At 40.6% G+C, this 115343-nt stretch carries 115 protein-coding genes, 5 tRNA genes, 1 pseudogene and 2 riboswitches (1 of these 123 only partly in view); of the genes and pseudogenes, 94 read left to right on the top strand and 27 right to left on the bottom strand.

Going from position 1 to position 115343, the window contains the following annotated elements; all coding sequences use genetic code 11:
* The 5 genes from rpoD to O2Q26_RS02875 all read left to right on the top strand — a co-directional run.
* A protein-coding gene (gene rpoD, locus O2Q26_RS02895; protein ID WP_253934327.1) for an RNA polymerase sigma factor RpoD crosses the window boundary here: on the top strand, positions 1-1052 show its 3' portion. It extends 76 nt beyond the left edge of the window; the window shows 1052 of its 1128 coding nt (coding positions 77-1128); its start codon lies beyond the left edge, outside the window; it ends in the stop codon at positions 1050-1052.
* Between the two features lie 110 nt (positions 1053-1162).
* Positions 1163-1693, top strand: a complete 531-nt coding sequence (locus O2Q26_RS02890; protein WP_289214480.1) for a hypothetical protein — start codon at positions 1163-1165, stop codon at positions 1691-1693.
* Positions 1694-1799: 106 nt separating this feature from the next.
* Positions 1800-2165 (top strand): cytochrome c550, encoded by a 366-nt coding sequence (gene cccA / locus O2Q26_RS02885; RefSeq protein WP_289214479.1) that lies wholly within the window; start codon positions 1800-1802, stop codon positions 2163-2165.
* A 62-nt stretch (positions 2166-2227) separates the two neighbouring features.
* Complete coding sequence (locus O2Q26_RS02880) at positions 2228-2935, top strand: tRNA (adenine(22)-N(1))-methyltransferase (protein WP_289214478.1); 708 nt, start codon at positions 2228-2230, stop codon at positions 2933-2935.
* Positions 2928-4040, top strand: a complete 1113-nt coding sequence (locus O2Q26_RS02875) for a Nif3-like dinuclear metal center hexameric protein (RefSeq protein ID WP_289214477.1) — start codon at positions 2928-2930, stop codon at positions 4038-4040. The genes O2Q26_RS02880 and O2Q26_RS02875 overlap by 8 nt, the downstream gene beginning before the upstream one ends.
* Before the next feature lie 285 nt (positions 4041-4325).
* Here the strand turns inward: O2Q26_RS02875 and O2Q26_RS02870 are convergent, their stop codons facing one another.
* The gene (locus O2Q26_RS02870) at positions 4326-5273 is read right to left on the bottom strand and encodes a 4-hydroxy-3-methylbut-2-enyl diphosphate reductase (protein ID WP_289214476.1); all 948 of its coding nucleotides are present in this window, start codon (positions 5271-5273) and stop codon (positions 4326-4328) included.
* 166 nt (positions 5274-5439) lie between these two features.
* Between O2Q26_RS02870 and O2Q26_RS02865 the strand changes: the two genes are divergently transcribed.
* Both O2Q26_RS02865 and O2Q26_RS02860 read left to right on the top strand, forming a co-directional pair.
* Entirely contained in the window at positions 5440-6762 is a 1323-nt protein-coding gene (locus O2Q26_RS02865) for a DEAD/DEAH box helicase (RefSeq protein WP_289214475.1), read from the top strand.
* A gap of 16 nt (positions 6763-6778) precedes the next feature.
* The gene (locus tag O2Q26_RS02860) at positions 6779-7672 is read left to right on the top strand and encodes a deoxyribonuclease IV (protein ID WP_289214474.1); all 894 of its coding nucleotides are present in this window, start codon (positions 6779-6781) and stop codon (positions 7670-7672) included.
* 139 nt (positions 7673-7811) lie between these two features.
* Here the strand turns inward: O2Q26_RS02860 and O2Q26_RS02855 are convergent, their stop codons facing one another.
* A complete protein-coding gene (locus O2Q26_RS02855; RefSeq protein WP_289214473.1) occupies positions 7812-8087 on the bottom strand; it encodes a DUF2624 family protein in 276 nt (91 codons plus the stop codon).
* Positions 8088-8556: 469 nt separating this feature from the next.
* Between O2Q26_RS02855 and O2Q26_RS02850 the strand changes: the two genes are divergently transcribed.
* Positions 8557-9006, top strand: a complete 450-nt coding sequence (locus O2Q26_RS02850) for a hypothetical protein (protein WP_289214472.1) — start codon at positions 8557-8559, stop codon at positions 9004-9006.
* Between the two features lie 43 nt (positions 9007-9049).
* Here O2Q26_RS02850 and ispG read toward each other — a convergent pair whose 3' ends face one another.
* The gene (gene ispG, locus O2Q26_RS02845) at positions 9050-10159 is read right to left on the bottom strand and encodes a flavodoxin-dependent (E)-4-hydroxy-3-methylbut-2-enyl-diphosphate synthase (protein WP_289214471.1); all 1110 of its coding nucleotides are present in this window, start codon (positions 10157-10159) and stop codon (positions 9050-9052) included.
* A gap of 257 nt (positions 10160-10416) precedes the next feature.
* Here ispG and O2Q26_RS02840 point away from each other — a divergent pair, with 257 nt between their 5' ends.
* Positions 10417-11058 (top strand): NfeD family protein, encoded by a 642-nt coding sequence (locus tag O2Q26_RS02840; RefSeq protein WP_352232195.1) that lies wholly within the window; start codon positions 10417-10419, stop codon positions 11056-11058.
* 39 nt (positions 11059-11097) lie between these two features.
* Here O2Q26_RS02840 and O2Q26_RS02835 read toward each other — a convergent pair whose 3' ends face one another.
* Positions 11098-11589: a DUF1189 family protein gene (locus O2Q26_RS02835; RefSeq protein ID WP_289214470.1), complete on the bottom strand. Its 492-nt coding sequence runs from the start codon at positions 11587-11589 to the stop codon at positions 11098-11100.
* Between the two features lie 219 nt (positions 11590-11808).
* Here O2Q26_RS02835 and O2Q26_RS02830 point away from each other — a divergent pair, with 219 nt between their 5' ends.
* The 18 genes from O2Q26_RS02830 to O2Q26_RS02745 all read left to right on the top strand — a co-directional run bounded on the left by O2Q26_RS02830 (position 11809) and on the right by O2Q26_RS02745 (position 27493).
* The gene (locus tag O2Q26_RS02830) at positions 11809-13446 is read left to right on the top strand and encodes a Na/Pi cotransporter family protein (protein ID WP_289214469.1); all 1638 of its coding nucleotides are present in this window, start codon (positions 11809-11811) and stop codon (positions 13444-13446) included.
* Between the two features lie 197 nt (positions 13447-13643).
* Positions 13644-13717: transfer RNA gene (locus O2Q26_RS02825), tRNA-Met, on the top strand.
* Positions 13718-13873: 156 nt separating this feature from the next.
* Positions 13874-13949: transfer RNA gene (locus tag O2Q26_RS02820), tRNA-His, on the top strand.
* Between the two features lie 4 nt (positions 13950-13953).
* Positions 13954-14030 (top strand) — tRNA-Ile (locus O2Q26_RS02815).
* A gap of 8 nt (positions 14031-14038) precedes the next feature.
* Positions 14039-14131: transfer RNA gene (locus O2Q26_RS02810), tRNA-Ser, on the top strand.
* 150 nt (positions 14132-14281) lie between these two features.
* Positions 14282-14357 (top strand) — tRNA-Phe (locus O2Q26_RS02805).
* Between the two features lie 388 nt (positions 14358-14745).
* Positions 14746-15360, top strand: a complete 615-nt coding sequence (locus tag O2Q26_RS02800; protein WP_289214468.1) for a superoxide dismutase — start codon at positions 14746-14748, stop codon at positions 15358-15360.
* A gap of 106 nt (positions 15361-15466) precedes the next feature.
* Positions 15467-16702: an MFS transporter gene (locus O2Q26_RS02795; protein ID WP_289214467.1), complete on the top strand. Its 1236-nt coding sequence runs from the start codon at positions 15467-15469 to the stop codon at positions 16700-16702.
* Between the two features lie 90 nt (positions 16703-16792).
* Positions 16793-18958 carry a peptidoglycan D,D-transpeptidase FtsI family protein gene (locus O2Q26_RS02790; protein WP_289214466.1) on the top strand — a complete coding sequence of 722 codons (2166 nt, stop codon included), beginning with the start codon at positions 16793-16795 and terminating at the stop codon, positions 18956-18958.
* Between the two features lie 340 nt (positions 18959-19298).
* Positions 19299-20288, top strand: coding sequence for a PstS family phosphate ABC transporter substrate-binding protein (locus tag O2Q26_RS02785; protein ID WP_289214465.1), 990 nt, complete (start codon positions 19299-19301; stop codon positions 20286-20288).
* Between the two features lie 71 nt (positions 20289-20359).
* Entirely contained in the window at positions 20360-21307 is a 948-nt protein-coding gene (gene pstC, locus O2Q26_RS02780) for a phosphate ABC transporter permease subunit PstC (RefSeq protein ID WP_289214464.1), read from the top strand.
* Positions 21307-22185: a phosphate ABC transporter permease PstA gene (gene pstA, locus O2Q26_RS02775; protein ID WP_289214463.1), complete on the top strand. Its 879-nt coding sequence runs from the start codon at positions 21307-21309 to the stop codon at positions 22183-22185. Before pstC ends, pstA begins: the two co-directional genes overlap by 1 nt.
* A 116-nt stretch (positions 22186-22301) precedes the next feature.
* A complete protein-coding gene (gene pstB / locus O2Q26_RS02770) occupies positions 22302-23057 on the top strand; it encodes a phosphate ABC transporter ATP-binding protein PstB (protein WP_390216586.1) in 756 nt (251 codons plus the stop codon).
* A gap of 24 nt (positions 23058-23081) precedes the next feature.
* Positions 23082-23741 carry a phosphate signaling complex protein PhoU gene (phoU, locus tag O2Q26_RS02765; protein WP_289214462.1) on the top strand — a complete coding sequence of 220 codons (660 nt, stop codon included), beginning with the start codon at positions 23082-23084 and terminating at the stop codon, positions 23739-23741.
* Between the two features lie 801 nt (positions 23742-24542).
* Positions 24543-24692, top strand: coding sequence for a 50S ribosomal protein L33 (gene rpmG, locus O2Q26_RS02760; protein WP_253934306.1), 150 nt, complete (start codon positions 24543-24545; stop codon positions 24690-24692).
* A 54-nt stretch (positions 24693-24746) separates the two neighbouring features.
* Positions 24747-25328: a 5-formyltetrahydrofolate cyclo-ligase gene (locus tag O2Q26_RS02755; protein WP_289214461.1), complete on the top strand. Its 582-nt coding sequence runs from the start codon at positions 24747-24749 to the stop codon at positions 25326-25328.
* 75 nt (positions 25329-25403) lie between these two features.
* Positions 25404-25586: a protein YqgO gene (yqgO, locus tag O2Q26_RS02750; protein WP_289214460.1), complete on the top strand. Its 183-nt coding sequence runs from the start codon at positions 25404-25406 to the stop codon at positions 25584-25586.
* 368 nt (positions 25587-25954) lie between these two features.
* Positions 25955-27493, top strand: coding sequence for a rhomboid family intramembrane serine protease (locus O2Q26_RS02745; protein WP_289214459.1), 1539 nt, complete (start codon positions 25955-25957; stop codon positions 27491-27493).
* Here O2Q26_RS02745 and O2Q26_RS02740 read toward each other — a convergent pair.
* Positions 27477-28343, bottom strand: a complete 867-nt coding sequence (locus O2Q26_RS02740; RefSeq protein WP_390216504.1) for a hypothetical protein — start codon at positions 28341-28343, stop codon at positions 27477-27479. The two genes, O2Q26_RS02745 and O2Q26_RS02740, sit on opposite strands and share 17 nt — an antisense overlap.
* A gap of 135 nt (positions 28344-28478) precedes the next feature.
* Here O2Q26_RS02740 and O2Q26_RS02735 point away from each other — a divergent pair, with 135 nt between their 5' ends.
* The 6 genes from O2Q26_RS02735 (at position 28479) to O2Q26_RS02710 (ending at position 34862) form a co-directional block, all read left to right on the top strand.
* A complete protein-coding gene (locus tag O2Q26_RS02735) occupies positions 28479-29933 on the top strand; it encodes a spore germination protein (RefSeq protein ID WP_289214457.1) in 1455 nt (484 codons plus the stop codon).
* A gap of 63 nt (positions 29934-29996) precedes the next feature.
* A complete protein-coding gene (locus O2Q26_RS02730; protein ID WP_289214456.1) occupies positions 29997-30215 on the top strand; it encodes a YqgQ family protein in 219 nt (72 codons plus the stop codon).
* On the top strand, positions 30212-31171 hold the full coding sequence (locus tag O2Q26_RS02725; protein WP_289214455.1) for an ROK family glucokinase: 960 nt from the start codon (positions 30212-30214) through the stop codon (positions 31169-31171). The genes O2Q26_RS02730 and O2Q26_RS02725 overlap by 4 nt, the downstream gene beginning before the upstream one ends.
* Positions 31172-31393: 222 nt before the next feature.
* Positions 31394-33253, top strand: coding sequence for an LTA synthase family protein (locus O2Q26_RS02720; protein WP_289214454.1), 1860 nt, complete (start codon positions 31394-31396; stop codon positions 33251-33253).
* Positions 33254-33375: 122 nt separating this feature from the next.
* On the top strand, positions 33376-34062 hold the full coding sequence (locus O2Q26_RS02715) for an ABC transporter ATP-binding protein (protein ID WP_289214453.1): 687 nt from the start codon (positions 33376-33378) through the stop codon (positions 34060-34062).
* 14 nt (positions 34063-34076) lie between these two features.
* Complete coding sequence (locus O2Q26_RS02710; RefSeq protein WP_289214452.1) at positions 34077-34862, top strand: ABC transporter permease; 786 nt, start codon at positions 34077-34079, stop codon at positions 34860-34862.
* 44 nt (positions 34863-34906) lie between these two features.
* Here the strand turns inward: O2Q26_RS02710 and O2Q26_RS02705 are convergent, their stop codons facing one another.
* Positions 34907-35071, bottom strand: coding sequence for a DUF2759 family protein (locus tag O2Q26_RS02705; protein ID WP_253934296.1), 165 nt, complete (start codon positions 35069-35071; stop codon positions 34907-34909).
* A gap of 157 nt (positions 35072-35228) precedes the next feature.
* On the opposite strand from O2Q26_RS02705, the gene O2Q26_RS02700 reads away from it, so the two are divergent.
* Positions 35229-35852 carry an MBL fold metallo-hydrolase gene (locus O2Q26_RS02700; RefSeq protein WP_289214451.1) on the top strand — a complete coding sequence of 208 codons (624 nt, stop codon included), beginning with the start codon at positions 35229-35231 and terminating at the stop codon, positions 35850-35852.
* A 64-nt stretch (positions 35853-35916) separates the two neighbouring features.
* Here O2Q26_RS02700 and O2Q26_RS02695 read toward each other — a convergent pair whose 3' ends face one another.
* Positions 35917-36162 carry a DUF2626 domain-containing protein gene (locus tag O2Q26_RS02695; protein ID WP_253934294.1) on the bottom strand — a complete coding sequence of 82 codons (246 nt, stop codon included), beginning with the start codon at positions 36160-36162 and terminating at the stop codon, positions 35917-35919.
* 297 nt (positions 36163-36459) lie between these two features.
* On the opposite strand from O2Q26_RS02695, the gene O2Q26_RS02690 reads away from it, so the two are divergent.
* Positions 36460-36843: a Spx/MgsR family RNA polymerase-binding regulatory protein gene (locus O2Q26_RS02690; RefSeq protein WP_289214450.1), complete on the top strand. Its 384-nt coding sequence runs from the start codon at positions 36460-36462 to the stop codon at positions 36841-36843.
* A 365-nt stretch (positions 36844-37208) separates the two neighbouring features.
* Here the strand turns inward: O2Q26_RS02690 and O2Q26_RS02685 are convergent, their stop codons facing one another.
* From O2Q26_RS02685 to comGA, 6 genes are read right to left on the bottom strand one after another with little or no spacing between them, the layout of a single operon-like run.
* Entirely contained in the window at positions 37209-37655 is a 447-nt protein-coding gene (locus tag O2Q26_RS02685; protein WP_289214449.1) for a competence type IV pilus minor pilin ComGF, read from the bottom strand.
* Complete coding sequence (locus tag O2Q26_RS02680; protein WP_289214448.1) at positions 37618-37941, bottom strand: prepilin-type N-terminal cleavage/methylation domain-containing protein; 324 nt, start codon at positions 37939-37941, stop codon at positions 37618-37620. Before O2Q26_RS02680 ends, O2Q26_RS02685 begins: the two co-directional genes overlap by 38 nt.
* The gene (gene comGD, locus O2Q26_RS02675; protein WP_289214447.1) at positions 37928-38365 is read right to left on the bottom strand and encodes a competence type IV pilus minor pilin ComGD; all 438 of its coding nucleotides are present in this window, start codon (positions 38363-38365) and stop codon (positions 37928-37930) included. Before comGD ends, O2Q26_RS02680 begins: the two co-directional genes overlap by 14 nt.
* Before the next feature lie 3 nt (positions 38366-38368).
* Positions 38369-38659, bottom strand: coding sequence for a competence type IV pilus major pilin ComGC (gene comGC, locus O2Q26_RS02670; protein WP_289214446.1), 291 nt, complete (start codon positions 38657-38659; stop codon positions 38369-38371).
* A gap of 12 nt (positions 38660-38671) precedes the next feature.
* Positions 38672-39730: a competence type IV pilus assembly protein ComGB gene (comGB, locus tag O2Q26_RS02665; protein ID WP_289214445.1), complete on the bottom strand. Its 1059-nt coding sequence runs from the start codon at positions 39728-39730 to the stop codon at positions 38672-38674.
* A complete protein-coding gene (comGA, locus tag O2Q26_RS02660) occupies positions 39705-40703 on the bottom strand; it encodes a competence type IV pilus ATPase ComGA (RefSeq protein WP_289214444.1) in 999 nt (332 codons plus the stop codon). Before comGA ends, comGB begins: the two co-directional genes overlap by 26 nt.
* 91 nt (positions 40704-40794) lie before the next feature.
* Here comGA and O2Q26_RS02655 point away from each other — a divergent pair, with 91 nt between their 5' ends.
* Positions 40795-41280: a shikimate kinase gene (locus tag O2Q26_RS02655; RefSeq protein ID WP_289214443.1), complete on the top strand. Its 486-nt coding sequence runs from the start codon at positions 40795-40797 to the stop codon at positions 41278-41280.
* Between the two features lie 47 nt (positions 41281-41327).
* A complete protein-coding gene (locus O2Q26_RS02650; protein WP_289214442.1) occupies positions 41328-41504 on the top strand; it encodes a YqzE family protein in 177 nt (58 codons plus the stop codon).
* A gap of 5 nt (positions 41505-41509) precedes the next feature.
* On the opposite strand, the gene O2Q26_RS02645 is transcribed toward O2Q26_RS02650, so the two are convergent.
* Both O2Q26_RS02645 and O2Q26_RS02640 read right to left on the bottom strand, forming a co-directional pair.
* On the bottom strand, positions 41510-42310 hold the full coding sequence (locus O2Q26_RS02645) for a YqhG family protein (RefSeq protein WP_289214441.1): 801 nt from the start codon (positions 42308-42310) through the stop codon (positions 41510-41512).
* Entirely contained in the window at positions 42307-43944 is a 1638-nt protein-coding gene (locus O2Q26_RS02640; RefSeq protein ID WP_289214440.1) for a DEAD/DEAH box helicase, read from the bottom strand. The genes O2Q26_RS02645 and O2Q26_RS02640 overlap by 4 nt, the downstream gene beginning before the upstream one ends.
* Before the next feature lie 161 nt (positions 43945-44105).
* A riboswitch (glycine riboswitch) is annotated at positions 44106-44196 on the top strand.
* A 3-nt stretch (positions 44197-44199) separates the two neighbouring features.
* Positions 44200-44282: riboswitch (glycine riboswitch) on the top strand.
* 63 nt (positions 44283-44345) lie between these two features.
* Here O2Q26_RS02640 and gcvT point away from each other — a divergent pair.
* From gcvT to gcvPB, 3 genes are read left to right on the top strand one after another with little or no spacing between them, the layout of a single operon-like run.
* Positions 44346-45446, top strand: a complete 1101-nt coding sequence (gene gcvT / locus O2Q26_RS02635) for a glycine cleavage system aminomethyltransferase GcvT (RefSeq protein ID WP_289214439.1) — start codon at positions 44346-44348, stop codon at positions 45444-45446.
* A gap of 21 nt (positions 45447-45467) precedes the next feature.
* Positions 45468-46817 (top strand): aminomethyl-transferring glycine dehydrogenase subunit GcvPA, encoded by a 1350-nt coding sequence (gene gcvPA, locus O2Q26_RS02630; RefSeq protein ID WP_289214438.1) that lies wholly within the window; start codon positions 45468-45470, stop codon positions 46815-46817.
* On the top strand, positions 46810-48273 hold the full coding sequence (gene gcvPB / locus O2Q26_RS02625; protein WP_289214437.1) for an aminomethyl-transferring glycine dehydrogenase subunit GcvPB: 1464 nt from the start codon (positions 46810-46812) through the stop codon (positions 48271-48273). Before gcvPA ends, gcvPB begins: the two co-directional genes overlap by 8 nt.
* A gap of 1329 nt (positions 48274-49602) precedes the next feature.
* On the opposite strand, the gene O2Q26_RS02620 is transcribed toward gcvPB, so the two are convergent.
* The gene (locus O2Q26_RS02620) at positions 49603-49983 is read right to left on the bottom strand and encodes a rhodanese-like domain-containing protein (protein WP_289214436.1); all 381 of its coding nucleotides are present in this window, start codon (positions 49981-49983) and stop codon (positions 49603-49605) included.
* A 420-nt stretch (positions 49984-50403) separates the two neighbouring features.
* Between O2Q26_RS02620 and O2Q26_RS02615 the strand changes: the two genes are divergently transcribed.
* The 3 genes from O2Q26_RS02615 (at position 50404) to O2Q26_RS02605 (ending at position 54806) form a co-directional block, all read left to right on the top strand.
* Positions 50404-52974: a vitamin B12-dependent ribonucleotide reductase gene (locus O2Q26_RS02615; protein WP_390216584.1), complete on the top strand. Its 2571-nt coding sequence runs from the start codon at positions 50404-50406 to the stop codon at positions 52972-52974.
* 419 nt (positions 52975-53393) lie between these two features.
* Positions 53394-53831, top strand: coding sequence for a transcriptional regulator MntR (gene mntR / locus O2Q26_RS02610; protein ID WP_253936966.1), 438 nt, complete (start codon positions 53394-53396; stop codon positions 53829-53831).
* Positions 53832-53912: 81 nt separating this feature from the next.
* Positions 53913-54806: a patatin-like phospholipase family protein gene (locus O2Q26_RS02605; protein ID WP_352232194.1), complete on the top strand. Its 894-nt coding sequence runs from the start codon at positions 53913-53915 to the stop codon at positions 54804-54806.
* A gap of 20 nt (positions 54807-54826) precedes the next feature.
* Here the strand turns inward: O2Q26_RS02605 and O2Q26_RS02600 are convergent, their stop codons facing one another.
* On the bottom strand, positions 54827-55228 hold the full coding sequence (locus tag O2Q26_RS02600) for an SA1362 family protein (RefSeq protein ID WP_289214433.1): 402 nt from the start codon (positions 55226-55228) through the stop codon (positions 54827-54829).
* Positions 55229-55557: 329 nt separating this feature from the next.
* On the opposite strand from O2Q26_RS02600, the gene O2Q26_RS02595 reads away from it, so the two are divergent.
* The 28 genes from O2Q26_RS02595 (at position 55558) to O2Q26_RS02460 (ending at position 79880) form a co-directional block, all read left to right on the top strand.
* Positions 55558-56049, top strand: coding sequence for a YqhR family membrane protein (locus tag O2Q26_RS02595; RefSeq protein ID WP_289214432.1), 492 nt, complete (start codon positions 55558-55560; stop codon positions 56047-56049).
* 69 nt (positions 56050-56118) lie between these two features.
* Entirely contained in the window at positions 56119-56577 is a 459-nt protein-coding gene (gene aroQ, locus O2Q26_RS02590) for a type II 3-dehydroquinate dehydratase (protein WP_289214735.1), read from the top strand.
* Complete coding sequence (locus O2Q26_RS02585) at positions 56570-57631, top strand: M24 family metallopeptidase (protein ID WP_289214431.1); 1062 nt, start codon at positions 56570-56572, stop codon at positions 57629-57631. The genes aroQ and O2Q26_RS02585 overlap by 8 nt, the downstream gene beginning before the upstream one ends.
* A gap of 17 nt (positions 57632-57648) precedes the next feature.
* On the top strand, positions 57649-58206 hold the full coding sequence (gene efp, locus O2Q26_RS02580; protein ID WP_253936961.1) for an elongation factor P: 558 nt from the start codon (positions 57649-57651) through the stop codon (positions 58204-58206).
* Positions 58207-58404: 198 nt separating this feature from the next.
* Positions 58405-59379 (top strand): stage III sporulation protein AA, encoded by a 975-nt coding sequence (gene spoIIIAA, locus O2Q26_RS02575; RefSeq protein WP_289214430.1) that lies wholly within the window; start codon positions 58405-58407, stop codon positions 59377-59379.
* Positions 59324-59833, top strand: a complete 510-nt coding sequence (spoIIIAB, locus tag O2Q26_RS02570; RefSeq protein WP_253936959.1) for a stage III sporulation protein SpoIIIAB — start codon at positions 59324-59326, stop codon at positions 59831-59833. Before spoIIIAA ends, spoIIIAB begins: the two co-directional genes overlap by 56 nt.
* Before the next feature lie 19 nt (positions 59834-59852).
* Positions 59853-60059, top strand: a complete 207-nt coding sequence (gene spoIIIAC, locus O2Q26_RS02565; RefSeq protein ID WP_253922296.1) for a stage III sporulation protein AC — start codon at positions 59853-59855, stop codon at positions 60057-60059.
* A 5-nt stretch (positions 60060-60064) separates the two neighbouring features.
* On the top strand, positions 60065-60463 hold the full coding sequence (spoIIIAD, locus tag O2Q26_RS02560; protein WP_289214429.1) for a stage III sporulation protein AD: 399 nt from the start codon (positions 60065-60067) through the stop codon (positions 60461-60463).
* 15 nt (positions 60464-60478) lie between these two features.
* The gene (spoIIIAE, locus tag O2Q26_RS02555) at positions 60479-61636 is read left to right on the top strand and encodes a stage III sporulation protein AE (protein ID WP_253936957.1); all 1158 of its coding nucleotides are present in this window, start codon (positions 60479-60481) and stop codon (positions 61634-61636) included.
* A 10-nt stretch (positions 61637-61646) separates the two neighbouring features.
* A complete protein-coding gene (spoIIIAF, locus tag O2Q26_RS02550) occupies positions 61647-62261 on the top strand; it encodes a stage III sporulation protein AF (protein ID WP_289214428.1) in 615 nt (204 codons plus the stop codon).
* Positions 62254-62865 carry a stage III sporulation protein AG gene (spoIIIAG, locus tag O2Q26_RS02545; RefSeq protein ID WP_289214427.1) on the top strand — a complete coding sequence of 204 codons (612 nt, stop codon included), beginning with the start codon at positions 62254-62256 and terminating at the stop codon, positions 62863-62865. The genes spoIIIAF and spoIIIAG overlap by 8 nt, the downstream gene beginning before the upstream one ends.
* 15 nt (positions 62866-62880) lie before the next feature.
* Complete coding sequence (locus O2Q26_RS02540) at positions 62881-63420, top strand: SpoIIIAH-like family protein (RefSeq protein WP_352232207.1); 540 nt, start codon at positions 62881-62883, stop codon at positions 63418-63420.
* A 156-nt stretch (positions 63421-63576) separates the two neighbouring features.
* Positions 63577-64068 carry an acetyl-CoA carboxylase biotin carboxyl carrier protein gene (gene accB, locus O2Q26_RS02535; protein ID WP_289214425.1) on the top strand — a complete coding sequence of 164 codons (492 nt, stop codon included), beginning with the start codon at positions 63577-63579 and terminating at the stop codon, positions 64066-64068.
* Between the two features lie 15 nt (positions 64069-64083).
* Complete coding sequence (gene accC, locus O2Q26_RS02530) at positions 64084-65436, top strand: acetyl-CoA carboxylase biotin carboxylase subunit (RefSeq protein ID WP_289214424.1); 1353 nt, start codon at positions 64084-64086, stop codon at positions 65434-65436.
* Between the two features lie 20 nt (positions 65437-65456).
* Positions 65457-65855 (top strand): Asp23/Gls24 family envelope stress response protein, encoded by a 399-nt coding sequence (locus O2Q26_RS02525; protein WP_289214423.1) that lies wholly within the window; start codon positions 65457-65459, stop codon positions 65853-65855.
* A 115-nt stretch (positions 65856-65970) separates the two neighbouring features.
* Entirely contained in the window at positions 65971-66351 is a 381-nt protein-coding gene (nusB, locus tag O2Q26_RS02520; RefSeq protein ID WP_289214422.1) for a transcription antitermination factor NusB, read from the top strand.
* A 16-nt stretch (positions 66352-66367) separates the two neighbouring features.
* Positions 66368-67219, top strand: coding sequence for a bifunctional methylenetetrahydrofolate dehydrogenase/methenyltetrahydrofolate cyclohydrolase FolD (folD, locus tag O2Q26_RS02515; RefSeq protein ID WP_289214421.1), 852 nt, complete (start codon positions 66368-66370; stop codon positions 67217-67219).
* Positions 67220-67231: 12 nt separating this feature from the next.
* Entirely contained in the window at positions 67232-68578 is a 1347-nt protein-coding gene (xseA, locus tag O2Q26_RS02510; RefSeq protein WP_289214420.1) for an exodeoxyribonuclease VII large subunit, read from the top strand.
* Positions 68575-68811, top strand: coding sequence for an exodeoxyribonuclease VII small subunit (locus tag O2Q26_RS02505; protein WP_253936947.1), 237 nt, complete (start codon positions 68575-68577; stop codon positions 68809-68811). The genes xseA and O2Q26_RS02505 overlap by 4 nt, the downstream gene beginning before the upstream one ends.
* Complete coding sequence (locus O2Q26_RS02500) at positions 68811-69692, top strand: polyprenyl synthetase family protein (RefSeq protein ID WP_352232192.1); 882 nt, start codon at positions 68811-68813, stop codon at positions 69690-69692. Before O2Q26_RS02505 ends, O2Q26_RS02500 begins: the two co-directional genes overlap by 1 nt.
* 700 nt (positions 69693-70392) lie before the next feature.
* A complete protein-coding gene (locus O2Q26_RS02495; RefSeq protein WP_289214419.1) occupies positions 70393-70992 on the top strand; it encodes a hypothetical protein in 600 nt (199 codons plus the stop codon).
* 18 nt (positions 70993-71010) lie between these two features.
* Positions 71011-72900, top strand: coding sequence for a 1-deoxy-D-xylulose-5-phosphate synthase (gene dxs / locus O2Q26_RS02490; protein ID WP_289214418.1), 1890 nt, complete (start codon positions 71011-71013; stop codon positions 72898-72900).
* Positions 72901-72904: 4 nt separating this feature from the next.
* Positions 72905-73726, top strand: coding sequence for a TlyA family RNA methyltransferase (locus tag O2Q26_RS02485; RefSeq protein ID WP_289214417.1), 822 nt, complete (start codon positions 72905-72907; stop codon positions 73724-73726).
* Between the two features lie 70 nt (positions 73727-73796).
* On the top strand, positions 73797-74246 hold the full coding sequence (ahrC, locus tag O2Q26_RS02480; RefSeq protein WP_188375744.1) for a transcriptional regulator AhrC/ArgR: 450 nt from the start codon (positions 73797-73799) through the stop codon (positions 74244-74246).
* Positions 74247-74264: 18 nt separating this feature from the next.
* Positions 74265-75989: a DNA repair protein RecN gene (recN, locus tag O2Q26_RS02475; RefSeq protein WP_289214416.1), complete on the top strand. Its 1725-nt coding sequence runs from the start codon at positions 74265-74267 to the stop codon at positions 75987-75989.
* 168 nt (positions 75990-76157) lie between these two features.
* Positions 76158-77402, top strand: coding sequence for a SpoIVB peptidase (spoIVB, locus tag O2Q26_RS02470; RefSeq protein WP_352232191.1), 1245 nt, complete (start codon positions 76158-76160; stop codon positions 77400-77402).
* A gap of 244 nt (positions 77403-77646) precedes the next feature.
* Positions 77647-78420 carry a sporulation transcription factor Spo0A gene (gene spo0A / locus O2Q26_RS02465; RefSeq protein ID WP_289214415.1) on the top strand — a complete coding sequence of 258 codons (774 nt, stop codon included), beginning with the start codon at positions 77647-77649 and terminating at the stop codon, positions 78418-78420.
* 113 nt (positions 78421-78533) lie between these two features.
* On the top strand, positions 78534-79880 hold the full coding sequence (locus tag O2Q26_RS02460) for an aspartate kinase (RefSeq protein ID WP_289214414.1): 1347 nt from the start codon (positions 78534-78536) through the stop codon (positions 79878-79880).
* A gap of 78 nt (positions 79881-79958) precedes the next feature.
* On the opposite strand, the gene O2Q26_RS02455 is transcribed toward O2Q26_RS02460, so the two are convergent.
* The 3 genes from O2Q26_RS02455 to O2Q26_RS02445 are packed head-to-tail and all read right to left on the bottom strand — an operon-like array spanning position 79959 to position 82895.
* Positions 79959-80699, bottom strand: a complete 741-nt coding sequence (locus O2Q26_RS02455) for a 3'-5' exonuclease (protein WP_289214413.1) — start codon at positions 80697-80699, stop codon at positions 79959-79961.
* Positions 80699-82609: a DUF294 nucleotidyltransferase-like domain-containing protein gene (locus tag O2Q26_RS02450; RefSeq protein ID WP_289214412.1), complete on the bottom strand. Its 1911-nt coding sequence runs from the start codon at positions 82607-82609 to the stop codon at positions 80699-80701. The genes O2Q26_RS02455 and O2Q26_RS02450 overlap by 1 nt, the downstream gene beginning before the upstream one ends.
* Before the next feature lie 52 nt (positions 82610-82661).
* Positions 82662-82895, bottom strand: a complete 234-nt coding sequence (locus tag O2Q26_RS02445) for a DUF2627 domain-containing protein (RefSeq protein ID WP_253936970.1) — start codon at positions 82893-82895, stop codon at positions 82662-82664.
* A gap of 101 nt (positions 82896-82996) precedes the next feature.
* Here O2Q26_RS02445 and O2Q26_RS02440 point away from each other — a divergent pair, with 101 nt between their 5' ends.
* The 11 genes and pseudogenes from O2Q26_RS02440 to O2Q26_RS02390 form a co-directional block, all read left to right on the top strand.
* Entirely contained in the window at positions 82997-85111 is a 2115-nt protein-coding gene (locus O2Q26_RS02440) for a sigma 54-interacting transcriptional regulator (protein ID WP_289214411.1), read from the top strand.
* 30 nt (positions 85112-85141) lie between these two features.
* The gene (gene yqiS, locus O2Q26_RS02435) at positions 85142-86044 is read left to right on the top strand and encodes a phosphate butyryltransferase (protein WP_289214410.1); all 903 of its coding nucleotides are present in this window, start codon (positions 85142-85144) and stop codon (positions 86042-86044) included.
* A gap of 12 nt (positions 86045-86056) precedes the next feature.
* Complete coding sequence (gene bcd, locus O2Q26_RS02430; RefSeq protein ID WP_289214409.1) at positions 86057-87151, top strand: branched-chain amino acid dehydrogenase; 1095 nt, start codon at positions 86057-86059, stop codon at positions 87149-87151.
* A 14-nt stretch (positions 87152-87165) separates the two neighbouring features.
* Complete coding sequence (gene buk, locus O2Q26_RS02425; protein WP_289214408.1) at positions 87166-88257, top strand: butyrate kinase; 1092 nt, start codon at positions 87166-87168, stop codon at positions 88255-88257.
* Between the two features lie 18 nt (positions 88258-88275).
* On the top strand, positions 88276-89697 hold the full coding sequence (gene lpdA / locus O2Q26_RS02420) for a dihydrolipoyl dehydrogenase (RefSeq protein WP_289214407.1): 1422 nt from the start codon (positions 88276-88278) through the stop codon (positions 89695-89697).
* 20 nt (positions 89698-89717) lie between these two features.
* Positions 89718-90710 (top strand): thiamine pyrophosphate-dependent dehydrogenase E1 component subunit alpha, encoded by a 993-nt coding sequence (locus O2Q26_RS02415; RefSeq protein WP_289214406.1) that lies wholly within the window; start codon positions 89718-89720, stop codon positions 90708-90710.
* 15 nt (positions 90711-90725) lie between these two features.
* A complete protein-coding gene (locus O2Q26_RS02410; protein ID WP_289214405.1) occupies positions 90726-91709 on the top strand; it encodes an alpha-ketoacid dehydrogenase subunit beta in 984 nt (327 codons plus the stop codon).
* A 304-nt stretch (positions 91710-92013) separates the two neighbouring features.
* Positions 92014-93300, top strand: a complete 1287-nt coding sequence (locus O2Q26_RS02405; protein WP_289214404.1) for a dihydrolipoamide acetyltransferase family protein — start codon at positions 92014-92016, stop codon at positions 93298-93300.
* A 127-nt stretch (positions 93301-93427) separates the two neighbouring features.
* Positions 93428-93859 carry a BrxA/BrxB family bacilliredoxin gene (locus O2Q26_RS02400; RefSeq protein ID WP_253936929.1) on the top strand — a complete coding sequence of 144 codons (432 nt, stop codon included), beginning with the start codon at positions 93428-93430 and terminating at the stop codon, positions 93857-93859.
* Between the two features lie 80 nt (positions 93860-93939).
* Entirely contained in the window at positions 93940-94890 is a 951-nt protein-coding gene (locus tag O2Q26_RS02395) for an aromatic acid exporter family protein (protein ID WP_289214403.1), read from the top strand.
* A gap of 186 nt (positions 94891-95076) precedes the next feature.
* Positions 95077-95457 (top strand): annotated as a pseudogene (locus O2Q26_RS02390) (L,D-transpeptidase); the annotation flags it as partial.
* A 69-nt stretch (positions 95458-95526) separates the two neighbouring features.
* Here the strand turns inward: O2Q26_RS02390 and prli42 are convergent.
* Positions 95527-95658, bottom strand: coding sequence for a stressosome-associated protein Prli42 (prli42, locus tag O2Q26_RS02385; RefSeq protein WP_289214402.1), 132 nt, complete (start codon positions 95656-95658; stop codon positions 95527-95529).
* Between the two features lie 175 nt (positions 95659-95833).
* On the opposite strand from prli42, the gene O2Q26_RS02380 reads away from it, so the two are divergent.
* The 5 genes from O2Q26_RS02380 to O2Q26_RS02360 all read left to right on the top strand — a co-directional run bounded on the left by O2Q26_RS02380 (position 95834) and on the right by O2Q26_RS02360 (position 103272).
* Positions 95834-97477 (top strand): acyl-CoA mutase large subunit family protein, encoded by a 1644-nt coding sequence (locus O2Q26_RS02380; protein WP_289214401.1) that lies wholly within the window; start codon positions 95834-95836, stop codon positions 97475-97477.
* 16 nt (positions 97478-97493) lie between these two features.
* Positions 97494-98306, top strand: coding sequence for a methylmalonyl-CoA epimerase (mce, locus tag O2Q26_RS02375; protein WP_289214400.1), 813 nt, complete (start codon positions 97494-97496; stop codon positions 98304-98306).
* Positions 98307-98310: 4 nt separating this feature from the next.
* Positions 98311-99858 carry an acyl-CoA carboxylase subunit beta gene (locus tag O2Q26_RS02370; protein WP_289214399.1) on the top strand — a complete coding sequence of 516 codons (1548 nt, stop codon included), beginning with the start codon at positions 98311-98313 and terminating at the stop codon, positions 99856-99858.
* A gap of 69 nt (positions 99859-99927) precedes the next feature.
* A complete protein-coding gene (locus tag O2Q26_RS02365) occupies positions 99928-101055 on the top strand; it encodes a M20/M25/M40 family metallo-hydrolase (RefSeq protein ID WP_289214398.1) in 1128 nt (375 codons plus the stop codon).
* Positions 101056-102027: 972 nt separating this feature from the next.
* Entirely contained in the window at positions 102028-103272 is a 1245-nt protein-coding gene (locus O2Q26_RS02360; protein ID WP_289214397.1) for a DNA polymerase IV, read from the top strand.
* Between the two features lie 37 nt (positions 103273-103309).
* Here O2Q26_RS02360 and O2Q26_RS02355 read toward each other — a convergent pair whose 3' ends face one another.
* Entirely contained in the window at positions 103310-104326 is a 1017-nt protein-coding gene (locus O2Q26_RS02355; protein ID WP_289214396.1) for a S8 family peptidase, read from the bottom strand.
* Between the two features lie 271 nt (positions 104327-104597).
* Between O2Q26_RS02355 and O2Q26_RS02350 the strand changes: the two genes are divergently transcribed.
* The 3 genes from O2Q26_RS02350 to O2Q26_RS02340 all read left to right on the top strand — a co-directional run bounded on the left by O2Q26_RS02350 (position 104598) and on the right by O2Q26_RS02340 (position 106656).
* Positions 104598-105158 carry a beta-class carbonic anhydrase gene (locus O2Q26_RS02350; protein ID WP_289214395.1) on the top strand — a complete coding sequence of 187 codons (561 nt, stop codon included), beginning with the start codon at positions 104598-104600 and terminating at the stop codon, positions 105156-105158.
* Between the two features lie 906 nt (positions 105159-106064).
* A complete protein-coding gene (locus O2Q26_RS02345; RefSeq protein ID WP_253937272.1) occupies positions 106065-106277 on the top strand; it encodes a hypothetical protein in 213 nt (70 codons plus the stop codon).
* 70 nt (positions 106278-106347) lie between these two features.
* Positions 106348-106656, top strand: a complete 309-nt coding sequence (locus O2Q26_RS02340) for a MerR family transcriptional regulator (RefSeq protein WP_253937271.1) — start codon at positions 106348-106350, stop codon at positions 106654-106656.
* A gap of 37 nt (positions 106657-106693) precedes the next feature.
* On the opposite strand, the gene O2Q26_RS02335 is transcribed toward O2Q26_RS02340, so the two are convergent.
* The 4 genes from O2Q26_RS02335 to O2Q26_RS02320 form a co-directional block, all read right to left on the bottom strand.
* Positions 106694-107308 carry a DedA family protein gene (locus O2Q26_RS02335; protein ID WP_289214394.1) on the bottom strand — a complete coding sequence of 205 codons (615 nt, stop codon included), beginning with the start codon at positions 107306-107308 and terminating at the stop codon, positions 106694-106696.
* 16 nt (positions 107309-107324) lie between these two features.
* The gene (locus tag O2Q26_RS02330) at positions 107325-108149 is read right to left on the bottom strand and encodes an undecaprenyl-diphosphate phosphatase (protein ID WP_289214393.1); all 825 of its coding nucleotides are present in this window, start codon (positions 108147-108149) and stop codon (positions 107325-107327) included.
* Between the two features lie 27 nt (positions 108150-108176).
* Entirely contained in the window at positions 108177-108371 is a 195-nt protein-coding gene (locus tag O2Q26_RS02325) for a hypothetical protein (RefSeq protein ID WP_289214392.1), read from the bottom strand.
* 83 nt (positions 108372-108454) lie between these two features.
* The gene (locus O2Q26_RS02320; RefSeq protein ID WP_289214391.1) at positions 108455-108781 is read right to left on the bottom strand and encodes a hypothetical protein; all 327 of its coding nucleotides are present in this window, start codon (positions 108779-108781) and stop codon (positions 108455-108457) included.
* Positions 108782-109496: 715 nt separating this feature from the next.
* On the opposite strand from O2Q26_RS02320, the gene O2Q26_RS02315 reads away from it, so the two are divergent.
* The 4 genes from O2Q26_RS02315 to O2Q26_RS02300 all read left to right on the top strand — a co-directional run bounded on the left by O2Q26_RS02315 (position 109497) and on the right by O2Q26_RS02300 (position 113612).
* Positions 109497-110132 (top strand): TetR/AcrR family transcriptional regulator, encoded by a 636-nt coding sequence (locus tag O2Q26_RS02315; protein ID WP_289214390.1) that lies wholly within the window; start codon positions 109497-109499, stop codon positions 110130-110132.
* Position 110133: 1 nt separating this feature from the next.
* On the top strand, positions 110134-111045 hold the full coding sequence (locus O2Q26_RS02310; protein ID WP_289214389.1) for an ABC transporter ATP-binding protein: 912 nt from the start codon (positions 110134-110136) through the stop codon (positions 111043-111045).
* Positions 111045-112649, top strand: a complete 1605-nt coding sequence (locus O2Q26_RS02305) for an ABC transporter permease (RefSeq protein WP_289214388.1) — start codon at positions 111045-111047, stop codon at positions 112647-112649. The genes O2Q26_RS02310 and O2Q26_RS02305 overlap by 1 nt, the downstream gene beginning before the upstream one ends.
* 174 nt (positions 112650-112823) lie before the next feature.
* Positions 112824-113612, top strand: coding sequence for a class I SAM-dependent methyltransferase (locus O2Q26_RS02300; RefSeq protein WP_289214387.1), 789 nt, complete (start codon positions 112824-112826; stop codon positions 113610-113612).
* 64 nt (positions 113613-113676) lie between these two features.
* On the opposite strand, the gene O2Q26_RS02295 is transcribed toward O2Q26_RS02300, so the two are convergent.
* Complete coding sequence (locus O2Q26_RS02295) at positions 113677-114714, bottom strand: metallophosphoesterase (RefSeq protein ID WP_289214386.1); 1038 nt, start codon at positions 114712-114714, stop codon at positions 113677-113679.
* Between the last annotated feature and the right edge of the window lie 629 nt (positions 114715-115343).

Below are 115343 nucleotides of genomic sequence, written 5' to 3'. Positions count from 1 at the left end.
AGCTCCTTGAAATGGGGAAAAAGAGGGGAGTTCTAGCTTACGAAGAGGTTGCTGAGAAATTATCCAGTTTTGAATTGGATTCTGATCAAATGGACGAATATTACGAGCACCTGAATGAACAGGGTGTTGAAGTTATAGGAGATTCTGACCAGGACCCTAGTATGCAGCAGTTGAACAAAGAAGAAGAGTTCAACTTGAACGATCTTAGTGTGCCGCCTGGCGTGAAAATCAATGATCCCGTCCGTATGTATCTTAAAGAAATCGGTCGTGTCAATTTACTTGCTGCCAAGGATGAAATAAGCCTGGCTCAGAGGATTGAGGAAGGCGACGAAGAAGCTAAACGTGACCTAGCAGAAGCCAACCTGCGTTTAGTGGTAAGTATCGCAAAGAGATATGTAGGACGGGGAATGCTCTTCTTAGACTTGATTCAGGAAGGAAACATGGGTCTAATTAAAGCAGTTGAAAAATTCGATTACCGTAAAGGGTATAAATTCAGTACGTATGCCACTTGGTGGATAAGGCAGGCGATTACGCGCGCGATTGCTGACCAGGCACGTACTATCCGTATTCCAGTCCATATGGTGGAAACAATTAATAAGCTGATCAGGGTTCAAAGACAGCTTCTTCAAGATTTAGGACGAGAACCTACTCCTGAAGAAATTGCACAGGACATGGAACTCACACCTGACAAAGTCCGGGAAATTTTGAAAATCGCACAAGAACCTGTTTCTCTTGAGACACCAATCGGTGAAGAAGATGATTCTCATCTTGGAGATTTCATTGAAGACCAGGAAGCGACATCACCTTCCGATCATGCAGCTTACGAGTTATTAAAAGAACAACTGGAAGATGTGCTGGACACGCTGACCGATCGTGAAGAAAACGTATTGCGTCTTCGCTTTGGCCTGGATGACGGCCGTACCCGCACATTAGAAGAAGTAGGGAAAGTTTTCGGTGTGACAAGAGAACGTATCCGTCAAATCGAAGCGAAAGCTTTAAGAAAACTGAGACACCCTAGCCGAAGCAAACGATTAAAAGATTTTATGGAATAAATTCCTTAATCCGTAATGGAACCCATCCGATATATAGGGTATATCTTGTTCATTCTTTAGGGGCCGGAGGGTCCCTAAAGTTTTATCAGGAGAGGTGGGGTGAAAACCTATTGGACAAACGGAATGAAACGATTGTTAAAGAGATATTATATTGGAAGCAGAATCGATTACTGCCAGAGCAATATTGTGATTTTCTTCTGGCATTGTATTCTGAAGGTATGGAGAAACCTGAAAGATTGCTATCAAAAACTACAATTCCTTACCTACTATATACTTATGTAAGTGTTATCCTTTTATTGCTCCCACTTTCATTTCTTGTCATTTATTTTACTGAACTGGGAATTATATTGCAAACAGGTCTTTTGTCGACTTTTGTTGGTATCGCTTTCATTTTATATAGATCTACTTCCTATCAATTTCACCACTTTGCCCAAACGTCACTTGTCATACTTTTAGTACTGGTTATGGTTTTTGCTGTTTATATAACTGGTTATTGGATGGATAATAATTTATGGGTTTACTTGATGGCAGGTTTTCACTCTATAATTTGGCTTCTGATCGGCAGGTTAAAGCAGTATACTTATCTGAAAATACTCGGTTTATTAGGACTAATTGTTATCGCATTGACCACAGTTTTTTAGTATTTGTCTGATTTTCCTTTCCTATGGAAGGAATTTAAAGTAAAATAAGTATAGTCTATTAGACATCTCTCATACTTTTAGGGAATACATAAGGAGGATGCAACTAATGAAAAGAAACCCTGTGATTCCTTTTGCGATTATTGCTGTGCTCGGGATTCTAGTGATGATTGTTGTGTCATCAGTTGGAGTCAACGAAAGGAATGCAATTGAAAACGCAGAAGATGGTGAAGGAACAGAAGAAACCGCTGCTGGACCAGAAGAAATGTATGAACAACAGTGTGCCAGTTGTCATGGTGGAGACCTCGAAGGCCAAAATGGTCCGAGTCTTCAAGAAGTAGGTTCTCAATATGATGCCTCTGAAATCCAGGACATCATTGAAAATGGTAAAGGCGATGGGGCTATGCCTGCAGGTCTTTATACAGGTGACGATGCTGCGACTTTAGCAGAGTGGCTTGCTGAAGAACATCAATAAATTGAGAAAAGCTTTCTGTTCATTCAGGAAGCTTTTCTTTTTATGAGAGGAAAGATTGCAACATGAACGGAAATCAATTATCAAAGCGGCTGAAAACGATAGCTGATTATTTAGTAGAACCGGTATACTTTGCAGATATAGGATCAGATCATGCTTATCTGCCCTGTTATGTTTGCAGCCGCAATTCAGAAGCTTTTGCCATTGCGGGTGAACTCAATCGAGGTCCTTTTTTGAGTGCTCAAAAAGAAGTAGCAGACAATCAATTGGAGGACAGAATTGAAGTCAAACAGGGAAACGGGTTAGAAGTCATAGATGAACGTGTAAATCAAATTGTGATTGCTGGTATGGGCGGTCCTTTAATAAGAGATATTCTTGAAGAAGGGAAAAATAAGCTAAGGAAAGTCTCAAGAATAATTGCTCAGCCTAATATAGATGCTCGTTCGATCCGACGATGGCTTATTGAGAATAATTATAATTTAGTGGAAGAATGTATTATTGTAGAGAATGGTCATATTTACGAAATTTTGGTAGCTGAAGAAGGAGATGGCCTGGAAAATTATAATGAAAATATTCTCGAAAAACAGCTTTGGTTCGGCCCTCATCTATTAGAAGAGAAAAATGATGCGTTTCAGATGAAATGGCAACAGGAAAAGGAAAAGAAACAACAAATCATTCATCGAATACAGAATTCACCTTTTCCTGATGAAAGTAAATTAAAAATATTTGAAAAAGAAATTCGATGGATCGAGGAGGCATTAACAAATGGCTAATAACGTAACCGCATCGGACATTATCAAATCATTAGAGGAAATAGCGCCTAAAGAGTATGCATTTGACTGGGACAATGTGGGGCTGCAAGTAGGGTCTCTCAAGCAGCCCGTAAAAAAAGTGATGATTACTCTGGACGTGCTGGAGAATGTTGTAGATGAAGCGATTGAGCAAGGAGCAGATATGATTGTCGCTCATCATCCCTTGTTGTTTATCAAGCTCAATGAAATAAACCTTGATACACCTAAAGGACGAGCTATAAAAAAATTGATTCAGCATAATATTACGGTGTACGCTTCTCATACGAATTTGGATGTAGCTGAAGGTGGAGTAAATGATGCTATGGCAGAACTTCTTGGAATTGAAAACCTAAAGCCTTTAATTGAATCTAATAATGAAGAACTTGTTAAACTAACAGTATTTGTTCCAGAGAGCCACACAGATTATGTAAGGGATGCAATCAGTGAAGCTGGAGCCGGACATATAGGCGATTATAGCCATTGCACCTATCAAGTGAGCGGAGAAGGGACGTTTAAACCTCTAGAAGGCTCAAACCCATTAATAGGTAGTCAAGGCGACCTTGAAAAAGTGAAAGAAGATAGGTTAGAAACCATTTTACCTAAAGAAAAAGTGGATACGGTCATACATTCTATGAGAAAAGCTCATCCATATGAAGAAGCTGCTTATGATGTATTCCCTTTACTCAATGAAGGTCAAAAAAGGGGAGTGGGGAGAATCGGTGATTTAAGTAGTGAAATGACACTGCATACTCTTTGTGAATTGGTTAAAGAAAAATATCAAGTACCAAAGCTCCGCTTTATCGGGGAGCCTGATCAAAAAGTCAGGCGCGTAGCGCTGCTGGGTGGGAGCGGTGAAAAATATCACGGAGCTGCTTTAGCTAAAGGTGCTGATGTATATATAACGGGAGATATGACTTTCCATTTAGCGCAAGAGGCTTGGGAAAACGGGTTGATGGTTATTGATCCTGGCCATCATGTAGAAAAAGTGGTCAACCCGGTTTTGAAAAAATATTTTGATGATAAATTTTCTAATGAAGTAAAGTTTTTTATCTCTGCTTCGAACACTGAACCTTTTCGTTTTTGTTAAAATAAACTCCCTCTTCTTGAAGAATTATCTTCGAGACATATTCGGGGCTTAGGGACTGCGGGAAAAGGTTTGCCTGTTGCATCCTAGGAGGTCACTGCGTTCCCACGGATAGCGAGACATTCCCCGTAGACCTGATTCACTCACGGAATGTCTCGAAATTGAGTATACAACAATCCTGCCATATTATTGATAACTACTTTATATAAAACCAGCTAACACTATTAATTATCTCTTTGTTCAAACAAAAGGTCATCCGTCTAGTGAACGGATGACCTTTTGTTTAGTTTATTTCTTCTTAGCTCTGATTTTAGGCAGTATTTTCTTTTGTTCAACTAGTGACTCGCGAACCCATGTTTCCTCGTTATCAGGGTCGAATGATTCGATGAATCTAATCACTTCTTTAGTAATCGGTGTTGGTGTAGAGGCTCCGGCCGTTACGGCTACTTTAGAAACTCCTTCGAGCCACTCAAGTTCTATCTCTGTAACATCAGCTATTCTGTAAGCTTGTGTGCCTGCAATTTCAATAGATACTTGAGCTAGACGGTTTGAATTGTTACTCTTTGGATCTCCAACTACCAACGTCAAATCCGCATCTTTGGCTTGCTCTGACACTGCCTCCTGACGGACCTGGGTAGCCATGCAAATCTCCTGGTGCTTTTCTACGTGAGGATATTTCTCTTTGACTTTTTCCATTACGTCATAAACATCCCACTGACTCATCGTGGTCTGGTTGGTGATCAACAGTTTATCATGATCTAATTCCAGCTCTTCAACATCTTCTTCTGTCTGTACGAGATGGACTTTACCTGGTGCTACACCCATGGCGCCTTCAGGTTCAGGGTGTCCTTTTTTTCCGACATATACGATTTCATATCCTTCCTCCACACGGTCGCGAATGAGATTATGCGTATTCGTAACGTCAGGGCAAGTAGCATCTAACGTCGTCAAGCCTTTTCTTTTCGCACGGTCTTTCACTTCAGGTGAAACGCCGTGTGCAGTGAAAATAACCGTACCATCGTTGATTCCTTCTAATAAATCCATACGGTTTTTTCCGTCGACGGTTATAATTCCTTCACTTTCAAATGCTTCTGTAACATGAGAATTGTGAACGATCATTCCTAAAATATATATAGGGCGTGGTAAATTCGGATCTTTCGCCGCATTCTGTGCGATGACCATGGCATCAACCACTCCGTAACAATAACCGCGAGGGGCGATTTTTATGACTTCCATTTCATAAATCCTCCTCTTCGTTCTTAGCAACTTTTACAACAATATTTCTCACTCACTATTATAAAGGCTAAAGCAGAAGATGACAAAGAATGTCTACAGTTCGTGCAATTCTTTCTTCAGTCGATTATAATAGGGTAGGGATATTTTACATTAAAGGAGCACGTATATGAGTAATCATTCATTTAACGAATATGCGATACGTTCAGACGTAAAGCAAATAATTGAAGGACTGGGTTTTAAAGAACCTACTCCTATTCAAATAGAAGTGATACCGGCAGCTTTACGGGGTGAAAGTGTAATTGGGCAGTCGCACACTGGGTCCGGGAAAACGCACGCTTACCTGTTGCCGTTATTCAACCAAATAGAAGAAGGCGCCAAAGGTGTTCAATTTGTAATAACCGCTCCTACTCGGGAACTGGCTTATCAGATTTATGATGAAGTCAAAAAAGCGATCGAGTATGCAGGGAAAACGGACGTTTGGCGATCAAGTCTCGTGATTGGTGGGACCGATAAGCAAAAAATGATGGATAAATTATCTTCTAATCCACCGCATATCGTCGTCGGAACCCCGGGACGAGTATTGGATATGGTTAAAGAGGAAGCCCTTGTATTACATGAGACGAAAGCCTTTGTCTTAGATGAGGCGGATTTAATGCTTGATCTAGGATTTATAGAAGATGTCGATCAAATTTTGCTTCGCATGCATGAAGATCTTCAAATGCTTGTCTTTTCGGCCACTATTCCGGAACGACTGCAGCCGTTCTTAAAAAAATATTTATCGAATCCCACTCACATTCAAATTAAGGATAATAAGCCTTCTCCAGAAACAATGGAGCATAGACTCGTCGCGCTGCGTCATAAAAACCCTGCAGATATCATCATTGATATTTCCAAGACAATCCAGCCTTATTTAGCCATTATTTTTACGAATGGAAAAGAGCAGGCTGATGAACTGGCTAATGATTTACTGGAACGGGGATTGGAAACTGGAATCATCCATGGCGGACTAAGCCCCCGCGAACGGAAAAGAATGCTTAAAGATTTGCAAAATCTTCGTTACCAATACATTGTGGCCACTGATCTGGCCTCAAGAGGCATTGATATCCAAGGGGTAAGTCATGTAATTAATGCAAGAATGCCTAAAGAGGAGGAGTTCTACGTCCACCGTGTAGGCCGTACGGCGAGAGCAGGGATGCAAGGAACTGCCATTAATCTTTATGCCGAAGAAGACTTGCCGCTAATCGAGAAGTTAGAGCGAAGAGGTTTATCTTTTACATTCTATGAAGTGAAAAATGGAGAATGGGTAGAGGCTAAATCCTACAAAGAGCGGCAAAAGCGTAACCGAAATGAAAACGATATGGAAAAGCAAGCGAAACAAATGGTCAGAAAACCTAAAAAGGTTAAACCAGGCTATAAGAAAAAAATGAAGCAAGAAGCTGATAAAAATTACAGACAGCTCAAACGTGAAAGTTTCCGGAAAAAGAAATAGAAAGGAGCTGACATTTATGGTGAAAATCGGATCGCACGTATCGATGAAAGGAAAGAAGATGCTGCTTGGTGCGAGCGAAGAAGCTGCTTCTTACGGTGCTTCTACATTTATGATCTACACAGGTGCACCTCAAAATACAAGAAGACGCCCGATCGAGGAACTGAACATTGAAGCAGGAGCTTCCCATATGAAAGAGAAGGGAATCGATGATATTGTTGTGCACGCTCCATACATCATTAACATCGGTAACACGACAAAACCTGAAACTTTTGAACTTGGCGTGGATTTTCTCAGAAGTGAAATCGAAAGGACGGAAGCCCTGGGTTCTAAACAGATCGTCCTCCACCCGGGTTCTCATGTGGGACAAGGTGTAGATAAAGGAATTCCTAAAATCATTGAAGGTTTGAATGAAGTCCTTCATAAAGACCAAAACGTACAAATCGCCTTAGAAACGATGGCCGGCAAAGGATCTGAGTGTGGAAGAAGCTTTGAGGAACTGGCTGAAATTATTGAAGGGGTTCAATTGAACGAAAAACTCTCTGTATGTCTGGATACTTGCCATATCCACGATGCAGGCTATGACATTGTGGAAGATTTTGATGGTGTCCTTGACCAATTTGATCGTATTGTCGGACTGGATCGTATAAAAGTCGTACACGTCAATGACAGCAAGAATGTCAAGGGGGCTGCTAAAGACCGACATGAAAATATTGGGTTCGGTCACATCGGCTTTGAAGCCCTTCACTATATTGTTCATCATGAAGTATTCAAGGATATCCCTAAAATTCTTGAAACTCCATACGTGGGTGAGGATAAAAAGAATAAACAGCCTCCCTACCAATTCGAAATCAATATGTTAAAAGAAGGCCAATATGATTCACAGTTAAAAGAGAAAATAATGCAGCAATAAACAAGAAGAGTGCTTGGATGCACTCTTCTTTTTGTTTTGTATCAGGCTTTAGTAAATTGTGATGCTTAAGCTCCCTTATGGGGAAGACTCAATTTCGAGACGTTCGAGCTCGGGAAAACTCTTCTATCCGTGGGAGAGTTTAATGAAGCCATTCTTCTAATCCGTATTGTTTAGCGATTTTATGAAGTAAAACATCTACTGAATGAGCTGTCTCAGCAGAAGTGATTTCAGAGAGCTTCTTCAGCATTTTTTTTCTCCCTTGTTTTTCAAAAGGATCTTCCTTGTTTCTCCGTAATTCTTTAACGATCTTTTCTGCTTCCCTGCGTCTTGTGGAAATATTATACATATTACTATAATAAAGCAGTTCTTCAACGGTCAGGTTCTTTAATTTATGGGTAATGTACTGTTTTAACATTTATCCATACCCCTTCTTATTTCATTCTTTACACCTTATGATGAGCGCAGGAATTTCGTTCTTGATAAGATAAGTTGAGGGCTTTTTTTGTGGGATAGTTTTGTTTGGCGTTGGACAAATCGAATGAAAAAAGTTAAATGAGTAATGCTAAAAAAATGCACATGTTCTTTTTGTGCTATTACAGGTACGTAAGTGATCTTTTGACTAAAAGCACTGAAATTATAAGGAGACTGGTGATAAAAGAAAATGTACAATGCCAAAAGTAAAGGTAACTTATTACTATACTGAATATGCTTTATAGATACTCTGTTTATACTCCACGTTATGATAATTGTCTGCTTGCAGATGATCCTTGAACCTGTACTCAGAAGAGTACAGGTTTTTCATGCATCCCATTAAATACCTTACTTAAAAACAGGATACTCCACATACTAACCTTGATTCTCCAACCAGAAAGTGAGGGTTACACATGGATGATTCAAATAAGTCTGTAAGGAATCAAGAGGAAGAACAATCTTTTCCTGATCGTGTCGAAAACGAACCATCTTTACCAGAGCATGGTGAGGAATTACAGCATGAAACTGAAGTAGAACGAGTAGCTAATCAGCCTGTTTATGGCGAGAGTTATGACGAAGAATATGCTCAAGAAGCCGTCATGCCAATGAATGAGCCGATTCGTTCGGAAGAATCTGAAACCACTATGGAAACTGACGTGAAAGCTGGAATGGGATGGGTCGCATTATCGGCGGCAATTCTGTCCTTCTTCTTTGCTCCATTTCTTTTAGGAATTGTGGGTATTGCGTTAGGTGTCGTGTCAAAAAGACGAGGAGCGGATACGTTAGGAAACATGGCGATCATCATAAGTATCGTTTCCATCTTATTCTCTCTATTCTTGACTCCGATTACCCAAGTGTTTTAATTTAAAAAAGGTGGACCCGATTAGGGTCCACCTTTAGTTTGATTTATGCATTCAGCTCTTCTTTTTCTTTGCGTTCTTTCTCATAATGCTCTTCTGCCAGTTTGTCGACTTCTTTTTTGAGTTCTTCAACCATGATCTCTTCAGGAACTTTTCGAATGATTTCACCATGACGGAAAAGTAATCCTTCTCCTCGTGCCCCTGCAATCCCGATATCAGCCTCGCGAGCTTCTCCTGGACCGTTAACGGCACAGCCGAGTACTGCTACCTTAATCGGTGCTTTGATTGTTGAAATATATTCTTCAACTTCATTGGCGATGGATATTAAATCAATTTCAATTCGTCCGCAAGTCGGACATGAAATTAAGGTGGCCGCGTTTGAAGCAAGACCATAAGATTTCAGCAATTCTTTTGCTACTTTTACTTCTTCTACAGGATCTGCACTTAAACTTACTCTTAATGTGCTCCCGATCCCTTTACTTAAAATAGCTCCAAGTCCGGCGGCGCTTTTTACAGTTCCTGCAAATAATGTGCCGGATTCAGTAATCCCTAAATGAAGCGGGTATGAGATAGCTTCAGCCGCTTTTTCATACGCTTCGATAGCCAGCTTAACATCTGAGGCTTTTAACGAAACGATAATATCGTGAAAATCGAGGTCCTCTAAAATTTTAATATGGTGAAGAGCACTTTCGACCATTCCTTCTGCAGTAGGGTAGCCGTATTTTTCTAAAATATGGCGTTCAAGAGAACCGGCATTTACGCCGATACGAATAGGGATTCCTTTTGCTTTTGCGGCTTCCACAACAGCTTCGACTTTTTCCTTTTTACCGATATTCCCGGGATTGATCCTGATCTTATCTGCGCCGCCTTCAATAGCTTTCAAGGCTTTTTTATAATCAAAGTGGATATCGACAACCAATGGGATGTTAATTCGTTTTTTAATTTCCGGTATAGCATCTGCTGCACGGTCATCCGGGCATGCGACGCGTACAACCTGGCATCCAGCTTCTTCTAAACGAAGAATTTCAGCTACTGTTGCTTCTACGTCGTGTGTTTTAGTAGTGGTCATGGACTGAATGACAACCTGGTCCTCTCCACCTATCGTCAGATCTCCGACTTTTACTGGTCGAGTATCTTTTCTGTGAGTTAATGCCATTAATAATCGCTCCTTTATTTCTGAAAAAAGCTTTAAATGAATACCACTTTATATTATAAGGGGTATGATACGAAATGAGAAGTATTGTCACTTAAAACAGAGATATTTAATGTTAAGTTTGTGTAAACTTAAAAAAGTGTACGTATGCTAAGAAAAATTATATCATGAGGGTAACGAATATAAAAATGTAGCAGTCTAAGTGAAACATAATGGATTTTCATACGTATGTAAACTAAAGGATATGAGAGGGTGAATGGATGATGAATCTGTTATCTTATGATTGGATTGTGCTGCTCATAACATTATTTGGAACGATGTTTTTAATAGGCGAGCTGCTCGTCAACATGCGGGGGCTTTTTGGAGTATTAGGATTTGGCTTTATTACTGTGTACTTCTATTCTTTTCTTACTCCGGATATGTTTGCGATTATGATGCTTGTTTACATCTTAGGACTTGCTTTAATTATTATAGATGGGAAAGTAGTGAACGATGGGACGCTGGCAACAATTGGAGCAACAGCGATGGTAATTGCTGTTGGCTTCAGCGCTCCAGACTGGGTTTCTGGTTTGTACAGTGTCATCGGGGTGCTGGTAGGCGGTGCGGCATCGTTAATGTTCTTGAAGGTATTTAAGAGAAGGGAAATGTGGACGAAAATCGCTTTGTCGGATCAGCTATCTTCAGAGATGGGTTACAATTCAATGAAGGAAACATATTCGGCTCTTATCGGTCAAACTGGAAAGGCGATGACTGATATGAGACCTGTAGGAACGATACAAATTGACGAAGAAGAATACAGTGCCATCTCTAATGGTCAGTGGATCTATAAAGGAGATGAAGTCAAAGTGGCTTCGGTCGACGGCACGAGAATATTAGTCAAGAAATTAAAAGGAACTGAATAATAAAACGGTCGATTTTCATTAAATGAAAATCGACCGTTTTTATTTTTTTTGAGGCAAATATTTAAGGGCTGATCCTATATAAATGGTGGAAGCTATGATGAATACATATAAAAACCATGTACTTGAAAAAATAAATGACTCCATCATTACAACGACAAAGGAAGGGCCAGTGATAGCAAGTGCGGAAATGTTCCATAACTGTTTAAAATCAGTGCGACGTCTTGTTAGCCGTGTATAAAGAAGAGTAAGAGCTGCGAAAGCACTTACTACTATAAATAAAACGAAGACGATCAAAAAATAAATAAAGGGTAAAAAAATGACAATAAAAATACCACTGGAAACACCTGAAACGATAGAAGGTGATTCGCTGCCAAATAGATACGTAAATAATGAACTGGCGAGCACTGGAAGCAAGAGAATCAGGCTTAAATAAAATAGATAGCTGATGGCTTTGCCCATCGGCTGTACTCGAAAGGCGGCAAGTAGTTTTATGTGATAGAAACTTTTAATAAACTGCTGAGTTTTAGTCATATGTAAACTTCCCCTTTACAATCATCGGTTTTATGATAATTGACATTGCTATTTATTAGCAAGAAAAACTTGTAATATATCGTCAAATTAACGCGAATGTAAATTTAATGTTAAGATTCATGATTATCCTTTACAAAGCATTTTGCGTTCGTCAATAATGGGGAAGGCGTTATAAAAGAAAAAGATAATAAACTTGGATGAAGAAAGGGTGGAGAAACTTTGGAAATCGATGTTCAACAAATGATTTTTGAATTCATTGGTGGTCTAGGTATTTTCCTGTTTGGTTTAAAATATTTAGCGGATGGTCTTCAGCGAACAGCTGGCGACCGTTTGAGAGAAATACTGGATCGGTTCACTAGTAACCCGTTCATGGGTGTGCTGGCAGGTTTATTTGTAACCGTACTTGTCCAGAGCAGTACAACTACCACAGTATTAACAGTGGGGCTTGTTAATGCCGGTTTCATGACTTTCAGGCAGGCGATTGGTGTTATTATGGGTGCCAACATTGGTACCACAGTAACGGCGTTTATCATCGGTATTGACATCAGTTCGTACGGACTACCTATTATCGCTGTCGGGTCTTTCTTATTATTCTTCTTTAAAAACAAAAAAGTTACGAATATTGGACAGACTGTATTCGGTTTAGGTGCTTTGTTTTTCGGTTTAGATGTTATGAGCGGCGGAATGAAACCGCTAAGGTCACTAGAAGCATTTCAAGAATTGACTTTAAGCATGAGTGACAATCCTATATTAGGTGTGACAATCGGTACGCTGTTCACGGTTATAGTACAAAGTTCCAGTGCCACAATCGGGGTGCTTCAACAGTTATTCGGGGAAGGTCTAATGGATCTCCAGGCTGCCCTGCCTGTATTGTTCGGCGATAATATTGGAACAACAATTACTGCTGTATTAGCAGCCATTGGTGCCAGTGTAGGAGCAAAACGCGCGGCTGCTGCCCACGTTATATTTAACGTAATAGGCGCTGGAGTATTTTTAATATTACTCGCTCCATTTTACGCTTTTGTCGATTGGTTACGAGTGACATTAGACTTGAATCCTGAAATGACGATTGCTTTTGCACATGGATCTTTCAATATTGCAAACACCATCGTTCAGTTTCCGTTTATCGCTTTACTTGCATGGGTCGTAATGAAAATCGTCCCTGGTAACGATTCAGAAATTGAATACAAACCGCAGCACCTGGACCCGATTTTCATTGAACAATCTCCATCTCTAGCATTAGACCAGGCGAAAGAAGAAGTTATTCGTATGGGTGAATATGCATATAAAGGTTTAGAGGAAACTAGTTTGTATTTAAATAATAAACAACCGAAACACTCTGAATTAGCTATGCAAATAGAAGAAGCATTAAATAATCTAGATAGAAAAATAACAGATTATTTAGTAGATCTATCACAAGCTCAGCTTTCAGACGAAGACAGTCATAAGCATACGGCTCTGATGGATTCTGTAAGAGACATTGAGCGCATAGGAGACCATTTTGAAAATATTATCGAATTGATCGATTATAAAAATTCAAATAAAGTTCTATTAACTGAGCAAGCTGTTGAAGATTTAAACGAAATGTTCGATTTGACTCTTATGACAGTGAAACAAGCAACGAAATCATTAGAATCGATGGATCGTGAAGAAGCACTTTCTGTTGTTCAAAAAGAGAATGAACTCGATCGCATGGAAAGAAGCTTCCGTAAGAAACACATCATTAGAATGAACGAAGGACTTTGCACTGGCCAAGCTGGCATTGTGTTTGTCGATATGATTAGTAACCTTGAACGTATAGGTGACCACGCAGTGAATATTGCTGAAGAAGTTCTAGGTGAAAAAGAAAGTCTTTAACTATTATAAGCCGCTGCCTTAAAGGCAGCGGCTTATATTTTTATATAAATATATAAAAAACTATTGAAACCGAGCACCTCACGTGCTATATTATTTCTGGCGCCAAAAACATTTGATGAATTTGTTGACAGGCCTTCGAAACCATGATATATTTATTTGCGTCGCTTCAATTGAGAACGAAGCGAAATTAACAAAATGGCGGTGTAGCTCAGCTGGCTAGAGCGTACGGTTCATACCCGTGAGGTCGGGGGTTCGATCCCCTCCGCCGCTACTATATTTAAGTGCTGAAGGGGCTTGGTCAGATACGAAACGTATAAGACAAGCAGCATTATTGTTCCTGATTTTCAGAACACAGCACTTAATTCTTTAAGTAAAGAGTTGTTGAAAGATAAGGTTACATATTAAAATTTTATACTTTCCAATTATGGCGGTTGTGGCGAAGTGGTTAACGCACCGGATTGTGGTTCCGGCATTCGTGGGTTCGATTCCCATCAGCCGCCCCATGTTGGACCCTTAGCTCAGCTGGTTAGAGCTATCGGCTCATAACCGATCGGTCGCAGGTTCGAGTCCTGCAGGGTCCACCATTTTTTTCGGAGGAGTACCCAAGTTCGGCTGAAGGGATCGGTCTTGAAAACCGACAGGGGCTTCACGGCCCGCGGGGGTTCGAATCCCTCCTCCTCCGCCATTACATATTTCCTTGCCATAACTTCACAGCAGGGTTCACGAGGAACGTAAGCAATCAGTGAATCAGCCTGCTACGAGACAAGTACAGAACATCCTTGAAAAGATATCGGATGCAAGTTTGAATCGAAGCATTTTAAAAACTATATACCAGGGCTCGGTAGCTCAGTCGGTAGAGCAACGGACTGAAAATCCGTGTGTCGGCGGTTCGATTCCGTCCCGAGCCACCATTTCAAACAAGCATACTGGCTTGTTTTTTTATGTTTTGTATTTGTGAAATGTTTTTGCCGATAAGAGAATACTCAATTATATATAGAAGTTCACGCGAATAATACTTAAAACATGCGAGGTCGGGTAGAAGTGACCCAACACAAGGTTTTAATGTAGAGGTATATTTAATTCGTTTAGCGCCTTTAAATATATAAATAATCCGTTAGTAAATTTTTACGGAGCTCTATGTTTCATTTGTTGTGCATGGGGAATGCATTCTATGTGTCCCCAGCAATTATCAAATTGCCGGGCAAATAATTTGCAACTCAAAAATTCGTTTGGTAATGTACATTGTAGGGATATCAAATAATCCCGAACATGTACATATTATTAAAGGAGGAGTTAACCATGGCTAAATTTGAACTACCAGAACTACCTTACGCATATGATGCACTAGAACCAACTATTGATAAGGAAACCATGAACATCCACCATACGAAGCACCACAACACTTATGTAACTAAATTGAACAGTGCTCTTGAAGGGCATGCAGACCTTCAAGATAAATCAATTGAAGAACTGCTTGCTAATAACTTAGCTGCAGTACCTGAGGATATCAAGACTGCTGTCCGTAATAACGGCGGAGGTCACGCAAACCACAGCTTATTCTGGACCATCCTTTCTCCAAACGGAGGCGGTGAGCCATCAGGTGAGCTTTCAACTCAAATCAACGATACTTTCGGTGGATTTGATCAATTCAAAGAAAAATTCGAAGCAACAGCAGCAGGCCGTTTCGGCTCTGGCTGGGCTTGGTTAGTTGTTAATAATGGGAACCTTGAGGTTATTGACACATTAAACCAGGATTCTCCAATCATGGAAGGTAAAACGCCGATCCTTGGCTTAGATGTTTGGGAACATGCGTATTACCTGAACTACCAAAACCGTCGTCCAGACTATGCTAAAGCATTCTGGAACGTTGTGAATTGGGAAGAAGTTTCTAAGCGTTACGAAGCTGCAAAATAATAATGGTGAGTGAAGGGGACAGATGCTAATCTGTTCCCTTCTTTTTGTATATCTAAATTTGTTCTGATTACACTAAGAGCAGATGGGTAAAAGGAGATATACAATTATGCTCACAATGTTGAAAGTGTGGTTAAATAAAGAAAATGTTTCCAAAGATTTAATTTTTCTGCTATTAATAGGAGGACTATACTCTCTAGGCATCTTTTTATCCAGTACTTTTGTAAATATATATTTATGGAAGCAGTCGAACAGTTACACTGATATCGCTCTCTATAATCTCAGCATATATGTGTTACAGCCCTTGACGTTCGTTTTGGCAGGAAAGTGTGCCAAGAAAATTGATCGGGTTATTGTTCTGCGGGCTGGGGTCATCGTACTATCGCTGTTTTTCCTATCCGTTTTGATAATTGGGGAAAAGGCAGCTGATTATAATATTTTGCTTGGATCACTGCTAGGCATTGGCTATGGATTTTATTGGCTGGCTTACAATGTTCTGACGTTCGAAATCACAGAACCAGATACTAGAGATTTCTTTAATGGATTTTTAGGTGTATTGCAATCCTTTGGAGGTATGACAGGTCCATTATTCGCTGGATATGTCATTTCGCGTCTTGACCAAATGACAGGCTATACTGTCATCTTCGCCATTTCGTTCAGTTTTTTTATTTTAGCTGTGTTCATCAGCTTTGGTCTGTCGCGAAGAAAAGCCAGGGGGAATTTTTCTTTCAGAAGAATATTATTAGAAAGAAAATATAATTCGAATTGGAACCAAATTTTAAAAGCTCATGTGTCTCAAGGTTTTAGGGAAGGCACTTTTCTTTTCGCCGTTTCTATTTGGATTTTTTTATTGACGCGAAGTGAGTTCACATTAGGTGTCTTTAATTTAGTTTACTCGGGATTTGCATTTTTGTTTTTCTTTTTGTGTACACGATGGGTGAAACCGAGGCGTCGTAAAAAGGCAATTTTTTATGCAGGATTATCGCTATATCTTTCTGTCCTTCTGCTGCTTTTAGGAGACAGTTTATCGTTATTGCTATTTTATGGAGCGATAGCCGGTGTGTTCTTTCCGATGCTTTACGTTCCCTATCAATCATTAACCTACGACGTAATTGGGAAATCTTGGAATGCAGGGGAAATGCGTATTGAGTATATTGTGGTCAGGGAAATTTTTCTGAATGCAGGAAGGGTCCTGTCGATTCTCGTCTTTTTATTGGCGATTGTATTTATCCCGCCAGAAACGGGAATCCCATATATTCTGTTAATTGTAGGGGGAGGACACTTTTTCATATACTTTTTTATTAAAGATATTCAGTTTAAAACGAAAGAATCACCGCAGAATTGATCAATTTTGATATTCTTTTCTCCTGTCTTTCAGCCATTGAAAGATGGTATACTATATCATGGAAACTCACGTAACAAGGGAGAGGAACCCATGGGGAAGAAGAAAAGCTATAGAAAAAAATCACACCTGCCTTTAAGGTTGAACATAATCTTTTTTATCGTTTTTTTATTGTTTGCCGGCCTCATTCTGCAATTGGGTGTCGTGCAAATTTTAACAGGGGAATCTGCCCAGGAGAAGATAGATCGGACGGAAAATACAACGACCACCATCCCTGTACCTAGAGGAGAAATGTATGACCGTTATGGACGGGTGCTCGTCAATAACATTCCGTTACATTCTATTACATATACACCTCCAAAAGGGGTACAGCCTGAAGACCGGATGGAACTTGCTGAAACATTGGCCCAATACATCGATATGGAATTCGAGGATCAATTGACAGAACGTGATTTAAAGGAATACTTTTTCCTGAAAAACGAAGAAGAAGTCACAGGACGGTTATCTGAAGAAGAAACCACGGATTTAGACAATGGGGAAGTCTATCAGGCTCAATTGGACAGCATAAAAGAAGAAGAAATTGAAGGAATGGACGACGAAACGAAGGAAATCATCGCAATTAAAAAAGAATTAGATCAAGCGTATACGTTATCTCCGCATGTAGTAAAAAACGCTGAAATTTCTCAAGAAGAATATTCTACTGTCGCCGAGCATTTATCCGAACTGCCTGGAATTAATGTAACGTCAGATTGGGACAGAGACTTTCCTTATGATGATACTTTCAGAAGCTTTGTAGGATCGATCACAACAAGTGATCAAGGTATCCCTCGTGACGAAGAAGAATATTACATGTCTTTGGATTACAGTCGAAATGACCGGGTAGGCACGAGTGGGTTAGAACAACAGTATGAAGACGTTTTGCGAGGTACAAAAGAAAAAGTGCAGTATACAACGGATAGCGATAACAATGTCATCGACACGGAAGTTGTAAGAGAAGGTTCCCGAGGGAAAGATCTTATGCTTTCTTTAGATATCGAGCTGCAGGAAAAAGTAGATGATATTGTTGAAGATGAATTAATTAAAGCCATAGAGTCTGAACCTCAGGCGAACAGACACATGCAAAACGCCATTGTGGTCATGTCGGATCCAAATAACGGAGAGGTACTGGCGGTCTCTGGAAAACAGTATAACCGAAATAGAGAAAGTGGAGAGGAAAAGGTTTCCGATGCAGGCTATCAGGCGGTCTATAATGCTTACGAACCCGGTTCAACAGTTAAAGGGGCAACCGTGCTGACCGGTCTTGAAGAAGGTGTAATAACTCCTTCAACAGTAGTGAATGACCGACCAATAAAAATCTCTGGAACACCTGAATTCAGTTCTTATACCTCTAGTATTGGAACTGTAAATTACCGTCAAGCGCTGCAAAAGTCTTCCAATATATATATGGCGTATATTGCAATATGGATGGGTGAAGGAAACTATCAAGAAGGACAATCTTTGCAATTAAAAGATGATACATTGGAAAGATTAGTATACCATTTCAACCAATTCGGACTTGGCGTAGAAACTGGGATTGACTTTCCTTATGAAGCTGTCGGGTTTAGAGGTACGGATAACCCTAGTCCTGGTAATGTTTTGTATTACACGATCGGTCAATATGGAAATTATACGGCTATGCAGATGAATCAGTATGTTTCAACAATTGCTAACGGCGGAAAGAGAGTACGTCCTAAATTCGTTAAAGAGGTTCACAATCCTAGCTATGATGAACAGGGATTAGGTCCGCTGTATAATAAAAATGACACTGAAGTAATGAACAAAATTACAATGGATAAAGAAGATATCAATCGAGTGCAAGAAGCGTTCCGAGATGTTTTTCTTCCAGGCGGAACAGCGAGCGGTTATTTCAGCGGCGCTGATTACGAGGCGGCTGGAAAAACAGGGACAGCTCAATCAACAGCTGTTGAAAGAGATGAAAATGGAGAGATAGTAAGAGATTCTAAAGGTGCTCCAGTAACAGAAGAAACTTTGAACCTTACGCTTGTAGGCTACGCACCATACGATGATCCCGAAGTAGCTTTCTCTGTGATTGCTCCTAACACAGGAGAAAATGCTAACACTAGCATCAATGGAGATATAGGCAGGCGTATCATGGATGCTTATTTCGAGTTAAAAAAAGAACGAGATGAAAATGGAATAAATCAAGAATTGACTGAGCAAGATGAAATTGCTGAAGAACAGTCAGATGAAGAAGAGTGATGCATAGCGCATCGCTCTTTTTTTATTCTTTTTAAGAGAAGGGTTTGTTCCTTTTACCTTGGCAGTATGAGTAAGTGCTATACAAAAACAACAACATTTTACATAGCTATTTGAATAGATAGTTAGGAGCTTCTTTTCCCTTCAAAAGCCTTTGATAATGTTCGAAGAAGTTGTGAAATCACTTGATTAAGTCGATGCTGGGGCTTTTTATACACAGAAATCACTAGGTTTACAAAACCTTTACGTTGCTTTCATATGTCCTTAAAACTCTCCCTTTAATATATAAATTGTGAGTTGGCCAAGCCATCATCCAAACACTTAGAGAACTAGGGGGAGAAAAATGAAGAATTTAAAACAATTAGCACTACTATTAGCTTTTATCTTAGTAGTCGGAGTACTTGCAGCATGTGGATCATCTGAAGAGGAAGATGCAAGCGGTGAAGAAGGTAATTCAGAAGGCAATTCAGAAGGCGAAGAGGTATCTGGACCGATTGCCATTGATGGTTCTTCTACTGTATTCCCTATTATGGAAGGAATTACAGCACAATATGCTCAAGAACACCCCGAAACAGAGCCTGCTTTGAACAGTTCAGGATCTGGTGGCGGATTCAAGAAATCTACCGTTGGGGAAATTGATTTAAGTAATGCTTCTCGTCCTATCAGTGAAGAAGAGCAAGCGATCGCTGAAGAAAATGATATTGAATTAAAAGAATTAGAGCTTGCTTATGATGGACTATCTGTTGTAGTTAGTCAGCAAAATGACTTTGTTGAAGAGTTGACTACTGAACAGCTAAGAGAAATTTTCCTTGACTCATCTGATGTTCAAATGTGGTCAGATATTAACCCTGAGTGGCCAGAAGAACAAATTGAGATTTTCTCTCCTGGTCATGATTCCGGTACATTTGATTACTTTAATGAAGTAATCTTAGAAGAAGAACCGATGAAAGAAGGAGAAAATACAACACTGTCTGAGGACGATAACACACTTGTACGTGGAATCGAAGGTAACCCGAATGCTATTGGATTTTTCGGCTATGCTTACTATGAAGCTAACCAGGATACTTTGAAAGTGCTAGGCATTGACAATGGAGATGGTGCTGTGAAGCCAGATGGGGAAACTATTCAAGATGGTTCTTATGCTCCACTATCAAGACCGATTTTCACATATGTAAACCTTGATTCTCTAAAAGAGAAGCCTCAAGTTGCAGATTTTGTAAAATTCACTCTTGAAAACGCTGGTGAAGCAGCTGATCAAGTAGGATACGTTTCACTTAATGAAGAACAGTATCAAGAGCAGATTGAAGAAGTAGAAGGCTGGATAGAAGAGTAATTCTGAAAACAAAAAGGAGGTGGGGCCGCTAAGAGGCCTCACTTTGCCTTTTGGATGAGAGGAGTATAATCATGGACCAACTTTTGAATAATGAGGGAAAAGAGTTAAATGTCCAAACTTTAATTGAAGATAAACGAAAAAATAGAATGACTGGTAACATCATAGAAAAAATTATTCCTGTCTTTTTGTTTCTTTGTGCTAGTGTAAGTATTTTAACGACATTTGGAATAGTTTTTACACTATTAAGAGAATCGATTGGCTTTTTCTCCGATACTTCTTTAGTAGAATTTTATACCGGTAGCTCATGGAGCCCGTGGTCAGGTGAGTTTGGTGTGCTTCCACTTATAGGAGGTACTCTATTAATTACAGTGGTGGCTGCAGTAGTAGCTGTACCTATTGGACTTATGTCTGCCATATTTTTGAGTGAGTATGCTGATGATCGTGTGAGAAGAGTCATTAAACCTATTTTAGAGGTTTTGGCTGGCATTCCCACCGTCGTTTACGGTTACTTCGCTTTGACCTTTGTAACTCCTATACTTCAATCCTTTATTCCTGGACTAGGTATCTTTAATGCTTTAAGCGCAGGTATCGTAGTAGGAGTAATGATTATCCCTATGATTGCCTCGCTTTCCGAAGATGCTATGAATGCTGTTCCTAATTCGCTGCGTGAAGGCGCGTACGGTCTAGGCTCAACTAAACTAGAGGTTGTCATTAAAGTAGTACTGCCTGCGGCTTTCTCTGGAATTGTTGCTTCTATTGTTTTAGCGGTATCTAGGGCGATTGGTGAAACAATGATTGTGACTATAGCAGCTGGCGCAACTCCGAACCTTACAATGGATCCTACAGAATCCGTACAGTCGATGACTGCTTTCATCGTTCAGGCTGCTACGGGAGATACAAGTTTCGGATCAGACATCTATTATAGTTTATATGCCGTTGGGATGACATTATTTATTCTGACTTTAGTCATGAATTTAATCGCTCAATACATCTCGCATAGGTTTAGGGAGGAGTATTAATGTTTGAAAAGAACGCTGGAAACTTACAAAAAAAAGTGAATAATAGAGTGTGGCTTAATAAGGGGATGAGAACTCTTTTCCTGGGGGCCACCCTGGTGGGTCTTATCGTACTAGCTCTATTATTTTACCGTGTACTGACTCAAGGATTAGGCTATCTAAGTCTCGACTTTATTACCAGCCTGCCTTCTCCATCATTTGAAGATGCAGGAATATGGGCCGGTTTAATAGGATCAATATGGCTGATGGTCATCGTAGCCGTTGTTTCTATTATTATAGGTGTTGCCACCTCTCTGTATTTAGAGGAATATGCACCAAAAAACAAAATTGCAGATATCATCCGTATTAACATCCAAAATTTAGCGGGTGTACCGTCCATCGTTTATGGTCTGTTAGGATTAACATTTTTTGTGTACATGTTCAGTATAGGTTATCGACTCTTGGCTGGAGGCTTAACCATGGCCCTCCTTATTCTGCCTATTATTGTTGTTGCTTCACAAGAAGCGCTGCGTTCTGTACCGAATGAAGTTAAAGAAGCCTCATACGGAATGGGTGCTACAAAGTGGCAAACAATTGCCAGAGTTACACTACCTGCAGCGCTTCCTGGTATTCTTACAGGAACGATTATAGCGTTATCCCGTGCGATCGGAGAGACAGCACCACTCATTATAGTGGGGGCCGCTGCAGCCATCTATACACTACCCGATTCATTACTTTCGAAATATACAGCCATGCCTATTCAAATATACAACTGGACGGCTCGCCCGCAAGATGAATGGCAGTATGTAGCAGGCGCAGGTATCATTGTGCTGCTGGCTATATTGTTAATTATGAACTCTATTGCAGTATTAGTAAGAAATAAATTTCAGAAACGTTTCTAAACTTGGATGGGGAGGATTTCACTATGAGTAAACTACAAGAGAAAAGAAAATCGTCAGAGAGCGGAAGCAATATCAAAGTAAGTCCTGCAAGACAGCAAGAAATGAACAAAGGTCCAATGAAAAGTGTTTTCGAAGTAGAAAATTTGAATTTATGGTATGGCTCCAATCAGGCATTATACGAAATCAGCATGCAAATACCTCAGAATCAAGTAACAGCTATTATCGGACCTTCCGGGTGTGGAAAGTCTACGTACTTGAAGGCATTGAACAGAATGGTTGAAATGGTGCCGAGCGTCAAAACTTCCGGTACTATAAAATATAATGATCAAAACATTTATAAAGATAAGCTGACTGTCGAATATTTAAGGACAAAAGTAGGGATGGTTTTCCAAAAACCTAACCCCTTCCCAAAATCCGTTTATGATAATGTTGCTTATGGACCGAGGGTACACGGCATCAAGAAAAGAGCGATCTTAGATCAAATCGTAGAAAAGAGTTTAAAAGATGCCGCAATTTGGGATGAATTAAAGGATCGGTTGAATGAAAATGCCTATAGCTTATCAGGCGGCCAGCAGCAGCGCGTTTGTATCGCAAGAGCGCTTGCAGTAGAGCCGGATGTCATTCTTATGGATGAACCAACTTCTGCATTGGACCCGATCTCTACTTTAAAAGTAGAAGAGCTTGTCCAGGAACTGAAGAAAAAATACAGCATTGTCATTGTTACTCATAACATGCAGCAGGCAGCCAGAATATCCGATAACACAGCTTTCTTTTTGAATGGAGAACTTATTGAATACGCGGATACTAATAAGCTGTTCCAAAATCCTGATGATAAACGTACAGAAGATTATATTACAGGGCGTTTCGGTTAATCTCTATTTGAAAGGATGTTTGCAATGCCGATAAGAGTACAGTTTGAACAAGAGTTAAACAAAATAAAAAACCATATTAACGAAATGTCATTAGAGGTAAAAGAAGCGCTCCACCGTTCCATTTTCATTCTATACAATGGGGATATCGAGCAGGCCAAACAGCTTATTGAAGATGACAAGGCGATTGATAAAAAAGAAATTGAGATCAATGAAGAAGCGATTTTAATGATTGCCAAACAGCAGCCTGTCGCCACTGATTTAAGACGTTTAATAGCGGCAATTAAAATATCGTCTGATCTCGAGAGGATGGCTGATCATACGAAAAATATCGTGAAAGCAGCGATTCACCTTGGGGAAGACCATGACATTAATATTCATCCTCAACTAAGAGAAATGGCGGTTCTTGCTATGGATATGGTTGATCTAGCGGTTAAAGCTTTCGAGTATGAGGATATAAGTCTTGCAAGAAAGCTGGCCACTTTGGATGATGAAATTGACGAAATGTATGGTGGAGTTGTCAAACAATTGCTTGAGAGCACGGCGATTAATCCTGAACAGATCCAGCATATTATGCAAATGGCCTATACGGCACGTTATATAGAAAGATTTGCTGATCATATAACGAATATAGGTGAGCATGTTTTATACCTTGTCAAAGGTAAAAACGTTGACTTGAATAATTAATTTTTAGGAAGGCACTGGTTGCAAATCAGTGCCTTCTATTTTAAAGCATTCTTTGGAAAGAAAATTGCACAAAAGTTTAAAAAAGATGAGTTGAACACTCCATCCCCAGCTGTGGTTTCGCTGCTGATTAAAATGTAGGGGGGCAGGGAAACAACGGTGATATGAACGTTGGTATTATAAAAGCCAGGAAAGGATGTTTAAACAGCCTTCCTGGCTTCATTCAACTTCCTGTGCCGGCTCCAACCTATAAAATACGCCTATAATTGCCGTGCTTAAAAGCAGGCCAATGAAAAAAGAGCAGGGGCTGCTTCATACCCTTGCTGCGCTGTTGTAAGGAATATTCTACTTCTGCTTCGCTTAATGGGTGTCTCTAGCAATCCTTTCCACAGAATAACTACATTGATACATGCTTTGAATCCTCTGGGTCAAAGAAGGAGTTTGACGATGCTGTTTTGCCGGTTAGGCTTTAGTTAGGTTTCCGGATAATAATTCTTCTTCGAAGACGTTCAGCTTTTTCTTTACTTGATATTTATCTTTTATGTTCCACTTGATCTTCCAAACCATTTATACGGTCGCAAATAATATAAAGAGGACAATTCCAATATACGATAAAGATGTTATAGCTGTTATCATTTTGTACTTTCTCACATCCATTTATAATATAATACTTTGACGTATTCTACGTTATTTTCTTCTATTTGATTTACATACTTGAAAGCAGCGCAGAGTTTTGATAAGATTATAAAGTCTGATTATGTGGATAAAGACAGTGAAATGAATCATGATTTGGAGGGATAAACCATGCGTGTAAACGTTACACTTGCTTGCACTGAAACTGGTGATCGTAATTATATTACTACAAAAAATAAGCGTACTAACCCAGAGCGTATTGAGCTTAAGAAATATAGCCCACGCTTAGCAAAGCATACGCTTCATCGCGAGACTAAATAAACAGCGGGATTTTACTCCTGCTGTTTTTTTTATACAAATATGGAGGCTGTGTTTATGGAGAAAAAGCTGTTAAGAGAAAAAGGAAAGCTGTTATTAAAAGCTATGGATCAACATGAGAAACAGTCTATAGAAAGCCGTTTACATGAAGAACTTCTTCAAAGTAAACAATGGGCGGAAGCTGAAACTGTCGCTCTCACCGTTTCGTTTTCACACGAATGGGATACTTATACAATTATTGAAGAAGCCTGGAGCACTGGGAAACAGCCGGTTGTTCCTAAGTGTGATCCCATTACGAAAAAGATGACTTTTTATAAACTTAAGGATTTTACCCAGCTGGAAACGGTGTACTATGGTCTGAAGGAACCTTCGCCAGAGTTGACCGTACCTGTCAGTAAAGACGATATCCAGTTAGTAATTGTTCCGGGCTTGATTTATGATAGGAAAGGATTCAGAATCGGATACGGCGGCGGGTTCTATGATCGTTTTTTGAAGGACTATAACGGAGTGTCTTTGTCGATATTAGCAAAAAAACAGTTAGTAGATGAAGTACCGACAGAATCCTATGATGTGCCTGTCCATTACTTGATTACAGAAAATGGTCTAACCGATATACATAGTTCTTTAAATGAAGGATGATGTTTACTTTTGAATAGATGAAGTGATTATTGTGAAGCCTATTCATGAACATGATTCGCATTTGGAGGGTCTTTAATGAAAAAGAGTATTATAGTGTTCATGTCTCTGCTTCCTGTTGTAGGTCTAGGTTATGGCTATCGATACCGGCTCTTTCGTCTGCTTTCATCTATTCCTTTAGCAAGGAAGATAGCTGTGCGTTCTGTTATGCGTGTTCCTTTTATCAGAAAAAAATTTCTCGGTCAAATGTTCCATTCATGAAAACTACCATACTTTATGGTAGTTTTTTTAGAGTGGCGAGAAAGTAGAAGTTGGTTCTGCTGTGGTTAAAGGACCAGTGATGAAGAAACATTCCCTTTTTTAGCAGTGTCGTTGAGCTTACTCTATTGCTCTCTGACCTGCAGACTCTCACCGGACATCAGATGCTGCAGGGGTGTACTTGATTTCCCCTGCCTTGAGCATACTCCTACGGTGAAAAGTGATGCGAATATGAGCTGCTTTCCAGTTCCCAATATTCTAAGTGCAGAACACAACTGTTCACCCGCTTTTTCTACAGTTATTTAATTCTCTATTTTGGATAAAGGTCATTTTATCATGGTATGATCATTGTAAGAACAGGGGGACACGCTATGTATATTAAACAAGAATACTTTCTGTGGAAGCTCTCCTATCATTTAGTTGCAAACCATCAATTTCATATTTTATATATGAATAAAGAAAAAAGTGAAATCTGGCTTGAGAAAGAAGATAAAGGAAAATGGCATGTCGTCAGACTGATCCACGAAGTTTTCAATTGGAAAAATCAATTAAAGAGGGATATCGACTACGTGCAGGCACAGATCAAGCAGAATTCCCAACTGTTTCGGGGAGGGAAAATGGATCTGCATTATGTATATGTGTCGGAGTTTCCCCCAGTTGATGAGTGGGAAAGTCTAGACATAGCGACAAATCGAAATATCCAGAAAGTGAATATATTTTACTTAGATGATAAAGAAAAAGAAAGTGACGGCGGCAGATTATATGAGACGCTGCAAGTGGAGCGGCCGGTGTTCCCTGATCACTTAGATGAAGTAGAATATGAAAGCCAGTCTCTATATTTAAAGCAGCAGCTTCATACCTTGAGAAAGAAAAAGCAAAAAGAAAATGAGCAGATCTTTTCACAAGGAAAACTATTCTTTACGATAATCCTTTTGGTAGTGAACTTTATTATATTCGGTTTAATGGAGTGGCAGGGAGATAGTACGTCTGTATTGACGTTAATTGAGTATGGAGCTAAATTCAACCCCGCGATTATCGAGGGTGAATGGTGGAGGATCGTCAGTTCTATGTTCCTTCATATTGGTGCTGTCCACTTGCTGATGAATATGCTTGCCCTCTTTTATTTAGGAACGGCTGTGGAAAGGATATACGGTTCCATAAGGTTTATTTTTATCTACTTTTTAGCAGGTGTTTTTGGCGGACTGGCCAGCTTCATGATGAATCCACAAGTGGCTGCAGGGGCATCTGGTGCCATTTTCGGTTTATTCGGCGCTTTGCTTTATTTTGGATTGAAGAATAGACGATTATTTTTTCAGACTATGGGTTATAATTTATTAATTATCATTGGGATCAACATTGCATTTGGTATCGTTGTACCACAAGTTGATAACAGTGCGCACCTTGGTGGGTTAGTTGGTGGGTTCATCGCCTCCATGATTACAGCATTACCGAGAATTCCCGGTAAAAGCAGCCGCTTGGCAGGAGTTTTGATATATATCGCGCTTGTTAGTCTAATGGCAGCGATAGGGATAAGGAATGATGAAGGCGGAGACTATGCAGCAGCGCAGCTGCAGATCTCTCAGGAGCTTATTCAACAAGAAGAGTACGATAGAGCTATAGAGGTTACAACGACAGCAGTCACAAATCCAGATGAATATGAAGCAGAACTTTTGTTTAACCGGTCTTACGCTTATTCAAGGGTTGATGAACTAGCTTTTGCTAAAGCTGATTTAGAACGAGTAGTAGAGCTCCAGCCTGGTATGGCAGAAGCTCACTATAACTTAGCTTTGATTCACCAGACGGAGGAAGAATTAAATGAAGCTCGAACTCACGCAGCCGAAGCTGCGCGTCTTCAGCCTGATAATGAAAATTTTCAGGATTTATCAGATGAACTCAATAATATTGAATAAGCTGGTGCTTCTCTCCTGCATCATCTTCATAAAGGACCATAAGGTGCTTGCCATTTTTATCAAATAACAATAAAGGGATGTAGCTTTGAATCGGATGCTTCGAGTGTGTATCTTTTATACCTAAAATGTAATTTCTGTACAATCCCTCCCATAGTTGTCCTGATATTCTTTTGTAATTTTCTTTGGAAGTATAGGGAAAAGGGTTCTCTTCATCGAAAGCTGGAAGCTTGGTGAGAGGAACCTTTTCGTATGCTCCTTCAGGGATTTGATAATGAGTTAAAAGCTCGTCCCATTGGGCTTCAAGCTGCTGTTTGATAGAGTGGTCGAGTTTATTTTTCCACGTTTTCTCTTCATCTGTTTGAGGGTCATGAAAAGCAATCCGATTGGAGTGGGGGGAGTCTATGATATATAGTCTATCTCTTGTGGTTTCTTGAATACTGTTAATCGTATCGCTGTTTTTATGAATTTCTCCGTGGTGGAAGGAAATTGCTTCATATTTTTGTGTATCTTCTCCGTGAAGCGTAGAACGTTTGTTGATTTCCTGAGCATTTTCCTTCCACTTGTTAACGACTCCCTTAAGCCTTCCGTTTACATACAATAGAGAAACGTCCTGTCGCAAGTAAACAGATTGAGGAGAACGAGAGGATAGTTCCCAGCCGATTTCATATTCATCATTGCCCTCTCCTGATAGGAATGAAAGGGTAGTGTTCGCAGATTCAAATGACTGTTCTTCATCAGCAGGAAAGTATTTGATGACAGATTCATCCCGGGATTCTATAAAAAAATAAGTAAATAAAATAGCGGTAAGACTTGTACATATGACAATCCAGGCAAGTTTCAATGTGAGCATCCCCTTTTTGTGCTATGTAATACAAGTATGTTGAAAAAGGGGAAGACATGCTTTTAATTTATAGAAATCTTTAGGGATGTATGTTTTCAGCCAATTAGTAAATCCTAACGTTCATAAGCTTGAGGGGGATTTAGGATGGAAAAAAAGCAGCCGATGTTTGAAAGTTATGAGAAGAATGTAGATTACTTGAAAGATTACTTAGGTGTCGATCAAAGTTTTGATATGATTCATTTGGATTTGTTTTATGCCAATAGAAAAATGTCCTTATTTATGGTTGATGGTTTTGTTAAAGATGAAATACTACACTATTTAATGAGGCTGCTTTCAAGATTAAACCCTGAAGAGTTAGAGACAGATCCCCTGGATAAATTGTTGAAAACATATATTTCTTACGTAGAGCTCGATAAGGTTGATGATTTAAATAAAGCAGGAGATACAGTCTTAGCTGGCCCAACAGCCCTCGTTGTAGAAGGTGTCGATGAAATTATTTTAATCGATGCTCGCACTTATCCGGTCAGAGGACCTGAAGAGCCGGATTTGGAACGTGTCGTAAGGGGCTCAAGAGACGGTTATGTTGAGACGATAGTATTTAATACAGCTTTAACGAGAAGACGTATAAGAGATCGTTCTTTACGGATGGAATATATTCAAATAGGAAGAAGATCACAAACAGATGTGTGCTTATGCTACATCAAAGATATAGCAGATGACGATCGAATCAGTCACTTACGGCGGGTACTTAATGAGATCGATACGGATGCCCTTCCTATGGCAGAGAAAACGGTGGAGGAATACATCAGCGGGCAGCACTGGAATCCGTATCCGGTTATCCGGTATACCGAGCGCCCAGATACAGCGGCCGCTCACTTATATGAAGGACATATTTTAATCATCATTGATGGTTCTCCAAGCGTGATGATTACTCCGGCAACGTTCTGGCACCATATGCAGCATGCTGAAGAGTACCGTCAGAAACCATTGGTTGGCGCATATTTGCGATGGGTAAGGTTCATCGGTTTGTTTGCCTCGTTATTTTTATTGCCTCTATATTACTTGTTTTCGATAGAGCCGGATTTACTACCGGTTAGTTTATCTTTTATCGGTCCAGAAGATACTGGTATGATTCCTTTACTATTACAATTTTTAATTGCTGAAATTGGAATAGATCTGCTGCGTATGGCGGCCATTCATACACCATCTTCATTAGCTACAGCTTTGGGTCTAGTAGCAGCCATCCTAATTGGACAGGTAGCTGTAGATGTGGGATTGTTCTCTATCGAAGTCGTCTTATACCTTTCGATTGCGGCTATTGGTACGTTCGCTACTCCTAGTTATGAAATCGGTCTGGCTGATCGAATCTCAAGAATAGCTTTGCTGCTGGTAACTGGAATGTTTGGTTTAAAAGGTTATATTATAGGAATTACCATTTGGATTCTTTACCTTGCTCATATGCAGACATTTAAAACACCTTATTTATGGCCGTTCATGCCATTTTCGCTACGTGCTTTCAGAGATATTTTCATAAGGTCTCCTATTCCTTTAAAGAACCGAAGGCCTGCTTTTCTTCATCCTAAAGACCCTGACCGTTAAACGGCAGGGTTTTAAACGTTTTCAATTATTATTTTGATTGGTATAATAGAGGAGGTGATGAAAATGAGAACAGTATATGACGTGCAACAACTATTAAAAAAATTCGGTACTTTCATTTATATCGGAGATCGATTAGCTGAGCTTGAACTTATGGAACAGGAAATTCAAGAACTTTATCAATCGCAGTGCATGACACAAGATGATTATCAAATGGCTATTCTAATTTTAAGAAGCGAAATTACAGTATTAACAGATAAACAAAAGGGGAGATTACGTAAATGAGTGAGAAGTATTGCATCGGAGCTGACGTTGGAGGGACAACGATCAAATTGGCCGTCATTTCTACTGAAGGGGAAATCGTGAAGAAATGGGAAATACCTACGGATACCAGTGAACGAGGAAAGCATATTACGAGAGACATAAACATAACTATTGATAATACATTAGAAGAATTAAACTTACATAAGTCGTCCATACTTGGAATCGGAGCTGGGGCACCGGGTTTTGTTGATTCAAGTACGGGCTACATCAACGAAGCAATAAATATCGGGTGGAAGCATTTTGATTTCGGAGTTGAATTAAAGCAGCTGACTGGTTTGAATGTTTGGGTGGATAATGACGCGAACTTGGCTGCACTAGGAGAGAATTGGTTAGGAGCTGGCCGTGGTGTTAAGAACTTGATAGCAGTGACGCTAGGGACGGGAGTAGGTGGAGGAATCATAGCAAATGGCGAAATTTTAAACGGAGCTAACGGAACAGCCGGGGAGATCGGACATGTAACCGTTAAAACGACAGGGGGAGCCCCTTGTAATTGTGGAAGGTCAGGCTGTCTTGAAACAGAGACTTCGGCCACAGCTATCGTGCGAAAAGCAAAAGAAGCTATTGTTAAAGAACCTCATTCGGCCTTGTCTTCTATTAAGGAAATCACAGCAAAAGATGTGTTTGTAACAGCTAAGCAGGGAGACATAGCAGCCCAGCAAATACTATCCGATGTTACCGAGACACTTGGGCTTGCGCTTGCCAACTTAACCGTCGCTGTAAATCCGAATAAAATAGTTTTGGGTGGAGGAGTCTCTCAAGCAGGAGATCAGCTGCTTCAACCATTAAAAGATGCATATTCAAAACACTGCCTGCCTAGAGCAGCAGAAGCTTGTGTTTTTGAACTTGCAGAATTAGGAAATGACGCAGGCGTTATCGGGGGAGCTTCTTTAGTAAAACAATATTCTAATGAGCAATGAGTCTATAATTAAAAAGCCATTCATTTGGCTTTTTTTTAATGAATTAGTGAGGAGGACACATATAATGAAAGGGTCCATTCAATGAATTTAACTTCTGTTAATGAAACTTTTGTGGTAATATATTCGTCATATTAGAGGGACTTGTTTAGTTTACAGGTCGCTTGTCAATTATTATAGAGGCAGTACCCTATTATTCATTGTAGGGTTGAGGAGGAAAACACCATGCAGTTCAACAAATTGAGCACCCCTTTATTTGTTGTTGCATCTTTTCTCTTTGGTCTAAAAACATACTTTGTTTATCGTTTTATGTTTGATATGTCCATAGAGAACTTGATGCAGGAGTTTATATTATTCGTTAACCCGCTTGCCAGCGCTTATTTAATATTTGCGATCAGCGTTTGGCTGAAACCTAAGAATCAAATGAAATACCTTCGATGGACGGCAGTTATAGGGACGATAATTATATATTTGAATTTAGTCTTTTACAGGAATTTCACTGACTTCATAACGATTCCTGTTCTATTTCAAGGGAATAATGCAGCAGATTTAGGATCCAGTCTTTTGACACTGATTCATTGGGGAGATGTTTTTCTTTTATTAGATGTCATCATTGTTTGGATTTTAAGTAAAAAAACTGACGAAATGGCCGTACGCTTTACTAAGCATGCAAAAATTGCCGCGACTGCCGTAACCTTTCTATTGCTTGCCGGCAACGTCGTACTAGCAGAAATCGAGCGTCCTATGCTGTTTGTTCGAGCTTTCGACCGAGAATATTTAGTAAAGAATATCGGTATTTACAACTATCATATCTATGACGCGACGATGCATACGAAGACTAAAGCCCAGCGTGTATTTGCTGATGACAGTCAGATCGGTGACATTGAATCGTATATGAAGAACGAAACGGGGTCAAAGGAACCGTCAGAAATGTTTGGAGCGGCAGAGGGCAAGAACGTAATTTTTGTCAGTATTGAATCCTTTCAGAATTATCTTATCGATTCTGAAATCAACGGTACGGAAACAACTCCTTTCCTCAATGATCTAAAAGAGGGACAGGAGACCATATGGTTCGAAAATTTTTATCATCAGACGGCACAAGGCAAAACTTCTGACTCGGAGTTTATCGTAGAGAATTCTCTCTATCCCCTTGATCGTGGCTCAGTCTACTTCACCCATGCACAAAATGATTATCATGCACTGCCGGAGATGCTCAATAAAAGTGATTATGAAACAAGCGTATTTCATGCTAACAACAAAAGCTTCTGGAATCGTGATGTCATGTACGACAATATTGCGTACGATGAGTTTTACGGAGACGAATCCTATGAGGAAACACCAGAGAATTCATTTGGCTGGGGTCTTGAAGATAAAGCGTTTTTCGAACAATCGATACCTTATCTAAAAGAGCAGGACCAGCCATTTTACAGTAAATTTATTACGTTAACTCACCACTTCCCGTTTGAGTTACCCGAAGATAAAGCGAATATAGATAAATACGACTCGGGTTCAACAACCTTGAACGATTCCTTCCAGACCGCACGATATACTGATGAGGCGGTAGCAGAATTTTTTGAGGAGTTGAAAGAAGCTGGTTTATACGAGGATTCGATTATAGTCCTCATGGGCGACCATTACGGGATTAGTGAATTTCATAATAAAGCAATGGGCGAATTTATCGGTAAAGAGATTGATGGATATGAGCATATCCAACAGCAGAGAGTACCTTTTATGATCCATATTCCAGGATATGAAGATGGTGGTGTACGGGATGAGGTTGTAGGTCAGATAGATGTCAAACCGACCTTACTCAATTTATTAGGTATCGAGGATAAGAATGATTTAACCTTTGGAACAGATATGTTCGCAGACGAGAGAAAAGGATTTATCGCAATGCGTGATGGCAGTTTTGTCAGCGATGATCACATCTTTACGGATGGCATCTGTTATGACAGGGAGTCCGGAGAAGAAGTTGATCCAGAGGAAGAAGCTTGTGCTCCCGTTAGGGAGAAGGTAGATAAAGAATTACAATACTCGGATGATATTATATATGGTGATCTATTCCGCTTTTATGATTTTGATTAACATAGGGTCGTGATGATTTAAAATCATTGCGGCTTTTCTGCGTTATATCCTTTGTAGAAGGGGTATGTATAAGAATGTTCTGTTCCGTGCAGGATGCAGATAATAGTAAAGGTGGGATAATTATGTTCAGGTTTGAACAAGTATCAAGATACCCTTTAAAAAAGATGGATTTTCAAATTGAAAAAAAGGAGAAAGTTATATTATTTGGCCCGTCTGGCTCAGGGAAAAGCACATTATTATTTTTATTCAACCGATTACATAATCCAACGGAGGGAACGATTTATTTTGAAGGTCAGAATGTAAAAGAGTATCCTTTCACAGAATTGAGAAAACGTGTAGGTCTCGTTTTGCAAGAACCAAACCTCTTTCCAGGTACAGTATTGGATAATATTAAATACGGCCCTTCATTATTTGGAGAATGGAAAGAGGAGGATGGTGAGCTGTTAATGGGTTACGTTCAACTCCCTTCTACTTACTTAAATCGTGATGTGGAACAACTCTCAGGAGGAGAAAAACAGCGGGTGTCTTTAGCGAGAACGCTGGCTAACCAACCTGAAGTACTTCTGTTGGATGAACCGACGAGCGCCCTCGACTATCGCACAGCAGAGGATATAGAAGAAGTTCTTGAACAATTAATCAACCAGCATGAATTGACGATGATTATGGTAACGCATGATATGAGGCAGGCGAGGAGATTAGGTAACCGGGGTTTGTTCATTACTGAAGGTAAAGTGATGGAAGATGGGAAACTGCCCGATATGTTGGATTCTCCAGCTTCCCAGGAATTAAAAGAATTTTTAGAAGAATAAGGACGTGAATCGTAATGGAGCCGGAAATATCCAATCAATCCCTTTTGTTTTTAGTGGTGTTTGTACTGATCCCACTTTCTTTATCCTATTTTTATCAACTTGGACTAAATAAAAATATTATATGGTCTTCTCTAAGAGGAACGGTTCAATTGTTTGCAATAGGCTATTTATTAACGTATTTATTTGAACTTCCTGCCATGATAGGCATACCATTTATGATTAGCATTATGTTGACTGTTGCTGCATTTCACGCAAGGAAAAAAGGAATGGGGCTGCCTAACGTTTTATTATATATTTTTATTGGGCTGCTTGTTATTGAAGTCAGTGTTCTCAGTCTTTGGCTGATATTCGATATGGTTGCGTTCACACCTTCAGAAGTGATCCCAATGAGCGGCATGGTAATAGGTAATAGTATGGTCGCTATGGGGTTAGCTTTGGAGCGTATGAAGAATGAATTCAAGGAGAATAACGGCCGGCTTTTAGCAGCGTTATCTTTAGGGGCAAAGCCTAGCACTGCTTCTAAATTGATTGTACAAAAGACTCTGAATGCCGCTCTCATCCCAAATGTAGACCAGTTGAAAACGATAGGCCTCGTCCAGCTTCCAGGAATGATGACGGGGTTAATTCTTGGCGGTGTGGCTCCTGTTACCGCCATAAAGTATCAGCTTGTTATTTCAATAAGTATTTTTTCCTCTGTATCATTGAGCGCAATGTTCATTACCTTAGCGATGTACCGCTACTTCTTTAATGAACAGGGCCAGCTTGTGGATTCTGAAGAAGAAATACGTTCTGAAGCATAAAAAAACCTCTGCAATATAAGCAGAGGGGTGCAGCGAGTTATATTTCAACCAAATAGATTTGCGTAAATGGTCATAATCGAAAACCAGCCGAACATTAACGCAGATACTCCGGCAAAAAGTACAGCGAAAAAGTTTTTTGTTTTGATTTCTCGAAACACTGCAAATACACATAAGATTGTTACCAATAAAAGAAGAACAGCTGTTACCATAATAAGCCCTCCAATATCAATTTACTTTATTATCACCCGGTCATGCTGGATGTTATACTATATGTAGATTCATTCATTCCACATTTATTTTATAGTATAAAGGTGTATTTGTCGAGTTATTCCAGATTTTTTAATTTATGATATTGAGGTGTTTTTTATGTTGAAAATAGCTAGACTTCCTCTGGGACCTATGGGGACGAATTCATATGTAATCACTGAAAATAAACAAGCTTTGGTGATTGATCCAGGTGGTGATTTTCAAAAGCTGGATCATCTTATAAAAGAGAAGGGTGTAAAAGTCATTGCGATACTGCTGACTCATGCACATTTTGATCATATTGGAGCGGTAGAACAGGCAAGAATTGAATATGAGGTGCCAGTATATTTACATGAAGAAGAAAAAGACTGGCTTACTGACAGCCGACTAAATGGTTCTGCCCTATTTCAACTTGGTGAAATAACTGCAAAGCCAGCTGATTATTTTCTAGAGCCAGGACAAATGGAAATTGGTCCCTTCCAATTTGAAGTGCGTCATACTCCGGGACATTCTCCTGGGAGTGTATCCTTCGTTTTCCGTAACCAGCGATTTACGGTAGCAGGGGATACGTTATTCCAAAGAGGAATCGGACGTACTGACCTTCCAGGTGGGGATGGTGACTTGCTTTTGGACAGCATCACTACTCAACTATTCAGTTTAAGGAATGATATGAGAATCTACCCAGGCCATGGCTTACCTACGACTGTAGAAGAAGAACGGAAGAATAATCCGTTTTTCATTTAATCGATAAATAAAATAATGGAGTACAAAAAACCTGTTATCCCAAATTTAGGATAACAGGTTTTTTTTAGTGACTTCCGAAAGAAGGCACCAGAATAAAAGATGAATAATAAGTAAATCCAATCATAAACACTGTCAAGTATGAGAAAAATATGTATACGTACATACGTTCTGACAGCTTGAGGTAGCCAATTGCAAGGAAAAAGGCTGTTTGAGCAAGAGATAAAAATGCTGCTTCCATCATATCGCCAGCGTAGAACATAACAGCGAAAATCCCCGTCCAGAACGCCAATACACGAAACATGCGATCCATGCTGCTTCCCCTCCTTTTCTCATCATCGTAACGCTATCATTATTATTATAAACGACCCATTACTGAAAGTAAATAAAGCACCTGCACTTCTTACATATACTCTTTCCTTTTTGGTTTATGATTAAACAACAGAATAATTGTTAAATAAAGGAAGTTAAATACCATTAAATAGAAAGGTTTGTCGAATTTTCAGTATAATTTAAATAAATAATTGAAAAATAGGTTTATTTAATTGTACAAAGGCTATACATAGATTATACAATATTGTAAAATTAATAAAAAAGGGGAGCGATGAAGATGGACGCTTTAAAATTTTACAGCTATCCAAGCTGCACATCATGTCGCCGTACGAAAGCCTGGTTAACGAGTCAAGGGGTTGAATTCAGTGAACAGCATTTATTCAGGGAAACACCGGACGTTAACGAGCTGAGACAAATTTTGTCCCTGACTACGAATGGTATCGATGAGATTTTGGCTAAAAGAAGTAAGGAATTCAAAGCATTGAACATAGATGTAGAAGAATTAACAGTGAATGAATTTCTAAATTTAGTAATAGAAAAACCTAAATTGCTAAGACGCCCGATTTTGACGAATGGCGATAAACTAGTTGTTGGGTACAATGTTGAAGGATTACGTGGTATCACTGATAGCAAGTCGGAATATCAACAACAAATTTCATAAACTGTAAACCGATGCATCAGTGAGCATCGGTTTTTTTATGGGAAATATAAGTTTTAGATATTTCCTTTTTTGCACCTGATTCCAGCCTAAGGTCCCATGTACAATCAAAAGTGGTTTCATCAACGGATTTACACTCTACTTCAGAATAGCCGATTGGAAGGTGAAAATTGTTATTTTCAGTAAAGCTTTGTTCAGAGTCTTTCAGCAAATGGTATTCACTATAATGGAATAAGCTTTGAAGCTGATTATAATTTTTGGACGAATCGGTGGAAATTATCTGGTTTTCATATTGAAGGACTGTAGTCATTACGATGAAAAATAGAATAGCTGAAATTGATAATGCCCAAGGGAAAATAAAACCTTTGTCATTGAAAGCCTGTTTGAACCGGGACTCTCTTATTATAACCCTCTCCATTCTTATCAGTGATTGAGACGTTCAATATATTGTTCTCGATTTCCACAGAAAAGTCATCGATGTCATTGATTAATAGTTCATGTCCTTGGTAGTCCACTCTTCTTCTTACATCTCTTCCGTATTTAGAAATTGAAATTTCCCTTTGATTGCTGTCTACAATATGGAGATTCTCATTTATAACTCTTACAGATATCGCAGTGTTGATTTCCTCTTCAATAAATGTGAAAAATTGCAATACAGATAGTTCTTGTGAATAGGAAGGACTCTCAAGCAATTTCAATAAAGGCATAGTGAAAATTAACAATATAGTGATGAGTGTAGCACTAATAATAGTTTCAGCTAGTGTGAACCCGCTGTCACTAACGTGGTGAGTACAGACATACCTCTTTTTTGTCATTTCTAAAGTCCCTCCAAGACGTGCAGCCTTCAATGTAATCGATGTAATATTCAAAGTTCATAGTAAAGTTACCTTCCGTTATAATTAGACCTTCGGAAGCGGGATGGGTATCCTTTTGAAATATCAGTTCGTTGTGCAACATTAAAACAGCCTTTCTTTCTAGAGATAAATTATACTGCTCCACCCTCAATTGACTAAGCTGAGGGAGGAGAGCTGCAGCTATAATCATGAGGACAGCAAAAGCAGAGATCACTTCCATTAAAGTAAATCCTTTATTGTTCAACAATTTTCACCCTGCTTTTTCCAAAGGGAAATGTTATTTTCAGCTCTTTACGAGGTGTAGTTATTTTCATTGTACCTGGGTTATACAAAGTTCCAGTAGAATTAAAGCGAATAGGGGTAGTCAGGCTTAGTAGCTGTATAGACCAATTGTCAGGAAAGTACCGTTCAAAGATAGTTTCTCTATTCCGGGAATCATAAAGGTAGTAATGATTAGAGGAAGAATTGATCATGAGCCAGTAATTTGGGTGGTTTTGGATCGTGAGTTGTTGGGCAAGAAGAAGATCATTTTCAAATTGTTCTATAATATATCTCTTTTTGACTTCTTCTGCGAGGGAGCTTTGAAGAGGGAAAAATAATAGGAGCAGACATGAAATAGCGGTTAACACCACAATCATCTCACTCAGTGTATATCCTTTTTGATTATCCATCATTTACTCTGCTGTTACCTGACCATTAGAATAAGTTAATACTTCTCCGCTCGGACATGTACTTTGTTTAAGATATTCGCCATCTACCAGGGTTGAGATACTCTCGGGATATTCATCATTCTCAATATAATAAGCTTCCACCTGGGCTTCTGCAGTCATAATAAGAGCTTCACAGCCTTTTGAGCGGACAGAGTCGGTGTTCTTTGTCAGGTTGGGAATGGTTATAATTAGTAATACGGAAATAATCAGAAGTACGATAAGCATTTCAATAAGTGTAAATCCTTTTTGGTTCATAATAATTCCTCCTTAAATTTGGTCCATCCATTGATAGAGAGGGAGCATGATGGAAGCGTAGATTAAGATGACAACGCAGGCGACTCCTATAAAGAAGATAGGCTGAATGAGCTGAACGATCTTTGTCAGTTTTTCTTTGAGCTGATCGATTAACAGTTCAGAAAGGACGTTTAATTCTTCACCGAGTGCTCTCAAATCATTTGTATGGTGAAAAATCGAGGTAAGTTCGGATCTTAATAATGTGCATTCATTTAAGGAAGAAGCCAGCGACTGGCCATCACTGAGGTGGGATAACATTCTTTTTCCATAATAGGAGAGAAAAGGGTAGCGTGATTGTTCACTGATAAGGGTCAAAGCGTTTTTTAAGGGAAGGCCGGCAGCAAGTAATGAACTTAAATGAGTAGAGAATAAAAAGGTGAGAGAAAACATTTTATAGTGTTTGAGCAGCGGGATTTTTTCATATAAAGTTAACATCTGCTGAAGCGTGATTTTATGCTTTACTGAATAGAAAACGAGGAATGTTAAAGCTAGAATGAGGAGTAATAGACCTGATATTGTAATCAAAATATCTACCCCATTTAATATCATCAAACTGAAAGGTTTTGTATCTCCATCAGCGAATAAAGTCTGGAAGCTTGGTATGATTGTTTGTTTAATGACACTGAAGGCAACGATTACGAAGATCAGGAGAAGAAGTGGATATCTCATGGCTTCTTTAAACTTCCTAGTATATTCGTATTGTAATTCTAATAAGTCTGCACATTGCTTGAACATAGTAGGAAGATCATGATGAATTCTAGCGAAGTATAAAAAGGAGACGATCTGCTTAGAAAAATGAGCCTTGTCAAAGGCGATATCAAGAGGGTTTCCAGTCTTCAATTGTTGTGTGATGATTACAGTAACTTCTTCGAATTCCGGATCCCAGCTTATCATCTTAAGAGTATCGAGCAGAGGGAAACCTTTGCCTAATAATTTTCTGACTCGATGAAGAAAGAGGATTTGTTTTTTGATAGGGATCATGCTACGTTTTGTAGATATCCATTCTTTAATTCTCAGTGAAGCCGAGAGCATAGGCTTTCCTCCTTAATGAACTGAAGGTGGAAAAGGAGGGGTCCTGCTCGGGAGAAATATCTTTGATGGCCCGCTGCAATGATTCTTCGTATAGCAGTTCAAGAATTGCGGCCCTGCTGGAAAAGTTCCGATGTTCAGCTAGAGGTATCAATTGCTGAGCAGCAATGGCTATTAATGTTTGTTCTAATTCTACTGTCTTTATGTCCATCTCTTTTAGTCGATGGATCGTCCCAAAAGCATCTTTTGCGTGGATAGTACTGATTACGAGGTGTCCGCTCAATGCTGCTCTAAAGGCAAACTGGGCCGTTTGTTTATCACGTATTTCCCCAACCATTAACAAGTCAGGGTCATGACGAAGCGCTGCCTTGAGACCAGTATCGTAAGTGATTCCGGCTCGTTCGTTCATTTGGACTTGGATCATATTGTTTAAATTCTTTTCAATAGGGTCTTCAAGAGTGATGGCTTGATAGGAGTGTTCATTTGTCAGTGTCTGAAGCAGAGCATAAAGCGTAGTGGTTTTTCCGCTGCCAGTAGCTCCCGTGAAAAGGATCATCCCTGTTTTATGGGAAAGCCATTGTTTTAAAGTGTTCAGCTGATGGGGAAATAGAAAAAGTCTATTCAGTTTTAAATGCTCGTCGGAAGATAAAATACGGATGGCAAGGCTTTCGTTTCCTAAAGTAGGGAGGGTTGATAGTCTAAGATTGTAAAGGGATTGTTGACTCCGATGCTCCAGAGATCCATTTTGGGGTTTTGAAACTTCGCCAATGTCCATACCGGAAGTGAATTTCAGATAAGCTAGTAATTTTCGGTAAAGAGGGTTAGGAAGGGAAGAATGGAAAACTCTTTGTCCGTGGATTCGGAAGTGGATGGTCGTAGATTCTAAAAATGGAGAGAAGTGGATGTCTGAAGCGGTTTGTTGAGTGGCTGAAATAAGTAGTTCTCTTGCATATCCTGCGATTTGAGTCACTTTCATTATCACCTCATTTTAATTTTCTAATATATCTTATTCGACACAAACTTTTATAATCCTGCTTTTTAATAAATTATTCCATGGAGGAGATAATATGATATTTCTCATAGGTTATATGGGTAGTGGAAAATCAACGGTTGCTAAACAGCTGAGTGAATCTATAGGTTTTGGGTACATAGAAATGGATGGTGAAATTGAAAAAAGAGAGGGCCGGTCGATTCCGCAGATTTTTGAAGAAGATGGTGAGAAGAAATTCCGTCAACTAGAAACGTCTTTATTACAATCTTTATCCGGTCAAATTATTGTCTCTACAGGGGGAGGGGTTATATTATCGGAAGAAAATCAAAAGCTCCTCACCAGATCCACTGTTGTATTTTTGGATGCTTCATTTGAAACGATCAACAAACGTTTAGCAGACGATGAAGATCGTCCTCTATGGGGGGCGAACATTGAAGAAAATAAGAGGCGATATGAAACTCGTCTGCCGATTTATAAAGAACTTGCTACACTTGTCGTTTCGGTAGATGATAAGAATCCTTCGACCATCGCAGATGAAATTGTTTCCCGTCTAAAACTTTGACCTTGCGGGCATAATAATAATAGTCTAAGCGAGGGCAGGGATGACGTATGAAAAAGAGTGAGTACGCTCAATATCTCACGGAAGAAATGATGAAACACATGCATATGACGAAGGAAGAAAAGCTGGAAAAGAAACACTCCAAACCTTCTAAGAAAAGTTCCTCTTATTGGTTCGGAGTGGTTCCTTTTGCTTTAAGGATGCTAAGGAAGAAGCGGAAGAAATGAATTCTCTAAGTTAACAGGTTCTGACTCGTATGGACGGAGAGATAGAAAAGTCCTCCGTTAGCAATTTTTATCGTAACTCGAGGCTTATAACGGATAGCCAGCTGATCAAGTTCCTTTTGATATTGCTCTTCCCCGATATCATCGGAATGGAAAAATTTCTGAAGCAGTTGTTTTTCATAATTGAACTGCTGAATGGACTGTTCCGCCCAATCTGTATCTAGAGTAGTCAAGTATGTTTCTACGTGCTGGATGATGCGGTTATAGGCACTTTCTAATTTGATCATAGGAGTCATTGGAAAGGTATAATCCGAAATTTTTTGAATGAGTTTAATATGTTCCAGCAGCTCCATCATGTTATGAGTAATAGCTCCATTTATTAAGTTCAGCCCAATTGATAAAATCTTGTCTTTTGATTGTTTGCCGCGGAATGTAATTTTCATATTAAGAATCAGCCAGGGGTGCATGGCAAGGTTGTGGGTCGGATGATTGATCGACTCGTATAACCTCGTAATGTACCCCTTTTCCAATGCTGTTTGGTAAATTTGCTGGAGCTTTGGTGTACCCGCGTGAAGATAAATTCCTTCTTCTTCCTCTCCGATGCTGATATCTTTAAAGGATAAGCTCATCGGGTCCCCTTCACGGTTCATTTTCTTCATATAATGCCAATAGAAAGGACGGTTCATCAAAGACTCATCCATTTGTCTCGTTAGTAGAACTTTCATGTGTTTAGCATTTTTTTCTTCTATTAAACATCCATTAATCGTAAAGAATTCTTTTGTGAAATCATAATATACATTTTGTTTCAACTCGACTCTTTCCTTTCTTTGACGTTATATTCAACATAGCTTACCAAGTTTTTCATTTTTATATCGATTTCACCTTGAGACTCAGATTCTTGCAGGATTTTTTGGACGTGCGTTTCAAAGTTCCCGCCAGGGATTTTTTCCAGAATGGCGTCCAGGTCTCCAACTGCATTTTGGAAGAGCTGGATTTTTTCGTATAGCAGTTTCATAATCTGATCTTCCATAGTATTTTCAATGGCAAAATTGAACACATTTACGTCTTTCGTTTGACCGAATCGATGGATTCTTCCAATTCGCTGTTCGAGTCTCATAGGATTCCATGGTAAATCATAATTGATGATGTTATTGCAAAATTGCAGATTGATGCCCTCTGCACCTGCTTCCGTAGCGATCATCACTTGAGCCTTTGTTTTAAAAAGCTGCTTCATCCAATCTCTTTTGCTCTTATTGAACTTTCCATTGAATGGAACAGACGAAATACCTTTTTGCTGCAAATACCATTGCAAATAAAACTGACTCGCTCGATATTCTGTAAAAACAATGAATTTCTCATCAGATTGTTGAATTAATTCTGCCATTTTCATCGCTTTCGTATGTTGAGGAAGCTCGCCTAAGCGATCGATAAGGTGTTTCAGAAGATCGGATGGCTGCTTTTTATGCATGTTCTGGAGAGACATATAACAGGCTTCTCTTGAAGAGCAAAGCTCTTTAGTCAAAGTGAGCCAAGTGAAAGATGGATAATCTTTCTTTATGGCGTCCAGCTCGTCATAGACTTCCTGTTCCTCCTTGTTGAATTTAAGCGTAATATTTTTTACATGCCGTTTTGATGAGTCTAGTCCTGTATCTTTTCTTAAATTTCGAATCATCAATTTACTTAATAGAGAGTGGATATGCTCCTGGGTATCTGCCGCTCCTAAATGAGTGTTTTTGTATTTTTTCTTGAATGTTGACAAGTCACCTAAATAGCCTGGTTTTAAAATGGAGACTAAATTGAATAAGTCGCTTAAATGGTTTTGGATGGGAGTGGCCGTAAGCAGCAGACAATATGTTTTTTTCAATTGCTGGACGAATTGATAATTTTTTGTCTGATGATTTTTCAACTTGTGAGCTTCATCAATAATGATGAGATCATAATCGATGGATAAAATTTCTTGTTTATGGTTTTCTCGTTTAGCCATGTCTATAGAAGTGACAGTAATATCCCAGTTCTTCCAATCTGCGTGTTTCTTTCGCGGAGAAGCAGCCTGGATATAAAATTTCTCACTAAGTTCCTGCGTCCACTGGTTGACTAAAGAAGCTGGGGTAAGGATAAGTATTTTTTTTGCCATGCCGCGAATCATATATTCTTTAAGAATTAGACCGGCTTCAAGCGTTTTCCCTAAGCCGACCTCATCGGCCAGTATAGCCCGACCACTCATTTCATGAACGACTTTTTCACAAGCATCTACTTGATGTTCTAAAAAATTGATGTGAGGAAGCTGGGTGAGTGACAAAAGCCCATCAAATTCTGGGGTTGTCTGTAAATTCAATCCCTTCCAGGCTAATTTGAATTCATCCCATGAACATAATGAATCAGACTCTTCTAATTGATTAGTGAGCTGAGTGAAAAATGCAGGATCAATCCGAGTATCGATCAATAGGATGACCTCCTTGGGAAATCATAAGAATTTTTATAATTTTAGAAAACTAACTGGACGATAAAGAACGCTATGGTATAATGAAGCTGAAATTTAAGAGAGTTTGTCGGAAGCTATACAGGTTAGTATGTCCAGTTCAATCTAACTAAATACTAATGCGAATGACTGCAGGGGGAGAGACTACTTTTGTAGCGCCGAAGGAGCAAGCAGGTTCCTGTGAATCTCTCAGGCAAAGAAGACCTCTGTAGGACGCAACTCTGGAGAGTGTTTACTCGAGCAGTAAACCACCCAAGAAGCAAGCGTTGGACGACGTGAAACTTTCTGGTGCACGGACAGAGACTCCTAACTTTACGGTGGAGTCTCTTTTTTTATGTAATTACAACGATTAAAGGAGAGAACATATGGCGGATTTAAAGCGAACACCACTTTATGAAGAGTATAAAAAGCTCGGTGCTAAAACAATTGATTTCGGGGGATGGGATTTACCCGTTCAATTTTCAAGTATCAAGGATGAGCATCATGCAACTCGTAATAATGCCGGACTATTCGATGTCTCTCATATGGGAGAAGCGCTAGTAGAAGGTCCTCAAAGTCTGGAATTTTTACAAAAAATGCTGACCAATGATGTGTCTAAACTAGAGCCAGGTAAAGCACAGTATACAATTATGTGCTATAGCGACGGGGGCACTGTGGATGATCTCATAGTCTATATGTTAGCAGAGAATAAGTACCTGCTTGTCATTAACGCAGCTAATCGCCAGAAGGATGTGGAGTGGTTACAGCAGCATATTGAAGAAGAGGTTACCGTTTCCGACGTCTCTGACGAATATGTTCAATTAGCCCTGCAGGGCCCAAAAGCAGAAGAGCAGCTCCAAAAGTTAACGGAGACCGATTTATCCACCCTGAAGTTTTTCCGATTTGCCCAAGGTGTCAAGTTTGATGGCGTAAACGGAGAAGCGATTGTTTCAAGGACAGGCTACACAGGGGAAGATGGTTTTGAAATTTATCTTCCGAGTGAATCTGGTCCTTCTCTATGGCAGGCGATTCTTGGACTGCAAGAGAACGATGGCGTTCAGCCTATAGGGCTTGGAGCACGGGATACGCTGCGTTTTGAAGCGAATTTAGCCCTTTATGGCCAGGAATTAAGCAAAGACATTTCACCGCTTGAGGCCGGTTTAGGCTTTGCGGTGAAGTTGAAAAAAGATGAGGATTTTATAGGGAAAGAGGCACTGACGCGCCAAAAAGAAGAAGGACTGACACGTAAACTTGTCGGTATAGAAATGATTGATAAAGGAATACCGCGTACAGGTTACCGTGTACTCCGAGAAGAAGAAGAGATCGGCTTCGTAACTACAGGCACACAGTCCCCGACGTTAGGAAAAAATATAGGGCTGGCTTTGATTCAAACGGACTATACAGAGCAAGGCACAGAAGTAGATGTTCAAGTACGTAAAAAAACGTTAAAAGCGAAAGTTGTACCGACACCATTTTATAAACGTTAATTGATCGGAGGAACGACAACAATGGAATTTCGATACTTACCTATGACCGAGCAGGATAAGAAGGATATGCTATCAACTATCGGTGTACAAACTACTGATGAGCTTTTTGCCGATATCCCTGAAAGCATAAGGTTCAAAGGAGACTTGAATATAAAGCCTCCAGCCAACGAGTACACGCTTACGAAAGAGCTGACAGACCTGTCGCAGCAAAACATAAATACTAAGTCTCATACTAGCTTCTTAGGCGCGGGTGTTTACGATCACTACATCCCATCGATAGTAAACCACGTCATCTCCCGGTCTGAATTTTATACAGCTTACACTCCGTACCAGCCTGAAATCTCACAAGGTGAACTACAAGCTATCTTTGAATTTCAAACGATGATTTGCGAGCTGACAGGAATGGACGTTTCGAATTCTTCCATGTACGACGGAGGAACTGCTCTTGCGGAGGCAGTTAATGTTTCAGCCGGCCATACGAAGAAGAAAAAAGTGCTCGTATCTAAAGCAATCCATCCAGAATCCATGGCGGTTATCCATTCATATGTAAAAGGGCCAGGCTTAGAAATTGTAGAGATAGATCATGTCAATGGGGTGACTGATCTTGAACAATTGGAAAGGGAATTGGATGAAAACACAGCGAGTGTTGTCATTCAATACCCTAACTTTTTTGGTCAGGTTGAACGTCTCGATCGTGTACGCGAAATTGTGGATCAAGAAAAGAAAGCGATGTTGATTGCATCGAGTAATCCGTTAGCGCTGGGATACATCACTCCTCCTGGCGAATTCGGGGCTGATATCGTCGTAGGAGATGCACAAGTTTTCGGAATTCCTGCTCAATTCGGAGGACCTCACTGCGGCTATTTTGCGACAACAAAAAAACTGATGCGTAAAGTTCCAGGACGATTAGTTGGTCAAACTAATGACGAACAAGGAAGAAGAGGGTTTGTTTTGACACTGCAAGCCAGAGAACAGCATATACGCAGGGATAAGGCAACATCCAATATTTGTTCTAACCAGGCTTTGAACGCGTTAGCTTCTTCAGTAGCTATGTCTTCTCTAGGTAAGCAAGGCCTTAAGAAAATGGCATGGATGAACCTGCAAAAGACTCATTATATGAAAAAACAGTTGGAAAATGCCGGATTTGAATTAGCTTTTCGCGGAGCTTTTTTCAATGAAATTGTTCTAAAATTGGACGAAGATGTCGAACTGGTGAATCAAGAGCTGCTTCGCCAGGGCTTTATCGGAGGATATGATCTTCACAGGGATTTTTCAGACTTAAAAGGTCATATGCTTGTAGCCGTTACAGAAATTCGAACAAAAAAAGAAATCGATCAGTTCGTAAAAGAAGTGGGGGATATTTGTGGCTAACCAGGACTTTCCATTAATTTTTGAACTTAGTCAAGAGAGCCGGACGGGTTACAGCCTTCCTGAATTCGATGTGCCAGAAACAAATATTGACGAGCAATTAGGAGACGCATTCGTAAGAAAAAGTGAACCTGATCTTCCTGAAGTTAGTGAATTACAGATCATGCGTCACTATACTGCTTTATCGACGAGGAACCATGGCGTAGACTCTGGTTTTTATCCTTTAGGTTCTTGTACGATGAAGTACAATCCGAAAATGAACGAGGATGTCGCTCGTCTTACGGGATTCAGCCATATTCATCCACTTCAACCTGAGGGAACGGTGCAAGGGGCACTTAGTCTTATGTTTGATTTACAGGAAACATTAGCAGAAATTACAGGGATGGATACTGTAACACTTCAACCCGCGGCAGGTGCCCATGGGGAGTGGACTGGGTTAATGATGATTCGTGCGTTCCACGAAGGCAACGGCGATTTTAATCGTACGAAAGTGATAGTTCCGGATTCTGCTCATGGAACGAACCCAGCTTCTGCTACAGTCGCAGGGTTTGAGGCAGTTACTGTGAAATCTGACGACCGAGGTCTCGTTGATTTAGAGGACTTGAAGCGTGTAGTAGACGAGCAGACAGCCGCCCTTATGCTTACGAATCCGAATACGCTCGGATTATTTGAAGAAAACATTGAAGAGATGGCTTCAATCATACACGAAGCTGGCGGTAAATTGTATTATGATGGAGCTAACCTGAACGCGATTCTAGGTTACGCAAGGCCAGGAGATATGGGATTTGATGTCGTTCACTTGAACCTTCATAAAACCTTCACAGGACCTCATGGAGGCGGAGGACCTGGTTCAGGCCCAGTTGGTGTTACTGCTGAGTTTGAACCATTTTTGCCTAAACCAATCTTAATTAAACGTAATGAAGAGTTTGTCTTCGACTATGATAGACCGAAATCTATCGGGCGTGTGAAACCTTATTACGGTAACTTCGGTATCAATGTACGTGCTTATACGTATATCCGGACAATGGGCGCCGAAGGATTGAAAAAAGTGAGTGAGTATGCCGTACTTAATGCTAACTATATGATGCGGAGATTACAGCAAGAATATGATCTTCCTTTCGAGCAGCATTGTAAGCATGAATTTGTTTTGTCTGGAAAGCGTCAAAAGAAATTAGGGGTTCGTACTCTGGATATAGCTAAGCGGCTGCTCGACTTTGGCTATCACCCGCCAACGATTTATTTTCCGATTAATGTAGAAGAGGCAATAATGGCAGAACCTACAGAAACGGAATCCAAAGAAACGCTGGATGCATTCGTTGATGCTATGCTGCAGATTTCTCAGGAAGCGAAGGATGATCCGGAGAAAGTCCAAGAAGCGCCTCATACGACGATTGTAAGTAGGATGGATGAAACGAAAGCAGCTAGAAAACCAGTACTCAGGTACCTTAAAGAAGAATAGTAAGCACGGATACGGAAAAACCAAAAGGTAGAAGTCCACCAGAGAAAAAAGGTGGACTTCTACCTTTTACTTTGATATTAGTTATTCAACGATATGGCAGGATAGTGAAAGACTCGGTTTCGAGGTAGTATGGGTTCGTTCCCGTATTGAGAGTCAGGGGTGGTTGGGAAGCTACTCGCTTTCCTGTGGGATCTCTGCTGTTCCGTCATCTTGATGAGTGGAAGGTGGTTTTAGGAATGGACTCGCTTTCCGTGGGAGTGCAGTGAGCTTCCTCAGGCTGCCGCCTTCCGGGATCTCACCAATCACTCTCTTCCCACAGGAGTCTCGCCCATTCCTAAAACCACCTAACTTATATGAAGGGACGGAACTAAGAAAGAGAACCAAATAACTCTCTGGTACCAACGTTACCTACCCACCCTTTCATTATGAAGTGACTGCCATGATCTCATCTCACCCGCGTATTCGAGTTTCGACGCTTAGCGGGTTAACGAGACTTACTTCACTTCTGTACGATAAGTCAACATAGACTCTCTCCGTTCTTCATGTTTCCTTTATCTCATCCAGTCCATACGTCGCTGAACGAAGCGCTTTCGCTTTTACAAAGGGAGTCTCGCAGCTTCCCAACATTCCCATTCGCTGAAGGGGAGAAACGCCCCTCTCATAAAAAAAGAGCTTCTTCACGATTCCTGTGAAATGAAAATATTGTGTTCTACCTCAATTTTTTCCAAGAGATCTTTGTTACGACCCTCAGTATTTAACATTAATGTTTGTATTTTCATACGAAGACGGTATCGTAAACAACTGGAGCATGCGTGGTAATCACCTCCAGCATTTAAATTTATTAATTAAGGAGAGAAGCTTCTTCTACTTGGGTAGGACACACTACATGGATGGAGGGGATATATCTCACTACCTTGCCATGTTCTGAGTAAAAAACTTCATAATTGATTTTTTCTTTGTTCTTAGGTATAGAAGTTCTGTCCTGAGAGTTTCCGTTCTACTAATGATCGAAAAAAGCTCCGGGAAATCGCGAGACTCCTGTGGGAAAAGAGTGCTTGGTGAGATCCCGGAAGGCGGCAGCCTGAGGAAGCTCACTGCGCTCCCACGGAAAGCGAGTGATTTCCCGGAGCTCTTCCTGCAGTTAAACATAACGGAAACAGCCCCAACATCTGGAAAATTAGTCTTCAACTTAAGGGAGTTTATATCATTAACAAGACTGAAATTCACAAGAACAAAAAAATATCGAGTATACACTAAAAGGTTGTATACTCGATCTCATAAGCTGTTAACTTTTTTAAGGATTCTAGTTATTTACAGGTTCAGCTTCTGTTATTTTTTCGTTTTAATTTTTCCGTTCCATTTTTTGAAGCCGCCCTGCAGCTGGTTAAGATTAGAGTACCCTTTCTTATTCAGCATCAAGGCCGCCCTTGTGGAGCGTGCTCCGCTTTGACAGTAAAGGTAAACAGGCTTGTCTTTGCGAATTTCTATGAGACGGTTTCTCATCTGAGAAAGCGGGATATTACGAGCTCCTAAAATGTGGCCGCCATCAAATTCTTTTGGTTCGCGTACATCAATAAGCTGAGCTTTTCTATATCCTTGTCGAAATTCATCCTCTGATAATGTAGTCAATATCTTTCTAGCTTTCAAAAATCGATAAACTCCGAAAGCTATCAAAAATACTAATGCACCGATTAAAATCCAAAGTTCCATATATCTTTCTACCCCCTCTTCCCCTATCTATTATATGAGGGAATCCATCCTATTTCAAAGTTTTTTTATCTTGGACTTTTGAGTAGAAAGAATTTATAATGGCTTTTTGGATTGGAAGAATCAATCTTACGACATTTCGCTCTTGTCGAATTTTGCAACTGATAAAAAAAGTGACTAATCGTTTATTTAACTCTATTTACTTTGATTACCTTCCGTTCACTTTCATTTTTGAACGATTTGTAAATTGACAAAGTTCTACATGGTTGTTCAAAAACACAATATATAGGTATTGTGTAATTTTTGAGCACAATATATTGATTAATTTTTCTTGAATGTGGTATGTTACTAATATATTAATTCTTTATAAAGTTTTAAGACATGCCCTAACAAGCATGAGGGAAGGGAGAGGTTTGCATGCAAATGACGCCCACAACGAAAGATGCAAATTCAAAAATTAACGTGGAGCGCTTGAATGCGGACATACGCCAATTTGAGCAAGTGCATGAAGTGACTGAGAATATGCATTTGACCCATAGCGGCGTATCAAGACTGGTAATGTTGGATCGTTACGCGTTTAAAGACACGGAAAAGCTGACCTTAGCAGAAGGGGACTTTGTCGTACTTACGGTCAAAGATGATCCTAAGTTTCCGGCACGTGGATTCGGGTTTATCCAATCCATCGACTGGAATACACACAAAGCTGTGGTCAAAGTGGAGCCGGAATTTGTAAACGTATTGGACAGCGAAGAAGAGCAGCAGACAGGTTTGATCACTAAAAGCCTTGACACGATAGATAAGCCTTTAGAAGTTTATTATGAACAGATCGCGTTAAGAAATGCTTCCGGGTTATCGGCAGTAGAAGCAGATGAACAAAAGAGACAGGAAAGTTTCGAAAGATTTTATGAAGAGCTTTCTAACCTGAACTTTATCCCGGCAGGCAGAGTATTGTATGGGGCTGGTTCTAATACAGATGTCACGTACTTTAATTGTTACGTTATGCCTTACATCCAGGATTCGCGCGAAGGAATCTCTGATCACCGTAAACAAGTAATGGAGATCATGTCCAGAGGCGGAGGCGTAGGGACGAATGGTTCAACGCTGAGACCGCGGAATACACTTGCTCGCGGGGTAAACGGTAAATCTTCAGGTTCTGTATCATGGCTTGATGACATTGCTAAACTGACTCACTTAGTAGAGCAAGGCGGTTCGAGACGTGGAGCACAAATGATCATGCTGGCTGATTGGCATCCGGATATCGTAGAATTTATCATTTCAAAAATGCAGAACCCTCGTATTCTGCGTTATTTAATTGAAAATACAGAAGATGAGGAAATCAAAAAGCTGGCAAAAGATAAGCTGAAATTCGCTCCGTTAACAGAAACGGAAAGAGATCTTTATCAGAGTGTTGTCAACTACAAGACCATGCCGGGTCAGGGCGGTTTTACAGAGAGCGGCATTCGGGAAGCGGAAGAAAAGCTTTATACAGGTGGAACATACACGGTCAACAATTCCGAATTTTTGACAGGGGCTAACATCTCTGTTTGTATCACAAAGGATTTTATGGAAGCTGTTGAAAACGATGAGGACTATCGTCTCCGATTCCCAGATGTAGAAAGCTATTCAAAAGAAGAAATGGAAATTTACAATGCAGAATGGCAGGCGAGCGGAGATGTTCGTGAATGGGAAGAGAAAGGTTTGGCTGTTCGAACATACCGTACAGTAAAAGCGAAGGAACTCTGGAATCTCATTAACATCTGTGCGACGTATTCGGCAGAGCCGGGTATTTTCTACATCGATAATGCGAATGAAAAAACTAACGCTAGTGCTTACGGACAAAAGGTCGTAGCTACCAACCCTTGTGGGGAACAGCCTTTAGCTCCATTCTCCGTTTGTAATTTAGCGGCTGTAAATCTAGCATCTGTGGCAGATAAAGATAATAAACAAGTTGATTTTGATCAATTGAGAAAAACAGTCGCCACTGGGGTTCGCATGCAAGACAATGTTATTGATGCTACACCGTATTTCCTTGAAGAAAATAAAAAGCAAGCGCTTGGTGAGCGCCGTGTTGGTTTAGGAGTAATGGGTCTGCACGACCTGTTGATTTACTGTGAGACAGAATACGGTTCACAAGAAGGAAATCAACTTGTTGATGAAATTTTCGAAGTCATTGCTACGACAGCTTACCGCGAGTCGATCGCCTTGGCTGAAGAAAAAGGAAGCTTTCCTTTCCTAATCGGGCAAACAGATGAAGAAACGAAACAATTACGTCAGAATTTCGTTAACACGGGCTATATGCAGGACATGCCTGATGATATAAAAGAAGGTGTTCTGAAATACGGCATTCGTAACTCTCACTTATTAACTGTAGCTCCAACGGGAAGCACAGGAACTATGGTCGGAGTAAGTACCGGGCTCGAGCCTTATTTTTCCTTCTCGTATTATAGAAGCGGCCGTTTAGGTAAATTTATCGAAGTAAAAGCGGATATTGTTAAAGAATATTTAGACAGGAATCCTGAGCAGGATCCAGACCAACTGCCTGAATGGTTCATCACTGCGATGACGATGTCTCCTGAAGCGCATGCAGATACTCAATGTGTGATCCAGCGCTGGGTGGACAGTTCAATTTCGAAGACGGTGAATGCCCCGAAAGGCTATTCTGTAGAGCAAGTAGAGAAGGTTTATCAGCGACTTTACCACGGTGGAGCAAAAGGCGGCACGGTGTATGTAGACGGCAGCCGTGACAGCCAGGTGCTTACGCTCAAAGCAGAAGAAAACGGTTTTGAAGGAGAACAAACCGAATTCGATTTTGAGGAAGAGAAGAAGCCGAGAGTTGTCCTTATGGATACTGTCCATGAGTTGGAAAAGACAAACGTTACCATCGGTTCTGAGGTAGGAGATACATGCCCTGTCTGTCGTAAGGGAACAGTAGAAGATATTGGTGGATGCAACACATGTACAAACTGTAATGCTCAGTTGAAGTGTGGATTATAAAACACTAGTAAAATAAGCTGTCCCTAAGATAATAGCAGCTGAAAAGTTACTCATAAAAAATCGCTCTATCTTGTTTTTTGTTAAGTTTAGTCGCTTACATTAAAACGAGTGGAGCGGTTTTTTTGTATAAGGTTATGGGAACTTGTGATTTGCTGTTCGTCTGAATGTAAGGATTGTTAAGACTCAAAGTTCAGACACTTCATAGTTCCACCATCGTGATAAGTAAAAGGAATTTCTAGGATGGGACTCGCTTTCCTGGACCTTCAAAAACTATCTTTAGTGTCGGAAACGCCAATATATCTTTGATTTGCGTCTTCAAACTTAGGGGATTGCCACACCCTTCCTTGTCATTGAGGTTGAACTAGTGTATCATTTTCTTGAATAGGCCTACAGAACATAAGCATTATTGGGGGTTTAACATGCCAACGCCAAGTATGGAAGATTATATTGAACAAATTTACATATTAATTGAGGATAAAGGGTATGCACGGGTTTCAGACATTGCGGAGAATCTGCAAGTTCACCCCTCTTCCGTAACAAAAATGGTCCAAAAATTAGACCGTGATCAATACTTGAATTATGAGAAGTACAGGGGACTTATATTAACTCCTAAAGGAAAGAAAGTAGGTAAGCGGCTTGTCTACCGCCATGAGTTACTAGAACAATTCCTTGCGATCATAGGCGTCGATCCGGATATAATATATGAAGATGTAGAAGGAATCGAGCATCATTTAAGCTGGGATTCCATAGATCGTATAGGCGACCTGGTGCAATATTTTGAAGAAGAGTCCAGCCGAGTTGATGACTTAAGAAGTGTGCAGCAAAAAAATGAAGAGCAGAATAATGAGACGGATTAAGAAGACGTAGAATTACGTCTTTTTTTTATGGCTTCCGTTCTATATAACACTCTCAACACTTATAAATAACATATGGGGGGGATGTGCGTGAACATAGACGGCGTTTTCTCTGGCGGGGGTGTTAAATCCTTAGCTTTTATTGGTGCTTTAGAAGTGCTTGAAAAGAATGACTATTCTTTTCAGCGAGTGGCAGGAACCTCGGCTGGTGCTATTGTTGCTTGCTTGAAAGCAGCGGGGTATACCTCTGAAGATTTAAGAGTAATACTTGAAGAGCTCACTTTGGAAAATTTGATTGATCAACCATTTGTGGATCAAATTTTCCCGTTTTCCAAATGGATATATTTATATTTTCGGATGGGTCTTTACAGAGGGAATAGGTTAGAAGATGTATTGGAGAAATGGCTTCAAAAAAAAGGCATAAAGACTTTTGCCCACTTGCCGGAGGGAGAGCTTAAGATTGTGTGCTCAGACTTGACATTAGGGAGGATGGTCGTAATACCCGATGATTTAAAAGAGGTCTATGGCATAGATCCGAATACATTTTCAGTGGCAAAAGCAGCAAGAATAAGTGCCACCCTGCCCTATTTTTTTATGCCGGTAAAGCTGCACGGCAAGAAAGGGAAGTCTATATTAGTCGATGGAGGTGTTCTAAGTAATTTCCCTATTTGGCTGTTTGAAAATGAGCATGGAAGGAGGAAGCGGCCAATCATTGGGATGCAGCTTAGCGATCCTCCTGACCACTTACCTGAAAAGAGAATCAAAAACGCAATAGAGATGTTTCAAGCCTTATTCAATACGATGAAGCAGGCTCATGATGCCAGATATATATCAGCTTCTAAAAGCCGTGATATTATTTTTATACCCGTAAAAGGAGTAGAAACGACAGATTTCCACTTGAGTACTAAGCATAAAGAGATGTTGATTGATTTAGGCCGTGAACAAGCGGAGAAATTTTTGAAAAGATGGTCAAAATAAAAAGATCGAGCCCGCGATAATTAAAAGGAGGCTCGATCTTTTTTAGTATTTTTACTACCTTCTATAACCCTGAGATTAGGTGTGTTTTTTCTTCTGCTTTTTTTCTTTTGTATGGACGCTGTTTTAAATGAAGGATTCGTTTTTACTTTAGATGCTTTAACAGGACTAGGAGCTTTGTATTTTTGTTTGGATTGTTTGACCGCTTGTTTATATTTTTTCATCTCATTTTTATTTCCTCCAGACCCCATGCGGTGACGGAGAAAAAAGAAATAGATAGCACCATATAGTAGAACGGCAAATCCGATCATCATGATAATTGATGATAGGAAACTGGTAGTGTCCGTCAGCAATTGAACAGCCACATAAAAAACAGCAAGTGCGATCAGAGTGTAAATGACAGGAGTAATCCATTTTCTGGTCATTGTGTTATCCCCCTTTTTAAGAATTCGGCATATTTCAGGTCTTTACTAATTGTATACCACTATTCTGTGCACTTTTATCATTTTCTAGCATATTTTATTAATTAGCTTATAAGGAGCGTGGTAATAGTTTAGATTCTTTCCGAAAATACTTAAAGTATTCATTCTTCTAGGGCTGCTTTAAAAAAAACGATTGACTGATCGCTTCGATTTGCTTCTATATTTTTCATACTTTTATTTTACAGTATATTTGCAAGTTTCACTACCATTAAGATGGTCGAAAGTGGATGAAATTTTAAAATGTTGGTAACTATAAGTTCGAGGTGATTATAATGTCGGATGAACAAAAAGAACAAAGCAAAAAAGAACCCCCGCATAGTGTGCTGGCTAAATCATTAACAGTCGGATTCGTTGCGGGAGTTTTGTGGAGTGGGATTGGAGCTTTATCTTACTATTTTCATTTTTCAGAAGTATCAGCTGCATCATTCGTTTTTCGCTCTTTTTGGGAGACAGAATGGACAAGTTCTTTATTGGGCGAGATATTAGCTGTGATAATTGTAGGTTTATTATCTGTTTTAACAGCGCTTATCTATTATACAGCTTTGAAAAGTATGAATGGTATATGGCCTGGACTGCTTTTCGGTCTGGTGATTTTTGTAGGAATTTATTTTGGCTTAAATCCTATATTTAAGGCTGTACCTCACTGGAGAGAATTATCAGGAGATTCCATCGTAACTAATTTATGCTTATTTATCTTGTATGGTGTATTCATTGGATATTCTATATCTTACGAGTTTCACGAATACAACCAGCAGACGAAGTGATGATATGCTCATAGTATGATAAAATAACGGAGAGTATTCATTCTGAAATAGTTGGGTGGCTGATGATTGTTGAAACGATTGCTTTTATTGAATGGCCCTAATTTGAATAGACTTGGTCAAAGAGAACCGAAAACCTATGGCCATCATACCTTGCAAGACGTGGAGAGTCTGGTGACGGAAGCTGCTTCAGCTTATCACTATAAATTGGAGTGCTTTCAATCAAATCACGAAGGGGAACTGATCGATCGCCTCCACGAGGCGGAGGGTACTGTGGCTGGAGTTATTTTCAACCCCGCAGCTTATACTCATACGAGCATTGCCTTGCGTGATGCGATTGCCAGCATATCTGTACCGGTAGTTGAAATTCATATTTCAAACGTTCATGCACGCGAAGAGTTCAGGCATCATTCCATGTTAGCGCCTGTGTGTATGGGCCAAATTGTAGGATTCGGAATCGAAGGCTATCGAATCGCTGCTCTAGGATTGATTAATAAACTGGAAAACGAAGGGAGAGAAGCTGATGGGTAAACTTGATAACTTACGCCAGGCTTTTGAGAAACAACAATTAGATGGATTATTGATAATGAGTGAAAAGAACCGCCGCTATTTAACGAATTTTACAGGTTCAGCCGGAGCCTTGCTTATTACTCATAATAAAGCTTTGTTTATTACGGATTTCAGGTATACTGAGCAAGCTGCTGAGCAAGCCGTCAATTTTGAGATTGTTGAACATAAAGTACCTTTACATGAGGAAGTGGCGACTCAGATCGATAACCTTGGCTTGAAGAAGGTAGGTTTTGAAAAAGATCATCTTACATATGGGCAATATGACATGTTTGCTAAGAAATTGGATGCTGAATTTGTTCCGACCTCAGGTTTGGTCGAAAAGTTACGCTTGATAAAGACCGAAGATGAGATTACTATATTAAAGGATGCCACTAAAATAGCTGATGATGCATTTGAGCATATTCTTTCCTATATAAAACCGGGTGTCAGAGAAATTGATATCTCAAATGAGCTGGAATTCTTCATGAGAAAACAAGGTGCCTCCTCGTCTAGCTTTGATATTATCGTAGCTTCAGGGTATCGTTCCGCACTTCCTCATGGAGTTGCTTCTGAAAAAGAAATTCAAACCGGAGAATTGGTGACATTAGACTTCGGTGCTCTATATAAAGGGTATTGTTCAGATATAACCCGTACAGTAGCTGTCGGCGAAATCAGTGATCAACTAAAGGAAATCTACGATACAGTGTATCACGCCCAGTTGAAGGGTATGGAAGGTTTAAAAGCTGGAATCACTGGGAAAGAAGCAGATGCGCTGACCCGTGATTATATTAAGGAAAAAGGCTATGGTGAATACTTTGGTCACTCGACTGGTCACGGTATTGGCCTCGATGTCCATGAAGGTCCCGGTCTATCGTTTAGATCAGACATAAAATTGGAACCTGGTATGGTTGTGACTGTAGAACCGGGCATCTATGTTCCGAAAGTCGGCGGCTGTCGAATTGAAGATGATACGATTATTACTGAGAACGGAAACGAGAAATTAAGTCATTCGACTAAGAAGCTTATTACACTATAATTAGGAGGGAATTCAATATGATATCTGTGAACGATTTTCGCACAGGGTTAACGATTGAAGTTGATGGTAATATTTGGCAAGTTATGGATTTTCAGCATGTGAAACCAGGAAAAGGAGCGGCATTTGTACGCTCAAAGCTTCGTAATTTGCGAAACGGAAACATCCAGGAAAAAACCTTCCGTGGAGGAGAAAAGGTTGAGAAGGCTCACATAGAGAATAGAAGAATGCAATATCTGTATGGTTCAGGTGATATGCACGCGTTCATGGATACAGAAAATTATGAGCAAGTGGAACTGCCTACTGCTCAAATCTCACATCAGCTCAATTATTTGAAAGAGAATATGGAAGTTCAAATCCAAACCTATCAAGGGGAAACCATTGGTGTGGAGCTTCCTAAAAACGTAGAGCTTAAAGTGGTAGAAACAGAACCGGGTATTAAAGGTGACACCGCTAGTGGCGGAACTAAACCAGCAACTCTTGAAACAGGGCTGATTGTACAAGTTCCATTCTTCATAAATGAAGACGAAGTTTTATTGATCAGTACAACGGACGGTAAATACGTATCCAGAGCATAAATAAAGGTTTAGAAGAGTAGTCCTGATAGGGCTGCTCTTTTTTTTATGGCGAAAACCATGAATAGTTTTGTTCTCATGATGATAGAAACAAGCGTTTATTCAGCATATCAATCTCTTTATTTCCACTTTCTATCATGTGTCATAACTTTTGAGAGAGGACATACATATAAGGTAAAGCATCTAAAGGAGAATGGTGCCATGAAGGAAATTATCCGGCTGTTTCCGAATCCATACCATCCCGCTATGCATAAAAAAATTAATTGGAATACCGTTCAAGAGATACGCCTTCGAGTTAACCGATGCTTGGAAGTGACGGATACTAATGGAGTGTCTTATGTAACGGATCAAGTCGCAGGGAGGCAAGACTTATCGTATGTACTCAACCAAGTAAGCCAGTTCTCCGTCTATAAGTTCAAGGAAGAAATGAAGGAAGGATTTATTACGATAGAGGGGGGGCACAGGATTGGACTGGCTGGAAAAACCAACATCCACGAACGAAGTGTAGAAGTTTTAAAAGATATAACGTTTATGAATATTAGAGTAGCTCGCTCATCTATTGATAGCGGAAGAAAGGTTCTGCCTTATCTATTAAATGAGGGAAAGTGGTTGAATACATTAATTATCGGTCCGCCTCATTCAGGTAAGACAACCGTACTGAGAAACCTTGCTAAATGGATTGGCTCTGGGACAGAGTTCAAACCAGCCTCCAAAGTGGCTCTCGTTGATGAGAGATCTGAAATCGCTGCCTGTAAAGACGGCGTCCCTCAGCTTGAAGTAGGGGAGCGGACAGATGTTATGGATGGATGCCCAAAAGCCGTCGGTATGATGATGATGATCCGCTCAATGTCCCCTGAAGTCATCATTGTTGATGAAATAGGGGGGACGGAAGATGCACTTGCTATAAAAGAAGCGATATACACCGGCGTCCAGGTGATTTGCAGCGTACATGGAAACAACCAAATATCTGTAGCTCGGCGCCAGGATGTTCAAGAACTGATAGAAAACCAGGCTTTCGATAGATTTATCATCCTTAATAGACTATCTGCATCGAGTAGCTGCATCGAAGTGTTAGATGAAAAGGGTAGTCAATTGATCAGGTTAAAGGGGGAGGGGGACCATGGAGTGGTTGGGAGCACTGATCGTACTAGTCGCCACCACGTGGGTAGGTTTTGACGCTGCGTCAAAGTTCAAAAAGCGTCCAGGGCAAATTAGACAGTGGAAAAGCGCACTTCAAATGATAGAGGCAGAAATGGTTTATAGTCAGTCTTCATTGTGGGATGTATGTGAAAAATTATCCAAAGTGCTCCCTTCACCAATCTGCTATTTTTTCTCAAGTTTGGTAAATGGAAAAAGTACATGTACAGACTTTAGTGAGTTATGGACTTCTGAATTAAGAAAGCAATGGTTTTGGAATGCTATGGCCAAAAGTGAATTGGATATATTGATCCAATTTGGAAATACACTAGGACAGCATGATCTGGATCAACAGCAAAAGCAGATTAAGTTAACTTTGCACCACCTTGATTTACAGCTCAATGAGGCGATTGAAGTTTCAGTCAAGCATCAGCGGCTGGCGCGCGGGATTGGGGTGCTTAGCGGTTTATTAGTGGTTTTACTACTTATATGACAAGGGGGAGGGGACGTTTTTGTTCCAAGACGCATCCATCCTGTTTCAAATTGCTGGGATAGGAATCATCGTAGCTATGTTCCACAGTATTCTAAAGCAAATGGGAAAAGAAGAAATTGCTCAAGTTGTTACTTTGACAGGGTTCATCATTGTGTTATTCATCGTGTTGCACAGACTTGCTGATTTATTCCAGCAAATCAAATCCGTATTTCTTTACCAGGGATAACCGGTATGGACATCATTCAAATCGTCTCTATAGGTTTAATTGCTACCATGCTCATCATCTTATTGAAAGAGCAAAAGTCTTCTATCGCATTTCTTTTGTTGTTATTTACAGTTTTGTTGATCTTCATTTCCATATTGGATCAAATTAAATATATTTTTTCTCTTCTTCAATATATGTCTGAACAAGCTCAAGTCGAATCGATTTATTTTAAAACCATTCTTAAAATCATAGGTATTGCTTACATCACAGAATTTGGCGCTCAGCTCATCCGTGATGCGGGGCTTGGAGCTTTAGCATCAAAGGTTGAATTAGCTGGTAAGTTATTCATATTGATGTTAGCGATACCTATCATAACGGCGTTAATTGAAACGATCTTGGATTTCATACCTGGAGCGGCAGGTTAAGGATTGAGGTATGCCATGAAATTAATGACGTCTATATGTTTTTTATGGATAGGACTCCTTCTCTTTCCGATGGCCATCTCAGCTGCAACTACAAATGAAGAAGTTGAATCGTTAAGAGAACATTTTTCAACAGAAGAATTAGAGAGGAACTACGAGCAATTACACGAACAATACGGAGAGTATATGCCTTCGATTTCTTTCAGTGATATGAGTGACTGGAGCGAAAAAGAAGTCGAACCTTCTGGCTGGATATCAGGAATTCTTCATTTCCTGTTTAATGAACTTCTTTCGAATGGAAAGCTGCTTGGCGCTCTATTATTTTTGACGTTGTTCAGTACGCTGCTTCAAGCAATGCAGTCATCTTTTGAGAATACCGTGATTTCCAACATTGCTTATATGGTCGTCTATCTTGTGCTTATTGGTTTGGCTTTAGAAAGCTTTGGACAAGTCATCGAATACACCCTTGGCGCTATAAACCAAATGAGCAGTTTCATGATCGGACTGCTTCCTTTATTACTCGGAATAATGGCATCCTTCAGCCATCTTCTTTCCATATCTTTTTTCCATCCAATTATAATTGCTTTAGTCCAATCCAGCGGCCTGTTGGTAAAACATTTATTAATTCCATTATTTGCTTCATCTGCGCTTCTGTTGATCGTCGGCACATTGAATGAGTCGTTCAAAGTAGACCAGCTGGCAGAATTATTACGAAAAACTGGAGTCGCAGTGATGGCGGTATATTTAACGTTGTTCTTAGGTGTAATTTCGGTACAAGGAACAGTCACCGCTGTCCAGGATGGTGTCACGATGAAAACAGCAAGATTTGTTACAGGAAACTTCGTCCCGGTCGTAGGAAGACTATTCACAGATGCCACCGATACAATTTTGGGAGCCTCCCTAATATTAAAAAATACGCTCGGTCTGGCAGGGGTTGTCATCCTGTTAGGGATCGCCTTATTTCCTGCTTTGAAAATTTTGGCCATAGCGATCATTTATAAATTAGCTGCGGCACTTCTGCAGCCATTAGGAGATGGCCCGATCGTTACAGCGATGGATATTGTCAGTCGTCATATGATGTATATATTTGCTGCCTTGCTAATGGTATCAATGATGTTCTTTTTAGTCATAGTCATTATGGTAGCTGCAAGTAATATTACTATGATGGTTCGATAAGGGTGATCATATGCAAGTATTTATCCAGTGGATAACAGAGATTGTATTATTTTTGTTGTTAGCTATGGTTGCAGATGCTCTGCTGCCTTCAGGAGCCATGAGGAAGTATGCAAGATTAGTGATGGCGATTCTTCTTCTGTTAGTTATTTTAGACCCGCTGCTCCAGTTTTTGAAGTTGGATCCGCAGCAAATCATTCAGTCTGTTGAAAGCAGGATGGACACTAGTATAAAGACGGAAGAAATGAGTGGGGAAATCGAGGACAAGAAAAATGAAATATTACGTGGACAAGACGCATATACATTACAGCAAGTGGAAGAAGCAGTCTTAGATCAGCTGCAGAAACCTTTGAAAGCCGATTATGAACTCAGCCTTAATCAAGTGGACTTCAAGTTTCTGGAAGAATCTTATTCAATGGAATCACTGGACAAGCTGATATTATATGTATCCTCAAACAACGAGGAGGGTGACATAGAAGAAGTAATCATTTCCACCTCAAGTGAGGATACAAATCAAAATTTGACAGTAAGAAATGAAGATCGTGACAGGGTATATGAGTATGTCGCGGACCAACTAGATCTAAATCGGCAGCAAATTGAAATTCACTGGGAGGAAGGCCATGAGTAAATGGTGGAGTAAACTCGTAAGCCCATTGACTTCAAAAGATGGAAACAGCGTGAACAAACGCAAATATTTTATCATTATCGGAATGATAGGAGTACTCTTCATTTTAATGAGTAATTGGTTTCAGACGCCTGATACAAGCAGCCCGCCTCCTGTGCAAAGCGATTCCGAAACGTTGAACCAGGAAGTGGAAGAGACCTCCCTTTCTGTTGAGCAGCTGGAATCAGAATTTGAGTCGCAGCTGAAGCCGCTTCTGGAGAATATCCAAGGAGTGAGTGAGGTGGAGTTAATGATCAATTTATCTGCGACGGAGGAAAAAGTGTATGACAAAAACTTGATTATTGGAAAGCAGACAACGAAGGAAACAGATAAGAATGGAGGGGAAAGGGAGATTGAGGACTATTCAAAGGAACAGCAGCTAGTATTAGTCCGACAGGGCGATCAAGAAGTGCCGCTGCTTACGAAAACAAATAAGCCAGAGGTGAGCGGGGTATTCGTAACAGCAAAAGGTGTAGAGCAGATGAAAGTTAAAGAATGGGTCGTTGATGCAGTGTCCAAGGTGCTTGATGTACCCAGTCATAGAGTATCAGTTTTACCTAAATCATAGGGAGGGATTAGATTGGTGAAAAAACAGACAGTATGGCTATTGACGATGTTGAGTTTATTGATTGTGTTAAGTGTGTACTATATGACTTCTCCAGATAATGGGGAGATGGCTTTCATACAAGATGATCAGTGGGAAGAGGGAGAAGATGTTGATGTGAATGGGGAAGGGACTTCAGAAGATGTTGTCACTTCGGATTTTACTGCTGAAGAACTGTTCGCATCGATTCGGTTAGAAACACAAAGTGAAAGAGACCAAAAAACAGAGCAATTATCTGAGATTGTAGCTTCTAGTGAATATTCTGCAGAGGAGAAGAACGAAGCGATGGAAGAAATGGAAACATTGCAGGAAACTTCTTCTAAAGAATCCATTTTAGAAAATACAATTCGAGCAAGCATTCCATATGAGGACGTGCTTGTAAGAGCCGAAGATGAAGTCATTCAGGTTACTGTCAAAGCCGATGAACTTACTAAGGCGGAAACAAGGGAAATCATGCAGATGGTGTCGGATGAATTCGGGCAAATGAGAGTGGAAGTGAAGTTCCAACCGAGTAAATAAATAGAAAACCTCCTGTGCTGTGATTCAGGAGGTTTTTTTATTGTTGATAATGTTCTTTAGGGATAGTTGCAGTTAGACGTCATTGTGTCGTAGAATGTTAGAAGAAGTTATTAGTACCATTCATAAAAGTTAATTTACATAAAGGGGTGCCCTAAGATGTTAAAAGTTCAAGAAATAAGAGAACTAATTAAGTTGATTGATCAATCACAAATTGACGAATTTTCTTACGAAACAAATGGAACTAAAGTATGTATGAAGAAAAGTGGTGGACAGGTCGTCACAGAAGCGCCGGCCATTCAGGAAACTGCTAAAAAACCAGAACCAGAAGTAAAAGAGACGCCTGAACCTAAACAGGAAACAACAAAGGCGGAAGAGAGTAAAGAAGAGACTGAAGCAAAATCTGACTATGATAAAGAAATCACTTCTCCTATGGTGGGGACTTTTTATGAATCACCTTCACCGGAAGAGGGTGCATATGTAAAAGTCGGTGACAGCGTAAAGCAGGATAGTGTTGTCTGTATCGTAGAGGCGATGAAGTTATTTAATGAAATTGAAGCTGAAGTATCCGGTGAAATCGTTGAAATTCTAGTGGATGATGGCGAACTAGTGGAATACGGTCAGCCATTATTCAGAGTGAAAACGTCATAGTTCGGGGGTGGAGTCATGATTAAGAAAGTTCTAGTTGCGAATCGTGGGGAAATTGCGGTTCGAATCATTCGCGCTTGTAAAGAAATGGACATTGAAACGGTTGCGGTATATTCAGAAGCAGATAAAGAAGCTCTCCATGTTCAAATTGCTGACGAAGCTTATTGTGTCGGTCCAACGTTAAGTAAAGACAGTTACTTAAATTACACAAATATAATGAGTCTGGCGACTTTGACCGGAGCAGATGCCATCCATCCAGGTTATGGCTTTTTAGCTGAGAACGCTGAGTTCGCTGAGATGTGTGAAGAGTGTAAAATTACGTTTGTCGGGCCTTCCGCTTATGCTATTCAGAAAATGGGTACGAAAGATGCAGCCCGTGAAACGATGCGCGAAGCAGGTGTCCCGGTCGTTCCTGGATCGAAAGGTATTATAAAAGACGTGGAAGAAGGAAAGCGTGTTGCAGAAGAAATAGGCTATCCTGTCATCATTAAAGCGACTGCTGGCGGGGGCGGAAAAGGTATCCGCGTAGCACGTACAGAAGAAGACCTTGAAAAAGGGATACGTGTGACTCAGCAGGAAGCAGAAACTGCGTTTGGAAACCCAGGCGTTTATATTGAAAAATTCATAGAAGATTTCCGTCACGTCGAGATTCAAGTCCTTGCAGATAATCATGGGAATGCGGTGCACTTGGGTGAACGTGACTGCAGTATACAACGAAGGCTTCAAAAATTAATTGAAGAAACCCCTTCTCCTGCTATCACTCCTGATATCCGTAAGAAAATGGGCGACGCAGCAGTTAAAGCTGCATTAGCAGTTGATTATTCAGGAGCTGGAACTGTTGAATTCATTTTTGACCAAAATGAACAATCGTTTTATTTTATGGAGATGAATACGAGAATTCAAGTGGAGCACCCTGTGACGGAAATGGTTACTGGGGTCGACTTGATCAAGGAGCAGCTGAATGTAGCTAATGATGAAAAGCTGACATATTCTCAAGAAGAAATAAAGTTTGAGGGTTGGGCGATGGAATGTCGTATTAACGCTGAAGATCCTTTTAAAAACTTTATGCCTTCAGCAGGAACGATAGATATGTATTTAGCCCCTGGCGGCTTTGGTATCCGTGTAGATTCCGCTGCTTATCCAGGCTATATGATCCCGCCATACTATGATTCAATGGTAGCTAAACTGATTACTTACGGAAAAGACCGTGATGAAGCCATTCGTAAAATGCGTCGAGCTTTAGATGAGTTCGTTGTGGAAGGAGTCAAAACGACCATTCCGTTCCACCAGCGGATGATGGAACATGAAGTATTTGTTAATGGCGACTTCAACACAAAATTTCTTGAAAACTATACAATAATGGAAGATTAACAAAATAGGAGTGGTCATTGATGGATGAAAGACAATTGTTGAACGTTACAGAAGGCTCAACGCTTGGTAATGTTGAGATTGCTCCGGAAGTTATTGAAGTTATTGCAGGTATAGCTGTATCAGAAGTTGCAGGAGTCGCCTCAATGCGTGGGAATTTTGCCACAGGTGTAGTGGAGCGGCTAGGTAAAAAAAGTCATGGCAAAGGTGTGAAGGTTGAACTGGATCAAGATGGAATTCTTATAGATGCTTATGTCGTCATGGACTATGGCATTTCAATCCCTGACACAGCACAAAAGATCCAGGATAATACACGCCAGGCTTTAAAAAACATGACTGCACTCGAGATTAAAGAAATTAATGTTCACGTGGTCGGCGTCCAAATGGATTCCAAAGAAGAAGCAGAAATCGAAGAAGAATGAAGATAAGGCCGGTTGGGCTTGCCCTTAACTGGTCTTTTTCTATTGACAGAATAGCAATTCAAAGGCGGAAATGTTATGATTCTTACGGATATGACATTAAAGGAGCAGAATATAGATGAAACGACGATTAGCAAGAGAAAAAGCATTCCAAACCCTTTTTCAAATTGACTCAAGTGACATTAGTACAGAAGAAGCGATGCAGCATGTACTGAATGAGGAAGAAGAGGATGCTTTTTTAAACCAATTGATTGATGGGGTTATAGAACATAAAGAGAAGATCGATCCTTGGATTGAGGAGCATTTAGAGCATTGGACCTTTGCTCGTTTAGCCAGGGTAGAAAAGACCTTATTAAGAATGGCAGCCTACGAAATTAAGTTCAATGAGGACGTTCCTACACAGGTTGCGATTAATGAAGCAGTAGAATTAGCTAAAATTTTTGGAGAAGATCAATCAGGAAAATTCATTAATGGCGTGCTATCAAAAATGGTGAAGTAGGAAGGGGAAAACGACTATGTCAGCAGAAGTGATTTATGGAAAGCAGCTTGCCGAAACGATCAGGCAGGAAATGAAAGAGGAGGTTGCCCAGTTAAGTGAACAAGGCATTCATCCTAAACTAGTTGTCATCATCGTGGGAGAAGACCCGGCTTCCCAGTCCTATGTTAAAGGGAAACAACGGGCTTCTGAAAAAATCGGCATGAATTCCGATTTATTAGAGTTATCTGCGGATACTTCTGAAGAGAAGCTCTTGGAAATCATTAAAGAATTGAATGAGGATAAAAGCGTTCACGGAATTCTTGTGCAGCTTCCTTTGCCTGAACAAATCGATGATCAGAAAGTTATTGAAGCGATTGACCCTTCTAAGGATGTCGATGGGTTTCACCCTAGTAATGTAGGGCGCTTGATGACTGGGCAAGAAACATTTTATCCTTGTACACCCTATGGAATTTTAGTGATGCTGCAGCGTGCAGATATTTCTCTTGAAGGAAAGCATGTAGTTATTGTAGGACGCAGTAACTTAGTCGGAAAACCTGTAGGACAGCTTCTTTTGAACGAAAATGCAACAGTGACTCATTGCCACTCAAGAACAAAAAATTTAAGAGAGCATACGAAGCAGGCAGATATTCTGATTGTAGCTGCGGGTAAAGCGGGGTTAATTACAGGTGAAGATATATCAGATGGTACGGTAGTCATAGATGTAGGAGTAAACCGAGTCGATGGGAAGTTGACAGGGGATGTGGATTTTGAATCGGCTTCAGAAAAAGCATCACATATTACCCCTGTTCCAAAAGGGGTCGGTCCTATGACTATTACAATGCTGCTGCACAATACGATCAAAGCAGCTAAGTGGATTCACCAAAAGTAAGGAGACTTTCTAGTGAATGATCGCTATTTAACCGTTTCGGCACTTACCAAATATATTAAACGCAAACTTTCTCATGACCCTCATTTAAAAGAAGTTTGGTTAAGAGGGGAAATATCGAATTTTAAGCATCATAGCCGGGGGCATATGTACTTGTCTATCAAGGATGATCAATCCCGCATTCAAGCCGTGATGTTCGCAGGTAATAATCGGTCTTTGAAATTCGCTCCTGAGAACGGGATGAATGTTCTTGTGCGTGGTGAGATCAATGTGTACGAACCTATGGGATCTTATCAGCTCTACATCCAAGAGATGGAGCCTGATGGTATAGGAGCCCTTTACTTAGCGTTTGAACAATTGAAAGAAAAATTAGAGAAAGAGGGATTGTTCGACTTCAGCCGAAAGCGGGCGATTCCATCTTATCCTAAACATATAGGTATTATAACCTCCCCCACAGGGGCAGCGATACGGGATATCTTAACGACGATTAAACGAAGGTATCCGATTGTTAAGGTTTCGATTTTTCCTGTTCTCGTCCAAGGAAAATCAACAGCTTCTTCTGTGTCCAAAGCCATTGAATACGTCAATCAACATATCGATTGTGATGTCCTTATTGTAGGGAGGGGAGGTGGATCATTAGAGGACCTTTGGGGGTTCAACGAAGAAGTCGTGGCACGAGCCATCGCAGGATCCCGGATTCCGGTCATTTCTGCCGTAGGTCATGAAACAGATACAACAATCAGTGATTTCGCTGCGGACTTAAGAGCAGCTACTCCGACTGGAGCAGCAGAGCTTGCCGTACCTTCTCTCGTTGACATTAAGCAGCATATCCAGGATGTGACGAGGAGACTGCATCGTACTTTAGAGGTAAAGCAGTCTGAAGCCGAACAGCGCCTTATTCGTCTGAAAAAATCCTACGCTTTTAAATACCCGGAACAGCTGATGCGCCAGAAAGAACAAGACTTGGACCGCTTGATCGAGCAGCTCCACAAAAGCGCAGATTCAATAAAAAGCCGTGAAGGTGAACGTTTGAAATACTTGAAGAACAGACTTCAACAACAACACCCCGCATCACAGATCGAGTCCGGACAAAAGCAAGTCCATGATGTTACGAAGCGGCTGCACACTGAGTTTCAATATAAACTTAAATCTAAGCAAGAAGAATTCAGAGCCTCTTTAGAAAAGCTTTCATTACTGAACCCACTAGATACAATGAAGCGTGGCTATGCTATACCGTATCTGGAAACTGGTAAAGTGTTAAAAGACGTTAAGAGCGTACAAAAAGGGGACGAAATCATCGTCAGCATCCATAATGGTTCTTTATACTGCAAAGTAGCTGATGTCAAGGAGGAAAACCGATGAGCGAAGAGAACAAAGAACTGAGCTTTGAGGAAGCGATGAAACAATTGGAAGAAATCGTAGAAAAACTTGAAACCGGCGAGGTTCCTTTAGAAAAAGCGATAGAGTATTATCAGGGTGGCATGAAGTTATCGAAGCTTTGTAATGAGAAGTTAGGGAATGTAGAAAAACAAATGCAGCAAATTTTAAATGAACATGGGGAATTTGAGCCTTTTGATGTTCAGGAGGAAGAATAGTGGATTCGCTAATCGAATACTTAGATGGAAAGCGGCAGCTAGTGAATACGCAATTAGAAAATTATGTTACCGCAAATACGGATGAAGGCCGGGTACGGGACGCGATGCTCTACTCGATTGAGGCTGGAGGAAAGCGTCTGCGACCTATCCTTTTATTAGCAACTATAGAAGCTTTCCGCGGAAACCCTTCTAAAGGACTCCCGGTAGCCTGTGCGTTAGAAATGATTCATACTTACTCCCTTATTCATGATGACCTTCCTGCTATGGACAATGATGACGTAAGGAGAGGCCAGCCGACAAATCATAAGAAATTTGATGAAGCGACGGCTATATTAGCTGGAGATGCACTGCTAACGCTTAGCTTTCAAATCATCACGGACTCCAATGACCTTACGAATGATGAAAAAGTATTCATTGTAAGAGAATTATCAAAAGCCAGCGGTCCAAAAGGAATGGTCAATGGACAGATGAAAGATATGCAATATGAAAACCATGATATTCCGTTGCGTGAGCTCGAAGACATACATCGGCAGAAAACTGGCCGTCTATTAAACTTTGCCGTGTTATCAGGGGCTTATTTAGCTGAAGCTGATGATCAGGTAATGGACAACCTGACAGCGATGGCAGGAGCACTGGGTTTAATATTCCAAATCCAGGATGACATTCTCGATGTGGTAGGCGACTCTCATGCTATCGGCAAGCCTATCGGAAGTGACGAAGGAAACAATAAGAGTACCTATCCTCAGTTATTAGGGCTCGAAGGTGCTATTGCACAGAAAGATGGGTATGTTGAGGTTGCTCAAAATGCTTTACACGAATCAGGGATAAATGGCACCACTTTATCTGAATTGATTGACTATTTAAGCAGCCGCGACAGATAAGATTGGTTCAGCGTTTTTTAATTGAGGATGTCAGGTGGATGTGATATATTATATTTACAAAAGGAATGGTGCAGTATCCTAGTCGGTCCTCCGTTCCCGAAGGCGGGCCTAAAAATCCGCCAAAGGGCACATCGATGAAGTTCCTTGTGTCGGCTTGAGGCGCCCAGCCTTGGGTCGATGCTGGGAGTTAAGGTCGCAGGGCGATCCACAAAGGCATGTGGGCGTTGACCCTGCTTCCGCGGAGGCCCATTCTTGTGAGAGTATCTCAGCCAGAGACTCTTATGAAATGGGGTATGAACCTACTTTTATATGGAGTAACATCTATATAAGTAGCGTAGCCTGCCTTGAGTGGTTCTTGAGGGGATTATAGCCATGGACCATTCACCACTTCGGATGGCCACTGAAGTGTGAATGTTGTCGCTATATGAAATCAGAACTGCAAAAGAGGCTAAGGAACGGTTAAAGGCTGTCGGGGAAATCCCCTAGGCTGTTTCATGGACGGGGATCAGGAATTATAGTACGGACTAAGTGGTAATCTAGTCCAGCATTCGGAAACGAAGCTGATTCGGTTTTAAAGGGGAACCGCCAGAGTGGTGACACTCGGTAACCGAATGGGAAAACCTACTAGACCTAAGCCGTAATTTTTACCTGATCCGCGACCATTCCTTTTTACATAAGTCTTTTATATACGAGGGTTGAAATGGACAATAAATTAAAAAAATCATTAAAATTTAGTGTTAGTATTGCCGTTATCACTTTTGTGCTAGCGGCTATTTTTTCAGTTATATCAAACTCTGTCATGAGCGGTGTAGTCTGGGGAATCGGATTAGTCATCGTGTTAGTCATTGTATTTACGGGAGTTGTATTTGATATGTTGGGAATAGCAGCGACAGCAGCTTCTGAACCTCCTTTCCACGCCATGGCCGCTGAAAAAATCCCCGGATCAAAAGAAGCGATCATTATCGTAAGAAATGCTGACCGATTCGCAAGTTTTTGTAATGATGTAATAGGGGATATATCAGGTATAGTTAGTGGTACGGCTTCAGCCGTCGTTGTTATCCAAATCGCCAACACGCTTGGACACTCTGATGGATCGAGCGTTCAGATCACATTATCTGTTATATTAACTAGTATAGTCGCAGCATTAACTGTAGGTGGGAAAGCCGTAGGGAAATTCCTCGCTATAAATTCCTCTACAAAAATCATCTTTTTTGCTGCACGGGTGATTGCGTGGATTGAAGCAAATTTAAAAATAAAAATTCTTTCCGCCGCTACAAAAAACACTCGAAAATCACGATAAATATAAGGGGGTCCATTTATGGATCTGTACAAGATTAAAGACCCGTCATTTTTGAAGGCTCTATCTATTGAACAACTTAAAGACCTATCATCAGATGTCAGGAAATTCCTTATCGAAAACTTGTCTTCTACAGGTGGACATTTAGGAGCGAATTTAGGGGTTGTAGAACTTACTCTTGCTTTGCATCACGTATATGAAAGCCCTAAAGACAGGTTCCTTTTCGATGTTGGCCATCAATCATATATCCATAAAATTTTAACAGGACGAGCTGAGAAGTTCGACACGCTAAGAAAATACGAAGGCTTATGCGGCTTTCCCAAGCGTAACGAAAGCGAGCACGATGTGTGGGAAACCGGTCATAGCTCAACGTCTTTGTCCGCGGCTATGGGAATGGCAATTGCCAGGGATTTAAAAGGTGAATCGCATTCCATTCTTCCTATTATAGGGGACGGCGCTCTGACAGGCGGAATGGCTCTGGAAGCACTCAACCATATTGGGGATGAGAAAAAGAATGTAACCGTTATCTTAAATGATAACGAAATGTCGATCGCTAAAAACGTGGGAGCCCTTAACACAGCGCTCGGCCGTATGAGGAGCGCTGGAAAATATAATCGTGCAAAAGACGATTTGGAATGGCTTCTCAAAAGAATTCCTGCTGTTGGTGGAAAACTGGCCCAAGCAGCCGAGAGGCTTAAAGACAGTATGAAGTATTTTGTGGTTCCTGGCATGTTTTTTGAAGAGCTGGGTTTTACTTACTATGGTCCTGTTGACGGACATGACTACCATGACCTTCTTGAAAACCTCCAGTATGCGAAAAAAACGGAAGGCCCGGTGATCATACACGTCATCACTCAAAAAGGGAAAGGTTATCACCCTGCAGAAACAGATCTGAAAGATAAGTGGCATGGAGTGGGCCCTTATAAAATAGAATCAGGTGAAAAAATCAAAGCGGCAGGAGCTCCGCCAGCGTGGAGTGAAGTTATCAGTGATACTCTCATTAAGGAAGCACGCACCGATAAACGTATTGTAGCAGTGACTCCTGCCATGGTGCTTGGATCAAAACTTGAAAAATTCCAGGCGGAGTTCCCAGATCGATTATTCGACGTAGGTATTGCTGAACAGCATGCTACAACGCTATCAGCCGGATTGGCAACTCAAGGCATGAAGCCGTTTTTGGCAATTTATTCGACTTTTCTGCAGCGCGGATATGATCAAGTCATCCATGATGTAGCAAGGCAGAACTTGAATGTCATTTTCGGTATTGATCGCGCCGGTCTCGTCGGAGCGGATGGAGAAACTCATCAGGGTGTATTTGATATAGCATTCCTGCGCTCAGTTCCTAATATAGTTCTGATGATGCCCAAAGACGAAAATGAAGGCCAGAACATGGTACACACTGCGGTGAAGTATAATGATGGTCCAATAGGTATCCGTTATCCAAGAGGGAACGGAAGCGGTGTGGAGATGGATGATAATCCAACTGCCCTTCCAATCGGCAGCTGGGAAGTTCTAAAAGAAGGGTCTGACGCTGTCTTACTCACATTCGGTACTACGATACCAATGGCCTTAGCAGCAAGAGAACGTCTTCTAAAGGATGGCATCTCCGTTCGTGTTATAAATGCTCGCTTTATCAAACCGATGGACGAGCCTATGCTTCACGATATTATGGGTGAAGAATTGCCGATTGTTACTATAGAAGAAGCAGTTCTGCTGGGCGGCTTCGGTTCGAGCGTACTTGAATTCAAAGAAGAACACAATTATAAATCATGGATCAAACGGCTCGGTGTGCCCGATCGTTTCATAGAACACGGAAGTGTAAGTAAGCTGTGGGAAGAAATCGGGTTGACGGAAGACAATATTATAAATGAAGTCAAAACTATGAAATTGACTAAAAAGCGAAGGGCTTAAAAAAATGAGTAAAAAAGTAAGGCTAGATGTACTCCTCGTTGAAAGAGGATTGTTTGAAACTAGAGAAAAAGCGAAACGAACAATTATGGCCGGTCTCGTTTTTCATGAGCAGGAGCGGATGGATAAACCCGGTTTAAAGGTGGACGAAGAAATTGAGTTGACCGTTAAAGGGAAAGCCATCCCCTATGTTAGTCGCGGCGGCTTAAAATTGGAGAAAGCTTTAAATACGTTCTTTCTTGATATTGATGGCAAAATTATGATTGATGTAGGCTCATCTACCGGAGGCTTTACAGATTGTGCTCTGCAAAACGGAGTGGCATTAAGTTATGCTGTCGATGTAGGATACAACCAACTGGATTGGAAGCTTAGAAACCATGAGCAGGTTGTCGTTATGGAACGTACAAACTTTCGATATGTGACAGAAGAAGACTTAAAATACGGGCGTCCGGATTTCGCATCAATCGATGTTTCCTTTATATCGCTGCGCATTATTCTGCCTGTTTTGGCCACATTACTTAAGAAAGACAGTGATGTTGTTGCTCTAATAAAGCCTCAATTTGAAGCGGGTAGAGAACAAGTCGGAAAAAAAGGAATCATAAAAGATCCAAAAATCCACAAACACGTGATTGATACTATCTTATCATTTGCCATGAAGCACGGATTTTCCGTACACGGCTTGACGTTTTCTCCCATTACAGGCGGTGATGGCAATATAGAATTCCTTGCTCACTTTCAATACGTGGGTGGGGAAGGGAAATTCATATCGGATGCCGACAGCTATTCAGTAGTAGAAGAAGCGCACAAGAGCCATAAAAAAGCAACATAACTTTCGGAAAGAGGCTAGTGGACATTAGCCTCTTTCTTCAAGAGAATAAAAAAGAAGCAGGAGTGTGATCATGAATAAAGGTCAGCGTCATATTAAAATTCGTGAGTTAATTACGAATGACGATATTGAAACACAAGATGAGCTGGTAGATCGGCTCAAAGGAATGGGGTATAACGTCACTCAAGCTACGGTATCTAGAGACATCAAAGAGCTTCATCTCGTAAAAGTACCCATGATGGATGGTCGGTATAAATATAGTCTGCCTGCGGATCAACGATTCAATCCGCTTGAAAAATTAAAAAGGCTTATGATGGATGCCTTTGTCAGTATTGATAGGGCAGGCCATTTTATCATTTTGAAAACCCTTCCTGGTAATGCGAACGCTGTAGGAGCGCTTATCGATAACCTAGAGTGGGAAGAAATCATGGGGACAATATGCGGAGACGACACATGCCTGATCATTTGCCGAAGCCAGGAACAAACAGAAGATATCAGTGAACAGCTACTAAATATGCTATAAATTGAGGTGACTCACTTCATGCTTACAGAATTATCTATCAAAGATTTTGCTATTATTGATAAAGTTACCATCACCTTCAAAGAAGGTCTGACGGTTTTGACGGGTGAAACAGGTGCTGGTAAATCCATCATCATCGACGCTATACAACTGCTCTCAGGCTCTCGAGGTTCTGTTGAATTTGTCAGGCATGGGACAAAAAAAGCAGATATTGAGGGTTTATTCACTGTGGAGAATTCACACCCGGTTTATAGCAAGGCCGAAGAGTTCGGCATAGACATCAGTGAGGATGGTATGGTTGTCCTGCAGCGAACCATTACAAACCAGGGGAAAAGCATTTGCCGTGTGAATGGGAAACTCGTCACGCTGGCGATTTTAAAGGAGTTTGGACGTTCCCTCATCGATATTCACAGTCAGCATGAAACTCAATCTCTTATGGATCCTGAACGGCATATAGAACTTCTTGATTTGTATGCTCACCGGAAGTTAAAGGATACTAAAGATGAATATACAATACAGTACGAGCAGCTGCTTTCGTTAAAAAAACGTTATAATGAACTAAGCGAAAATGAACAAGAGATGGCACAGAGGCTTGACTTGCTTGAATTCCAACTGCGCGAACTACAAGAAGCCGAACTTATGCCTAATGAAGATGAAGAGCTATCCGAAGAACGAAAAAAGCTGATGAATTTTGAAAAAGTCTACCAGGGAATTCATGATGCCTATAATTCATTATACGGAGAACAAAGAGGCTTGGATTGGCTCAGCCACGCTATGTCTTCTTTAGAAAGTGCAGCAGGTTACGACGAACAGACTTCTAAATTGTCAGAAGAACTCAATAATCATTATTACATGGTTGAAGAAATCAGTTTTCAATTGAGTTCCCAGTTAACTGAAATGGAATTTGACCCTGAAAGACTGAATTTCATTGAATCCAGATTAGATGAGCTAAACAGATTGAAGAAAAAATATGGACAGACCGTGGAACGTATGATGGAGTACGCTTCTGAAATTGAAGAAGAGATTGACGAGATAAAGAATAAGGATTCTCATTTAAATCGGCTTGAGATACAAATGAAGGACGCCGGAGCTGATGCTGTTCTCGAGGCTAAACATCTGCATGAAATACGAGCGAAGGCCGCTGTAGAGCTGTCAGAATCGATCCATGAAGAACTTAAGGATTTATATTTAGAAAAAGCTGCTTTTAATGTCGGCTTTTCTTATAAAGAAGGCAATAGTTCAGATCCAGAACTGGACGGACAGCCGATTCGTTTGAATAAGCGTGGAATGGACTTTATTACATTTTTAATTACGACTAATCCTGGTGAACCTTTGAAGGAAATACATAAAACGGCGTCTGGTGGAGAATTATCAAGGATTATGCTAGCTTTAAAACGTATTTTTTCAAAACACCAGGGAGTGACGAGCGTTATTTTTGATGAAGTGGATACGGGAGTAAGTGGGAGAGTCGCACAAGCGATAGGAGAGAAGATTCATGGTATTTCTGAAGGCTCACAAGTTCTCTGTATTTCTCATTTACCTCAAGTAGCGGCCATGGCTGATACTCATATTCGAATCGAAAAAGAAGTGAAAAACGATCGTACATCCACTTTGGTCTATGAGCTTTCTGAAGAAGACAAAGCTGATGAGATATCAAGGATGATATCAGGTGCAGAGATGACGGCAACAACGATAGAACACGCAAGAGAGCTTCTTACTTTAGCTGAAAAACACAAGCAAAAATAACGAAAGAGACGCATGGAGCATCCATGCGTTTTTATTTTGGAGAATGTTTCATGAGAAGGGAATCCATCCTATATTTTCTGTCATTATGCTCGTTTAAAAAATGCGATTGAAGCCCACATTATAAGTAAGCCAATTGTTTGGTTCAGGAGTGAAAAGGAGTGTGAGAAAGTGAAGAAAAAAGAAAAAATGAAGTTGATCTGTGGCTCCGTACTCCTATTGATGATGCTTGTTATTCCTTTAATTAATCCACTTCAAGAGTATATATCTATACCGACAGAGTTAAGAATAAATGCTTCTCAGTCTGTTACTGCAAGTGCCGGTGAACAATCGCTTCCGGCACTCTCGATGGATAAAATTACAGAAGGTGACAATGTTTTCCATGAATATGCTGGAATCCCGGTGAAAAAGACGGAAATGCAGCATGTCAAGGATATCCGGTTAGTACCGGGAGGACAGTCTGTAGGAGTTGAATTGCAGACGAAAGGCGTTTTAGTCGTCGGTCACCATCTTGTTAGTGAAGATAAAAACGAACAGACATCACCGGGAGAATATGCCGATATTCAAGTAGGAGATATTCTGCTGAAAGGAAATGGCAGAGAACTTAACCATATGGAGGATTTGTCCACAGTAGTGGCAGAATCTGGTGAAAATGATAAAAAAATAAAGTTTGATGTAAAAAGAGGGGAAGAAACATTTCAAGCAACGATAAAGCCCGAGGTCAATCCTAAAGAGGATAAATACCAAATCGGTTTATATGTTCGTGATTCCGCTGCGGGAATTGGAACAATGACCTTTTATGATCCTGAAACTAAAAAATATGGAGCTTTAGGTCACGTTATAGCGGACATGGATACGAAAAAACCGATTGAAATCCATGAAGGAACAATTGTTAATTCTAGAGTCACTTCTATACAAAAAGGAAACCAGGGTGTCCCAGGAGAAAAAAGAGCGGAATTCTCTTTAACGGATGATCGAATGGGTACGATTACAAAAAATAGTTCTTTTGGAGTCTTTGGAGAGCTGGAACAAGCTATTAAAAACGACAAATACTCAGAAGGATTACCTATTGCCTTAGATGAGGAAATAAAAGAAGGACCTGCAGAGATAATGACGGTGTTAAATGGAGAAGATCTTCAATCATTCGACGTTGAAATTGTTCGTAACATGCCTAAAGATTCACCTGTAACCAAAGGGATGATCGTGAAAATAACCGACCCGGAGCTTTTGGATAAAACCGGAGGAATTGTTCAAGGTATGAGTGGAAGCCCTATTATTCAAGATGGTAAAATTATTGGAGCTGTCACTCACGTATTTGTAAATGATCCTACCTCGGGTTATGGAGTCCATATTGAATGGATGCTGGAAGAAGCAGGAATCAATATTTACGAAGAAGATCATGCCAAAGCAAGCTAAATGAAATAAGAGCCTCTAATTTAGAGGCTCTTATTTCATTAATTTCGACAAAATTCGACAATGTTAATCGTGATAATGTTGAATATTATCGAATTACAAAGAAAATAAGAGTAAATAGAAGCATTTTCAAGATAATGTTATTTTTTATAAATAAATTTGCTATAATAAAGAAGGTTAATACTTCCTGATGTCGAATTAGTATATTAAGAAAGATCAGGATTATTTTGTAAGGAGGAAGGGTTAAATGGATAAAATAAAAGTGTGTTTAGCAGACGACAACCGTGAACTAATTAGACTTCTGGAGGATTATTTTTCAGATACTCAAGATATTGAAGTAATAGGTACGGCTTTTAATGGAAGAGACTGTTTGGAAATGCTGAAAGAGAATAAGCCTGACGTCCTTATTCTAGATATTATCATGCCTCATGTAGATGGACTAGCTGTTTTGCAAGAACTAAAAAGCGGTGAAAAATCTCCTGAAGTGATTATGCTGACAGCTTTCGGACAAGAAGAAGTGACGAAAAAAGCTGTAGAACTAGGCGCTGCTTACTTCATGATGAAGCCTTTTGATTTAGATCATCTTAGTGAACAGGTTCGTCAGATCAAACATGTAGGAGACCCTATCAACCGAGCAATGGGAAGCAGTTACACTAAAGCCAAGAAACCTGATTTAGACACAAGCATAACTCACATCATCCATGAAGTAGGAGTGCCAGCTCACATCAAAGGGTATCTCTATTTAAGAGAAGCGATTACTATGGTTTACACGGATATTGACCTGCTTGGCTCCATTACAAAAGTCCTTTACCCAGATATTGCAGTCAAATTTAATACTACAGCTTCACGAGTAGAGCGCGCGATTCGTCATGCTATTGAAGTAGCCTGGAACCGCGGGAATATTGACGCCATTTCCTCCTTGTTCGGATATACAATTTCTTCCACAAAAGCTAAACCGACAAACAGTGAATTTATTGCGATGGTCGCCGATCGCTTAAGACTAGAGCACAAAGCATCTTAATGAAATCCTCCTCTTTACCAGAGGAGGATTTTTTTATTTCATCTTGTTGTGAGATTATGATACAATTCTTAATTATTAGACACTTTAGTTCATAATAACAGGGAGTTGTACAAATGAAAGTAGTAAAATTCGGCGGAAGTTCAGTAGCCGATGCCAATCAACTAAAAAAAGTAACAGAAATCATTAGAGCGGATCGAGAAAGAAAAGCTATTGTCGTATCCGCACCAGGAAAAAGGCATGCAAAAGACACAAAAACGACAGATCTGTTAATTACTCTTGGGGAATCTGTCCAGGCACATGTGCAGAATCAAGCGATTTATGATCAGGTTATCGAGAGATTTGGCTCGATCATAAGGGAATTGGAGCTAGATCAGTCTATTCTAGAAAAAATCAAAAATAGAATTGATGAAGCGTCCGATTTAGTGAAAACAGATGTCAACCGCGGTATGGATGCATTGAAATCTTGCGGTGAAGATGGAACGGCATTAATTTTGAGTGCATACTTACAGACCAGGGAACTGGAATCTTATTATGTAAACCCAAAGGAAGCCGGCATTTTTGTCAGTGACCAGCCGGGCGGAGCATTAGTATTGGACGAAAGCTTCGAACATTTATATAAATTAAGGGAAAGAGAAGGTGTGCTTGTCATCCCGGGATTCTTTGGATATACACTAGATGATGAGTTGGTCACGTTCTCGCGCGGCGGTTCAGATATTACCGGCTCTATTGTAGCGGCAGGAATGAAGGTTGACCTATATGAGAACTTTACAGATGTGGATTCTGTCTTTTGTGTGAACCCGATGATCGTAGAAAACCCGCAGCAGCTTAAAACGCTGACTTACCGGGAAATGCGTGAACTTTCTTATGCTGGTTTTTCTGTGTTCCATGACGAAGCCCTCATTCCGGCATTTAAAGAGAAAATTCCTGTTTGTATCAAGAATACAAATAACCCGAGCGGGGACGGTACTATGATCGTAGCAGACTTGCCTGAGAGAGAAGGTCATGTGGCAGGTATAGCAAGCGACTCCGGATTCTTGAATTTATATGTCAGTAAATACTTAATGAACCGTGAAGTAGGATTCGGACGCAAATTGCTCCAAATTCTCGAAGAAGAAGAAATTTCTTTCGAACATGCGCCTTCTGGAATTGATGATATGTCCGTTATTATTAGAGATCATCAGCTGCCCGCTGAAAAAGAAGAAGTAGTGAAAGATCGCATACAAAATGAGCTTCAAGTCGATATGATTACGATAGAGAGAAACATGGCGATGATTATGATTGTGGGCGAAGGAATGAACGAGGCTATCGGTGTTGCCAGTAAGGCGACTACAGCATTTAGAGATGCTGATGTAAACATCGATATGATTAACCAGGGGTCTTCGGAAGTATCTATGATGTTCGGTATCAAATCAGATGATCTGAATGAAGCCGTACGATCCTTATATAAAGCTTTTTTCTGAAATACTGCATCACCTTAGAACTTAAATGCTCTAAAGGTATCGACTGTATAAGTAATAATTAAAAGCGAGGAGCCTTTTTTAATGGCTCCTCGCTTTTTTGTGAGGCTCGAGTGTGTTTTTTAATTCACCGAATGTTTGTACGTTTTCTTCGATGATGAGCTGTAGTAAGTGACTGAATAACTCAGCTGTCATTACCGCATCGTTTAGCGCATGATGTCTTTCCCGTTTGTCTATATTAAAACGTTTAAGCAGAGGATCGAGCTGATGTTTGACTTCTGGAAATAAGTGCCTGGCCATGACTTGCGAGTCAATGACAGGTACATTCAAGGCGGGTAATTTCCAGCGTTTGAGCATCGTCTGCAAAAATCGCATATCAAATTTCGCAGGATGGGCGACGAGCACGGAACCCTGGCAAAAGTCGAAAAAGTCTTGAAAAGCGTCCATGAATAATGGAGCCTCAGCCAGCTGGGTACGTGTCAGCCCGGTTAAGTTCAATGTTTGTTTGCCAACTGGCCGCAGGGGCTGCACGACGCTGTAGAAGGTTTTTCTATGGCACGCATCAAGCCCGTTTAATCTTATTGCACCAACCGAAATGATCTCATGGCCTATCTCCGGGATAAAACCTGTAGTTTCTAAATCAAAAATAGTGTAATCAAGCTCGCTTAACTTCGATTGCTGAATATTAGGGGACGGCATCGAATGTATTTGATCTGTTATTTTTTGATGAGTTTCCGTAGTTAAAAAAGGACGGATTTTATAATAATAAATGGGTTTTTCTATAAAAATGTATTTTAAAATCTGCAAATCGATAGGCAGCATTACATCACCCGATTTCGGTTGTAGCTCAATTCTAGAACTTGCTGTAGGCGTTTTGCAATATTCAATGCATCCTTTAAAGACTTCCTTTCATCTCTGTTGAGTTTGCTCAAACGTAATTCGTTCGTCACGTTTTCATCATTCCTTAATTGACTCAAATTCTCCTTAAGGCGGAATAGCATCAATCTATGGAGGGCAAGTTTCGCGTTTTCAGCATCTCTCGGATGGAAGCGTTCTTGTTCTGCCAGACTGTCCAGCCTGCTGATCGTGTTAATATTTTCAATTCCATATTTCATACTGTATATCCTCACGGCATTGACGATCTGCATGATCGCTGATTTCTTTAGATTCAGCGTTTTTCTTTTTCCTACGCCTGAAATTCGTCCGAAGGGCTGGACGGGTACTCTGAAACGGAGTGTGTCTTTCATTAAAAGTTGCTGAAGTCCCAGTGACCTTTGGACCCTTTGGGTAACGTATTTTTTCAAATCGTACGCTAGGGAAAAATCTCCAAAAATAGGGCGGAAATCCATGAAAATCGTGAAGTCGCGTATTTCTTCCGCATCCATCTTTGAAATCCACTGGTCTATACTGCTATGCCACTGGCTCATTTGCTGCCGCCACTTATCCTCACGAGCCATGATTCCGCCTGAACAATAAGGGAACCCACATTCATTTAGCATAAAGTTTATTTTCTCAGCTAACAGCTTGAAATATTGAGCGATCTGCAATTTATTCCTTGAGTTTTCGAAGTCGGACAGGATCATCCCGTTATCCTGGTCGGTGGAGAAGGCTTGTTCTTTTCTTCCTTCGCTTCCCATAACGAGAAAACAATAATTGATAGGAGGAGCGCCGTGCCCTGAAGCTATCATTTCGTTCTCTGCAATTTGAATGATTTGTTTGTGAATACGGTCATTATAGTTCGTCATCAATTCAGCTATGTCGTAAGCGAACATTTGCTCATCAATGAGACTGGAAATAAATTCCTGGAACCTGGAATTATAAACTGGTGAAAGAGTTTTTAATTCCTCGATTGTCTCAGCATTGGAAATGCGATAAGTAAGATCAAAGTAAACCGAATTTTTTATAGTGAAAAAGGAAGACTGCCTTAAGATACCGACCACTTTATCCTTATGATGGACAGGTATGATTTCGGTGGGGTGGTGCTTCAAATAACTTAATGCATCATAAATAAATTCCTTGTCACTGATTAAATAGGGCTCTTCAGACATGTGGTGGTAAACAGGGTCATGATGATTATTTTCAAAATAAGCCTTAAGCAGGTCTCCGTAACCAATCATGCCCAGCAAAGTTTGTTTGTCGTCACTCACAAGAAGTGCTTCGATTTTTTGCTGCTGAAGCATTCTCGCTGCTTTTTCAATCGATTCTTCCGGGTGGATGAATGTTGGAGGCTCCATAAAAGAGCCAGCCCGTTTCTTATAGAGCTCCCTGTCATCATCTTCATCGGTCGTGGAACTTTTGAATTTCACCTCATCATATAAGCTTTTCATTAACTGGCTGATTCCATCCATAACGACTTTAGAAAACTGAGTGTTGTTCGACATGATCTTTAAAAACGATTCACGGTTAAAGCATAATGTTTTTACAGGTTCTAAAGCTTGAACAGAAAACCTCATTTCTCCACTTGTCAGTAAAATCATGACCCCTACTAGATCACCAGGGTAATAAAAACGTACGGATAATTGTCGGCCGTCTGAACGGTGCATAATATTTTTAGCTAATCCAGAAACTAGGAAGTGAATATCGATCGTATCATCTGTTTGATCTTCATGGATGATGAATTCATTCGTTGTGTAATCTTTCTCGACAGCATGATCAAATATATCATTGAATTCTTTTTCGGATAATAAATCGAACGGGTACAACGTCTTATAGAAGTCGAATGAGTTGGGCATAGGTAAAACTCCTTTATGGTGCATTTCGTAAAAAAGAAGAAGAGTATATACACTACTTCTTCTTAAAACGTCCTTTAGTTAAATTTCTTTTCCGATCCCTGTGTAAAATGAATCCTCCAATGAATGCTACACCACCAACTACGCAAAGGACACCAAAAATTCCTTGAACAGCGATGTGTAAAAAAACAGGATGAAAAACATTAAATATAGCATCTCTTATAAGTTTGATCCCAATCACGGCAATTATGCCCGGGGTTACAAGTAATAGTAAAGCGATCAGACGCATGTTATGTACTCCTTTACGATTCAATCCTCCATAAGTATACCAAACTGAGGCCAGTGTGAAAATAAAGGTTGTGCTTGCCAAAATGTGCAGGATAATGTACGATGAAATTGCGCAAAATATTGCAGGGTGTGATGAATTTGAAACGAGTATTGATTGTAGGCGGAGGCAAGGGCGGCACCGCTTTATTGAAGCTTCTTGACGAAACGGATAGTCTTCAAGTAGCAGCTTTGACTGACATCGATTCGAGTGCGACAGGTCTTGAAAGAGCAGCTTCCTTAGGCATTTCTACAGGAAGTAATTGGCGTGCGTTTATACATAATGACATCGACATAGTTATCGAAGCTACCGGACGGGATGATGTGTTTGAACAGATAAGAGCGGAGCGGCCTGCACGAACGGTAGTGATTCCTGGAGCGGTCGCGTACATAACAGCAGAGCTTCTGGAAGAAAAAGAGACGTTGATTAGACAAGCCAAACAACAGACTGACAATCAGACTTTAATCCTGAACAGTATCCATGACGGTATGATTGTAATGGATCAAGATGAAATCGTTACATTTTTAAATAAAAGCGGAGAAAGAATACTAGGAAAGACGCGTGCTGAAGTAATCGGACAGCCAGTGCGTCATGTGATTCCGTCGTCAGGATTGCCTTACCTTTTGAGAACGAAGACAAAAGAAATCAATAAAGAATTGAAAATAGAAAATGGCAAAAAAGTCATTACAACTAGAATCCCTCTCATCGGTTCTGAGGGAGAACCTATTGGAGCTTATGCCGTATTTAAGGATATCACTGAAGTAGTACAGCTCGCCGAAGAGATTACAGACTTAAAAGAAGTCAAAACAATGCTCGAAGCTATCATACAATCTTCGGATGAAGCAATTTCAGTAGTAGATGAAAATGGAAACGGTTTAATGATTAATCCTGCATACTCGCGTATTACAGGTCTCAGCGAAAAAGAAGTAATAGGTCAACCTGCTACTGTAGATATTTCGGAAGGCGAAAGTATGCATATGAAAGTTCTCAATACTCGACGTCCTGTGCGGGGAGTCCGTATGAGCGTCGGACCATCAAAAAAGGAAGTATTAGTTAATGTAGCTCCCGTCATTGTCGATGGAAGGTTGAAAGGCAGTGTCGGCGTCCTACATGACGTGACAGAAATCCAGTCATTGACGAGCGAATTAAAACGAGCACGTCAGATCATCCGAAGTCTGGAAGCGAAATATACGTTCGCAGATATCACTGGAGAATCCCAGGAACTCACTCTTGCACTTGAGCAAGCTCGTGTCGGGGCAAAAACACCAGCAACTGTCCTGCTTAGAGGAGAGTCTGGAACTGGAAAAGAATTATTTGCCCATGCTATCCATAACGAAAGCAATCGCAGGCATAATAAATTCATTCGAGTCAATTGTGCATCTATTGGGGAGTCTCAGCTTGAGAGCGAATTGTTCGGCTATGAGGAAGGGTCCTTCCCTGGAGCCAAACAAGGAGGAAAAAAAGGTATCTTTGAAGAGGCAAATCATGGAAGCGTCTTTCTTGATGAAATCGGAGAATTACCTTTAGCTATGCAGGCAAAGTTACTTCGAGTGCTGCAGGAGAAAGAAATTGTTCGGACCGGAGGCACAAAACCGATACTAGTAGATGTAAGGGTGATTGCTGCCACGAACATCAATCTGGAGAAAGCGATCATGAAAAAAACGTTCCGCGAAGATTTATATTATCGGCTGAATCGGCTTCCGATTTACATTCCGCCTCTTCGTGAAAGGAAAGGGGACTTGCCTCAGCTGATTGAGCATCTCATACAAAAGCTGAACGAAGATTATGGCAGGAAAGTCCGTTCAATTGATGAGGAAGCTTTTCAGAAACTCAGAGAATATGATTGGCCTGGAAATGTGCGTGAGCTCGAGAACATAATAGGTCGCGCTATGATATTTATGGAGCACCATGAAGAAATCATTTCGAAAAATCATATTCCTTCCTTAAAAAGGAAAGAAACTAGCTTTGCGGATGCCCACGGTGAAGAAACGATCTGGCTCGGGGGATCCTTACAAGAGGCGGTGGATGAATATGAAAAGAATATTATCGCCGACGCTTTCCGGTCACACAATTTCAATAAAACGAAAACAGCGAAAGCGCTAGGAATATCAATTCGTAATTTATATTATAAGCTGGAGAAATATCAGCTCGATAAAGATAGTGTGCAAGAATTTTCATAGTATGCAAAAATGGATCAAAGAGGTGAACTCATGAAAGCATTAAAAGAACTCATACACCACTTGGAGCAACAACCATCTAAACGTATAGTCATTGCCCAAGCAGCTGATTATGAAGTGCTGCGTGCAGTAAAACAAGCTTTGGACTTGGGTATTGCATCTTTTCTACTAACGGGAAATCAGACCAAAATCCGGGATATGGCTGTGGAATCAGGTATTGATATCGAATCTTCTGAAGTAGAACTGCTTGACTGCCCAGAAGATCAATCCGCAAATGAAGCTGTGAAAGCAGTAAGTGAGGGTAAGGCTCACGTGGTGATGAAAGGTCATATTGATACAAAAGCGCTGCTTAAAGCAGTATTGAACAAAGAATATGGACTAAGGACTGGAAGAGTTCTTTCTCATGTTGCTTTATTTGAGGTACCTAATCAAGAACGGATGATTTTTCTGACCGATTCTGCGATGAACATATCACCGACTCTGGAAGAGAAAAGTCAGATCATTAACAATGCCGTAGATGTCGCCATTCGCTCAGGGTGGGTACGTCCTAAAGTAGCGATGCTGGCTGCTGTAGAAGTTGTCAATCCATCCATGCAAGCGACAATTGATGCCGCGGCTCTCACCCAGATGAATCGCAGGGGGCAAATCAAAGATTGTGTCGTAGATGGACCGCTGGCTTTTGATAATGCAGTGAGCAAAGAAGCGGCTGTCCAAAAAGGCATCGAATCGGAAGTGGCTGGTGCTGCTGATATTTTAGTAGTACCGACGATAGAAGTGGCTAACGCTCTTTACAAGTCCTTCATGTATTTTGCTGACGCAAGAGTAGCAGGTATTATCAGCGGGGCTAAAGCTCCAATTGTTTTAACATCGAGGTCCGATTCAGCAGAGAGTAAAGTATATTCATTAGCCTTAGCGTTACGTTCCAGTACAAACTAGGAGGAATTTTTAATGGAAATATTCAAGTATATGAGCAAATACGATTACGAGCAATTAGTGATGTGTCATGACGAGGCTTCAGGATTGAAAGCTATCATTGCCATCCACGATACAACTTTGGGACCTGCCCTCGGGGGTACTAGAATGTGGACGTATGAGTCAGAAGAAGCAGCGATTGAAGACGCCCTTCGCCTGGCCAAAGGTATGACATACAAAAATGCGGCGGCTGGCCTGAATTTAGGAGGAGGCAAAACGGTTATCATCGGAAATCCGAAAGAGGATAAGAATGAAGAGATGTTCCGTGCCTTCGGTCGATATATTCAAGGGTTAAATGGCCGTTATATTACCGCAGAGGATGTAGGTACTACCGTTCAGGACATGGATCTTATTCATGAGGAAACGGATTATGTGACGGGAATCTCTCCTGCCTTCGGTTCATCGGGTAATCCTTCCCCTGTTACAGCTTATGGTGTCTATCGTGGGATGAAAGCAGCGGCTAAAGAAGGATTTGGCAGTGACTCATTAGAAGGCCTTACTGTTGCAGTCCAGGGTGTCGGAAATGTAGCTTTCAACCTATGCCGCCATTTGCATGAAGAAGGCGCGCACTTGATTGTCACCGATATCAATAAGGAAGCAGTGCAAAGAGCTGTAGAAGAATTCGGAGCTAAAGCCGTAGGAACCGACGAAATTTATGGCGTAGATTGTGACATTTATGCACCTTGTGCGTTAGGTGCTACACTGAACGATAAGACTCTCCCTTTGTTAAAGGCTAAAGTCATTGCGGGCGCTGCTAATAATCAGCTTAGTGAGACGAAACATGGAGACATTCTTCACGAAAAAGGTGTCGTCTATACGCCTGATTATGTTATCAACGCCGGGGGCGTTATCAACGTTGCTGATGAACTTCACGGATACAATGAAGAGCGTGCTATGAAGCGGGTTGAAACGATCTATGATAATGTGTCACGAGTGTTCGATATTTCTCGTCGTGACAATATACCGACTTACAAAGCGGCTGATCGCATGGCTGAGGAACGTATTGAACAAATGCGAAAGTCACGCAGTCAATTTTTACAAAATGGTCATCATATTTTGAGCAGAAGATAGGTTATCGGAGGTCAATGATAGTGCAGACACATCGAATATTAGTCATAAATCCTGGATCAACATCAACAAAGATTGGTGTGTTCGATAATGATCAGGTCGTTTTCGAAAAAACGATCAGACATACAACCGAAGAAATCAACGAATTTCAAGAAATCATTGATCAGTATGAATTTCGAAAGCAAGTCATACTGCGAATTCTCGATGAAGAGGGAATTAACATCAATAAGTTGAGTGCCGTCTGCGGGCGCGGGGGTTTGCTGCGTCCGATTGAGGGCGGTACATACGAGGTCAATGATGCCATGCTCGAAGACTTGAGAACTGGTTATAATGGCGAACATGCTTCAAACCTTGGAGGAATCATAGCCAATGAAATAGCACGCGGTCTTAATATTAATGCCTATATTGTCGATCCCGTTGTCGTTGATGAACTGCAAGACTTGGCGAGAGTTTCAGGAGTACCTGAAATTCCGAGAAAGAGTATTTTCCATGCCTTGAATCAGAAAGCAGTCGCACGTCGTGCATCATTAGATTTAAACCAATCCTATAAGGAATCTCGTTTGATTGTAACGCATATGGGCGGTGGAATTACCATTGGAGCGCATGCAGGCGGAAGAGTTATCGACGTCAATAATGGGTTGCACGGGGATGGTCCTTTTTCACCCGAACGAGCAGGAACCGTACCAGCTGGAGATTTGATTTCTATGTGTTATTCAGGGCAATACTACCGGGATGAAATGATGAAGAAGCTTGTAGGACAAGGGGGCTTGATGGCATACCTTGATACGAATGATGCATTAGAAGTAGAAAAGATGATTGAACATGGCGACGATAAAGCAAAGCTCGTTTACGAGGCTATGGCTTACCAAATCGCGAAAGAAATAGGCAGTATGAGCGCAGCTCTTGAAGGCAAAGTTGACGCAATAGCTCTAACGGGCGGGCTGGCTTATGGCAAAGACTTCATAAATAAAATTTCTGAGCGCGTAAGCTGGATTGCGGATGTTCTCGTATATCCTGGTGAAAATGAGCTGGAAGCTTTGAATGAAGGCACATTGCGAGTATTGAACAAAGAGGAAATGCCGAAACATTACCCTAATTTTGCAGAATAGAAAGGAGCTATCTAGCTGATGGCTGAAGAATATGATTTAGTCGTACTTGGTGGAGGAACCGGCGGATATGTAGCCGCGATCCGTGCTTCCAAATTGGGACTGAAGGTTGCAATCGTTGAAAAAAGAGAAATGGGAGGGACCTGTCTTCATCGGGGGTGTATCCCTTCTAAAGCCCTTCTAAGAAGCGCTGAAGTTTTTCGGCAAACGAAAGAAGCTGGTCAATTCGGAATCTCGACTTCAGAGCCAGTTTTAGATTTTGCAAAAGTACAGGAGCGTAAGCAATCGATTGTAAACACTTTGCACAAAGGTGTACAAGGATTGATGAAAAAGGGAAAGATTGACGTTTTCGAAGGATTTGGACGTATTCTTGGACCTTCCATTTTTTCTCCTACAGCTGGTACGATTTCAGTAGAAATGAACAATGGGGAAGAAAACGAGATGATTGTTCCTAAGAACGTTCTGATAGCGACAGGATCCAGTCCTAAATCGCTGCCGGGATTAGAAGTGGATGGTGAACTCGTGATGACTTCAGATGAGGCTCTTCACATGGAAGAACTTCCTGAGTCGATCATCATTATAGGCGGTGGAGTAATTGGAATCGAATGGGCTTCTATGCTTGCTGACTTTGGCGTGAAAGTTACAGTGCTTGAATACTTGCCTCACATTTTACCGACGGAAGATCATGAGATTTCTAAAGAAATGCTCAAGCAATTGAAGAATAAAGGAATTGAAATCGTAACGAATGCTAAAGTTATGACAGATTCTTTACAAAAAGAAACGCACGTTTCTATACAGGCTGATGTAGGTGGAGAAACAGTTACTTATGAAGCGGATCGTATGCTCGTCTCCGTAGGGCGTTCGGCTAACATCGATAATATCGGGTTGGAAAATACAGATATTGAAGTCGAAAAAGGCGTGATCAAGACGAATAAGTATTACCAGACAAAAGAAACCCACATCTACGCTATCGGGGATGTAATTGGCGGTATGCAGCTTGCACATGTGGCCTCGCATGAAGGAATGACTGCTGTCGAGCATATGGCAGATAAACTTCCTCATATTATGAATTATGACCAGGTACCAACTTGTATTTATTCAAGTCCTGAAGTTGCCAGCGTAGGTCTTACCGAGCAGCAAGCCGAAGAAAAGGGATATGAAGTCAAAGTCGGTAAATTTCCATTTAAGGCTATAGGGAAGGCTCTTGTTTTTGGGGAAACGGAAGGTTTTGTTAAAATCATTGCTGATCAAAAAAACGATGATCTCCTTGGAGTCCACATGATAGGCCCTCACGTAACTGACATGATTTCCGAGGCGGGGCTCGCTAAAGTTCTAGATGCTACTCCGTGGGAAATCGCTGAGACGATTCACCCTCATCCTACGCTTTCAGAAGCTATAGGAGAAGCAGCTATGGCAGTTGATGGGAATCAAATACACGGATAAACATTAAAGGAGGAATCCGCATGGCTGAGAATCGCCATAAATCACTTGGTTTACTTGATGATGAAGTATTAGATATGTTTCGTACGATGCTGCTGGCAAGAAAGATTGATGAACGAATGTGGTTATTGAACAGAGCAGGGAAAATCCCGTTCGTCATTTCCTGCCAAGGTCAGGAAGGAGCCCAGGTGGGTGCTTCCTATGCGTTGGATCGTGACAAAGATTATGCTTTGCCATACTACCGGGATATGGGGGTCGTTTTAGCTTTTGGAATGACGGCTAAGGACTTGATGCTCTCAGGGTTTGCAAAAGCAGAAGATCCTAATTCCGGGGGGCGTCAGATGCCCGGCCACTTTGGACAAAAGAAGAATCGAATCGTGACTGGTTCATCTCCGGTAACTACTCAAGTTCCTCACGCGGTGGGAATAGCATTAGCAGGTAAAATGGAGAAAAAAGACTTTGTTTCATTGGTTACCTTTGGCGAAGGGTCTTCGAACCAGGGTGATTTTCATGAAGGCGCAAACTTTGCAGGTGTTCATAAACTCCCAGTTATCTTCATGGTTGAAAATAATAAATACGCCATTTCAATTCCTGTTTCCAAGCAACTAGCATGCGAAAAAGTTTCTGATCGAGCGATCGGTTATGGAATGCCGGGATATACTGTCGATGGGAATGATCCATTAGCTGTTTATGAAGTAGTTAAAGAAGCAGCAGATCGAGGACGAAGAGGCGAGGGACCTTCTCTTATAGAAGCGGTTTCCTACCGATTGACTCCTCACTCAAGTGATGACGATGACCGTACTTACCGGGAGAGAGACGAAGTAGACGAAGCGAAAAAGAAAGATTCAATTTTCACTTTTGCTAAATACTTACGTGATCAAAACATCTTAACAGAAGAAAAAGAAAAAGCATTAAACGAAGAGCTGGATATCTTAGTCAATGAAGCGACGGATTATGCTGAAAATGCTGCCTACGCCGAAGCTGAATCTGCATTGAACTATGTCTATGAAGAGTAAGGAGGGGGAAGAACAATGGCAGTTTTATCTTATATTCAAGCCGTCACTCAAGCTCTGAAAGAAGAAATGCGGCGTGATGAGAAAGTGTTTGTCCTCGGAGAGGATGTCGGGAAGCGCGGAGGAGTTTTTCGTGCGACGGATGGTCTTTATGAAGAATTCGGCGAAGACCGTGTGCTTGACACACCTTTAGCAGAATCCGCTATTGCCGGAGTAGGAATCGGAGCAGCGATGTACGGAATGCGTCCAGTGGCAGAAATGCAATTCGCTGACTTTATTATGCCAGCCATCAACCAAATTATTTCTGAAGCCGCAAAAACACGGTATCGCTCCAATAATGATTGGTCTGTACCTATGACAATACGTGCCCCTTATGGTGGCGGTGTTCATGGTGCGCTTTATCACTCGCAATCTGTAGAAGCGATCTTCGCCAACCAGCCTGGTTTAAAGATCGTCATGCCTTCCACACCATACGATGTGAAAGGTTTACTTAAAGCTTCCATACGTGATAATGATCCAGTGCTGTTCTTTGAACATAAACGTGCGTATCGTTTGATCAAAGGTGAGGTCCCTGAAGATGATTATACGCTGCCAATAGGAAAAGCAGATGTAAAGCGCGAGGGTTCTGATATTACAGTCATTACTTATGGGTTATGTGTTCATTTTGCCTTGCAGGCAGCTGAAAAGCTTGCTGAAGATGGGATTGACGCGCATATCCTAGATCTTCGTACTGTTTATCCATTGGACAAAGAAGCGATCATCGAAGCGGCATCAAAAACTGGTAAAGTACTTCTTGTAACAGAAGACAATAAAGAAGGCGGAATCATTTCGGAAGTGTCGGCCATCATCAGCGAAAATTGTTTGTTTGATCTTGATGCCCCTGTCAAACGACTAGCGGGACCAGACATCCCATCTATGCCTTATGCTCCGACAATGGAGAAATATTTCATGATGAATCCTGATAAGGTAGAAAAAGCAATGAGGGATCTTGCAGAATTTTAATTAAAAGCTAACGAACTCCCGGCATTGTTGAGTGAGTCTTACTAAAGAAAGCATCCTGATGTAAGGGTCTGGCTTTTTTATCACGTGAAGCATTGCCTCAGGTGTTTCCGATATCCTCATTAACGGCAAGAGGGGAATTTGCGAGACTCTTATGGGAAGCTCACTTTACGCCCGCGGAATGTAAGTGATTTCCCGGACCTTCAAGCTCTACTCTTAGCCACGGAAACTTTCTAAGATTCATGGGAGCTTATATGAATGTCAAGTCGGAAATTTGATAGAGCCAAATGGAAAAGGAGGAGTATTGATGGGAGTAGAAAAAATAAACATGCCTCAGCTCGGTGAAAGCGTAACGGAAGGAACGATCAGTTCCTGGCTCGTAAAACCCGGCGATAGCGTGAACAAATACGATCCAATCGCAGAAGTGATGACTGATAAAGTGAATGCCGAAGTGCCTTCTTCCTTTACAGGAACAATCAAAGAGCTTGTTGCAAGCGAAGACGATACGATTGCCGTCGGCGAATTGATGTGTTACATCGAAGTAGAAGGAGCAGGTTCAGAGGACAGTGAGGAACCAGCAGAACAAAAGGCTTCTGATAAACCTGCTGAAAAGTCTGCTGAAAAAGAACAACCCTCTGCTAAAGAGCAAACGGCAAGTAAAGACACTGGAGATAAGAAACGCTTTTCACCAGCAGTAATGGCTCTTGCTCAAGAAAATGACATTGATTTGAACGCAGTAGATGGGACTGGTCGAGGCGGACGGATTACGCGAAAAGACCTTGAGAAAATCATACAATCTGGCGAAAAGCCGACGGTTAAACAAGAAAGCCCAGACCAAAAAGAATCTGAAGCACCTGCGAAATCCCAGTCTTCCTCAGGGGTTAAAACAGAGGAAGGGGATATCGAAATTCCTGTCACTGGTGTACGTAAGGCAATCGCTCAGAATATGGTGAAGTCGACTACGGAAATTCCACATGCGTGGATGATGGTGGAAGTAGACGTCACCAACCTGGTAGAACTTCGTAATTCATTGAAAACTGAGTTTAAAGAAAAAGAAGGGTACAGCTTAACGTATTTCGCATTTTTCGTTAAAGCAGTAGCTCAAGCATTGAAAGATTTCCCTCAGCTTAACAGCACGTGGGCAGGGGATAAAATCATTCAGCGTAAAGCCATTCATCTCAATATCGCGGTTGCCAAAGACGATGAGCTTTTTGTACCTGTAATCAGGGACGCAGACGAGAAAAGCATCAAGGGGATCGCTCGGGATATTACTGATCTAGCGGCAAAAGCAAGAAAAGGCAAACTCACTTCAAAAGATATGGAAGGGGGTACGTTTACCGTTAACAATACCGGCTCGTTTGGTTCTGTCCAATCGATGGGCGTCATCAACCATCCGCAAGCAGCTATCTTACAAGTTGAATCTATCGTGAAGAAGCCTGTATTTCAAGATGGAATGTTCGGACCCCGTGACATGGTAAATTTATGTCTTTCTCTTGATCACCGTGTGCTTGATGGACTTGTGGCGGGGAACTTCTTAGCCAGAGTAAAAGAAATTTTAGAAAAAATGTCAAAAGATCATACTTCAGTCTATTAAAGCAGGGCCCCGGCAGGCAGCCGGGGTCTTTAGTATTATATATACTGAGCTCCTTGCTCATAATTGAAAGCATTATAAAATCTTGGTAAACTGTGGATAGTACTTAATAGAAAAGGGGCCATGATATATGGATTTCAATATTTATATGAATGACGTCGTCACTCAAGCTCGTGATGAAATAAAACAAGCTGGATATACAGAATTAACAACACCTGAACAAGTGGATGAAGCCCTCAACCAAAAGGGAACAACTCTTGTTATGATCAATTCTGTGTGCGGTTGTGCAGGAGGAATTGCAAGACCTGCCGCTTCCCATGCGATTCACTATGATAAAAGGCCGGATCAATTAGTGACTGTATTTGCCGGTCAGGACCGGGAAGCAACGGAACGTGCCCGTGAATACTTTGAAGGTTATCCGCCTTCCTCACCATCATTCGCGCTTTTAAAGGATGGTAAGATACAATCCATGGTCGAGCGTCATGATATTGAAGGATTCGATCCAATGGAAGTAATCAGTAAATTACAGCGTAATTTTGAAGAATATTGTGAAGAGGTTTAAAAAGATAAAGAACGGGGATCTTTGTTGTTTACAAAGATCCCCTTTTACGTAGAATAGGTTCGATTGAGGTGAAGAATCCTTTGAAAATTGGTTATCGTACGATAAAGACAGCTATTGGTACGCCATTAGCTATTTGGATAGCAACATTGCTGGGGTTAGAAAATTTCGCATCTGCTGGAATTTTGACGATCCTATGTATTCAAATTACAAGAAAACGATCATTCTTGTCCGCCTGGCACCGATTCGCAGCATGTATGATCGCTATTGTGTTTTCCTATGCATTTTTTGAACTCTTTGGGTACAACCCTGTAGCGATCGGACTCATGATGTTTGCTTTTATTCCGACCACGGTAAAACTGAACATTAGCCCCGGTATTGTAACAAGTTCGGTCATCATTCTGCATCTATACGTGTCCGGTTCTATAGAGTGGGATCTTGTTTTCAATGAAATTCTGCTCATCACGGTGGGTATTGGAACAGCATTGATTTTAAACCTCTATATGCCGAGCCTTGAAAATAAGCTCGAGGAATATCAGAAGCAAATCGAGGACAACTTTTCCATAATTATTAAAGAAATAGCTCACTTCTTACGTGATGGAAATGACGGGTGGACAGGGAAAGAGCTAACAGAAACCGCGGTTATATTAGAAGAAGCAAAATCGTTATCATTCCGCGACGTGGAAAATCATTTATTACGGACACATAACCATTATTATCATTATTTTCATATGAGAACGAAGCAGTTCGAGCTATTAGAGAGAATGCTGCCTCTTGTGACGGGAATAGGCGGGACTACCGAGCATGCCTTGAAAATCTCCGAGTTTTTCGACGAATTGTCTGAAGGTATACACCCTGGGAATACAGCCGTTCTTTATTTAAAAAAATTGAAAGAAATGCGTGATGAATTTCGGGAAGCTGATCTGCCTGCCACAAGAGAAGAATTTGAAAGCCGTGCAAGTTTGTTTCATCTACTTAATGAAATTGAACAGTATCTGATATTTAAACGGTCATTTAAGAAGAGTGATGTATAAGTGAGAGGCATAGAGGCATACTTTGAAAAAAGGATGAACTCTATGCCTCTCTTTAGTTCAATAATAATAATGTTAGCGTACTTTTTCATTTCTCCGGTAGTGACAGGAGAAACTTTGATGATAGTAAATAAGTCGACTCATGAATTAGTGGTTTATCAAAATGGTGAATAAGTTTTTCAATCTGAGGTAGCGACAGGTAAAACGAAAGAATTGACCCCAGAAGGAGAATTCACCGTTAAAGTCAAAGCAGTCGAACCTTATTATAGGAAAGGTGATATACCAGGGGGAGACCCTGATAACCCTCTAGGAAGCCGGTGGATCGGATTTGATGCTGAAGGTACCGACGGAAGGATCTACGGAGTGCACGGAACAAATAAACCTTCTTCAATCGGTAAAGCTGTCTCTGCGGGCTGCATAAGAATGGAAAACGAACAAGTAGAAAAGCTTTATAATTTAGTAGAAGAGGAATCTGATATTATCATTACAAGTGATGACTCAGAGTATGAAAAAATATATGAAGAGTGGGAAAAGAAGCAATGGAAAGAATTTTTCAATGTGAATGGATAAAAAAAGATGTTAGAGAAAAAAAGAAAGTAAGCGAATGTCCGCTTACTTTCTTTTTAGTTTCACCGCATATTATAAAAAGAAACTAGCTCCAGCTAGAAGAGTGGATAGAACCATGGAAACGATCATCAAATAGATTACAAATTTCGTACGCTTCTCGCGCTTCGACTTTTTCTTTTTCACAGGTTGATTTTGATTAGTCAAGGTGTTTGAACCTCCTTCGTATACTACTAAAAACATTTTAAATGATATCTTTGATTTGGACAAGGGAGGAAAATAAATTAAAATAGTATTATAAATTATACTAATTTTTAGAAACGTAAGCGTTTTATTTCTGGTATGCTAGATATGAGATGTATTTTCTTAGGGGGTTGACATTATGACCGACAACCAATCAGGTAATGAGAAGTGGAAAAGTGAAGTAGATAAAATAAAACAAAGATTTCCTGAGCGTAAAGAACGCTTTAACACAAGTTCAGACTTAACCGTTCAAGGACTATACACACCAGACCAATCTCGTTCTTACGAGAAGGATTTAGGATACCCTGGCCAGTTCCCTTATACTCGCGGAATCCAGCCGACGATGTACAGGAGCCGCTACTGGACGATGCGTCAATATGCCGGTTTTGGTTCAGCGGGAGAAACGAATGAAAGGTTTCGCTATTTATTGAAGCAAGGGCAGACTGGGTTATCTGTCGCCTTTGATTTGCCGACGCAAATTGGTTACGACTCTGATGACCCGATGGCTGAGGGTGAAGTCGGTAAAGTTGGAGTAGCGATCGATACTTTAGAGGATATGGAAGTATTGTTCGATCGTATTCCACTGAATGAAGTCAGTACTTCTATGACAATCAATGCTCCAGCTTCGATTCTTCTCGCTATGTATATTGCAGTTGGAGAAAAGCAAGGGGTGAAACCCGAACAACTTACAGGAACGATACAAAATGATATTTTAAAAGAGTATATTGCTCGAGGTACATATATTTATCCGCCAAAACCGTCGATGAGACTGATCACCGATATTTTTGCCTATTGTCAGGAGAATCTTCCTAAATTCAATACGATCAGTATATCCGGTTATCATATCAGGGAAGCTGGCTCTACGGCTGTCCAGGAGGTCGCATTCACGATTGCAAACGGAATAGCTTACGTGGATGCTGCCATTGAAGCGGGACTCGAAGTGGATCAATTTGCTCCTAGACTTGCTTTCTTTTTCAACGCTCATAATCAATTTTTTGAAGAGGCTGCCAAGTTTCGGGCTGCTCGACGCATATGGGCGAAAATTATGAAAGATCAATATCAGGCGGAAAATCCAAAAAGCTGGAAAATGAGGTTCCACACACAAACGGGCGGCAGTACACTGACGGCGCAGCAGCCGGATAATAATATCGTTCGAGTCACGCTGCAGGCATTAGCAGCCGTCATGGGTGGAACCCAAAGTCTTCATACGAATTCGAGAGACGAGGCATTAGCTCTTCCTACTGAAGATTCAGCACGGATTGCCTTAAGAACTCAGCAAATCATTGCTCAAGAGAGCGGTGTAGCTGACACGGTTGATCCTTTAGGAGGCTCATATTATGTGGAGGCTCTTACTGATGGGATAGAGAACGAAGTGAACGAATATCTGGAAAGAATTAAAAAAATGGGCGGCGCCGTTCAAGCTGTTGAGGATGGCTACATGCAGCGTGAAATCCATCAAGCGGCTTACGACGCGCAAAAAAGAATAGAATCCAATGAAGATATCGTTGTTGGATTGAACGATTATAAGCTGGATGAAGAAATACACCCGGATTTACTGCGTGTAGATGAGCAGTTAGAAGCGAATCAAGTTGAACGTACTCAAAAGGTAAGAAAGTCTCGTGATCAAAACGAGGCAGATAAATGTTTGAAAAGGTTAAGGCAGGCAGCCGTTGAAAATAATAACGTTATGCCTCACATTGTGGATGCTGTGAAGGCATATGCCACTGTTGGCGAAATTGCTAACGTACTTAGAGAAGAATTTGGAGAATATGCGGGGATGTAGGAAGGGTGTTGACGACATGAAACCAATACGTGTACTTATAGCTAAGCCGGGTCTTGATGGACACGACAGAGGGGCCCTTATCATTGCTCAAGCCTTAAGGGACCATGGGATGGAAGTTATTTATACCGGGCTTAGACAATCGGCAGTTCAAATAGCAAGGGCGGCGGTCCAGGAAGACGTAGATGTAGTTGGGTTATCCTCTTTATCAGGCGCCCATAAGTCGCTATTTCCGAAAGTAGTGGAGGCGCTTGCTGCTGAGAATGCTTCAGATATTCCTGTGATCGGAGGAGGAGTGATCCCGCCTGAAGACATTCCTTATTTAGAAGAAAAAGGAGTAACGAAAATATTCACTAGCGGTTCACCAACAGATGCTATCGCGGTTTATATCAAACAAATGATGAATCATGAAATAAGAACAGCTCCGAAGAAAATCGCTCATATAGGGATTGCGGTGGAAAGTCTTGAAATGGCTCTTCCTTTTTATCAGGATACATTAGGATTACAACTTGAAGCGGTGGAGGAAGTCGATTCGGAAATGGTGCGCGTAGCGTTCTTCCCGATTGGAGATACGAGACTCGAATTGCTTGAGCCCACGATGGAAGATTCACCGATAAAAAAGTTCATCGATAAAAGAGGAGAAGGTATTCATCATATCGCTCTCGAGGTGGATGATATAAGTAAGCGGTTACATCAATATCGAGAAGAAGGAATTTCCCTGATTCATAATGAGCCTAAACAGGGAGCACACGACAGTCAAATTGCATTCATACATCCAAAGGCTGCCTCAGGCGTCATGTATGAACTATGTCAACCGAAGAAGGAGGATTAAAAGCATGGATATTTATGATAAAATCAGTGAATTGTATGATAAGCGGAGAAAGGTACAGCTTGGCGGCGGCGATGAACGTATTGATAAGCAGCATGAAAAAGGAAAATGGACGGCCAGGGAACGTATTGATTATTTAGTTGATGAAAACACCTTTATGGAGATAAATCCATTTATAGAACACCGCCATGACGATTTTGGTATGAACGGCAAAGATGCTCCCGGAGAAGGAGTCGTTACGGGTTTCGGCAAAATTGAAGGACGTCCCATTTATTTATTCGCTCAGGACTTTACAGTGTTTGGAGGAGCACTTGGAGAAATGCACGCTAAAAAAATAGCTGCAGTCATGGATTTAGCTGTTAAAAATGGTACACCATTCATAGGGTTGAATGATTCGGGAGGGGCGAGGATTCAAGAAGGAGTTTCTTCACTTGATGGATATGGTCAAGTCTTCTATCGGAATTCGATATATTCCGGCGTCATTCCTCAAATTAGTGTAATTATGGGGCCTTGTGCAGGTGGGGCCGTATACTCTCCTGCAATTACTGACTTTGTCATTATGGTTGAAAAAACCTCGCAGATGTTCATCACAGGACCAAAAGTTATTGAGACCGTCACTGGTGAAAAGATCAGTTCTGAAGACCTTGGGGGAGCACATGTCCACAATACATTAAGCGGCAATGCTCATATTAAAACGGAGGATGAAGCGACTGCTCTCGATGCAGTAAGAGATTTGGTCACATACTTGCCGGCGAACAGCAAAGAAAAGCCTCCTCGCCTCGAAGTGGCGGAGGAGGATGATTACCGTCCTGATCTAACGGATAAAATTCCTTTTGATCCCATTCGTCCGTATGACGTACGAGCGATCATTGATGAAGTAGCGGATGCTGATTCATTTTTCGAAATTCACAAAGATTTTGCTAAAAATATAGTAGTGGGATTTGCGAGGCTTAAGGGACGCACGGTAGGATTAATTTGCAATCAGCCGAAATACATGGCTGGAGGATTGGATATTGATTCAAGCGATAAAGCGGCAAGGTTCATCAGGTTCTGTGATTCTTTCAACATCCCATTGATTACTTTTGAAGATGTAACTGGTTTTTTTCCTGGGATTAAACAAGAGCATGGGGGAATCATAAGACACGGAGCAAAAATTTTATACGCTTATTCTGAAGCGACAGTTCCTAAACTTACCGTGATTACAAGGAAAGCTTATGGAGGAGCGTACGTAGCTTTGAATAGTAAATCAATAGGAGCGGATCTTGTCTATGCTTGGCCCAATGCGGAAATTGCGGTAATGGGGCCTGAAGGGGCAGCCAACATCATTTTTGCTAAAGAAATCAAAGAAAGCAGCACTCCTGAAGAGACGAGGCAAAGTAAGATCAACGAATATCGTGAGAAGTTTGCCAATCCGTATGTAGCTGCCGGCCTTGGAATGGTGGATGATGTGATTGATCCGAGAGAAACTCGGTCTACTCTAATAAAAGCGTTGGATATGCTGGAGAATAAATACGAAGACAGACCATATAAAAAACATGGCAACATCCCGCTATAATTGACACGGTAAGCGTGTTCCGCTAACGTACTAAGTGGAACATGTATACATAGAAAGGGGATTTTCCACATGGTAGCGATCAATAAAAAAAGATTATTAGACGAATTCATTGAATTAGTCAAAGTGGATTCTGAAACAAAAGACGAAGCAAAAATTGCAAAAATATTAACAAAGAAGTTCAAATCCCTTGGTCTTGAGGTCATTGAAGATGATGCGAAATCAAAAACGGGGCATGGTGCAGGAAACCTGATCTGCAACTTAAAAGGGACAAAAGATGAGGCAGATACGATTTATTTCACTTCTCACATGGATACCGTTATCCCGGGGAATGGAGTAAAGCCTTCAGTCAAAGATGGATATGTCATCACTGATGGGTCGACTATTTTAGGCGCTGATGATAAAGCCGGCATTGCGGCGATTTTAGAGGCGATCCGCAGTCTGCAGGAACAAAGTGTTGAGCATGGAGATTTACAGTTTATCATAACGGTCGGTGAGGAAAGCGGGCTTGTCGGAGCTAAAGCGCTCGATAGTGAACACTTAAAGGCTAAATATGGGTATGCGATCGACAGTGATGGTAAAGTAGGAAATATTATCGTAGCTGCCCCTACCCAGGCAAAAATCAATGCCATCATCAAAGGAAAAACAGCTCACGCAGGTGTAGCTCCAGAAAAAGGGGTTTCTGCTATCACCTTAGCTTCGAAAGCGATTGCTAAAATGCCTTTAGGCCGTATAGATGAAGAAACCACTGCTAATATTGGACGTTTTGAAGGAGGCAGACAAACGAACATCGTTTGCGATCATGTAGAGGTTTTAGCGGAAGCTCGTTCACTTGTACCTGAAAAAATGGAAGCTCAAGTTGAAAGAATGAAACAAGCCTTTACCGAAACAGCCGAAGAAATGGGCGGAGAAGTGGAATTGAAAATCGAAGTTATGTACCCTGGATTCAAGCATGAAGCTGGCGATCAGGTCGTGGAAGTAGCAAAAGCTGCCGCAACTAAAATCGGGCGAGAAAGCGAATTGCTTACGAGTGGCGGCGGAAGTGACGCCAATATCATTGCTGGGTTCGATATTCCTACCGTGAATTTATCTGTAGGCTATGAGGAAATTCATACGACGAATGAACGGATTCCAGTCGAGGAACTTGAAAAAGTTGCTGAATTTGTGACTGCTATCATAGTGGAAGCGGCTGAACGTTAAAAGGTTAAGGACATCCTCTAAATACAGTTGAACATTCACTCTAAGAATCGCTCTTCTTGTTTTTTGTTAAGCTTAGCCTCTAACAAAATAACGAGAGGAGCGACTTTTATGTTGAAGGCTAATTTAAAGTTCCTTATTGATATTTAAATAAGCTCCCTTATGTTGAAGACTCAGTTTCGAGACATAAAGAGAATTTAGGGGCTAAGGGAAACGGATCGCTTTCCGGGGGGCGGGCGCTGAGCCTCCTCGAGCTTTGCTCTCCGAGGTCTCACCTGTTCCGCTCCTCCCCCAGGAGTCTCACCGTTTCCCTCCGCCCCTCTGCCATATAAGTATCTCGAAACCACTTCATGAAAAAGCAAACTGATTCTCATAGCAAGTGCTCATGTTGAAAAAACCTTGCTATAGAGCTCTCTATTCTCAAAGGACAGAGATGAAAGACGCTTCTTATGAGTGAACGTGGTTCTTTTTCTCACTAACTTCCTATGGGGAGGTGGGAAACTGTGACGCTCCATTTTACAAGCGATAGCGTTACGTTCAGCAGAGTTTGGACTGGAGTGAGCTGATAAAGCTTATTATGTGGATTTCGAGAAGCGCATATATAGTAAGGGGCGGCGGGGAATGGTGAAGACTCCTGTGGGAAGAGAGTGCTGGGTGAGATCCCACAGGACGGGACGTCCGAGGAAGCTCACCGCGCTCCCACGGAAAGCGAGCCATTCCCCGCCGGCCTGACCCACTAACCCAATGTCTCGAAATCAAGTCTTCCACTATCCTGCCATATTGTTGAATAACTCACTTATCAATATCAACGACCACCTTTAACATAGCCATGTTTAAAGTTATATTTACTACGAAGTTAATTAATGGACTTTTGTTGACAGCTCTTACGTTTTTGGGGAGGGATGTCATCGGATTCAAATGACTTGAAGTATGATACAATGTAAGAACGAACGTTCGAATAAAGGAAGGATGGCCATGTCGAAATGGTACCCGAAAAATGGCCGAGTCATTTTTCATGTAGATATGAATAGTTTTTATGCTTCAGTAGAAATGGCTTTCGACCCCTCTCTGAAGGGAAAACCGTTAGCGATTGCAGGAAATCCTGAAGAACGACGGGGAATCGTTGTGACTAGCAGCTATGAAGCAAGGAAATACGGTGTGAAAACGACAATGCCTGTTGGTGAAGCAAAAAGGCTATGTCCTAATCTTATAGTCATGAGACCGACTTTCGATAGGTATCGAACAGCGTCGAAGGAAATGTTTAAAATACTTGCTGACGTGACGGATATGGTACAGCCAGTATCTATCGATGAAGGTTATATGGATATTACCGATTGTCAGGACCAGGGGTCACCGCCTGAAATAGCAGAGAGGATTCAAAACAGAATTTTTCAAGAGTTGGATCTTCCTTGCAGTATCGGGATCGCTCCCAATAAGTTTTTAGCTAAAATGGCTTCTGATATGAAAAAACCGATGGGAATAACGATTTTACGTAAAAGAGACCTGGAAAAGCAGTTGTGGGTACTGCCAATAGAAGAAATGTATGGGGTGGGGGAAAAAACGGCTGAAAAACTTCGTAAGATTCATGTGAACACGATTGGTGATTTAGCCCGTCATTCACCGCTAGAATTAAAAAATCTTCTCGGTATAAATGGAGAACGTCTGCAAAAAAGAGCGACCGGGATTGACGATCGGCCCGTAGATCCTGAAGCTGTCCACGAGTTCAAGAGTATCGGTACTTCGACGACTCTCGCTCAGGATACGACTGAAGATCTAGAAATACGTCAAGTATTCCGTCGGTTAACGAATAAAGTTGAAGCGCGGATGAAAAATAAAACAGTTCTGGCCAGAAATATACAAATTACTATTCGCTACCATGACCGGAAAACGATTACTAGAAGCAGACAGCTTCAGGATTACATTTCGACGAGCGATCAGTTGTTTTATGCAGCGGTTCAGCTGTTTGATGAGCATTGGAATCAATCTCCTATCAGACTGCTTGGGGTAACGGCTCAGGACTTGGTGGAAAAAAATGAAATGACTCAGCAGCTTGACCTTTTCAGCTATGAACAGCACGCCAGCAAAGAGAAGCTCTATAAAGTGATGGAAACTTTGACCGAAAAGTATGGAAAAGGTACATTCCAGCATCTGAAAAATCCAACTGATCCTACAATTACTACAAGTTTCCAAAAAGATTTTCTAGACGATTATAAAAAATGAAGCCGTCTGTATCAGCTATCGATACAAACGGCTTTTTTTACGATTTTTTTGATGAGACAAATAAATCTTCTTTCGCCGGTCTGTTGAACGTAGTGTTGAAAGTTTGGAACAGTTTCTCGAATTGATCTAGTATAGCTAACGCTAGGAGTCCGTTTCCTTCCGCTGATTTAGGATAGCCTAAAGGAATCGTCCGTCTGACCAGCTGGGCGTACAATTCACTTTCAGTAAGCTTCCGATCGAATTGTTTTTCGGCGATATTGGCGACCAAAGCAAGGGCTCCTGTCACATGAGGAGTGGCCATGGAGGTTCCTGATAACTTTGCATATTTTCCTTCTGTGTATGTGGACAAAATATTGACTCCAGGCGCAACTAAATCGATTTCATCATTTGTATTGCTGAAAGGAGCTATTTCTTTATTAAAATTTATGGCTCCAACCTGAATCACTTCGTTATAGCCTCCTGGATATGCGAATTCATCGGTTTCTGGCCGGTTATCTCCTTCATTTCCAGCTGCGCATACTACTGGAATCCCCTGATCTATAGCGCGTTTTACAGCTTCATATAGTTCAGGCACATCAGTAGGACCACCTAATGACATCGAAATAGCTCTCACCTTTTCACCGTCAGGACCTTCCCAATCGACGGCGTGGTGGATTCCGTCGATGATCCACTGATAATCTCCGCTGCCGTCTTCGCTTAATACTTTGATGATCAGTAAATCCGCTTCTGGAGCCACACCGAAAATACCATTTTCTCCAGCGCAGCAAGCCGCAATAGTGCCTGCAACGTGAGTGCCGTGACCATTATTATCATCATAGTTGTCGGCCTCTCCGTTAAAATCGGATGTAAAATTTCTGCCATCAATAATTCTCTCTTTTAAGTCAGGGTGATCTCTATGACACCCTGTGTCAATAACGGCTAACACGTTTCCTTTACCTTTTTCTGAGTCCTCCCATATTTCAGGTGCCTGAATCATTCTGACCCCTTCAGGCGTTTCGTTTCTGGCTTCAATAATTTCCTCAACTTCAAATGGTATCAATCGAATTCTGCTCATATTCATCCCCCTTTGAAAATTGAAAAGCATTTTTAATCAAGTCAGTGTTGACTAGGATAATCTACATTAACGAATAAAGGTACATATGTAATATTTTACCCTATATAGTGTAGATAAAACGATATGAAAGCCCTAAATATTTATGTGTAATTAGGATGATTTTATAAGATAAATCAAATTAAGAGGTTGTCTGCTGCTCTAATAACTTGGCAAATTGTCGAAAAATAGATATTATAGAAAAAAGATCAAAGAAAAGCTGGGAGGAATAATTGTGAAATTACTTGATGAAATACTGACGCATAATGAAGAATTTGTAGAAAATAAACAATATGAGAAATATCAAAAGGGTAAATTCCCTAACAAAAAATTAGTCATTATATCTTGTATGGACACTCGATTAGTCGAGCTGCTCCCTAAAGCTATGAATGTTGGAAATGGTGACGCCAAAATCGTCAAAACTGCCGGCGCCATCGTTTCCCACCCGTTCGGAAGCATTATGCGGAGTATCCTTATAGCTGTCCACGAACTTGGGGCGGAGGAAGTATGTGTGGTTGGACATTATGATTGCGGAATGGCCAGTCTGGAAGCAGACGGTACGCTGCAGAAAGTCAAAGAGCGAGGCATTGATCAGGAAGTGATTGATACATTGAATTATTCAGGAGTGGATCTTGACAAATTCCTGCGAGGCTTTAATAATGTAGAAGAAAGTGTGAAAGAGAGTGTAGCAACTGTGAGCAACCATCCTTTGATGCCGAATGAGATTCCGGTCCATGGATTAGTAATCGATCCAGAAACAGGTAAACTCAGTGAAATTATAAATGGATATAAGTAATATGAAGCGTCCAATCAATTACGATTGGGCGCTTCTTTTTATTAATAGACTCTGTTAAATGTCCGTGTTTTTATTCATATAAGCTCTCTATTCTTGAAGGCTTAGTTTCGAGATATAGTGAGAGTTTTGGGGTTAAAGGAAAAGTTCGCTTTCCGTGGGGCGGTCGCTGAAACCCCTCGAGCTTCGCTCTGTGGGGTCTTATCTGTCCCGCTCATCCCACAAGAGTCTAACCGTTTCCTTCCGCCCCTCTGCCTAATAGGTATCTCGAAACCGCTTCAAGAAAAATCATACATTGATGTTAGTATGCTGATTCTCATAACAAGAAGTCTCCTATGTTAAAAAACTTGCTGTAGTGCGCTAAATTCTATCGGAAAGCATATAGAAGACGCTACTTCTTGGTAAAGGGTTCGTTTCTCATCTCTATCGCATGGGGTGATTGGGAAGCTGCGATACTCCCTTTGTAAAAGCGGAAGCGCTTCGTTCAGCGGCGTATGGACTTGACTGACCTGGCGGAGATAAAGGAAAATGACGTATCGTACAGAAGTGAACGTTTGATGAGGCTCACCGCGCTCTCATAGAAAGAGAGTGGTTTCCAGTATTTCAAAACGGTGTCACATATAATGGAAACAGCCAAAATATCTCGAAACTGAACCTTCAAGAAAAGGAAGTTTATATGAACCAAATGGTCACATGTTACTATTTCTAACATCGTGTAAGAATAAATGAAAAACTATGTTAGATTTTCTAACATTTGAACTGACATTCTGGCTTTAATGTTTTATGATGATAATAACAAAAGATAAAAGGGAACGAAGCTGCTGCTTCATAAGTACCTGATAGTCATTCCATTTTAGCATCTGTCCTGTTTTTTTAGTTTTATTTTCAGTAAAGAGGAGGAACTATTAAATGGAACACAAGAACTTTCAAGAAGAAGAGAATTACGATTGGATCATGGAAGTTTCCGAGCCCAACCAGTTAAGAAAAGCAGTGAACGACGTAAAACTTTGTTATATAAGAAAATTGATAGATGCAGGGATTTTATCAGCTTCTGAAGAGCATTCCTGCACACTTACAGTCAGTCAGCTTAAGTCAATGGTCACCCAAAATAAAATTGTGTAAATGTCAAAGTCCAGAGGGAGGAGGTATCCAATCCAATTCATACTAACATAGCTGATTAAAGGAGTTTATTATGTCTTCTTATAAGGATAAGAAAGTCATTACGATAGGAATTGTTAATGAAATCACAGGCTTGTCATGCCGAATGATTCGATATTATGAGTCGAGGGGTCTGATTTTCCCTGAAAGAACGGAAAGGGGTACAAGGAAGTACTCATTTTCTGATATAGAATTATTAATGGAAATTGCAAATAAACGGGAAGAAGGCATACAAACCTATGAAATAAAAAAAGAACTTCAAAATGAAAACAAAGACCGAGAAGTCCGAGATCATATGATTCGCGGGCAATTGAATGCTCAATTCAATCTGAAAAAACTATGAAAACATTCGCAATTCGTCGTAGAATTGCGAATGTTTTTTATTTGTCGGCTTTGAATCGGCTTCTCATCTTCACAATTAGAAGTAAACTGGTGAGAATAACAGCTGTGCTGATAAGAATAAAAGAGTAAGTTTGCATATATTCTGAGATTTTCCACCAGGAAGCGCCGAGTTGAGCTCCGATTAAGATGAGCAAGCCGTTCCACAATAGCGTTCCTAACAAAGTAAACACAAGAAACTTAGTCATTGGCATACCGGTCACACCGGCCGGAATAGAAATTAAGCTTCTAATGATAGGGATGAGGCGGCAGAAAAAGATAGTCCTTCCTCCATATTTTTCAAACCATGTCATGGCCTGGTGAAGGTTTTCCGTCGTCATTCTAAAAAAACTTCCGTGTCGATCGATAAAGCTTTCTAATGATCTGATTTCGATGATTTTTCCGATATAATATAAAACTATCGCCCCTGTAATCGAACCTGAGGTAGATAGGGCAATCACTCCCAATACGGTCATGGACGTTTGAGTCGTCATGAAACCACTGAAAGTCAGAATGATTTCAGATGGAATGGGAGGGAATACATTTTCAATTGCTATCAAGATAAAAACACCATAGTAGCCATAAAGATCAATGAATTTAATGATCCATTCTTCCACTTTAGAAATCCCTCCGCTAGAAATATAAAACGTATACAACGACGGCCAGCACTATGCGATACACTGCAAAAGGAATCAACTTAACCCTTTGAATTACACGTAAGAAGAAACGGATAGACAGCAATGCAAATAGAAAAGCTGTGATAAAACCAATCATAAATAGTGGGAGGGCGTTCCATGTGAAATAATTCCAGTTGTTCAAGATTGATATAAAACTTGCCCCGAACATGATCGGCACCGCCATTATGAAGGTGAAGTCAGCCGCTGCACGATGACTCATGCCCATCAATACCCCACCGGATATCGCGGCCCCTGAGCGCGAGAACCCCGGCCATAAAGAGAAGCTTTGGACAAGTCCTACCGTAAAAGCATGGCGATAGCTCATATCATCTACTGTATCGGTGAGCGGCGTTTTTAAGCTAATCAAATCCGCAACGATCATTAATGCCGCTCCGACTACTAATCCTACAAGAACAGTTGAGGTAGAAAATAGGTAGTCATCAATATAATCTTCGAACAATAACCCTAAGATCGTAGCTGGCAGAAGACCCACAATGATATGACTGATTTTCAGTTTATTTTTAATAGCTTGTTTTCTGTCCATTATTGAGCCGAGCATGTCTCTGAACCTGTCCTTGAAAACAATTACAACGGCCGTAATTGAACCGAGTTGGATAAAGACTTTAAAAGTATTAGCCCCATACTCCGTCAAGAAACTTCTCGATTGCAGCCATAGGTCGTCTACGATAATCATATGACCTGTGGAGGAGACTGGAGCAAATTCAGTTAAACCTTCTATCATCCCCAAAATGATCACTTTCACTAATTCAATGATATCCATTTAACTTTCTCCTCAACGATGATGTCGTTATAAAGTGATCAGGTCTTTCATCTCTTTTATGTTAACCATTCTCCATGAGAAATCAGGAATATATTGTTCCCAGTTCACTCCGAACACCATTCTCGAAATAACCAGTACACTGAAAAATAAAGTGAATACTGTAAAAATCATAAGGAAACATTCGATCATCTCTTTATTAATGGAATTTATTATTGATTTCATTTTGGTTGTCTACACCCTTCACTATATGTTCTTTATTTTTGGACATGTTAAATAAGCCCTTAAAAAAGGAAATAATGAAATCATTAATTGGCAGAGAAGTAATTGGAATGATGTTTCATGAAGGTGATCGCGTCAGGAATCAAAGAGATAATTGATGGGGTCTGGTTCCTGAGTGAAATTAAGTAAGACTTATAATCATCGGGAGGTAAAATAAGGTAAGTGAAAAAACCTTGTATCTTTCCTTTTTGAGGAGCGGGCGTATTAACAAGAATACTCTCATTAATCGAGGTATGTTGCTGGGAGAAAACATCTTCTAATGATGTACCTTGAAAGTCTAAGGCGGGAATTTGAGCGACGAGGATGCACCAAATAGCCGTCACTAGAACACTTGCGATTCGATGTCTATTCAAAGCAAGCCCGCCTTTACAATTTTTATTTAAGTATACATAATTAGGAAATAGAAAGATATGGGTTGTTTCACTCACAAGAATAAAAAGTAAGAATTATTAAGATGTACACTGACATGTTACCTTTTTGGACTCCAAATTAACCCCTTACACCTGGCTCTTCATCGGCTTTTTTCTGCATGTTCAAAATACGTTAAACGATTCCTTTAGGCGTAGGAATCGACTAAGGAACCTTTACGTAAATATATTCAAGGAATGTTGTAAGCTTGTCTGTATATCAGGCAAGCCTTTTTGTATTCTCTATAAGAATCGCGTGCAACTATCAAATGGGGTGGTCTGGCTTCCATACTCGCTTTTACTTTCTAATTATTTATAAAGGATTACGAACAAAACTTTCTGCAAGTCGCTTTCCGTTGGGGTGAAGGCCGACTTGTTTAAGCAAAAGCTATCCGCAGTCTACCCAGTCTATACATACCAACAGGATCTTTTTACCTTGATGTGAGGAACGAAACCACCTTTATTAAGAGTATATTTCTAAGGACTCTGAGCTTTTTTCAGAAGAGAAGAGGGTTAGTACTCGATGCTCTGCACGCCGCCATGGCCCTGCGATTATTACGTTTTACTTAGAAAAAATAAAAGTTGACCAGACTGGTCTAAAAGAATATAATGTAATCGACCAGGTTGGTCTAAAACTTCCAGGTAAGGGGGTAACTCTTTTTTGAAAAAGTTCCAAAACTTAGACAGAGATAAAAAAACTCGGATTTTGAACGCCGCTTTTCAGGAGTTTTCTGAAAAAGGGTTTGAATTGGCTTCGACGAATTCAATTGTTAAAAAAGCAAATATCGGAAAAGGGATGCTGTTTTATTATTTTAAGAATAAAAAAGAACTTTATAACTACCTGATCGATTTTTGTTTTGATATTACGATCGATGAATACCTTCTTAAAATCAATATTGAGCAGAAAGACGTCATTGAACGCTTTAAGCAGGCAGCCATAATTAAAATGGCCGCCTTTGCTGAGTATCCAGATGTATATAATTTTATGGGAACTGTACTTTTAAAGGGAGAGGAGCATATCCCCGATAAGCTCAAACCTAAGTTTAACCGATTACAGGAGCTTGGTTATTCCAGGTTATACGAAAATATAGATTACTCCTTGTTCAGAGATGATATAGAAGTGGATAAAGCATTCCAATTGATTCAGTGGGCGATAGAAGGCTATCAAAATAAATTGAAACAAGAATTGTATGGGAAGAATTTTTCGGAAATAAATTTTGATCCCTACTGGGAAGAATTTTTCGGATATCTTGAAATTTTAAAAACGAGCTTCTATTCAAAAGGAAGGGATGCATAGTATGGCTATCCTAAAAACGAAAAACTTAACAAAAAAATATGGAGACTTCAAAGCTCTGGATGGAGTCGACCTAGAAGTGAATGAAGGGGAGATTTACGGATTCATAGGACCAAATGGGGCAGGTAAATCTACCACGATCCGTGTGTTGCTCGGTATTTTAAAAGCTACTGAAGGAGAAGCTCACATTTTCGGAAAAGATGCATGGGAAGAAGCAGTTGAGATCCATAAGCGAATAGCGTATGTACCTGGAGATGTGAATCTATGGCCCAACTTGACGGGGGGAGAAGTCATTGATCTTTTCATGAAACTTAGAGGAGCAAAACAACAAACCCTTCGTGAAGAGCTGATCCGTAAATTTGATTTGGATCCTTCTAAGAAATGTAGGACGTATTCAAAGGGTAATCGCCAAAAGGTAGCACTCATAGCTGCATTCGCTTCTGATGCGGATCTTTATATCTTGGATGAACCTACCTCAGGCTTAGATCCTCTTATGGAGCGAGTTTTTCAGGACTGTGTATTAGAAGCAAAGAAAAACGGAAAAAGTGTTTTGCTGTCCAGTCATATTTTATCCGAGGTTGAAAAGCTGTGTGACCAAATCGGAATTATTAGACAGGGGAAGATCATTGAAACCGGGTCACTCAAAGAACTGCGCCATTTGACGAGAACTACTCTCTATATGGAAACGAGAGTGCCGATGAAAGGCTTGAGTGAAGTGAAAGGTGTTAATGACGTCGTTGGCAAAGCCGGAGGAGTGTCCTTTCAAGTGGATTCAGAACATATGGATGAAGTTATCCAGTATGCTAGTTCATTCGGAGTCGTAAAGATAGAGAGCGCTCCTCCCACTTTAGAAGACTTATTTATGCGTCATTATGAAGGGACGGAGGCATCCACTCACTTAGGAGGCGGTCAATAATGTCAAGTAAACTTTATGAAAAAACGGGCATATTGTCCACATTCATTCTGCGGCAGGATCGTTTCAAAATTCCTATTTGGCTTATTTCCATCATCGGATTTACGTTACTAGTGGCTTTTTCTTTCACGTCTCTATATTCAAGTGATCAAGAAAGAATGGCTATGGCTGAGACGATGGTCAACCCAGCCATGGTAGCGATGGTGGGAATTGGTTACGGGATAAACAACTATACCTTCGGAGCTATGATGGCGCATCAAATGTTATTGTTGAGTGCAGTTGTTGTGGGTATGATGAGTATTTTAATTGTTGCCCGTCATACTAGGACGGAAGAGGAAGATGGACAAATCGAACTCATTCGATCCTTACCGACGGGGCGATTGTCAACTTTAACAGCTACATCGCTTGTAATGGTTGGTGTCCATATAGTTTTAGGATTACTGACAGCTACGGGTTTAATTTTTATGAATATAGAAAGTGTAGACGTAGAAGGTTCGCTGCTTTATGGAGCCGTATTAACTGCTACAGGGATCTTTTTCACCTCAGTTACTGCTCTCTTTGCTCAAGTCTCGGAAAGTGGCAGAGGTGTGGCAGGTTTATCGATGAGTGTGCTTGGAGCGGCATACCTCATTCGCGCTATAGGAGATGTCAGTAACGAAACATTAGCCTGGTTCTCACCATTAGGGTGGGTAACTCGGACTGAGGTTTATGTGACTGATATCTGGTGGCCGATTTTTTTGATGGCTGCAGTGGCTGTTGTGATTTTTATTGCTGCTTTCTATTTAAGCTCTATCAGAGATTTACAATCCGGGTTCCTGCCTTCAAGAGTCGGGAAGAGAAACGCTTCCGCCTTTTTACAAAGCCCGTTTGGTCTCGCATTAAGACTTCAGAGAACAGGAATTATCTCTTGGGCGGCAGGAATGTTAATTTTAGGTCTTTCATATGGATCGGTGTTGGGAGACTTGGATTCGTTTTTTGAAAGTAACGACATGGTGACGGGTCTCCTACGTCCTGTGGATGGTTTTTCTTTAACAGAACAATTCATAACGCTGCTTATGGCTGTTATATCAATGATTTGTACGATTCCCCCACTGATGGCTGTCTTTAAACTTAAAGGTGAAGAAAATAAGAATAGAGTGGAACACTTGCTGAGCCGCGCGGTATCGCGTTGGCGGCTGATAGGTAGTTATCTTTTAATAGCATTAGTGAACAGTTTTGTAATGCTGTCACTGGCGGCTTTTGGGATGGGAATGGCCGGCTTGGCAGTAATGGAAGACCCGATTGATTTGGCCACATTTTATCAGGCGGGCATCGTTTATTTACCTGCCATGTGGGTCATGATAGGATTGGCAGTTTTTCTTGTAGGTGTTAAGCCCTCGTTAAGCAGCATCGCTTGGTTATATTTAGGATATTCTTTTATCACCGTTTATTTAGGAGGGTTGTTTCAGTTTCCTGAGTGGGTGACGAATTTATCTCCTTTTGCTCATATCCCCCAGCTGCCTGTAGATGAAATGCAGTATACAAATGTATTTATTTTGACTATTGTTGCTGCCTTATTTATGGCAGCAGGATTGCTGTTCTATCGAAAACGGGATATTAAAGGCTAGTATTTGTAACCCTCTGTTTCTATCTTAAGGAATTAGAGGGTTTTTTTACTATTTTTTCTGGTTTATGATGTTGGTGATACCGATTACTGTGGATCCGGTCAATCACAGAATCCAAAATATAATTTCACAAAGCCTGACATTAAAGAAGAAGTTGATTAAGAAGGGGAGAAGTAAATGGAAACGATAAGTCACAACAGTAAAGTCTGGGACAAAAAAGTAGAAGAAGGTGTGACGTATACGAAAGCAGTAAGTGGAGGGGAGATCGCTGAAAGTAAAAAAGGAAATTGGAGCATATCTGTTACTACAAAAAGAGCGGTACCTCGTGTTTGGTTTCCTGACAATTTAAAAGGACTTCGTATCTTATGTCTTGCTTCAGGTGGCGGCCAGCAAGCGCCAATACTTGCCGCTGCAGGAGCTGCGGTGACTGTAGTCGATTTATCTGAAAAACAACTGGAACAAGATCGAATGGTAGCTGAAAGAGAGAATTTAAAAATTGAAACACTGAAGGCAGAGATGTCTGATTTGAGCAAACTAAATGATGAAATGTTCGATATCATTGTTCATCCAGTATCCAACGTGTTTGTAGAAAATGTATTACCCGTATGGAAAGAAGCTTCACGAGTATTAAAAACTAATGGAACCATGATTGCTGGTTTTACAAACCCTCTCCTTTACTTATTTGATGACGAACAGGAACAGAAAGGGGTATTAGATGTCAAATACTCGATTCCCTTTTCATCCAAAAATCATCTGTCAAAAGATGATCTCCTAAAACTAGAAGAAAATAATGAAGCGCTCGAGTTTGGTCATTCGCTTGAAGATCAAATTCAAGGTCAAATAGACGCTGGATTCGCTCTCACAGGTTTTTATGAAGATGATTTTGGCGGAATTAGATTGATTGACCAATACATCAAGTGCTTTATGGCCACTAAAGCAGTAAAAGTAAAGAATAGTCGTCTCTAACCTTCTCCTTTAGAAGGGATGATGCTTCTAGGCAGATGAAACTAATAGACCAATAATTTATTTATCAATCACTGGTCCATCTAAACTTATGTTTCTTAACTTCGAGTGGGATCTCCATATAAAATTCATCTTTCTCAGGGTACTTCTCGTTATCATAGAAGTTATAGCCATTCAAATAAGGAGAATAAGTCTTCACATGGATTTTATTTTCTTTCTGCTTCACTTGTAATAAACGTAAATAACCTTGCCCGCCTTCTGGTCCGCTTTGATAATTGGCGAGCATCTGATATATCTTCCGGTCAGGTTTCCCATCTCCATCATCGTCTATATGATCGACCAAAGTTTCACTGCCATAGTAATGCCCGCTTAGTATGGCCGCTACATTTTTATTTGGCCTGATAACTTGATCGTAAACGAGCTGGCCGATCCGGCTTCGTTTACCTGAGCCAGTTAAATAATCATGGAGGCCAATAAAAGCGATGCGGTCTGGGTGTTTTTCTACAATTTCTTTCATCCATTCTACCTCCTGCTCGCCAATTCCCCAGCCCATATAAATCATAATAAATTCATTTCCTTTAATATTCATCAAATCGTAATGGCCGCGGTTATCTTTATAAGAACCCCCGTAGTATGAATTACGTTCAAATCGGGCTGAACCAAAATACTTGGAGAATTGAGAATAACCATTGTTATTTGGATCGATGTCATGATTGCCCGCCAGAATCCCATAAGGCACTTTAGCGGTCTCTAAAACTTTCATATTTTTGTCAGCATGCTGCCATTGCTCGTCATCATTCCAAGTATTTACTATATCTCCAGTATGAAAAACATAAGGAATATTGAGTTTTTCTTTATTATTTGCTATCCACTCCACCATATTCAAGTATATGTAGGGATAGTTTTTTGCGTAGTACTGAGTATCTGACATCCATACGAGTGTGTAGTCATATGGCGATTTTTTATTTATATCTTCAGTCGATTTTTGAGAACGGGCAGGTAAAGAAGGAAAGTCTTTGGTATCAGCGCTTACCTGCGGAATATGGATCGTAAAAATGATCGTACATAGAATAGCGACAAATGCTTTTCGGATGTTGTGCCCCATGATATCCTCCTGTTTCTAAGTGAGCTTTCCAATACGCAGCTTACTAATAAGGGTTGCGCCGATGTAAGTTGAAAAGTCGCAAATCCCTTAATTCCTTAACATGTAGTTTATCTTTGCGATGAGTTAATTATGCGAAGAAGAAATGGAATTTACTTCATCTCTAGCATGATATTTCAAACATATCTTCTCGAAATGGCGGACCAGTTTCCATTTTCTTACGGAGGAGGTATTGTGGAAGGATTTCTTTAAAAAATTGTTGTATTAGACTGCAGGGATTGGTTACAAGTGGTATGTTTACAGCGTGAGACGAAGGATTTTACCATAATTTAATGCTTTATGGATACACTGTTAAGAATTTAGTGCAACAGATCATATAAAGCGTAATTGCATTTCGATAACATTTCATTCTATTTTTAACAGCAAATGTTTTAACCCTGAATATGAAAGCAATCCGTTTAAACCTTTTTTGCCCAGTTTTTACCGTTTAGATCCAATTTTGTGTGCATCGCACAATAGGGGCGTCATATATTTGTGAATTAGACACGTTGTCATTATACGGCAATAATCGTTATAATTTTCTTAATAGATTTAATTCTATGAATTCCATCATAAATCCACATGGTTTAAAT

Source organism: Halobacillus campisalis (assembly GCF_030345335.1).
Lineage (GTDB): Bacteria > Bacillota > Bacilli > Bacillales > Halobacillaceae > Halobacillus_A > Halobacillus_A campisalis.
This window is presented reverse-complemented; position numbering and strand designations above follow the sequence as displayed.

Bases quoted from the DNA above. Each gene is read 5' to 3' on its own strand.
- lpdA (WP_289214407.1), top strand. From the start codon at position 88,276: ATGGCTGAAGAATATGATTTAGTCGTACTTGGTGGAGGAACCGGCGGA.
- O2Q26_RS02835 (WP_289214470.1), bottom strand. From the start codon at position 11,589: ATGACTAAAACTCAGCAGTTTATTAAAAGTTTCTATCACATAAAACTA.
- O2Q26_RS02360 (WP_289214397.1), top strand. From the start codon at position 102,028: ATGTCGAAATGGTACCCGAAAAATGGCCGAGTCATTTTTCATGTAGAT.
- spoIIIAD (WP_289214429.1), top strand. From the start codon at position 60,065: ATGGACATCATTCAAATCGTCTCTATAGGTTTAATTGCTACCATGCTC.
- O2Q26_RS02295 (WP_289214386.1), bottom strand. From the start codon at position 114,714: ATGGGGCACAACATCCGAAAAGCATTTGTCGCTATTCTATGTACGATC.
- O2Q26_RS02870 (WP_289214476.1), bottom strand. From the start codon at position 5,273: ATGGAAGTCATAAAAATCGCCCCTCGCGGTTATTGTTACGGAGTGGTT.
- O2Q26_RS02325 (WP_289214392.1), bottom strand. From the start codon at position 108,371: ATGAAATCAATAATAAATTCCATTAATAAAGAGATGATCGAATGTTTC.
- O2Q26_RS02705 (WP_253934296.1), bottom strand. From the start codon at position 35,071: ATGGTAACAGCTGTTCTTCTTTTATTGGTAACAATCTTATGTGTATTT.
- spoIIIAE (WP_253936957.1), top strand. From the start codon at position 60,479: ATGAAATTAATGACGTCTATATGTTTTTTATGGATAGGACTCCTTCTC.
- O2Q26_RS02730 (WP_289214456.1), top strand. From the start codon at position 29,997: ATGAGAACAGTATATGACGTGCAACAACTATTAAAAAAATTCGGTACT.
- O2Q26_RS02365 (WP_289214398.1), top strand. From the start codon at position 99,928: ATGGTAGCGATCAATAAAAAAAGATTATTAGACGAATTCATTGAATTA.
- O2Q26_RS02700 (WP_289214451.1), top strand. From the start codon at position 35,229: ATGTTGAAAATAGCTAGACTTCCTCTGGGACCTATGGGGACGAATTCA.
- accB (WP_289214425.1), top strand. From the start codon at position 63,577: ATGTTAAAAGTTCAAGAAATAAGAGAACTAATTAAGTTGATTGATCAA.
- rpmG (WP_253934306.1), top strand. From the start codon at position 24,543: ATGCGTGTAAACGTTACACTTGCTTGCACTGAAACTGGTGATCGTAAT.
- O2Q26_RS02655 (WP_289214443.1), top strand. From the start codon at position 40,795: ATGATATTTCTCATAGGTTATATGGGTAGTGGAAAATCAACGGTTGCT.
- O2Q26_RS02795 (WP_289214467.1), top strand. From the start codon at position 15,467: ATGCTCACAATGTTGAAAGTGTGGTTAAATAAAGAAAATGTTTCCAAA.
- spoIIIAG (WP_289214427.1), top strand. From the start codon at position 62,254: ATGAGTAAATGGTGGAGTAAACTCGTAAGCCCATTGACTTCAAAAGAT.
- O2Q26_RS02880 (WP_289214478.1), top strand. From the start codon at position 2,228: ATGAACGGAAATCAATTATCAAAGCGGCTGAAAACGATAGCTGATTAT.
- O2Q26_RS02865 (WP_289214475.1), top strand. From the start codon at position 5,440: ATGAGTAATCATTCATTTAACGAATATGCGATACGTTCAGACGTAAAG.
- O2Q26_RS02460 (WP_289214414.1), top strand. From the start codon at position 78,534: ATGAAAGTAGTAAAATTCGGCGGAAGTTCAGTAGCCGATGCCAATCAA.
- O2Q26_RS02455 (WP_289214413.1), bottom strand. From the start codon at position 80,699: ATGCTGCCTATCGATTTGCAGATTTTAAAATACATTTTTATAGAAAAA.
- comGA (WP_289214444.1), bottom strand. From the start codon at position 40,703: ATGAAAGTGACTCAAATCGCAGGATATGCAAGAGAACTACTTATTTCA.
- comGD (WP_289214447.1), bottom strand. From the start codon at position 38,365: ATGGATAATCAAAAAGGATATACACTGAGTGAGATGATTGTGGTGTTA.
- O2Q26_RS02855 (WP_289214473.1), bottom strand. From the start codon at position 8,087: ATGTTAAAACAGTACATTACCCATAAATTAAAGAACCTGACCGTTGAA.
- O2Q26_RS02300 (WP_289214387.1), top strand. From the start codon at position 112,824: ATGGAAACGATAAGTCACAACAGTAAAGTCTGGGACAAAAAAGTAGAA.
- O2Q26_RS02725 (WP_289214455.1), top strand. From the start codon at position 30,212: ATGAGTGAGAAGTATTGCATCGGAGCTGACGTTGGAGGGACAACGATC.
- spoIIIAA (WP_289214430.1), top strand. From the start codon at position 58,405: ATGAAGGAAATTATCCGGCTGTTTCCGAATCCATACCATCCCGCTATG.
- O2Q26_RS02840 (WP_352232195.1), top strand. From the start codon at position 10,417: ATGATGAATCTGTTATCTTATGATTGGATTGTGCTGCTCATAACATTA.
- gcvT (WP_289214439.1), top strand. From the start codon at position 44,346: ATGGCGGATTTAAAGCGAACACCACTTTATGAAGAGTATAAAAAGCTC.
- O2Q26_RS02785 (WP_289214465.1), top strand. From the start codon at position 19,299: ATGAAGAATTTAAAACAATTAGCACTACTATTAGCTTTTATCTTAGTA.
- O2Q26_RS02400 (WP_253936929.1), top strand. From the start codon at position 93,428: ATGGATTTCAATATTTATATGAATGACGTCGTCACTCAAGCTCGTGAT.
- O2Q26_RS02790 (WP_289214466.1), top strand. From the start codon at position 16,793: ATGGGGAAGAAGAAAAGCTATAGAAAAAAATCACACCTGCCTTTAAGG.
- O2Q26_RS02505 (WP_253936947.1), top strand. From the start codon at position 68,575: ATGAGCGAAGAGAACAAAGAACTGAGCTTTGAGGAAGCGATGAAACAA.
- spo0A (WP_289214415.1), top strand. From the start codon at position 77,647: ATGGATAAAATAAAAGTGTGTTTAGCAGACGACAACCGTGAACTAATT.
- O2Q26_RS02415 (WP_289214406.1), top strand. From the start codon at position 89,718: ATGGCTGAGAATCGCCATAAATCACTTGGTTTACTTGATGATGAAGTA.
- mce (WP_289214400.1), top strand. From the start codon at position 97,494: ATGAAACCAATACGTGTACTTATAGCTAAGCCGGGTCTTGATGGACAC.
- comGB (WP_289214445.1), bottom strand. From the start codon at position 39,730: ATGCTCTCGGCTTCACTGAGAATTAAAGAATGGATATCTACAAAACGT.
- O2Q26_RS02620 (WP_289214436.1), bottom strand. From the start codon at position 49,983: ATGGAACTTTGGATTTTAATCGGTGCATTAGTATTTTTGATAGCTTTC.
- O2Q26_RS02405 (WP_289214404.1), top strand. From the start codon at position 92,014: ATGGGAGTAGAAAAAATAAACATGCCTCAGCTCGGTGAAAGCGTAACG.
- O2Q26_RS02445 (WP_253936970.1), bottom strand. From the start codon at position 82,895: ATGCGTCTGATCGCTTTACTATTACTTGTAACCCCGGGCATAATTGCC.
- spoIIIAF (WP_289214428.1), top strand. From the start codon at position 61,647: ATGCAAGTATTTATCCAGTGGATAACAGAGATTGTATTATTTTTGTTG.
- O2Q26_RS02735 (WP_289214457.1), top strand. From the start codon at position 28,479: ATGGAAAAAAAGCAGCCGATGTTTGAAAGTTATGAGAAGAATGTAGAT.
- O2Q26_RS02745 (WP_289214459.1), top strand. From the start codon at position 25,955: ATGTATATTAAACAAGAATACTTTCTGTGGAAGCTCTCCTATCATTTA.
- O2Q26_RS02695 (WP_253934294.1), bottom strand. From the start codon at position 36,162: ATGGATCGCATGTTTCGTGTATTGGCGTTCTGGACGGGGATTTTCGCT.
- accC (WP_289214424.1), top strand. From the start codon at position 64,084: ATGATTAAGAAAGTTCTAGTTGCGAATCGTGGGGAAATTGCGGTTCGA.
- O2Q26_RS02310 (WP_289214389.1), top strand. From the start codon at position 110,134: ATGGCTATCCTAAAAACGAAAAACTTAACAAAAAAATATGGAGACTTC.
- O2Q26_RS02495 (WP_289214419.1), top strand. From the start codon at position 70,393: ATGGACAATAAATTAAAAAAATCATTAAAATTTAGTGTTAGTATTGCC.
- O2Q26_RS02305 (WP_289214388.1), top strand. From the start codon at position 111,045: ATGTCAAGTAAACTTTATGAAAAAACGGGCATATTGTCCACATTCATT.
- O2Q26_RS02715 (WP_289214453.1), top strand. From the start codon at position 33,376: ATGTTCAGGTTTGAACAAGTATCAAGATACCCTTTAAAAAAGATGGAT.
- nusB (WP_289214422.1), top strand. From the start codon at position 65,971: ATGAAACGACGATTAGCAAGAGAAAAAGCATTCCAAACCCTTTTTCAA.
- O2Q26_RS02615 (WP_390216584.1), top strand. From the start codon at position 50,404: ATGACGCCCACAACGAAAGATGCAAATTCAAAAATTAACGTGGAGCGC.
- O2Q26_RS02345 (WP_253937272.1), top strand. From the start codon at position 106,065: ATGGAACACAAGAACTTTCAAGAAGAAGAGAATTACGATTGGATCATG.
- O2Q26_RS02440 (WP_289214411.1), top strand. From the start codon at position 82,997: ATGAAATTGCGCAAAATATTGCAGGGTGTGATGAATTTGAAACGAGTA.
- O2Q26_RS02485 (WP_289214417.1), top strand. From the start codon at position 72,905: ATGAGTAAAAAAGTAAGGCTAGATGTACTCCTCGTTGAAAGAGGATTG.
- O2Q26_RS02525 (WP_289214423.1), top strand. From the start codon at position 65,457: ATGGATGAAAGACAATTGTTGAACGTTACAGAAGGCTCAACGCTTGGT.
- folD (WP_289214421.1), top strand. From the start codon at position 66,368: ATGTCAGCAGAAGTGATTTATGGAAAGCAGCTTGCCGAAACGATCAGG.
- ahrC (WP_188375744.1), top strand. From the start codon at position 73,797: ATGAATAAAGGTCAGCGTCATATTAAAATTCGTGAGTTAATTACGAAT.
- O2Q26_RS02650 (WP_289214442.1), top strand. From the start codon at position 41,328: ATGAAAAAGAGTGAGTACGCTCAATATCTCACGGAAGAAATGATGAAA.
- O2Q26_RS02450 (WP_289214412.1), bottom strand. From the start codon at position 82,609: ATGCCCAACTCATTCGACTTCTATAAGACGTTGTACCCGTTCGATTTA.
- O2Q26_RS02330 (WP_289214393.1), bottom strand. From the start codon at position 108,149: ATGGATATCATTGAATTAGTGAAAGTGATCATTTTGGGGATGATAGAA.
- buk (WP_289214408.1), top strand. From the start codon at position 87,166: ATGATAGTGCAGACACATCGAATATTAGTCATAAATCCTGGATCAACA.
- bcd (WP_289214409.1), top strand. From the start codon at position 86,057: ATGGAAATATTCAAGTATATGAGCAAATACGATTACGAGCAATTAGTG.
- O2Q26_RS02595 (WP_289214432.1), top strand. From the start codon at position 55,558: ATGTCGGATGAACAAAAAGAACAAAGCAAAAAAGAACCCCCGCATAGT.
- mntR (WP_253936966.1), top strand. From the start codon at position 53,394: ATGCCAACGCCAAGTATGGAAGATTATATTGAACAAATTTACATATTA.
- O2Q26_RS02380 (WP_289214401.1), top strand. From the start codon at position 95,834: ATGACCGACAACCAATCAGGTAATGAGAAGTGGAAAAGTGAAGTAGAT.
- pstA (WP_289214463.1), top strand. From the start codon at position 21,307: ATGTTTGAAAAGAACGCTGGAAACTTACAAAAAAAAGTGAATAATAGA.
- phoU (WP_289214462.1), top strand. From the start codon at position 23,082: ATGCCGATAAGAGTACAGTTTGAACAAGAGTTAAACAAAATAAAAAAC.
- ispG (WP_289214471.1), bottom strand. From the start codon at position 10,159: ATGGCATTAACTCACAGAAAAGATACTCGACCAGTAAAAGTCGGAGAT.
- gcvPA (WP_289214438.1), top strand. From the start codon at position 45,468: ATGGAATTTCGATACTTACCTATGACCGAGCAGGATAAGAAGGATATG.
- O2Q26_RS02740 (WP_390216504.1), bottom strand. From the start codon at position 28,343: ATGCTCACATTGAAACTTGCCTGGATTGTCATATGTACAAGTCTTACC.
- yqgO (WP_289214460.1), top strand. From the start codon at position 25,404: ATGAAAAAGAGTATTATAGTGTTCATGTCTCTGCTTCCTGTTGTAGGT.
- recN (WP_289214416.1), top strand. From the start codon at position 74,265: ATGCTTACAGAATTATCTATCAAAGATTTTGCTATTATTGATAAAGTT.
- O2Q26_RS02860 (WP_289214474.1), top strand. From the start codon at position 6,779: ATGGTGAAAATCGGATCGCACGTATCGATGAAAGGAAAGAAGATGCTG.
- O2Q26_RS02755 (WP_289214461.1), top strand. From the start codon at position 24,747: ATGGAGAAAAAGCTGTTAAGAGAAAAAGGAAAGCTGTTATTAAAAGCT.
- O2Q26_RS02410 (WP_289214405.1), top strand. From the start codon at position 90,726: ATGGCAGTTTTATCTTATATTCAAGCCGTCACTCAAGCTCTGAAAGAA.
- efp (WP_253936961.1), top strand. From the start codon at position 57,649: ATGATATCTGTGAACGATTTTCGCACAGGGTTAACGATTGAAGTTGAT.
- spoIIIAB (WP_253936959.1), top strand. From the start codon at position 59,324: ATGGAGTGGTTGGGAGCACTGATCGTACTAGTCGCCACCACGTGGGTA.
- O2Q26_RS02585 (WP_289214431.1), top strand. From the start codon at position 56,570: ATGGGTAAACTTGATAACTTACGCCAGGCTTTTGAGAAACAACAATTA.
- O2Q26_RS02605 (WP_352232194.1), top strand. From the start codon at position 53,913: ATGTGCGTGAACATAGACGGCGTTTTCTCTGGCGGGGGTGTTAAATCC.
- O2Q26_RS02600 (WP_289214433.1), bottom strand. From the start codon at position 55,228: ATGACCAGAAAATGGATTACTCCTGTCATTTACACTCTGATCGCACTT.
- yqiS (WP_289214410.1), top strand. From the start codon at position 85,142: ATGAAAGCATTAAAAGAACTCATACACCACTTGGAGCAACAACCATCT.
- O2Q26_RS02370 (WP_289214399.1), top strand. From the start codon at position 98,311: ATGGATATTTATGATAAAATCAGTGAATTGTATGATAAGCGGAGAAAG.
- O2Q26_RS02340 (WP_253937271.1), top strand. From the start codon at position 106,348: ATGTCTTCTTATAAGGATAAGAAAGTCATTACGATAGGAATTGTTAAT.
- cccA (WP_289214479.1), top strand. From the start codon at position 1,800: ATGAAAAGAAACCCTGTGATTCCTTTTGCGATTATTGCTGTGCTCGGG.
- pstC (WP_289214464.1), top strand. From the start codon at position 20,360: ATGGACCAACTTTTGAATAATGAGGGAAAAGAGTTAAATGTCCAAACT.
- O2Q26_RS02850 (WP_289214472.1), top strand. From the start codon at position 8,557: ATGGATGATTCAAATAAGTCTGTAAGGAATCAAGAGGAAGAACAATCT.
- comGC (WP_289214446.1), bottom strand. From the start codon at position 38,659: ATGAACCAAAAAGGATTTACACTTATTGAAATGCTTATCGTACTTCTG.
- dxs (WP_289214418.1), top strand. From the start codon at position 71,011: ATGGATCTGTACAAGATTAAAGACCCGTCATTTTTGAAGGCTCTATCT.
- O2Q26_RS02875 (WP_289214477.1), top strand. From the start codon at position 2,928: ATGGCTAATAACGTAACCGCATCGGACATTATCAAATCATTAGAGGAA.
- pstB (WP_390216586.1), top strand. From the start codon at position 22,302: ATGAAAAGTGTTTTCGAAGTAGAAAATTTGAATTTATGGTATGGCTCC.
- O2Q26_RS02355 (WP_289214396.1), bottom strand. From the start codon at position 104,326: ATGAGCAGAATTCGATTGATACCATTTGAAGTTGAGGAAATTATTGAA.
- O2Q26_RS02690 (WP_289214450.1), top strand. From the start codon at position 36,460: ATGGACGCTTTAAAATTTTACAGCTATCCAAGCTGCACATCATGTCGC.
- O2Q26_RS02800 (WP_289214468.1), top strand. From the start codon at position 14,746: ATGGCTAAATTTGAACTACCAGAACTACCTTACGCATATGATGCACTA.
- O2Q26_RS02720 (WP_289214454.1), top strand. From the start codon at position 31,394: ATGCAGTTCAACAAATTGAGCACCCCTTTATTTGTTGTTGCATCTTTT.
- O2Q26_RS02685 (WP_289214449.1), bottom strand. From the start codon at position 37,655: ATGACAAAAAAGAGGTATGTCTGTACTCACCACGTTAGTGACAGCGGG.
- O2Q26_RS02710 (WP_289214452.1), top strand. From the start codon at position 34,077: ATGGAGCCGGAAATATCCAATCAATCCCTTTTGTTTTTAGTGGTGTTT.